Below are 115,343 nucleotides of genomic sequence, written 5' to 3'. Positions count from 1 at the left end.
GCATGGTAATGGAAGCCTACGCAGAAGGGGTCAATGCCTACATAGCGCAACTGGATGAAGGCGACCTGCCGTTGGAGTATAAAATACTTGACTATCAGCCGGAAGTATGGACACCTCTGAAAACAGCTCTGCTGCTTAAGTACATGGCTTTTGATTTGAGTGCCAATGGCAGCAGCGACTACTCGCTCTCCTATGCGCTGGCAACATATGGCAAAGGGGTTATTGATAGTGTGTTCAGTGACCAACCTTATCGTCAAGTGCCGGTCATTCCGGAAGATACGCCTTTGGACTTCAAGCCACTGCCTGTTCCCAAACAACCGGCCGGCTTGGACTCCGTGCTATACACCACTGCCCGGCAATTGGTAGCCGCGGGCAGCTCAAAAGAAGAAACTTACCCTAAGGGCAGCAACAACTGGGCAATAAGTGGCAGTAAGAGTGTTACGGGGCGTCCGCTCTTAGCCAATGACCCTCACTTGCAACTGCGCTTGCCTTCCATATGGTACGAGGTGCAGCTGCATGCGCCCGGCTGTAATGTGTATGGGGTTTCCTTGCCCGGTGCACCCGGCGTAGTCATTGGCTTTAATGAAAAAATAGCCTGGGGGGTTACCAACAGCTATGCCGATGTGTTGGACCTATACCGCATTGAGTTTAAAGATAAGACTTACCGGGAGTACCGTTTCAATGGGCAGTGGCGAAAGGTAGAGATGCGCAAAGAGGTCATTCACTTGCGCAATGGTGAAAGTGTGGTAGAAGAAGTACCCTACACGGTTTGGGGACCGGTGGCAGTCACCAAGCAAGCGCTCCCTAACCTCGGTTTGCAGCTGCCTGCCGAACACGCCATCCGCTGGGTGGCGCATGAGCCTTCCGTCGAGCTGAAAACTTTTTACCTGCTCAACCGGGCTGCCAACTATGATGATTTTGTGAAGGCACTGGAACATTTTGCCTGCCCCTCCCAGAATTTTGTATATGCCGACAACGACAACAACATTGCTTTATGGGTCAACGGACGGCATCCGCTACGCTGGAAAGAGCAAGGCAAGTTTATACTGCCCGGCACAGACAGCGCCTACGCATGGCAAGGTTATTTGCCTCATGCTCATAACCCGCATGTGCTCAACCCTAAGCGAGGTTTTGTAAGCTCTGCCAATCAACACAGCGTTTCCGAAAAGCAGTACCCTTACTATCTGGGCTGGGACTATGTGTCGGCCGATCGGGGCTTACGCATCAACGAAGTACTCTCGGGCTTACGCCGGGCTTCATTCGAAGACATGCGCAGCCTGCAAAACGACAACTTGAACGTACTGGCACGCGAAGTATTGCCCTTCTTGCTGGCACGCATTCGCGGCAGCCAATTAGAAGGTGATTACCAAAAAGCCTTTGAGTTGCTTGAAAACTGGAACTTCGAAAATAATGCGCAATCAATAGCTGCCACCATCTTCGAAGAGTGGTGGAAGAATTTTCATCGTGGCATATGGTATGATGATTTCCCTGCCCCTATGCGTTATCCCGAGCTGGAAACGACACTGCGCATGGCCGTCATAGACACCACCGCCCGTTGGTTCGACGACCGCAAAACCATAGAAGTCGAGGACTACAGGGCCATTGCCATCCGTTCGTTTCAGCAAACTATTGATCAGCTAAAAAAGAAATATGGCAGTATAGGCGAAAACTGGCAATGGTGGAAACATAAAAACACGCATATAGACCACTTGGCCAAAATACCCGGCTTTGGTACAGGCGTCCTTGAAACAGGCGGCGGCAGCCGCATGGTGAATGCTACCGGCAGCACCCATGGTCCTTCGTGGCGTATGGTGGTGCAACTGGGCGAGCCGGTACAAGCATGGGGCGTCTATCCCGGGGGGCAATCGGGGAACCCCGGCAGTCCCTTCTATGACAACATGGTAGAAATATGGCGTGCCGGCAACCTGCCTACCCTGCTGTTTCTCACCCGCCCCGAGGAGATAGCAGAAAACAGGCTACTCTATCAAGTTAAATTATCAAAGTCCCAAGAATAACTTTTTTTCTTACACTATTTTGTTGTCGGTTTCATCGCTTATCCCTCACAAATTATTATATTCATTGTGAGGGATAACTTTATTGAAACGATGAAATATCTGCGCTTATCAACTATTTTGCTCCTTTTGGGCAGTGGCTGCGTGCCCATGTCCAAATACCAAGCCCTGCAACAAGAATTAGAGACCCAACGCTACCTCACACTCGAGGGCAAAGCCTCCGTCTATGCTTATCGCCAACGCTTGGAAATGGCTCAAAATGAGCACCAAGCATTGGTTCAGGAGGTAAAAGTATATGAAACCAAATATAAAAGCAGCCGCAGCAAAGACTGGCAAATACAGCAATTACAAGCCCGCATACAAGAGCTGGAAAGAGAGCTGAAACAATTAAAAGGCAACAAAAAAGCAGTTTACAACAAAGAAGTAGAGAAAAAACAAAAAAGTTCTTACTAAGAAAACCTTTGAATAAGATGCGTCGTTTTGGACTTATTTTTTTATGCTTTTTTAGTGTTGTTTTCTCAATAAGCGCACAGATATACCCGTTTCGCAACTATAGCCTGGTAGAAGGCCTTCCGGAGTCGCATGTGCGTGCCATAGTCGAAGACTACAATGGTTTTTTGTGGTTGGCTACCGAAGGCGGCATCTGCCGCTTCGATGGAGCTACTTTTCAGGAATACACCACAGAGCATGGCTTGCCCAGCAACAATGTCAACCATATCATTCAAGACAGTAAGCTGAACCTGTGGATAGCCACACGTGCCGGCGTCAGCCGCTTCGATGGGCGCACGTTTCAGAGCTTTACCACAAAAAACGGACTCATCAGCGACGACGTTTACTACATCTTTGAAGACAGCAACGGCTTTCTGTGGTTTGCCACCACCGGCGGCGTCAGCCGCTTCGATGGAAAAAAATTCACCAATTATACAGTAGAAAACGGCCTCCCCAGCAACCGTGCCTGGTACATTTACCAAGACAGCGAGCACTATGTTTGGATTGCCACCTCAAACGGCGTAGCCCGTTACGACACGCGCGGTTTCAAGGTATTTACAGAAGAAGACGGGCTCCCCAGCCGTATTGTCAATTGCATCATAGAAGACCATGAGGGCTACTTATGGTTTGGCACCTCTAATGGTTTGGCCAAGATGGATGCCCGGGGAAATATTCACTCCATAGAGCTTGACTTGATAGACAAAAACATATTTGCCACCACGGTTACTCAAGACGGCAAGCTGTGGTTTGGCAGCTTAGGCGGCGCCTTTGCCATTGCTGCCGATACCGTCAGCGAGACACTCACCACACTCAACGGGCTTATCAGCAACGAAATCAATACCATTTATCAAGACCGCAATTTAAACCTTTGGTTTGGCACCGATGCGGGCTTATCGAAGCTGGCCAATCGCCGCTTCAACATATTGGCGCAACCTTTTGTAACCGGGCGTGCCGTAACCTCTATCCTGCAAGATATGCAGGGGTATTTGTGGTTTGGCACTTTGGGCAACGGACTGGTACGATACGACGGCAAACAAAGTTTCAAAGTATTTACCCGTGACGACGGCTTGCCCAATAACTTCATCCGTACGCTCTTTCAGGCTCGCGACAGCTCCCTGTGGATAGGTACTGCCGGCGGGGGTTTTTGCCGTTACCGAAACGGCAGTTTTGAAACCTTCAACAACCCCGACACACGTGCCGACGACTATGTGTACTGTATCACCGAAGACGACTTGGGGCACATATGGGTAGGCACAGACAATGGTCTGCTGCGCTTCGATGGCGAAAGAGTGCTTCATTATACCGAAAAACAGGGCTTACCAAGCAATTATGTTCGTGCGGCCTTGCACGACAGCCGGGGGCGCCTCTGGTTTGGCAGCTACAAAGGATTGAGCCGCTTCGATGGCAAAAAGTTTATCAACTTCACCATCCAAAACGGCTTGGCCAATAACTTGGTGCTTTCTATTTATGAAGACAGCAACGGTACCATATGGGTAGCTACCGAAAATGGTCTGTGTCGTATGCACGACAATGCCAATCCCATGCAAACCAACTGCTTCACTTGCTACGGCAAAAAAGACAAGCTAAGTGCACAGAATGTATGGTCTATCATTGAGGATGACCAAGGCAACTTATGGCTGGGGCATCGCAATGGGGTGGAGAAGTTCGACAAAAAGCAAAATTTCAAATATTACGGCTACATAGACGGCTTCAAGCTCATACAAACCTATCCTAATGCCGTTGCCAAAGACAGAGAAGGGAACCTATGGTTTGGTGCGTTCAATGGTGTTGTAAAATACAACCCGAAAGAAGACCGCCCCAATCCCATGCCCCCCATCACACACATCACTTCCATACGTTTATTTGGCAAAGAGATAGATTGGCGGCAATATGCCGACAGCGTAGATAACTACTTCAACTTGCCGCGCCCAAAAGAAGGGGAAGAGTTTGCCGTGGTGCTTCCTTACAATCAAAACTACCTTACTTTTGAGTTCATAGGCATTCATTTCACCATTCCGGAGCGGGTGCGTTATCAATACTACCTCAAAGGCTTCGACAAAGAATGGAGCGAATGGACCAACCAACGGAAAGCAACTTATACCAACCTGCCACCGGGCGAATATGAGTTTCAAGTAAAAGCAGCCAACAGCGACGGCGTGGAAAATAAAATATACACCACCTTTGCTTTCAAAATTGAGCCGCCTTATTGGGAAAAATGGTGGTTCTATGCGGCAGAAGTTGCCTTTTTCTTGAGCTTATTGATTGCCTCTTTCTACTTTGGCACACGAAAAAGAGGACACAAAGTCAGCATCATTTTGGCTATTACTACCTTGCTGATTGTGTTTGAGTTTGTCAACGAGAACATTATTGAAGGCTACATAGAGCAAAAGGTGGGCAATGTCACCATCTTTAAAGTGATTGCCAACGTAGCACTGGCAGCCGTCGTCAGTCCCATTGAGAAGCTGATTTATCGTATTTTATCTGCCCAAAACCGCCCCAAAGAAGAAGACCCCGTGCAAAAAGCCGACAAAGGTCTGTGGCAGCAAGGCGAGAAGAACCGCATTTAGGCATTGCCTTCTAATAAGCATTTTACATGGGCAATTTCTTCTTGCAGGGGCAATTGAGCAGCGAGCGCCTGCAAGTCTGCAAGCAGGCGCTGCAAACGTTGGCGGTTCTGTGCAGTGTGCGGAAACAAAGGACGGTGTGACAATTGGCGGCTCAACTTTTGCCATTGGGCATACAACACTTGACTCGATTCATCGAGGCAATGCGCGCAAAACAAATCCCATATGTAGTGAATCGCCTGTGGGGAGGGGTGTACCAAATCTTCGGCATAAAACCGGTAATCGCGCAACTCATCTATCATGATTTCATAGGAAGGAAAATAATAAATATTGGCATGCTGTTGTTGCCATTGCTCTACTGCTACCCGCAACAGCGACTTACTGTATTGATTTTCAACCAATCCGTCTTTAATATGCCGCACGGGGCTCACCGTTACAATCCATGCTTGGGCGCCCTGCCATAAGGCATATAATCCATTGAGTGCATCCATGATTTCCGGAAGGCTGAGCGTGCGCTTATGAAAAAGGCTTGCCGGTTGTTTATGGCAGTTGGCAACGATGGTGCGCAGTGTGCGGTGCTCGTACACGATAGAAGTGCCCAAAGTGAGCAATATCACATCGGGTTGCCATGCCCGCAAGGCTGCTGCCGTAGATTCCAAGTTGTTCATCAATGCTTGGGCAGAAGTACCAAAAATTTTTGAATGACAGTCGTAGTGCACATACAGGTCTTCGGCTACTTGCAAGATGCCCGCTTCCCAAGCGCTGCCCTCCGCCTGCATGGCTGTGGAGTAGGTTTTGCGCAGCGAAACAGGATTAAACAAAACACCAAAAGGGTTGTTCATCACCGAAAACTTGGCATCTTTCAGCAAATTGCCCATTTCATCGGCAAAGCAGGAGCCAATGGAAAGGATGCGGTGTGCATAAGACAGCACCGGCAAACGGAGGTGCTCAAAGGAAAGAGGCGTAAACCATTTCATGCATCTGTTGTTTTGTAAAAGGCAATGACCGCTTCACTTGGGTAAAGTTATTAACTTTGTCTTGTTAATGATAAAAGATGTTGTACGCAGTTGTTGACTTGGAGACGACGGGCAGCCGCCCCTTGCTCGATAAAATCATAGATATAGCCATTATTGTCCACGATGGGAAGCGTGAACTGAAACGCTTCAACAGCCTGGTAAACCCCGAAACACACATACCGCCGGCTATCAGCCGCCTCACCGGCATTACCGGTGACATGGTAAGCCAAGCCCCTCGCTTTTTTGAAATAGCCCAAAAGGTTGTAGAGCTCACCGAAGGGTGTGTTTTTGTGGCACACAACGTGCAGTTCGATTATTCTTTTCTAAAAGCAGCATTTCAAGAGTTGGGTTATCGTTACCGCCGCCCTACCCTCTGCACTTTGCGTTTGTCGCGCCTGTTGATGCCCGAGCTACCCAAACACGGGCTGAGTGCGCTCAGCGAGCTGCTGGGCGTTCCCAACCGGGCACGCCACCGCGCTCTCGGTGATGCAGAAGTGACCGCACGTTTACTCGAACAGCTGCTTCAAATCAGCGATGTGCAGGCCAAGCAAGCCATTGTGCAGGAAGAAATTCAGGCTGTCAGCCTGCCGCCCTATATAGACCGCCGGCAAATAGAAAACCTTCCCGAAGATGTTGGGGTATATTTCCTGAAAGGCGAAAATGGCGAAACCCTATATGTGGGGAAAAGCCGGAATATTTACCGGCGGGTGCTGCAGCACTTTCAAGTAAGCGAAAAACAAAGACGCCGGCTGCGTTTGAAGGAAAAAGTACATGCTGTGGAATACCGGCTTACGGGCAGCGAGCTCGTTGCCCTTTTGTTAGAAAACCACCTTATCAAGCAAATCAAACCGCCGTTCAACCGCGCACAAAGACATAAGCATTTTCAAGCCGTGCTGGCTGTGGAAATGGCAGAAGACAGATACCTGCATTTAAGCATACAAAAGACAGAAAAGCTGCGGGGTAATCCTCTGTACTTCTTTCCGAGTATAGCCAAAGGGCGGGAATTTCTTTATCAGCTGGTGAAAAAACATGAACTTTGCATGAAGCTGGCTCATTTGTACGACACCCGCCATGCCTGCTTCGACTATCAAGTGGGTTTATGCAAAGGGGCTTGTGTGGGGGCAGAAGCAGCAGAAAGCTACAATCAGCGTGTGCGACAAGCTTTTAAACACTTGCCCGGCATAGAGCATGGCAACATGCTTATAGTCGAGCGTGGGCGTCATAGTCGCGAGCAGGCTTTCGTTTTGGTCGAAAACAGCCAATACCGGGGGTTTGGCTATGCGCCTGCCGGGCTGCCGGAAGCCGAGCTGCTTGCACAAAGACATGAGTTCCTGCAGAAGTACCCCGACTACAAAGACCATCATCATATCATTAGAAGCTACCTGAAGAAACATCCACATACGCGTATTCTGTATTTTTAAATGCCGCACAGTCTGCCATTCAAACAGCATGAAGAGTAGCTTGTCATCTCGAATGAGCGAAGCACGGCTTGTCATTTCGAACCGAACGCAGTGAGGTGAGCAATCTCAAACTCATCAAGCCGCGTCACAAGAAGCAAAAAGAGATTTCTCGCTTACGCTCGAAATAACAAAGTGGGATGCTCGAAATGACAAAAAGAGGGGGCAAAATGACAAAAGAAAAGCACAAACAGATAAAAAACGTGAGCACAGTGACAAGCATACAAAACACTTCCGGTTAACACCCAAGCAAGCATTTTTTTATTTTTCACTAACTTTCATTGGCATTCACCAAAAAAGACACGCAAAATGGAAACACTTATTCACTCCCTGCTCTTGCTCCGCTTGTTAGGCGCTTTATTTTTTGCCATTCTATTCCTTCAGTCAGGGCTTGACAAAGTCTTTGACTGGAAGGGCAATCTAAGCTGGCTCAAAGGGCACTTTGCCCAAAGCCCGCTCAAAGGCATGGTTCCCCTGCTACTGGGTGTGCTGACACTCATGGAAGTAGCCTCGGGTGTGGTGTCGGCAGTGGGCGCTGCCTTCATTGTATTTGCCGGCAACACCACTGTTGCTTTTTGGGGCGTGCTGCTCTCGGCACTTAGCTTGTTGATGCTTTTCTTTGGTCAACGCATGGCAAAAGATTATGCCGGTGCTGCCTCTTTGGTGCCCTATTTCCTCACTGCACTTTTTGTACTTTTTCTGTTTCTGCATAACTAATTCCCCAAGCGAAGGGAATATGTTGCTTTTTTCCCTTCGCTTGCTTTTTTGAGAAGTCTCAATTTTCAGGGGTGCTCCAAGTATAAGGTGACAGGTTGACCGCGCTTAATGGACCTTCCGGGCTCGATGCTTTGCCGCAATACCTTGCCTTTGCCCTTCACCCAAACGTTCAGCCCTCTGTTTTCCAATATAAAAAGAGCATCGCGCAAGCTCATGCCTCGCACATCGGGCATATTGTCGTCATCGAGCAACAGGGGCTTCCAAACCACCGTGCTATCGGGCGCCGTGGAAGAGAATACCCAACTGTGCTCATCTACCCCCTCCCATTTTTTTTGCGGAATATCCAACTCTTCAAAAATACGTTGTAAGTCAGCAGCTTTCCCTACCTCATTATAAGGTATTTGTTTGGGCGAAACTGCCTTCCGGGTAATGACCTTGTCTTCGTGGATGCTCAAGTCCATGCTATAGATTTCATCGGCGATTTTGCGAAAAACGGGAGCAGCCACTTCGCCACCATATTGCAAATTGCGCCTTGGGTTGTCTATCACTACAATACAGCTGTATTTGGGGTTATCGGCAGGGAAGTAACCCGCAAAAGCAGTATGATACTCTTTGATATATTGCCCATCCTTGAATTTTTGAGAAGTACTGGTTTTGCCGGCTATCTTGTATTGTTTGCTTTTGATGTTCCGGGCTGTGCCACGTTCTACCACACCTTCAAGCAAAAGACGGGCTTTTTGCAAGGTTTGCGGCGAACAGATGCGCTCACGCAAGAGTACCGGCTCATAATCGACCACCACACGCCCCTCTTTGTCTCTTATTTCGTCCACGATGAAAGGCTGCACCATCTTGCCGTTGTTTGCCACTGCATTATAGAAAGTAAGCAATTGCAAAGGCGAAACCACTGTTTCATAACCAATGGCTATCCAAGGCAATGACAGGCGGCTCCAAGTGGGGTCGTTCGTATTTTTGATATACGGCTTTACTTCGCCCACCAACTGAAAATCGAGGGGAGTGCTTAGCCCAAATTGATGCAAATAGTTGATAAAACGCTGTGGATTGGCTTTGAAGTGCTCATACACCATGCGGGCAATGCCAATGCTCGAAGAGTATTCAAAGGCTTGCTGCAAGGTGATGGTGCCGTAACCGTCAGGCTTGGGATCGCGCAGCACCACATCCCAGAAGCGGTATTTGCCATCACCGGTTTCTACCGGCGCGTTTAGCGAAAGCTGTGGGTTGTCTTCAAAAAGCGCCATCACGGAAGCCAGCTTAAATACAGAGCCGGGGTCGGCACTGCCCTTGCTGCCAATGGCATAATTATAATTCTCGGCATAGCGGGCACTATCCACACGCCCCAAGTTCACCATGGCTTTGATAGCGCCCGTTTTCACTTCCATCACCACCACACAACCAAAGTCTGCATCGTTTTCTACCAGTGCTTTTAAAAGCGCATGGTGTGCCACATCTTGTATGTTCACGTCCAGTGTGGTATATACATCCATGCCGTCTTGCGGCTCTATGAAAGAACCATCATGAAAAGGCACCCAACGGTTCCCTACCGAGCGTCTGTAAACTGCCTGCCCGGGCTTGCCTCGAAGGTATTTGTCGAAGCTTAGTTCAATCCCTACTACGCCACGCCCTTCATTATTCACATAACCGATGGTCCGGCGTGCCAAGGTGTGGAATGGGTTGAAGCGGCGTGTTTCCTGCTCGAAAATAATGCCCCCTTTCAAGCGCCCTTTTCGGAAGATGGGCCAGGCAGCAATCTTTTGCATGTCGCTGTGGTCCACCGCTTTCCTTCCCAAGGGCACATAACGACGCCCCTGCCGGCGGGCATTCACGAAGAAATGCTTATACTCTTGTGGGGTGCGATCCCCGAAAAAGTGGGCGGCATACCAAGCCAACGAGTCGATGCCCGCCTTGAAAGTAGCTTCATCCGGCGCCACGGGGTCAAAAGCCACTTTGTAGAAAGGCAAGGAAGTAGCCAGCAGACGCTCGTCATCGGCCAGAATATTGCCCCGCAGGGCAGGAATGGGCTGCAAACGTACATCGCGCCGTTCGGCTTTTTGGCGCCAATAGTCGCCCTCCACGAATTGTATGTACACGATACGTGCCACAATAGCCAAAGCCACTGCCGCTACCAATAAAAAAGAGAGCCGGACACGTAAAAGTATAGACTGCTTGATATTCAAGGCTTTTCCCGTTTACTCTTCCAAACGAATCACATAAGGTGGCTTGTGCCCACTTTCCAAGCCCAGCTTTTGAGCTTTTTTCTTTACTGCCGACTGCCGGGTCAGTCCCATATAGTCAGCCTTACGGGTAGTGTATTCTGTGCGTAAATTGTTCACTTCCTTGCGTAATTGCATTAAACGGTGCTGGCTGCGCTCGGCGTAGTGTCTGTTGGCAATATAAACAATTGCCAACAAGGCTGAAAAAAGCAGATAAGGCACCACATTTTTCCGGTGCTTTTCATCCAATAAGAAGTCGAAATTCAAAACCTTGTCTATCCAATGAAAAACGCCTCCCGGGCGCTTGCGCTCGCCTTGAACAGGTGTTTTTTTATAAGTGTTTTCAGCCATAACCATTGCATTACTGCATTTAAAGATGCACAGAAAGCCCGTAAAAAACAACTTTACACCTAAGCCATCGTCTACCTGATCCGCCCGGCTACACGTAATTTGGCACTACGTGCCCGTGGGTTGCGCGCTATTTCTTCGTCGGTAGGTATTAGGGCTTTGCGTGTAATGGGTTGTAAGGGGGTTAAGACATTGCCGTACAAATCGCGCGGTGGTTCTTCGCCCCGGAAGCTGCCCGTGGCAAAGAAGTTTTTCACCAGGCGGTCTTCCAATGAATGATAAGAGATGACGACCATGCGCCCTCCCGGATTTAAATAGGTGGCCGCCTGTTCAAGCATCTCGCGCAGGGCGCCCATCTCGTCGTTTACTTCTATGCGCAAGGCTTGGTACACTTTCGCAAAGTATTGGTGTGCTTTTTGGCGGGGGGCATGTTTTTCTATGACAGCATTCAGGTCGGCCACTTTCTGCAAAGGGCGCACAGAGCGGGCAGCCACAATGGCCTTGGCAAGTGTGCGGGCATTTTTTACTTCACCATACCACCCCAGCACGCGCTGCAGCTCTTCGGCGCCATAGGTATTCAGTATGTCGGCAGCAGTAAGGGGGGCTTGCCGGTTCATGCGCATATCCAGCGGCTCTTGCGGAAAGCGAAAAGAGAAGCCACGCTCGGGGGTGTCGAACTGATGCGAAGAGACACCCAGGTCTGCCAAAATAAAATCCACGCCTTTTTGGGTTTGTGCTTCAATAAACTGCCCAAAAAAACGAAAGTTGGCCTGGAAGAAATGAAAACGGGGGTCGGTAATTTGCTTGGCTTGGCGGGCAGCGTCGCTGTCTTGGTCAAAGCCCCACAACACAGCTTGCGGCGGCATGTTTTGCAAAATAGCCCGGCTATGCCCTCCACCTCCGAAGGTCAGGTCCAACAACAACAGCGGCTTGTCTGCTTCCTTGGGCACAAAATCCAACACTTCTTTCAACATCACCGGTTCGTGGTAATTGCTCATAATGTCACCTTTTTTCTACAAAGATACAGAAGGTATGGCTACAAAAAGCAAAAGCCCCCGCTTGGGGGGCTTGCAATGATACATATAATACCTTTACGACTACATTGATTCTATTGCAGCAAAGAGTTGAATGACTTCCTCTTCTTTTTTCAGTTTCATCTTATTTTTTGCTACAAAAGCTTCTGCTTCTTTACTATTCAGGGCTTTCAGTATGTCTTTTTTGTTAAGGCGTACTGCATGCATTTTACCATCTTTATAAATATAGTATCGCTTCTTGCGAACAAAAGATGTTTCATTCACGGCCGAGCCGTAGGTAGGCGCATTTTCAAATAACTCTACTTTTGTGCGGTAGAGGAAAGCGCCTTTTTTGCCCTCATAGAGCACCCGGTAAAAAGCAGATGAATTATTGCCATCTACCTCCGGATAGCCATTTTTATAAACATAGGGCTTTGCTTCCATATCCGATGATTCCGGCACATAAATAACAAACCCCTTAATGGTCGTTGGGTTCAGACGAAAGCTCTTGCCTTCTTTCAATAAAATCACCTCATCCGCATATTCATCATAACGCAACTTAACGTTTTTGAGGTGTTGCTCACCTTCTGCCCAGATCTCTCCCTCAAGCCAGGCATCTACCAACCATGGGCTTCCCTTTACATTGGGATACCTGTTTTCCTTGACAGGGGTGCCATCAAAGGCTGTCACGTTTGAAATTTGTGCATAGCTATTAACAGCAGCAAATACAAGTAGGATAGTTGAAATAAATTGAAGTAATCGTAACATAAGAAATTGAGATTTTAACAGTTTAACTTCTTCAATGAAACGGAAAATATTGAAATTTATTGCTTTATAATTCTTTTATGAATCGAGAAATCGTTGCTCTTAATGGTAAGAATATACATACCTGCCGGCAGGTTGGGGGTCAAAGTATCAACAAAAGTAAAGCTTTTCTTACTTTTTTCATATGATTGATACACGCGGCCGGCAAGGTCTGTAACAGAGAGTTCAAATTGTCCTTGCCATGAGTGCATGAGCTTAATATGCAGCTCACCGGTAAACGGATTGGGATATAGCTCCATTCCTTCGGCTACCTCCTCGGCAAGTCCATTCACAAAGAGGGGGGCTGTTTTGTAGGCACAGTTGGTGTTTCCCACCACTGCATAGTACTCGCCTATTCCATACTCACCTACCGGCAATCCATTGCTCGTAAAGTCAGGAATAAGGACGCCATCTTTGAACCAGCGATAGAAACCAACATTACCGTTTACATACAACTTACCACTCACATAAGACAAGTAAGGAGCTGAAGTGTAATTATAATTATTCACCTGAATGGTCTTGCTATTCATGTGGGTATTCGTTCCATCTGAGACAGTCAAAGTTACTACATAACTGCCGGTTGAAGCATAAGTGTGCGTGGGGAAAGGCTCACCGGAAGTATTTCCATCACCAAAGTCCCAAAGATATGTTTGAATGGTACCGGTAGATTGGTTATTGAAGAAAGTGGTTCCATCGGCTACGCAAGAGTATTGTGCCGTAAAATCAGCAAACAACACCTCGTCGCATCCTTGTTCAAGCCATCCGTTGGCATTGGTCAGTGTGCTTTGGGTAGCGGTTGCTACCAGGGGCTCCACTACATCCACATCGCTGACTGTAAGATAAGAAGCACATAGCTTCATGGTACCTATTGAGGTAAGAGTGGCACTGCCCCCCACACCTGCCAGCACCACAGTACCGGAAGCATCACCCGTAATAGCAGAGCCGGTGCCTATAGACAGGGTTTTTCCGGTAGCTATTTGAATAATCGTACCGGGCATGGCTGTCAGCTGATGAATGCCTATATCGTTATTGAGCCCCAAAGTTCCATTATTCAAGGTTAAACGCTTCAAGGTGGCGCCGTCAGTACCATCTACCGACAAAGTAGTGGTGTTGTCCACGGTAATGTCGAAATCATAATTTTCATTGTTCAATGACAAAGACGATGCGGTGCCGGAAAGTGCATTCAAACGTGCCCCATCGGATACAACACTCAAATTGGCATCGTTTAAGTCTATGTTTTGAGCAAAAGTGAGCGTAGCATTTGTTAAAATAAGCTTTTTCTGTAAAGTGCCGCTTGGATAAATATTGTCCACACTGAACTCCTCATCTGACAAGTCCACTTCCCCTTGATAAATAGTTAAAGTACCAATGGATGCCACATTTTGGAAATCGGCTTTGGTGTTGGGGTCCACCATCCAAACAGAAACGACAGCCTTACTCCAGTCTGACTCGTTCAGATTGGCTATTAAGTCCCCTGAGTTGGTCCCCAAATCAATATAGCCGGTACCGCTTATATTCAATTTCCCTTCATTGATCAATACCGAACCTTTTACAGTAAAGCGCTTGCCTTGCAAGTCCAATTGCTGAGTGCCTGAAGCTGCCCAGTAAATTTGAGCTGCGTTTAAGTCTTGTGAAAGAGTCAAGGTGTTTCCATTTCCGGAAAAAGCATTGGCACCAAACACCAAACGTTTGGTAGCATCGGGCATAGCGGAGCCGGTGCCGTCGGGGGCTGTTGCCCAGTTCGCAGGATCTGCCAGGTCACCGCTTCCGCCCTTCCAGTAAAGTACCGAAGCAGGTGCCGAAGCATCGGGCGCCTCCAGTATAATGGAAAAAGCCTGTGGTGCAGCGATAAGCGTACCTTTGTGAGATACGGTCACGGTATAGTTACCCGGTGCGGAAGGGGTAAATTCTATTTTCTCTACGTTGTCCACGTTGTTTACCCCTTTGGTGGCCGGTCCGGTGGGCGTGGCAGGACCAATCCAGGGGAAATATTGGTTATTCGAGGCGTCGGTAATCACCACGTCCAAGTCATTGACCAAAGCGGGCGTGGGGTCATCCAGACCGGTAGAGAGGTTCGTACCCGGCACATCGGTCCAGCAGAGGGTAAGCACCACCGGTGCCGTGGCATCTGTATAAAAAGTAAAGGAATAGGTATCGCCATTGTTAAGTGCTGCCTCTACGATACGAATATTTTGCCCGTTTTCATTCCATATCACCCGGGCGGCATGCTCAATATCAGCCAAGCCCCAACCATACCAATGGTCGGGACCCGGGTTGGGTCCGGCTTCTTTGGCGGTTTGAATCACCAAACCTTTCAGCGTAGCCGCCCGCATATATTGCCCATGCAGCTGATAGTAAAGCTGCTGAAGCAAAATCAAAGAACCTGATAAGTTCGGTGTAGCCATAGAAGTGCCACTCATTGTGCCGTAGGCATCATCGGCACTGCTCACTGTGGAATAAACACTCACGCCTGCCGCTACTATGTCGGGCTTGATGCGCCCGTCATCGGCCGGTCCCCGCGAGCTGAAGCTTGCCAATTTCACACTGGATGGGTCTGTGTAGTTCGTGACCTTTTCCACGGCACCCACTGCCAGTATATTTTTCGCCATACCTTCGGGCCCTATACAATCCCCATTATCAATTGCCCCATCGGGAGGCTGCGGTCCCGGCCCTCCATTTCCATCACCGAAATCATTCCCTGCTGCCCAGCAAATCAGATAATAAGGAGCGTTATAGGCTATATTGTCTATGGCTTTCGACTCTGAGGTATAAGCACCAAAATCGGGGTCTTCATTGCCGGCGCCCCCGGTCCATTCCCAACCGGAGCCATTCCAGTACCATCCTTGTACCGTTCCGTAGGAGTGGTTGGATACCAGCAAGCCGTTGGCTGCTTCCTGCGCCATCTCTGCCAGGTCATTGTTCCAGTAGTAGGTGTGTGCCACTGCCTCCGGCGCCATACCCTTGGCAGAAGGGTTTACACCGGCAGCAATCATAGTGCCTGTCACGTGAGTGGCATGGGCACTAAGGGCGGTACCATCGCCGGCCGCCTGCACACGCCCGCCAAATTCTTGATGCGTGGCACGCACATTGCCACCATCCCATACACCAACCACCATACCTTTTCCGGTCAGGCTCAACCCCAAGCTGCCCCCCGGATGTAACTGGTTGGTGCCAATCGTGGCGGCCGCTCCTATGTTTTTGGTTTCACGGTACACCGGCTGACCGTCAGGTGTTACATCTACTATTTCAATGATTTTTCCGTTGGGCAGTTCCACACGTGTGCCCACCCCCTTGGCTGCTGCATACCGGGCTACTCTTTGGCGCGCTGCTTCATGCAGTTGCGTGTACTGCTGCGCCAACTCCAACAGGCGTTCTTTATTGGTTTGCTGCTGTGCTTGTGTTTGCCCCACAAAAATCGCACAGAGTATCCATAGCCGGTAAATGTTTTTTAAGAACTTCTTCATACCACCTTACGATTTGTTCTATGTTTCAACAGTAATCCATCTTCTCTATAAACACCTATAGGCATCTTTCGATGCCTATAGGTTGATTCACACATATATTAATAGCAGGGTTCTGCTACTGCTTGGTGAAAGTATGTATATTGCTATCAACCGTAGCTCCAGTGTTTTTTCGCTTCACTGTGTAGCTTACCTTAAAGTCACCACTACAAGTGTTTGGAACAGTTCCTTCACTTGTTCCCGTTACAACATAAGTATTCGAACCATAAACAAATTCCTGTTCGGGAATAGTGATGACAACATCAACGATTGAGGTGGGCTCAAATTCATAGTTGATGGCAGCACCTACATCCCAGAAGTTATCATTTTGCGTTGTAGGAGGCTCATTACCCGTTCCATCATAAACTAAACTAAAGTTCACCGGATAAACCGCATATCCGGGCTCATCACAATCGTAGGCACCCACGAATGTATTGATATCAAATGGACAAGCAATGAAATAATCGTACTCCAAGCTGCCGGCATTCTTTGACACTTCATAGTCAGCACCCGGCTGCAGACTCAATGCAATCGTAAACTCCTCACCTCCGCTATATTGATCGTCAATCACTTCGATATCCAGATATCCGATGGTTTCTCCTGCCGGAATGACTACCTCTTTTTTAGGAATGATGAAGTCCACCCCTTCCTGTCCTGTCGTATTAGCTTCATCTATTGTTACCGGAATCACCACATCATTGCCGGGTGCTTTACCTATCCAGTTTACTTGTACCTGTAAAGGATAGTTTTCGCCATCCAATAAAGTTACCGCTCGATCTTTTGGCTTGGTAGAGAAAGTAGCATAGTTAAACTCCACCACCGGTTTTTTGTCAAAAACAATTTCAGTTCCGGGGTCTTCCATACAGGAGCTCAGCAGGGCGGCTCCGGTCAGGAATAAGCCTATTGTGTATAATATCTTTTTCATAGTTGCTAAAATTTAGAATTTTATTCTATATACCCACCTTTCTTGCAAAAGGTAACCGGCAAAATACCGGTTACCCTAAGTGCAAGAATTGATTGATTAATTATAGCCGGGGTTTTGCTCCAATACACCACCGGAAGTAATGATGTCTTGATTAGAAAGGGGTGCCAACACACGGAAATCGTTATAAGGCAAAGCCGGTGCGCCACCATCTTTCAATATATCGCTTGCCCAGAGCGCTTCAGGTCAAAGAAGCGCTGTCCTTCAAAAGCAAACTCTCTTCTGCGTTCGGTAAGAATTGCATCCAGCAAATCATCAGGATCTGAAGGTGCAGGATGTTGCTGCAAAATAACGGGGTATCCTTAAATGTCATTTAAGGCACTGTGTGCGCCGTTGATATGTCACCGGCACGCGCAGCTGCTTCTGCTTTGATAAGCAAGCACTTCCGAATAGCGGATTACTGGTATGTTGCGGCAGTTAGGATCACCGTTGGTCGTTGCATTACCACGCCACTTTCTTACTTCTCCAGCCACCGGTGCCGTACAAATATTGTCTTACGTCACGCCTGGGGATCAGCCTTGCAGAATCCCCCAACAAATCATCAGATATTTTCACGCTAAAGTTGTTTCCACTGATATAATTGTTGGTTAGAGGAGCTTAAGGAGTTGTTCACGCCATCAACGGTGCTCCAATCCTGTCGTACCATCAATATCCAATTCAAAGATAGACTCACGGTGTGGTTTAGGTGCCTGTCCCAGTGCCTCGCCCAACCAGTCGGCTACAACATCCCAGCTCAGAGATGCTATTAAGCGGAGAGGAGAAATACTGCGACAGAAAAGGAGACAGTTCTGCCTCGGTATTGGCCATAGCGGAGTCGGCAAGCGCAAGTGCGTTTGTAAAGTCTCCCTCTGCCGCAGAGCCTCTATACAGATACACACGTGCCAAAAGCGCTTGTGCGGCAGCTTTACCGGCACGATAGAGGCAGCATCAGCCGGATCGTTGCCATCCAGCAAGGTGATGGCACGCTGTCAAGCAAGTCATTGATTCACTAAAATCATAGACCTCGCTATTGGTAGCACGCGCCTTGGGAGCCGCATCATCCAGGGTCCTTTAATACCGGTGCTGTATCCCGAATCACGGCACTCAGGTTAAAGCCACCTCACCTCCAAACCCGGCTCATAGCCGTAGGCACGAGCTAACATCGAAGTGACAGAGTGCACGAAGAAACAGGGCCTGCCCTATAATTTGGTGGCAGCTGGATGCTGCGACATCTCATTGTTACCATCTGCCAACAGCTGTCTCTGCCGCGTCAATAGCCAAGTTGGCATAACCTATGATGGCAGCATAGGCATGTGGACCAAAACCCATAATGTGCATAGATTTGGTTGGCATTTTCTGCCACATAACGCCCGGTGTTGTTGGCTATGTCAGCATTATCTGCCAACACATCACCCATGACCATCATCTCTTGGCCATAGTAGCTGAAAGCATGCAAGGTGCGATAGGCTGTATTTAAATAACCCTCTGGCTGCCCCGGCGTCTAGACTGCTCATCGACCAATTAGGTTGTTCGCATCGGGGTTCGAAAGTCACATGACGGCAGCATAAACACTGTAAAGAGCAGCCGCCATCAATAGAACTATATATTTTTCTCATAGCAATTCTTATTTTGATTTGGTTAGAAACCTAACTGAATACCCGCACTAAACTGCTTGGGGTTCGGATAGTTGATGATGGTAGAAGCCAAAGCACCATTCAAAGCATTGGCGTTTACTACCTCGGGGTCCATCAAGTTGGACTTGGTCCAAGTCCAGAGGTTCAAGCCTTGCACATATACACGCAGGCTTCTGGCACCAATCGACTTCATGATGCTTTGAGGCACATCGTAAGATAAGGTCAACTGCTTCAAACGCACATAAGAAGCGTCTTCCAAATAGAAGCTTGAAGCAAAGAAACCGCCACCATTTGCAGTACACGCCACCTTTCAATAGGCTTAGGCATGCTGGTGACATCGCCCGGCTGCTGCCAGCGATCCAAAATCAACACAGACTGGTTGCTTCCGTCAGGCGCACCATTCAAGATGTTTGCCCAGAAGTCACCATTAAAGGTTTTGTTACCAATCTGATACTGGAAGAAGACTGTCAACGACAGGCCTTTGTAAGAGAACACGTTGTTCCAACCACCGAAGAAGTTGGGGGTGTTAGAACCTAAGAACTTATTGTCCTGCTGAGTAGGTGTATAGGTAATGTTACCATCTTTATCATAATACATAGGAATACCGGTAGCCGGATTCACCCCTGCATACTCAGGTAGCCACCAAACGCCAATGGGCTGTCCTTTATGCAAGGTAATTCCTCCAACATTGACACGAGACTGGTCGTCAGGCAAACGCTCCACCTTGTTTTCCAAGAAAGAGATGTTGAAGCTTGACGCCCACTTAAAGTCTCCCTTATCCAAAGGCACACCACCCAACTCTACGTCAATACCACGGTTACGGATAACGCCGTCGGCATTGTCGGTAATGAAGTTCGGAGAGCCGGCATCATTAACCAGGTCAACCGGGAAAAGTAGGTTTTCGTTTTTCTTGTCCCAGAGATCTACTGAACCATACAGACGGTCGGCAAAGAAGCCAAAATCCAAGCCTACGTTTAATTGATAGGAAGTTTCCCAAGTCAAGTTGGGGTTGCCTCGAATGAGGAAGCCCAAACCAGGATCGCCCAAGTACTGTCCTAAGGCACCATAGCCGGTTCACGTTCAGGAAGTTTCCAATTTCAGCATTACCTACTTTACCATATCCGGCCCGAAGTCTCAAGTTGGACAAGAAAGCAATATTATCCATGAAGCTTTCTTCGGAAAGCGCCCATGCACCGGATACTCCCCAGAAAGTACCATATTGATTATTTTCACCGAAACGAGAAGTGCCATCACGACGAAGGGTTGCATCCAAGTAGTATTTACCGGCATAATTGTACTGCACCTTACCAAAAATACCTTGACGAATATACTCGGAAGTGCTTCCACCTACCGAGCGGGGATCGGTAGTAGAGCTCAATGCAGAGAGAGACTGGCTGGGCATGTTACGCCCTTGTGCACTGGTAAATGTATAGTTCTCGTTTCTCACTTCCCCACCGGCAATAACAGCCACATTATGTACATCAGCAAAGGTGCGCTGGAAGTTCAGCGTTGCGCTTACGTTATAGTCAAATTCACGTCTATAAGTTTCGCTGATTAAACCACGGTTAGAAGCAAAAGCAGGGATTGTCGCCGGACGGAAGTTAAAGTCCTTGTTTACAGAGTAGTCAATACCACCAAAAGCAACCAGTTTCAAACCTTCTATAGATCTGATAATTCAACTGCATGGAGCTGATGGTCTTGAAGATAGAGCCTTCGCGGCGCTCTTCGTTCACCCCTTGTACAATGTTGTAGTTGAAAGCCCACAAACCATCGCTACGCTGGGCATAGGTTCCATCAGGATTATAAGGCGAGGTAGTGGGAGTAGCAACAAACGCACCAAAGAAAGGCGAGTTCAGGTAGTTACCAACAGCACCACTTGATACAATATCATTGGAAATTGACCCAAAGATCTTTTGGTTCGACACATTCAAGGTCATATCCAAGGACAAGCGGTCGGAAAGTTGCTGGGTAGTGTTCAAGCGCAACACATAGCGCTCCCAATAGTTTTTGATAACTTGTCCGTCTTGTCTGTCGTAAGCACCACTCACAAAGAATGAGCCTTTGTCATCACCTTTGCTTGCAGACAATGAGTAAGAGCTCAGGCGTCCGGTTCGGAACAACTCATTCACCCAGTCGAAGTTGGTCAGGTTCGGATCATCAGGATCGCCATATCTCGCTGCTCCGGAAGGATAATAAGAGCCGGGTCCGTTCAGGTTTTCCCAAGCTTCTTTCTTGATTTGAGCAAATTGACGTCCATTCAATACTTTGTACGGATTCAAAGGCTGATTAATACCTTCTTGCACACTCAAAGTAAACTGAGGCTTGCCCTTTCCACGCTTGGTACGGATAATTACCACACCATTGGCTGCTTGTGCACCATAGATAGCTGCGGCCGAAGCATCTTTCAATACCTGAATAGATTCAATGTCATTGGGGTTGATGCCCCCCAATACGTTGTTAGAACCTTGTCCGGACAAAGCCCCGCCTTGTATTTGTACGCCATCTACGATATAGAGCGGTGCATTAGAGGCAGCAGGCAGAGCCGGTACCACGGATACGGAAGGTCAATGCTCCACCGGGAGCACCACTGGTTGCCTGCACCAAAACACCGGAGAGACGGCCTTGCACGGCACGGTCAAAGGTCTGGAGTGGCAGGTTCTCAAAATCTTCACCTTTTACGGCAGCTACTGAACCGCTGATGCTCAGCTTGTCGATAGTACCATAAGAGGTAACCACCACTTCCTCTAAGCCCATGGGCTTCAATGAAACATCCAGAGAGGTCTGGGTGCCCACGGTAATCACTTGCTGTTGATACCCTACAAAGTCAACTACCAAGGTAGCGCCTTCGGGCACGGTCAAGGTGAAGCTACCGTTGGCGTCGGTCACGGTCCCGATAGACGGGTTGTCCTTCACATACACGCTGGCTCCGGGCAGGGGTTGTCCCTGGTCATCTTTGACGGTACCGGAGATTGTTCTGTCTTGCGCAAAAGCCCAGAGGCTTGTCAACAGCGCCAAGACAAAACTCATGAGTACACGATTTCTCATAAGACTTGTTTTTTTGGTTTTTGTTTAGAATAAACTTACAGCCCAAATATATTGATTTTATTTCCAAATTACCAAATTTTTAAACAACATTTAAACACCAAGCACCAATAGAAAAACAATCGAATAAGCCAAAACAAAACATAATTTTGAACCAATGACAACAAAACTAGTTTTTTTAAAATTTTATACCCTAAACCATTACACATGCATAATGAAAGCTACTATTGTTCTTTCCGGTGCCTTACTCTCTTTAAGCAGCTCCTTTTCCCATCATCCTTTTGTTATTGCCCCCTTCTTATCATGTCGAGCATGCCTCTTTGTCATTTCGGGCGCAGCGAGAAATCTATTGCATTTTTTCTGTAGCTTGAATTGACGAGCGCTCTCACTCGCCTCGCTCGTTCGAGATGACAGACAGCTTTCGTATTTCTCTTGTCTCTTGATAAGCATGAATCATGTATATTTGCAGGAAACAAAAACAAGTAAAAGCATGACACAAGAACAACTGAAGGAGTTAAAAGCCGGTGTTGCGGCTTTGGGAGGTTATCTTTGACTACGCCCGGCGAAAAGAAGAAATCAAGCAATTAGAAGAAAAAACTACGCAAGCAGGCTTTTGGGACACCCCCGACGAAGCGCAAAAAACGATGCAGCACATCAAGCGGCTCAAAGGGTGGGTCGTTCCCTACGAAGCGTTGCTGCGTAAAGTAGAGGATCTGGAGGTGCTTTACGAGTTCCTGGAGTTAGGCGAGGGCAACGAAACCGAGGTCGAAAAAGCCTACCAAGAAGCGATGCGCATGCTCGAAGACCTGGAGCTCAAGCGCATGCTCGGGCGCGAAGAAGACGCACTCAGTGCCATCGTGGAAATCAACCCCGGTGCGGGCGGTACCGAAAGCCAGGACTGGGCTTCTATGCTGCTGCGCATGTATATCATGTGGGCAGAGAAGCACGGCTATAAGGTGCATGAGCTCAACTACCAAGCCGGCGAAGTGGCCGGTATCAAGTCTGCTTCCATAGAAGTAGAAGGTGATTTTGCATACGGCTACTTAAAGTCAGAAATAGGTGTACACCGTTTGGTGCGTGTTTCGCCCTTCGATGCCAGTGGGCGCCGGCATACTTCATTTGCCTCTGTCTTTGTGTATCCGGTCGTGGACGACAGCATAGAAATAGAGATCAACCCTGCCGACCTGGAGTGGGACACTTTCCGTTCCGGTGGTAAAGGGGGGCAAAACGTAAACAAAGTGGAAACGGCCGTACGCGTCCGCCATATCCCCTCCGGCATTGTGGTGGAATGCCAGCAGGAGCGCTCGCAGCACCAAAACCGGGAAAAAGCACTGCAGATGTTACGCTCGCGCCTCTATCAACTGGAATTACAAAAGCGTGAAGAAGAGCGTGCCAAGATAGAAAGCACCAAAAAGAAAATTGAATGGGGCTCGCAGATTCGCAATTATGTATTGCACCCCTATAAGTTGGTCAAAGACCTGCGCACAGGCGTAGAGACCAGCGACGTGCAGTCTGTCTTGGATGGCGAGCTGGACGACTTCATCAAGGCTTACCTTCTGCAGGAGAGTGCTACCGACAGCACCTCTTGAAAAAAGCATCGCTTTTTCTTATTGCTGAACCGCCATAGCCTCTATGGCGGTTTCTTTTGTCTTTAGGTTTTTTGTAATATTAAGCCGCCAAAATGCAACATTCCCCTTTTTCTTTATAAAAAAGGTTGAAGCAAGAAACACACACATAACATTAAACAAATCCAATAACAATGAAGCACTTTCAACGAATGAATACCATAGCAGGCTGGCTCATTTTTCTTATAGCCACCACGGTCTATTGGTTGACCCTGGAACCCACTGCCAGCTTCTGGGATTGTGGTGAATTTATTGCCTGCTCTTATAAGCTGGAAGTTCCCCACCCACCTGGTGCCCCTTTCTTTCTGCTTTTCAATCGCCTGTTTTCGTTTCTGGCAGCCGGCGATGTATATAAAGTTGCTTACTTTATCAACCTGAGCTCCGCACTTGCCAGCGGCTTCACCATTCTCTTTCTTTTTTGGAGCATCGGCATGCTGGCGCTTAAACTCTTGCCCGCCGGACGCCAAAAGTCGCCTACTCCGGCCGATACCCTGCTTATCCTGGGGGCGTCAGGCATTGGTGCGCTGGCTTATACCTTTAGTGACTCCTTTTGGTTCTCTGCCGTAGAGGCAGAAGTCTATGCCATGTCTTCCTTCTTCACTGCCTTTGTGATTTGGGCAATGCTCAAATGGGAACAAACCGAAGACCCTCAAAAGGCACAACGCTGGCTATTGCTCATTGCCTATATGGTAGGTCTTTCCATAGGTGTACACATCTTGAACTTGGTGTGCCTGCCGGCGCTCGCACTTATTTACTACTACAAGAAACAGCAAGAAAAACAAGCCCGGCCTACTTTCTGGGGCGCAGTATGGGCAATGGCTATTGGCGGTGCCATTATCTTGGCTATTATCGTTTTCATCATTCCGGGGCTGCCCGAACTTGCCGGAAAATTTGAAATATTCTTTGTAAACTCCTTGAATCTGCCTTTCAACAGCGGTTTAATCTTCTTCGGCCTTCTGTTGTTAGGGGGGCTGCTCTGGGGATTGGTCTTTAGCTTCCGCAAACAAAAACACGCCCTCCACCTGGCACTGCTCATGCTTACGCTCGTCTTGATAGGGTATGGCTCCTACGGTATTGTGCTGATACGGGCGCAATTCAACCCGCCTATCAACGAGAACGACCCCAGCGATGCCATACGCATTGTTTCTTACCTGAAACGCGAGCAATACGGCGATCGCCCCTTGCTCTATGGACCTGTGTTTACAGCCCGCCCTGTTCGCAGTGAGAAGGCAGCGCCCCTTTACCGCAAGGATGAAGCGGAAGGCAAATATGTGATTTACGACTACAAAGAGACCTATACCTATGATAAAAACATGCTTTTTCCGCGCATATACAGCCGTGAGGGCAGCCATGTGCGCATGTACCGCCAGATATTAGGCTTGCGGGAAGGCGAAGAGCCCACTTTTGCCGACAATATTGCTTTCTTGCTGAAGCACCAAATCGGACATATGTATTTCCGCTATTTTATGTGGAATTTTGCAGGCAGGGAGAGCGACATTCAAAATGCCGGCTTCTTGGCGCCTTGGGACAGCGACAAGGGCTTGCCGGAATTGCTGGCAAAAAACAAAGCCCGTAACCAATACTACAGCCTGCCTCTTCTATTAGGCCTCTTGGGCTTGTTCTTTGTATATGCCCGCAACCGCCAAGTGTTTTACTTTACCCTTCTGCTTTTCTTCTTCATGGGCATTGCCTTGGTGCTTTATCTTAATTCCCCACCCATCGAACCCCGCGAACGTGACTATATTTATGTAGGCTCTTTCTACGCTTTTGCCATGTGGATAGGCTTCGGCGTGATGGCCTTAGCCGATTTGATTAATGGTCTTGTAAAAAACAAACAGCTGCAAGCTGCTTTGGCAACTGCTCTGTGCCTGCCTGTGCCGGGCATCATGGCAACCGAAGGCTGGGACGACCACGACCGCTCAGACCGCTACTTCCAAGTGGACATGGCAAAGAACATTCTCAACTCTTGTGCACCCAATGCCATCTTGTTTACAGCGGGCGACAACGACACCTTCCCGCTGTGGTATGTGCAGGAAGTGGAAGGATTCCGCACCGACGTACGTGTGTGCAATCTCAGTCTCTTTGCTACCGACTGGTATATTTCGCAGATGAAACGGCAGGTGTACGAATCTACCCCTCTGCCTATCTCGCTTGAAGAAAAAGACTTTGCTGCCGGCGTCAACGAGCAAGTGGTGGTCATGAAAGCCCCGCAGCTTGGCAGTGCACAAGCCGAAGCGCTATATCAAAAAGGTGTTGACTTAAATACATTCTTTAAGCTATTGCAGGAGAACCATCCGGTGGTGCGTGTGCCCAATCCGGAGTATGGCAACGCCATTGCCATCTTACCTTCTCAAAAGGTGTACTTGAAGTTAAACATAGACCCCGGCAAAGTGCAGTCTTGGCTGCCCAAAGACAAGGCGCAGAACCTTCCCGGCCACATGGAATGGACCTTGCCCATTGAGCAGTTCTTTAAGAACAGCCTGGCTGTACTGAATGTCGTAGCCACGAACAATGCCAACGGATGGGAACGCCCCATCTACTTTGCCCCCACCCTGGGCAGCACCGACTACATGGGCTTGGAGCCCTACCTGCAGGCCGAAGGCTTTGCTTACCGCCTTACCCCCATCAAGCTGGGAGGGGCCGGCGACATATTCGTGAACACCGATATCATGTATGAAAACATGATGAAAAAGATGTTCTGGCGAAACCTTGATCGCCCCGACATACACTACAATGAAGACTATCGTCGCTTTGTGCTCATTGCCCGCAATGCTTTTGCCCGCCTGGCAGAGCAGCTGATTATGGAGGGCAAGAAAGACAAAGCAAAAAAGGCGCTACTCGAAAGCCTGCGCTTGATGCCCGACGCCTCTGTTCCCTACGACGTGTATTCCGTTCAGTATATTCAGCTGCTCTTGCTGGTGGATGAACCCGCTAAAGCCAAAGAAATGGCAGAAGTCATGGCAAGAAGAGCCAAAGAGGAAATAGAGTATGCGCTGCGGCAGCAGGACCTTTACTCACGCAACCTCATGGCAAACTTGTACACACTCAACCATATCGTGCAGGTGTTTGAGCAGTATCAGCTGCCCGAAGCCGCTCAATACAAACAGTGGCTTCAAAAATATGAAGGATTGTTGCAATAGCCATAAATGCAAATGAAACAACAAAAGCGGGGCGTTTGATTGCCCCGCTTTTTATTTTTTGTACCCACAGCTACTCAAGCGCCCCTCAGGTCTCTACTATCTTGGTCTTCAGGCCTGCCCAGAAGTTACCTTCTTTTGCCTTGCCTACGATATAAACATCTTTTTCTACATTGCCCACCACAAACACTTGGGGCTTGCGCACCAGCTTACGCAATTCAAAAATCATTTCTTGAAACTGATCGACCATGTCCAGCTCTTCCTCTGTGTGCCAGTCTTGCGGCACGGCTACCGGATAGAAAAAAGCATCGAACGAACGTTCCTCTATAGGCACTCCGGGGGCAAGCGCCAATATTTCGCGTACCTCTTCTTTGGAAAGCGGTCCTTCACTCTTTTCCACCAACCAATAAAAGCCTTCAAAAGGCTCATCGGTTTCGCTCGGGTATAACAGATTGGCAGAGATGGCATCCAGGCGTAGAGCCACTTCAGCTGCTTTGTCTTCTTCTTGCATCATAGACTCTTCTTTGCTCGTTTTTTAGTGCGCAATATTATAAAACATACGAATATACATACCACTATGTTAGGTATGCAAACATAAGTTACTTTTTAAATTTCACACCACCCGCTTTTAGCAATATAAAAAACTTAAAAGTTGTATAGTACAATTAAAAAATATCACTTTTTTTTAGTATGAATGAATACTTATTTTATATTTGCTTTGTATTTTCAGTAAAAACAAAACGTAATGTATTATGAAAAAATTAGTACTTAGCCTATTGGTCGGAGCCAGCAGCTTTGCGGCTTACGCCGGCGGCTTCCAAGTGGTGCTGCAAGGCGTTCGACAAACCAGCATGGGTAATGTAGCCACTGCGGTGCCCGATGCGGCCAGCATTTTCTTCAACCCCGGTGCTGTGGCTATGCTCGAGGGCAACGTGGTGTCAGCAGGGGTAAGCCCCATCATCTCGCGCATCTCTTACCTTGAAAATGAGCCTTACTATGCCGAAGCCAAAACCGACAACCCGGTATCGCTGCCCTTCTATCTTTATGCAGCTTTCGGCTTCGGTCCTGAAAATGAAAACGGCGTTAAACGCCTGAAAGCAGGTATTGGCGTATTCACGCCTTATGGTTCTACCGTAAAATGGGAAGACGGATGGCCTAAGCAAACCTATCTGCGTGAGCTGTCGCTACGTGCTATCTACATTCAACCTACGGTTTCATTCATGATCAACGATTACATAGGCATTGGCGCCGGCTTGGACGTAGTGCTGGGTAGCATCAACCTTAAGCGTGGCATCGCAGACCCTACCACCGGCAATTTTGCTGAGGTTGATTTCACAGGCACGGCCGAAACAGCCCTTGGCTATAACGTGGGCTTGTTCGTGAAATCGCCCGATGGATTTTCGTTTGGTGTAAACTACCGCTCCAAAGTGATGTCGGAAGTAAAAGAAGGCGACGTAACCTTTGACCTGACAGGTACCAGCCAAACCTTCCAGCAGAATGCACAGCTGCAAAACACCAAGTTCAGCTCTTCGCTGCCTCTGCCGGGCGTGCTTACTGTTGGCTTTGCTTACAGCAACGACAAGCTGACCGTAGCTACCGACCTGCGTTATACTCAATGGAGCGCCTACGAACAGCTGAAGTTTGAATTCCAAGATCCTGTTGGCGGAGCCACTGAATCAGTATCCAAGCGTAAGTACAAAGATGCCATTACAGTAGGCATTGGCGCCGAGTATGGCGTAACCGACGCTTTGAAAGCACGTGTGGGTGCTTACTATGACTTCACCCCTGTGCCGGAAGGTTACATGACCGCCGAAACCCCCGATGCCAATGCATTGGGTTTAACTGCCGGCCTGGGCTACTCACTGGGCAACCTGAATATTAATGCAGGCTTCTTGTTTGTAAACAAAGAAAAACGCAGCCAGTTGGCAGCTACCGATGCCAACACCATCAGTGGCACCTTCAAAACCCAAGCTTATATTCCTTCATTCGGTGTGTCTTACAATTTCTAAGCTGACAGTATCAAGACCTTAGATACAAATCAAAACAAAGAAAACCATGAAAAAGAACATATTATACATAGCCATGGCTGCTGCCCTTGGCTTCACGGCCTGCCAGCCTGAGATAGAGTCGCCTATCAGTAAAGGCAGCGAAATCGACTTGACCAAATACGTAGCCATAGGCAACTCGCTTACTGCCGGTTATATGGACGGCGGCGTGTACAATGAAGGGATTGAAGCCTCTTATCCCAACTTGATTGCCAAGCAATTCAAGCTGGTGGGTGGTGGCGACTTTGTGCAAGCCTACTTCCCCGAAGGACAGGAAAACGGCAGTGGTTACCTCAAGGTAACCGGCTTCAACAACGGCGTGCCAGTCGTAGAAACCGAAACCAACAACCTGGCTGTTACCGGTCAAACTTTACCCGGCGGTGCTGCCCAGTTAACAGCTTACAGCGGTCCCCTGCCTAACAACTTGGGTATTCCGGGCATTGCTGTAGCCAACTTGCAAGATCCACTGTATAGCCAAGGAAACCCTTATTTTGAACGCTTAAAGTCAGGCAATCCCACCAGTTACATAGACATGGTAGGTGAGGCAGCCCCCACTTTCTTCACCTGCTGGATGGGCAACAACGACGTATTGGGCTTTGTTACCAGTGGTGGCACCTCCCCTATTACCAATGCCGCTACCTTCCAAACCAACTATCAAGCTCTTATTGACAAGCTCACCGAAAATGGGGCAAAAGGTGTTATAGCCAACATTCCCAATGTTACTTCCATTCCTTATGTATATGCACCCAATGCTTTGGTTGCCCAACAAGCCGGAGGCAGCTTCCCCGTTATTCCGCTGGACGCAACCACTGCCGCACAGCTTAACGGTGCTTATCAGTTAGCCGGCTATTCTGATCCCGGTTTTCAAGCAGGTAATAACTACCCCGTCATTGTAGTAGATGACCCTGCTACTGCCAGTGTAATTGAAGTGCGTCAGATGGATCCCAGTCAAGATCTGCTGCTGTATCACTTCCTGAACCCTGCCAACCCCACCGGTTATGCAGGACGAAATAGCCACCGGCCGCGGCTGGATGAGCGATACCGATGGCGACGGCACCCCCGACACTCCCACCCCTATTGCTGACCGGGATGTGTTGGACTATGCCGAGCTGGTAGAAGCAATTACCGCCGTAGTTACCTTCAACACCATTATTCAACAAGTGGCTGATGCTGCAGGCATTCCTGTGATTGATACGGATCCTTATTTGTTGCAAGTATTGAGCGGACAAGGCATTGAAGGTGTGCAGGTAGATGGCACGCCTTTCAGTGGTGGTTTCTTCTCTATTGACCAAGTGCACCCCACTCCCAAAGGCTATGCCATCATGGCAAATATTTTCTTGCGTCATATCAACAAGGCATATAATGCCAATATCCCGTTGATTGATATCAACGCCCTGAACCCCAGAGGCGTGAAGTTCCCCTAATCGATGAGGCTTCCTGAAAAAAAAGAAAAACCTGCCACTTTGGGCAGGTTTTTTTGTCATACGTTTCACCAAAAATGTAAACATGGCACAAAATTTGACGTATACATTCGTGTTCAACAAAAAATGTTTTGTCCTATGAAAAAAGTGAGTGTAATCTTACTGAACCTGCTGGTAGCAGCCAGTGTTGTGTTTCTCAGCTCTTGCAAAAAAGATCCGGACGCACCTCTACCAACAATTGACTTCACCAGCACACCTGAGGCAAGCTATGCCTTCAACTCAGGTACCAACTTTAATTTAGGTGTAAAAGTATATGCGCCGGAAAAACTTAAGCAGGTGGATGTTCAGCTCGTCGTGTCGGGGCTTCCCAATCAAAATCTTGAAAACTTTCCTAAAAAAAGTGGCTTTACCGAAAACAATACCACCTTCGAAGCCACATTAAGCATCCCTATCGCCAGCAGCTGGACCAATGGCACTAAGGTGGAAGTGCGCGTAATAGCCAAAGATAAAGGTGCTAACGGTGGGCGTACCATCGAACGCTCTTTCTTCTTTACTGTTGGCGAGGCCGGCAGTGGCCGGGTAGAAGCTGTAGATATTGGTGCCGGTGGCTCTGCTCCAACTCTCAGCGGTATAGTAGAAGTCACCTTGGGCGACCAAGGCGCAACCGAAGGCAGCTATCTGCGTACCGATAACGGAACCGTATATACCACTTCACAAGTGGATGCTCTTGACTCTACCAATGCCGCCAAGATAGACATTACTCTTGGGCAAAGCACCGGTGGCAGCGTAGGCGCCGGCAAGATTGTTTTGATATCTCCCGCCTTGCGTGCCTCTGATAACGACGCCGCCTTGTTCGGCACTAACTTTAACTTCGGTTCTGCCGGTGCCAACAAGTCTTCAAGCACCGACACTTACTTTGCAAGCACTACACTGGACCCTGCCACTGCTACTGCCGAAGAAGTGGATGAGCTCGGCATCAGCAGCAGCCAAGACTATATGGTGATTACTGTGGATGGCAAATATGCCTTTGTCAATGATATGGGCAAGAAAGGCGTAATAAAAGTAAAAAGCATTCAAAATTCAGGCTCAGGTAAGAGCGTAATACTTGAATATGTAGTGCAGAAATAAGCAGTATCTGCATAAGCTTAAAAGAGGGACCTTAAAAAAGTCCCTCTTTTTTTTATACCCCCTGAAAAAGCGCCGATACACCTCCTCCTCCCCTTCTGTCGTTATTTTGAGCGAAACGCAGCTTGACGTTTCGAGTCTCACGCAGTGAGGCAAGAAGCCTCATCCTTCCAAACTACGGGCGGCAAAAGAGATTTCTCGCTTGCGCTCGAAATGACAAAAGGGGAACGCTCGAAAAGACAAAAGGAATACTTGAAATAACAAAGTGAGATGCTCGCTAACAAAGCAAGGAAAGCAATTGTACAAATACAGCTTGTCATTTCGAACGGAGCGCAGCGTAGTGAGAAATCTCTTCAAACCAAGCTACAGGAGGCAAGACATTTCTCGCCTACGCTCGAAATGAAAAGGGACAAGACTCAAAGAAGTCAATACCAAAAGCCGCTGTATCTGCCACCCGGCACCCGGAGCATAAACCAAGCACACGCCTGCAACACTTGCCCTACAGCTTCTCGCCAAAAGCCAAGTCGCCGGCATCACCCAAGCCCGGTACTATGTAAGCTTTTTGATTGAGCGCGGGGTCGATGTCAGCTACCCAACAACGGGCAGAAGGCAGTTGCTGCTGTACATACTCTATACCTTGACGCGCCGCAATTACCGATACAATGTGTAGTGCCTGAGGCTCGCCACCTTTTGCCGCCAACGCCCGGTAGGCTGTTACAATAGACTTTCCGCTTGCCAGCATAGGGTCTATCAGAATGAGTGTGCGCCCCTCGAGGGCAGGCGTAGTAGTATAGAATTGCTCAATCTCAACGCCTTCTGCTCCACCGGCTTCGCTACCTTCTTTCCTGTACTCGCCCACAAAAGCTGTATCGGCTTCGGGAAACATGCGGCGGAATCCTTCATAAAGCGGAATGGCTGCTCTTAAAATAACGCCTAAAACAGGCGCATCAGGCAAGCGGTAATGCTCTTTGGTGCCAAGGGGTGTTTTGACAGTGGCTTGTTCGTAGTTGAGTTGTTTGGATAATTCATAAGCCAGCAAAAAACCTAAGCGTTCCATGCTGTCCCAGAAGAGGCGCCTGTCCTGCTGCCTTTCGACCGAGCGCAGGTCGGTTAAATAATGATGGGCAATGGACGCTTGTTCACTCAATACAAATAGTTTCGACATGCTTAAAACGGTTGTAACGATTCAAGAAGCCTGCAAGACTGTGCAAAGCTACTAAAGCTGCTTGAGCTCTTCAATATTTCTTTCCAAACGATACACTTTTTTCTCAAGTGCTTCCACCTTGCCCTCGAGGTCTATTTCATGATGTTTATCGGCAGACAGGTCCACGCCTATAAAAAAGACATGCTCTATCTCTTGATTGATATTGCGCGCAGCCACGGCTGTTAAGCGCACATACTTATATTGAAAATCTTGGGCAGCCATCAACACATCGCCGGTGACTACTTCGTCCTGTTCCAGGCGGCGGGTGAGGTCTTCGAAGTCGAGGCGTCCCAAAATCAACTCATCAATATGGGCATGTAATGCCTGCTCGCGTTCAATGCCCAGCAAGCGGCAGGTATATTCGTTGATGTCCAAAATATGAAAATGCTTGTCTGTTTCTATGCTGATGCAAGCACGCTCAAAAGCCACTTGCTTGGCGCTCAGCTCCTGTTGCGAGCGCATCATGCGTTGTGTGCTTTGCACCTTACCTGTGATGTCGGTGGCAATACACAATACTTTTTTGAACTCCCCTTTGTCATTATGAATAGGGAAGAGCTGCGCACGCATCCAGAAAGGGCTTCCGTCCTTTTTGGAACGCTTAAGCTCTTTTTCCAGGTAAATGCCACTGCTCAACTGCGACCACAGCAAGTTGAACTCGCCCGGATCGGCATCAGCCGGGGCATACATCATGCGTGATTTGCCCAATATCTCTTCTTTGCTGAAGCCTGTCACTTCACAAAAACGGTCGTTCACATATATAAAATTGCCTGCGCTATCGAACTCCATGACGATGGCTTTTTCCCGTATGGCATCCAGCAAACTGCGGTACTCCTTGCTTTCGTATTTAAGCTTTCTGACTTCGCCTGCCAGGCGGTCAATTTCATTTTGAAGCTCTTCTTCCTGCAGGCGCATTTGTTCAGTCATCAGGCGCGACTCTTCAAGCAAACGGCGTGTCTGCTCCGCACTTTTGAGAGACAGAAGCGTGGACCCAATATCGCCGGCCAGCTCTTCTATAAAACGGCGCTCTTTTTCGCCAAAAGGATGAAAAGAAGCCAGCTCCAATACGCCCAACGTTTGTCCACGTGCTTTCAGGGGAACAATCAAAAGCGAACGCGGCTTTTCGCTGCCCATGCCACCACTAATTTCCACATACTGTTCCGGCACCTTGAGCAAATAAATGGTATTACCTTCCACCCAGCATTGCCCCACCAAACCTTCGCCCTTGCCTACTTCTTTTTTTACCAACCGTTTGCGGTCAAAAGCATAAAAGGCAGTCAGTGCCAAATGTGTTTCTTCTTCGTCTTCTTCTGCTTTCAGCACAAAAAGAGCAGCCTGCTGTGCCCCCACATAGCCGACCAGCTCGCGCATCAGCTCATCATACATTGCTTGCACGTCATCGGTATGGCGCAAAATTTCGGCGAAAAGATTCAGCCCTTCGGTTATCCAGCTCCGGTCGCGCTCTTCTTGTGCCACCTCAATCAATGCCTGACGCATTTTTTTCAAAGAAGAAGCCACCTCACCATCGGGCAAGCCTTCCAGCTCTGCTTCCAAATGTCCTTGTGCCACTTCTTCGGCAAAATGCCGGATGATTTGCATATTTTCCCGTATCTGACCGCCATCCACACATAGCTTTCCCAATTCATCTTGTGAAACAGGCACAGACTCCGGAACATTGGTTTGGGCCAATTCACCAAAGAAATGATGCAGGCGGCGCAAACCGGAAGACAGTCGCATATAAGCCCAACGGCTTCCCAGCAACATCAATACAAAAAGAATGATAAGCACGGCAAAGCCTTCGATGAGCATCAATAGGCGGTTGCGCGCTATCAAATCGCGCGACAGGCGCATTTGTCCGTCAAAGTTCAACAATAAGCGCTCTATTTCTGCCTGCACCTTGTCACTGACAGGTGCCACTTTGCTTTCAAACTCTTGCTGAAGGGGATTGTTGCCGGTAAGGCTGCCCGTCTCTAAGGGGGCATCAAACAAACCGCCTTCGGTCCAATCCGGTGAGACCTCTTCAGGCAGGCTGCCGGTAAGCGTATCTTCCTGCTGCGGCACAGCCGCCGTGAGCGAGTCGGTAGCCAAGGGGGCATCGAACAGGCTGGGCGTGTTTGCTTCCTGCTGTATTTCGCTTATTGCCTGCTCATACATTTCACGCTCACTCTCAAAGGCTTTGTCTATTTTGTGTTTCTTGATAAAAGTCAGCTGTTGGATTTGCAGCTTTTGCAGGCTGATAATCACATCTTGAAGCAAGGTGCGGTCATCTACGCTATGCCAAAGCTGCTCTTTATGACGCAGGCTGTCAATATAGGGCTGCAGCTCGTATTTCCACAGACGGTTGTGCTCCAGCTCGTACTTTTCATCGTCGAACAAGATACGGAACAAAGTGGCTTGGTTGGTGCGTTCGACCAACTGACTCACCGAAAGCAAGTATCGTTGCGAAGGATACAACACCTCTTCTATGTAGGCATGTTCTTCTTCTGTGTCTTGCCACAACAGCCAGGATGACCATACGGCAAACATCACCAAAAGAGTAGCCGCTGCCGTGCTATAGAACATGCGTCTGCGAATGATAGAAGGGAATTGAGTCTGAACCGCCTTGCCTTTCATAAAAATACTTTGAAAAAACTGCACATACTTATTTCAAAAATAATAATTATTTTCAATTTATTGCATTCAAAAAAAGAGTACACATGCACACACGACTTTATAAGGAATCGCTTAGCCTGCATACCGATTTGTATCAAATCACCATGGCATATGGCTATTGGAAAAGCGGTAAGGCAGAACAAGAAGCGATTTTTCATCTCTATTTCCGAAAACACCCCTTTCAAGGCGGCTTTACGGTAGCTTGTGGTTTGGAAGATGTGATCGACTATCTGCAGCATTTTTCTTTCACGGAAGAAGACCTGAGTTATTTGAGCAGCCTTAGCGGCAACGACGGCAAACCGCTGTTCGAAGCAGCTTTTTTGGATTTCTTGCGAAACAGCCGTTTCCGGTGCGACGTGATGGCAGTGCCCGAAGGCAGTGTGGTCTTTCCCAACGAGCCCTTGTTGCGCATACAAGGTCCTTTGTGGCAGTGCCAAATTTTGGAAACGCCCCTGCTCAATATCATGAATTTTCAAACACTTATAGCCACCAAAGCGGCACGCATACGCTTGGCAGCCCAACAGGACCCCGTCCTGGAATTTGGCTTGCGGCGGGCACAAGGCATCGACGGGGGCTTTTCTGCCTCACGCGCTGCTTATATCGGCGGGTGCGACGGCACTTCCAATGTGTTGGCAGGCAAGTTGCTGGGCATTCCGGTCAAGGGAACACACGCCCACAGCTGGGTCATGTCTTTCGACAGCGAAGAAGAAGCATTTGAAGCTTATGCACAAGCCATGCCCAACAACTGTATCCTGCTGGTCGACACCTACAATACCTTGGAAGGAGTAAAAAAAGCCATCCGGGTAGGGCAGCAGTTGCGTGCCCGTGGATACGAACTGGCCGGCATACGGCTTGACTCCGGCGATTTGGCTTACTTGAGCATCGAAGCACGTAAGCTATTGGATGAAGCAGGCTTTCACAATACCAAGATTGTAGCCAGCAATGACTTGGACGAGCATATTGTCGAAAGCCTCAAGCAGCAAGGTGCCCGTATCGACATATGGGGCATAGGCACCAAGCTGGTAACTGCCTTTGACCAACCGGCCCTCGGCGGTGTGTACAAAATAGCCGCTTTGAAAAACCTGCAAAATGGTGAGTGGGAATATAAAATCAAATTATCGGAACAAAGCATCAAGGTATCGGTGCCCGGTAAGCTGCAAGTCAGACGTTTTTATGACAGTTCGCGCGGGCTTTATGTAGGTGATATGATTTACAACGAACTCAATCCGCCGGAAGGCAACAGCTTCACCATCGTGGACCCGCAAGACCCCATTCGCCGCAAACGTCTTTCGGCAGAAGCTTTTGTGCATAAAGAACTGCTGGTGCCGGTTTTCGAGAAGGGACAACTGGTATACCCCTTGCCCGGCTTGGAAGACATTCGCCAACACCGGCAAGAAGAGCTGTCCAAGCTGCACAGCAGCATCAAACGTTTTGTAAACCCGCACCTTTACCCTGCCGGTTTGGAAAAGGGATTGTACCGTTTGCGCGAAGACTTGATAGAGCAAATGCGTCCACAATAGGCAGAACCATCTGCATGCCTGCTTTGTTTAATTTCATTAAGCAAGCTGCTTTCTGTACTTTTGTGGAATTCAAACCGAAGAAATCACAGCTATGAGTGTACAACTTGACATTGCCGATTTGCAAACGTGGCTACCGCACCAAAGCCCACTGGTGATTGCCGGACCGTGTAGCGCCGAAACAGAAGAGCAACTTCTTGAAACCTGCCTGAAACTAAAAGAGACGGGCGTGCATGCCTTGCGGGCAGGTATATGGAAGCCGCGTACCCGTCCGGGCTCTTTTGAAGGGCACGGCGCCAAAGCCTTGCCTTGGGTGCAAGCCGTAAAACAAGCAACCGGTTTGCCTTTTTGTATAGAGGTGGCTTCGCCGCAGCATATAGAACTTGCCCTCAAGCATGAGGTAGATGTTTTGTGGATAGGGGCACGCACCACCGTTAACCCTTTCAATGTGCAGGATATAGCCGACGCCCTGCGTGGCGTCGATGTGCCGGTGATGATAAAAAACCCCGTAAACCCCGATTTAAAACTATGGTTGGGCGCCATCGAGCGCTTGCATCAAGCAGGCATTCGCAAGATGGCCGTCATCCATCGTGGCTTTTCTACTTATGAAGAAAGCAAATACCGGAACCCGCCCATGTGGCAAATCCCCATTGAGCTGAAGCGCCTGCTGCCCAACATGCCGCTCATTTGTGACCCGAGCCACATAGCCGGGCGGCGCGACCTGCTCTTGCGTATTGTGCAAAAGGCTTTGGACCTGAACTATGAGGGCATCATGATTGAGGTGCACCGCAACCCGCAAGAAGCTTGGAGCGATGCAGCCCAGCAAATCACCCCCGAAGCCTTAGGCGAGATGCTGCAGCGGCTTGAGTTGCGCCACCCCAACATAGAAGACCCATTGGATGCCAACATTTTGGATACCTTACGCCAAAAAATCGACAATATAGACCACGAAATTGTGGAGCTGCTTGCCAAACGCATGAATATCGTAGAGCAAATTGGCGAGTACAAAAAAGAGAAAGGCATTACCATTTTCCAGCTTGAGCGCTGGAACCAGGTATTTCGCACCCGCTCGGAATGGGCACAACAACACGCCCTGAATGCCGAGCTGATAGCTGAAATATATAAGTTGATTCATGTGGAGTCTATCCGCATACAGACCGAGGTAATGCAAAATCAGGCGCAGCCCAAAGACCAAACACAAGGATGAACCCGCTGAATTTGCCTCTTGCTTACCCAATTGTTGTGGAGGGCAACATCGCCTACAGCCTGTCGCTTTTTTTAAGCCGGCAGCACTATTCACAGTTATTTGTGCTTTGCGACACGCACACGCAACAACACTGCTACCCCCTTTTGCAGGCAAGTTTACCTACCCACCATTTGATAAGCATTCCGGCGGGCGAAGCACACAAAACGCTCGATACCTGCCGGCAAATATGGGAACAACTGACTGCCCATGCCGCCGATCGCTCTGCCTTACTTATAAACTTGGGCGGCGGCGTTTTGTGTGATATGGGCGGATTTTGTGCTGCTACTTACAAGCGGGGCATTCGTTTTATTCACTGCCCCACTACCCTGTTGTCACAGCTGGATGCCAGCATTGGGGGGAAGTTGGGTGTTGATTTCATGGGCTTGAAAAACCATATTGGAGTATTTCAGGACCCTTTGGCTGTGTTCATAGGCACCGTTTTTTTGCAGACCCTTCCTTCAAGGGAAATCACTGCCGGCTTTGCCGAGCACATCAAACATCTGTTGATTGCCGACGAAGCGGGATGGCAGGAGCTGCTGCAAGCCGATAGCTTACCCATTCACCCGGCTACCATCGCGCGTTCGCTTGGTATCAAGGCCGGCATTGTGGCAGCCGACCCACACGAAAAAGGATTACGCAAAGCACTGAACTTCGGGCATACCATAGGGCATGCACTGGAAAGCTACTTCCTGCAAAGCCGGCAGGCACTGCTGCATGGCGAAGCGGTAGCCTTAGGTATAAAGGCAGAAGCGTATATCAGCCTTCAAAGAGGCTATATTCAGCCCGGCGAGTACCGGCAAATAGCTGCGCTGATTGATGCCCACTACCCCGCTGTTACGCTCAATAAGGAAGATATGAAAGCAATTGCCACTCTTTGTGTGCAAGACAAAAAAAACGAAGGCGGCAAAATCCTTTGCACACTGTTGGGGGGCATAGGAAAGGTGCGTATCAACGAAGCGGTATCGAAAGAAGAGATAGAACAGGCTTTGCTACAAACCAATGTTCCCGTTCAAATACATGGCAACCATGAGTAAAAAAACAACCCTAAAAGCCTCTATCGGGCGCGAACACTACCGGGTAAAGCTGCAAGCGCGTCAGCATTCATTTTTGGCCGATGAGCCTTTGGAAGCCGGCGGTGCCGACAGTGGGCCTGCCCCCGACGAATACATACTTGCCGCTTTAGCCAGCTGCACAGCGGCTACCTTGCGCATGTACGCCGACCGGAAAGGATTCGACTTGGAATCGGTAGAGTTGGAGCTTTCATTGGAAGTAGTGCCCGGAACGCCTCCCATTACGCATATCAAACGCTTGATTCAGCTCCATGGTCATTTGGATGCAGCGCAGCGCCAACGTTTACTGGAAATAGCCAACAAATGCCCGGTGCACCGCATCTTAAGCAATCCTATTGACATTCACACCGAGCTCCTGTAAAAGGAGCGGGCAAGCCTGTAAGCCGGGTTCTGTTCCCTTCCTTTGCGGAAGGGCGCTTACCATTTATCTGGGCTTGGCATTGCTGCCAAGCTCAAACGACCTACCCGCCGGCGTCGGGCGAGCCACCCTTAGCACCGCATATGATATGAAGGTGCTTGCCGGCCTATTTGGTCTTTCGGCGCGTAAGGTTTACCGTGCCTCCGCGTGTCACCACCGGAGCGGTGGGCTCTTACCCCACCTTTTCACCCTTGCCTGTGCGCCGCTAATGCGGACGCCATCGGCGGTTTGTTTTCTGTGGCACTGTCTGTCCCCTGCCCTTTGAGGGGCAGGAGCCTTCCCGTTAGGAAGTACGCTGCTCTATGCCGCCCGGACTTTCCTCTGCTTGTGCCTTGCGCCAAGCAGCGGTAAGCCGGCTTGCCCGGTGTTTGAAACACCTACCGGTAATATGAAAGTTCCCGGGGGTGCACATATCTTCATCATCATTTGAAAGCCATAGCCAAAATAGCTTCCCCTTCTTTGTGTTCCCCCCAAATGTCGATATAGTTCAGTACTACACACAGCGGATAAATCAACAGGTAGTAGAAGGGCAGTAAGAAAGCCGCTTTCTTTGTGCGGTTCAGCCACTGCATGGGGTACTTGACCGACAGGCGCCAGGACCACACTCCCGCTTTGGCATACACATAACGTGCTTTGATGTGCCGGAAGCCGGCCGCTTTCAGTTTAGTGCATAGCTCTTCCTTGCTGTACCCGGCACGCACCTGCTCTTCGCAAAAAGGTTTGTTGCCTTTTCCTTCCCGTAAAGACATCAGCGAAGGCACATATACCAACAACATGCCCTCATGGCGCAAAGAGGTATAAAAGTTTTGCAGCACCAAGGCATCGTTTTCAATGTATTCAAGGATATCGATTGCCAAAATCAGGTCAAAAGCATCGGGTTGCGAGAAAGTAAGCAGGTCTGCAGTTTTAAAATATAGATTGGGGTGCTTCTCGCACTTGAAAAGCCGGTTGTTTTTGCAAATATCGGCTATGTTGATGTCCACTGCCAACACGTTCCACTCTTTGCATCGGCTTGCCAGGTAGTAGGCGTGCTGTCCTAAGCCGGCGCCCGCATCCAAAATATGTTGGGGGGTTCCTTTGCGGTGCTTCGCCCATTGGCGGATGGCACGACGCACATACCACACACGCAGCAGCAGCAAGCGCAACAGCGCAAACAACAGCTTTCGTAAGATGGGGCGGTGTTGAAAGTGGTTGCTAATTTGTTGTTTTACCGGATTGTAGCGCATGACTTACTCCTCCTCGTCCGAACCGTCCAGGTCATCTAACTTTTTATAGGCATCTAAGCCATAGTCTTTGTCTTCCGGGGGAATTTCAATGTCTTTTAAAAGCTTTTCTATTTTTTCGGCCTGCTCCAAGGTGTCGTCCAAAAGGAAGCGCAACTCGGGCATAATGCGTATTTGCTTGCCAATACGCAAAGCCAGCTGGTGGCGTATCCATTTGGCTTGTTCTTGAATATCGGCCAAAACACTTTGCTTGTCCTGAGTAGCGTAAATGCTCAGATAGATTTTGGCAATTGAAAGGTCGGCAGTTACTTCGGCATGTGTAACGGTAATGAGGGCTTTGGGTAAGACGCCTTTGGTGTCGCTTTGGAAGATATTCGCAATTTCCTCTTGAATGAGGTGAGCCACGCGGCGCTGTCTTCTCGTATTCATCTTGTCTAAGTCGTTCTTTTTGAAACAGCTAAGCTATTTTTTTGGCTTTTATGCTGTTGAGTCTTGCAAAGTTAAGACAAATTTTATTTCAATAAAAAAGCTTAATTTTCCGCAACATTTGCATATAAAACAACAACAGCCTTGCTAATCGTTCGGTTACTTAAAAACGACAGTGTTCTGCACTATCTTTTGCTCATCATTTTGTTTGCTGCGCTCCGGTTGTTGCTTTTTCTGCAGCACCCGCAAGCATTAAACGAAGAGATTGCTTTTATAGAAATAGGCAGGAGGCTGCAGGAAGGCGATGTGCTTTACAGAGACCTGTGGGTATCTACGTCGCCCCTGTCGGCCATGTGCTACTGGCTGTTGTCTTTCCTGGGGGATTTTCCTTTGCTGGCTTTTCGTCTTGCTGCTTCTCTCATTGGCCTGTGGGTTGTTTTGCGCTTCAACGCACTGTGTATGCAGCTGCACCTTTACAATCAGCGGCATGTGCTTGTTGGCTTTTTCATGGCGGTATTTTTTAATGCACATCCGGCTTTTTTGGTGCTCAGTCCCGAGCTGCTGGCCATGCCTGCTCTTATGTGGGTGATTTATTACAGCATTCGTCAAATAGACGAGGGCACACAGAAGAGCTACCTGCTTGAAGCCGGCTTTTTCATGAGCATAGTTTTGCTCATACACCTGCCCTATTGGTGGTTATTGGCGGCCTGCATTTTTGCTTACTTCCTGTATTCCAATGCCAATGCTACACAACAACTAAGCTTTGTGTTTACGGCCGGCATGCCCCTGCTGTTGGTCCTTCTTTTTTTCTATTGGACCGGCGACTTTAACAGTGTAGCCACGCATTGGTTGTTGCAAGCGCTTCAGGCTGCACGGAGTGTTTTTTTGGAAGAAAACGTGTTTTTATGGGGCATCCCCCTTCTTGTGCTTTTTGGTATTTTTCTCGTAGGCACCTGGCAAAGTCCGCAGTTCATCAACTATCAGGTGCGCGCCCAAATGACTCTTTTCTGGCTGGGCACGGTAGCCGGCTTGCTCTTCTGGTTCGGTGATTTTAAACAGTGGTACAATTTCTACCTGCCGCTCAGTGTGGTAGCCTTCTATGCCACCCACTACCTGTTGATAATCAAAAAGAAATGGATGCAAGAGCTTTGTGCCTGGCTGCTCATTGGCTGGGGAGGCAGTCTGCTCTTTTTCGGCACCGCCAACAAGCCGGAAAAAACCTTGCCAACGATACCGGCGGCCGGCGCTTCGGCACGTGTGTGGGTCATTGGTTACGATTATGAATGGTACCGGCAATACCGGAGCGCTACACCTTTCTTCGATTATAAGCTCAGCCGGCGCTACCTGGACCAACTGAACCATTATGGGGCTTGTGAATACCTTGCGCAAACCATTTTACAATCGCCCCCTGCCTTTATTATCGACAGCATGCAGCGCTGGGAAGAAATAAGCCGGCAAATTCCTCTGTTAGGAGCGCACTATCGCCCCACACGCTTGCCCCATGTGTACCGGTACACACCCAAAGCAAACGGGGTCCCGCCTTTTCGAACTGCTGACTGAGCTCAGTCAATGCCTTGTTGTTCAATGACACCGATCATTGGGTGAGGCGGACAAATCCCATAGCTTTGAGTATCGTAAATCCTAAAAGCACAACTACCATGAATCAGAAAGCCAAATACCGCCTCTTTGTCAGCTCGCTGGTGCTCATGCTTGTTTTGACTATCTTTTTGGTACTCTTCTTTGTGCTGGGTGCTGACTATGCCGGTGAGCTCACCTTAGGTGCACTGGTGTTTGTGTCCATTTACTTTATTGTACTGGCCGGCGTCTTAGGCGATGAAGATATGCCGCAATCATCCTCATCGCAATCGGCGCAGTAACCAATCGCAGCAACGCCGGTAAAGCAGGTATGCGGGCCGCCAATACCCTAAAGAAAGCAGCTTGCCTATTATCCGGGCAAAGGGAGACAAATGCCTGCGCAAGGCAGGAAAGCGCAAGACTTGTTCGAAGCCTTGCGCTGCTTTTTTGTCGCCTACATACATAGCCAGGCGCCAATGATAAAAGGTGCGCCGTGCCAGTGCCCGGTATTCTTCTTCGGTTTGGCACAAACTCAGCGCTTTGTAAGTCACCTGCAAGGTGCTGCGCAAATGGGCATTGGGCGGTGGTGCATAGAAACCACTGTTGTGCGAAGTGCGTAGTTGCCGCTTCATGACCGTACAAGCATCTACAAACAAAAAAGAGGTACAGGAGGCTGCCCGTACCCAGAAGTCAAAATCTTCATAACTAAGTGTTTCATCATAGCCTTGCAAACGGTGCAGCAAAGCCGAACGCATGACCATGGTAGGCGTGCAAATAAAGGCACTGTGCAAAATGGCTGCTTTGACATTGCCGGAAGGCACCTGCACCTTGGCATGCTCGGCAGCATCTACCGGGTAGTGCGTGCCCAACACTTTGCCTTGCTCGTCTATATACCAAGCATTGGAAAAGCTCACACCGGCTTGGGGGTGCTGCTCCAGCACTCGCACATGCGCTTCTATGTGCGTGTTCAACAACACATCATCTGTAGAAAAATCGATAACATACTTCCCCTTTGCCCATCGCAAAGCATGATTGAATGCCCGGCAGTTGCCTTGTTTTTCCTCAAAAAAGAAAGTTCGAATTGCCCTTGGTTTACTGCCTTGTCTTGCGCACTCATGGTAGTATTCTTCCATCCACTCAATGATGCGCACCTTGGAAACATCGTGGCTGGCGTCATCTACAATCAGTAATTCCACACAGGGGTGAGTCTGCCCCACCACCGACCACAGGGCTTGTTCCAAGTAAGGCGCATGATTATGACACAAAGCAATGACCGAAACTAAGGGCGCTTCCATAAGACATAAGCATAAAGAACCACTGCATATGCCACATGCTCAATAGCATATGCCATGGGCAATGCTGCTACTGCATACAGCTGATACAGCGAAACTAAAGATAACAAGTAAACCACAACCGAAAACAACTGCATCACCAAATAGTCCACCAATGCTTGCCTTGCCAGCAGCAGCAAAGCGCCCCAGCAGCTCAACATGCGGAAAAAGTCACCTGTCAGCTGCCAGTGAGCCCATGCAGCAGCACGCACAAAGGGCTCGTCATACAACAAACCAAGCCACCACGACCGGCTCCACCACAGCAGCACGACCATAGCCAAAAGCACGGGGGCTGCCACCCGCAGCTGGCGCACGGTATAAGCCCACGCGGTCTTTCCATCGGGCATTTCACAGGCCACCGGATAGTAAGCGGCTGCCAAGAATGCCAACAACATACCTATCAACAATTCCGACATGCGCACCAATGCCTGCCAATAGCCCGTATCAAGCATACCGAAGGTATTGACTGCCCACAGGCGCACTTCAAACGAAAGCAGCTTATCGAGCAACATGCCTACCAGCGCCAGCAGTATAAACTGCCAAAAGATGGCATACTCTTCATACAATGCCAACCACCATTTTTTTTGCAAGGGCGGAAAAGCGGGCACAGCCACAAGCAGCACCACCAATAACGGCAACCAGTAACTTACAGCCAGGGCGGTCAGCACAAAAGAAAGCTCGCCGAAGCGGCTTGCCCAATAAACAGCCAGGAAACTACACCCCGATAACAGTGCGTTGGCAATTCCATACCATACGTATGACTTTGCCCACAGGAAGTATTGTAAAAAAAGCTGCAACAGAATGTAGGCCAGTATCGATGCCAAAATGCCGAAGTACTGCTGCGCGTCGAAGTTGAACAAATTGAGAAAATGCTGCAAAAAGAGTGTGGGAATGGCAATCACCACCAGAAAAAGAGCCACATCCCAAAAATGTGCTGCCAACCACAACTCTGTGTTCAGTAGCTCCGGCTTTTTGCCGGCAATACTCAGCCACGCCCGGTGTACCCCTTCAACAGGCAAAAAAGACAAAAGCGCCACGAAGTTCAAGAAATGCATCAATACGGTGATGCCTTCTTCGCCAAAGGTGATGGCTATTTGTTTCGATATCAAAAAATTGAAAATAATTTTTGCCCCCAACGCAAGCAAAATCCAAAAATAGCGGTAGTTTGACGGTACTACTGCCGGTGAACTTTGATTTACTTTCATGCCTTTTGATTAAGCTTTTTTAAGTAGGTTTGTTCAAATATACACAAAGCCGCCAAACACAAAGACTATGGAACAGGGAAACGAAACCCCCACCTCCAAACCATCTTTATGGCAACAAATAAAGCGGGCATTGCTGCAACTCTTGCAACAACGTTTCTCGCTTAGAGAAGACTTCGACATGGAGGGCAGCGCCAAAGCCATCTCCAAAGATATTTACTTCAGCGGTCACCGGGTGTGGATTCTCATTTGCTCTATTTTTATTGCTTCCATCGGGCTGAATACCAACTCTACGGCGGTCATCATCGGTGCCATGTTGATTTCCCCCTTGATGGGACCTATCGTAGGGGCAGGCATGGCCATAGGCACCAATGACTTTGCCATGCTGAAAAAAGCCGTGCGCAACTTCATAGTGATGGTGGGAGTCAGTTTGGTCACCGCCACCCTTTACTTCTTAATCACGCCTATCGACACCGAGCAAACTGAACTGGTTGCCCGCACCCAACCTACCATCTTGGATGTAGGCATTGCTTTCTTTGGTGGGCTGGCGGGCATCATCGGAGCCACACGTACCGAAAAAGGCAATGTGATTCCGGGTGTTGCCATTGCCACTGCCCTGATGCCTCCGCTCTGCACAGCCGGTTATGGGCTGGCCCATATGAAGTGGAACTTCTTCTTTGGCGCTTCTTATCTTTTCGTGTTAAACTGTGTATTCATTGCCCTGGCTACCTACCTGATAGTGCGCTACTTGCGCTTCCCTTATGCAGAAGTGCCCGACGAAGCACAAGCCAAACGCCTGCAACGCTACATGCTGGTAGCCGTGTTGTTGATTGTGTTGCCCAGCGGATGGCTTTTCTGGGGCGTCGTTCAGAAAACCATTTATGAAACCAATGTCAACAAGTTTATAGATGCCTTACAAAAAAACGAAGGCATAGAGGTCATATCCAACAAGATAGAATACGACAAGAAAAACAAACTACACCGCCTGCATGTGTATCTGTTGGGCAAGCAAGTGGACTCTATCAAATATGAAATACTGAAACGTGAGCTGGACGACTATGGACTACAGAACACAGAGCTCGTCTTGCACCAAGAAGGCGGCCTCACCTTCTCGGAGTTATCCCAAATAGAAAGCCGCCTGACGGGCGAAGTAACCAACCAGCTCAAAGAACAGCTGATGCAAGAAATGCTGACCAAAACAGAGGAGGAGCTGCGCCACAAACAGGCCGTTATCGACAGCCTGCAGCGCCTGGCACAAACGCAGCAGCAAAGCAGCCTCGAAAGAGAACGCTTCGCACAAGAAGCCTATGCCCAATATGAAGGATTAAGTGCCCTGAGCATTGCCGAAGTGGTAGAAGTCTTGCCCGAAGGCAAAAAAGACACCCTCCCTACACTTTTCCTTCGCTGGACCAAAAACATACCACGCTCAAAACAAAAAGAACAAGAGCAAAGATTGCTCAAATGGGCAAAAACCCGTTTTCAATTCGATACCGTACGGGTAGTTCATTATTGACAGCCCATACGGTGCATTTGTGTGTTTCAGGCGGCGGCCTTACGGGCAGGCTGCCTTTTTTGTTTGCTCATTGTAGGTTTTTTGTTCATCTTCCATTTACAAGAAAAAAGTGCGGGCGCTCTACTGCTACTGAAAAACGACCACCACACCACGGCATACTCCCTGAGGGAAGACAAGCCTTTCCTTTTATTTTTTCAGGCGAAAACGCCCATGCCACAAATGCAATGGCTTTACACTTTTGTAAGCTGCTCGATTTCGTATCTTTGCATAAAAACCTTTTCTTTCAAATAGCGTAATTAAAAAACTTCTCTCACACCGGCTATGGCACATTCCCCTATGAACTCCAAAAAAGACAAAGAAGCCTACAAAACGATTCAAAAAGAGCGCATACAATCACTGCCGCAAGCTATAGAAGTGGAAGAAGCAGTGCTGGGTGCTCTTTTATTCGAAAAAGATGCCATTGTTGATGTAGCCGACATATTAAGTCCCGACAGCTTTTATCGCCCCCAACACCAAGAGATATACCGTGCCATAGAGCAGCTCTTCAAAGAAGGGCACCCCATTGACATCATAGCTGTAACCGATGCCCTGCGCAAAGCAGGCAAGTTGGAAATGGTGGGCGGGCCCCTCTATTTGGGCGAACTGACCACCAAAGTCAACTCGGCAGCCAACCTCGAGTACCACGCCCGCATACTTAGCGAATATGCCCTGAAACGCGACCTGATTCGCATTTCGGAAGAAATCCAACAAAAGGCTTTGGAAAATAAAACCGACGTATTTGAGCTGCTGGACCACGCCGAACACTCTTTCTTTAAGGTATCTGAGAAAAATATCCGGCGCAATTATCTCGACATACAAAGTGTCATTCAGCAGTCGCTGCGCGAACTTGCCAATAAAAAAGACATGAGCGACGGACTCACCGGGGTGCCTACGGGCTTTACCGAGCTGGACCGCTACACGGCCGGTTGGCAAAAATCCGACTTGATTATTATCGCCGCACGGCCGGGTATGGGTAAAACGGCTTTCATTCTTTCGGCACTGCGCAACGCAGCCGTTGACTTCAACATGCCGGTAGCCGTGTTCTCTTTGGAGATGTCTGCGGTGCAGCTCATCAACCGTTTGATTGCCGCCGAAGCCGAAATCAGCAGCACGCAACTCAAGCAAGGCAAGCTGAGCGAAGCCGAATGGAGCCGCATGCACCAGCGCATTGCCAAGCTGGAACAATCAAAAATATTTATTGACGACACGCCCGCCCTGTCTGTGTTGGAACTGCGTGCCAAAGCGCGCCGCCTGAAAGCCCAGCATGACATACAGCTCATTGCCGTGGACTACCTGCAGTTGATGAGCGGGGGCGAACAAGGCAATAAAGGCAACCGCGAACAAGAGATAGCCTATATTTCCCGCTCTTTGAAAAACATAGCCAAGGAGCTGGATATCCCGGTCATAGCCCTTTCGCAGTTATCGCGTGCCGTAGAGCAACGTGGCGGCGACAAGCGCCCGCAACTCTCCGACCTGCGCGAATCGGGCTCCATCGAACAAGACGCCGACTTGGTGCTGTTCCTTTACCGCCCCGAATACTACGGCCTGACCGAAGACGAAGAAGGCAACCCCACGGCCGGCATTGGCGAAGTAATCATTGCCAAACACCGGAACGGTGCTTTAGGTACCGTGCGTTTGCGTTATATCAACGAATTCACGAAGTTTACCAATCTGGACAACTTCAACATGGGGGCTTTTGACCACGAACCGGCTTTTACCGAGCATGTGCATCCGCTTCCACACCACACGCAGACCATACGCGTACAAAGCCGCCTGAATGAAGATTTGGACAACGAACTACCCCCCGGCAACGGCACCCCGCCGGCAGAAGATCCTTTTGATGACCTGCCACCTTTTTAAACGAGCCTTAGAACCCCTGACCCCCTATGACAATCCTACTGCGCAGAATTTATTCAATATGGTGCTTATTGTGTTTTCTCATTCCCTTTCTATGCTTGTACCCTTTCTTTTGGCTTGCCTACTACCGCCGGGCTTACACCACCATAGGTTATCTGAACAAGATTTGGGCGTGGTGCTTCTTGCGCGGCAGCGGCTTGCCGTTTAAGGTACACTACCATTTTCGCCCCTCGCCCAAAGCGGTATATGTGCTTTGCAGCAACCATAACTCCTACCTCGATATTATTTTAATGGGACTTATAGCCCCGCCACGGCATGCTTTTGTGGGCAAACACAGCCTGACCAAAGTGCCACTTTTCGGGCGCATGTTCGCCAAATTACACATTCCCGTAAAGCGCGAAAGCAAAACAGCTGCCTATAAGGCACTACTGAAAATGCGCGCAGCTGCTCAAGCAGGGCGCAGTATCATTATATTTCCGGAAGGGGGCATACGTGTACATGAACTTGACCGCCTCGCCCCTTTCAAAGATGGTGCCTTCAAGCTGGCTATAGACTTGCAAATACCGGTTATCCCCATAGCCTTCCCTTTCAACTGGAAAGTGCTGCCCGATGACCAGCGTTTTTTGCCCCGCTACCACCGCCTCGAAGCCGTTGTGTTGCCCCCCATTCCAACCAAGGGGTGCACAGAAGAGGACCTCGAGACCATCAAACAACGCACCTATGATGCCATTTATCAAGCCTTGAAAGCTTATTATCCTGATTTAAAATACTGTGCCCCATCGAATGGGGGAAATTCAGTAGTTTTGCGTAAATAACCTTAAAAAACGATTGTCTCTATGAAAGTATCTTTGGACACTTTGCAAAAGATAGCGCACCTTGCCCGCTTGGAGTTCGACGCGTCGGAAGCACAAAGTATGTTGCAAGACCTGAACAAAATCATTGAATGGGTGGACCAACTCGAACAAATAGATACAACCGGGGTAGAACCTCTTATTCATATGTCGGAAGAAAAGAATGTGCTGCGCGAAGACGAACCGGCGCCGGCACTGCCACATGAGCGCGCCCTGCGCAATGCACCCAAAAAAGACAGCAACTACTTCCGCGTGCCCAAGGTAATTGAATAAACAAACATCAAAAAATATTCTATGCAGCGTCCATCCCTATTGACTCTTTTTTTACAACTTATCTTAGCCACCTGCGTCGTTTTTTTACTGCACGGGTGGCTTTCCGGTTTTGAATTGCAACTGCCCTTCACAACAGAAGATCAGCTGGCTTTTCTTAGCCTGCCTTTGGAACAGCTTCAGGAAGGCTTGTTTTTGCTGCCTGTAGAAGCCGATTTCCCGGTTTATGAAAAGCTTTTTAATGCAGGCGAATGGCTGCTATCGCCCCGGCACAGCCGTTGGCTCCTTTGGGGCTGGGCACTGGGCTTGAGTTCTCTACTGGCGCTCTTGGTTTCTATGAAAACCCCGCAGCTGGTTGGCGCCTCTTTGGTGGCGGTGCTTTTCTATGCTTTGGCTTCTTTCCAAGTATTAAAGCTGCAGCTGCCTTTTTCTTCCAATATTCCGGTAGTTGCCTTATGTATTCTCATGCCTGCCCTGCTTTGGTGGATGCACAAACGCCCGGCTGTCTGGAGCTTTCCCAAGCGCTTTGGGCTCTTGTTTGCCCTGCATGCCGGCTTGCTTGCATTCATAGAATGGAAAAGTGCCTACCCCTTTCCGCTTGCCTTCGTTGCTCATTTCGGCTTTTGGGCACCGCTTGCCCTCGCACTGATGTTTGTGTTTTTGCTTTCGGCTCAAATACCTTATGCCCTCTTGGCGCTCACCGGCCGCTCCGACGCCTCTTCTTCACAAAGCAATATCAAGCACTATTCATGGCTTAGCCTGCTGTACCTGCTGAATTTAGGCTTGCTGCTTGCTCAACACATGCATTGGTTTTCTACCGACTTGGTGCTTATCCACACCAACGTGTGGTTGTTGATAGCGCTCGTAGCCGGCTTTTTATTCATCGACAAATCACCGGCCTGGCAAAAAATATGCCCCTCCCCCTCGCTTAGCAAGCCTTTGTACCTGACTTTGGCAATCATCAGTTTTGGTGTGCAGGCTTATGCCTATCAAATAGGCGATGCGGCACTGCAAAATGCCTTTCAGGTAGTCGTTTTGTTGAGTTTTTCGGTCTTTGGGCTTACCACCTGGATGTACGTGGTTATCAATTACCGCGGCAGCCGGCATGCCAAGTTGTTCGAAGTGGTGTATCAAGACGAAAGCAAGCATGCCATCCCCAACTATCTTGCCCGGGGCATTGCCTTTTTCATCATCACCATGTTGGTGTATATGGGCTATCTGACCCCTATCAATCGCATCAAAGCGGCTTATTATGCCTTGGTAGGCGACAGCTATTTGCTCAACCATGAAGCGGACTTTGCCGCTACTTATTACGGTGCGTCGAACCGGTACAACAGCCAAAATCCACATGTGCATTATGCCCTTGCATCCATTGAGTTGATGAAGCAAAATACAGAAGGCTACCTGAGTGCTTTGCTTTACAATATGGAGCACAACCCGCTGGAACAAAGCTTTTTGAAAGTAGCCAACAAATACGCCGAGCGGCAGCTACCCATACAGGTCATCGAAAAAATCAAAGAAGGCATTCAGTTATTTCCCCGCTCGGAGCGTCTTCACAACAACCTGGCATTGGCTTATGCCCACTTTGGTCTGGCCGACTCGGCAATCGTGTCTCTTGAAAAAGCCCGGCAATTGGGCTTAGCCAACGATATGTTTTCAACCAACTTGTTTGCCGTGCTCAGCCGGCACCCGCAGGGCAAAGGCAGCCTTCCGCATGAGCTGCTTGGCAAGACCGAAGACCCCGCTGCTTTAGCCAATGCCTACCTGGCAGCTTTGCGCGTAGGCGACAGCCTTTCTATCCCCTTTCAAAAACAATGGTTCGAAGACAGCACGCTATCGTATCCAGAAGCCATCTATTTGGCAAGCTATACTTTGGCTCATCTCAACAGCCCCAATGAGCCTGCTTCCTTCTCTTATATCGAAAAAAGCTTGCTGCAAAGCGAATGGCGGCAGCAGTTCGGGCATGAGTTACTGCTTGCCAAGGCGCTTTATCTCTACTACGGCGCCAACCGGTGCAGCACAGCTTTTCAGGCATTGCGCGGTGCCACGCAATCCGGCATTACCCATGCTCCCCTACTGGCTGCTTGGTACCTCGAACATGGCAACTACCCCAAAGCGGCCGAAACCGTGGGCTATGCCGCCCGGTTAGGACAAACCAAAGCCCAACTCACCTTGGCTCTGGCACTGAGTGCACAAGGCAAACAGCAAGAAGCGCTCCCCTGGTGGACCCTGCTTGCCAAACAGCAAGCACCGGAGCTGGCGCCTATGCAGACTTTTCTCAATGCCATGCCCCAAGTGCTGCAAGCCACTGCACCGGACACCGGCTGGGAAGAGTGGAAAATATTTGCCTTTTTGTATTACCGGAACGACTTGGCCATTGCACAGCTGCGCCCATACCTCGATTGGCTTAACAGCCCTGAATACAAACTATGGGCACAGTATCACTGGGCAGAGCGCTTGCTCACAGCAGGCAAGCTGCAAGAAGCCGGCAATTTCTTGCCCGAGCCACCCGCCGCCTTGCAAGCCCCTTGGCTTCATAGTCTCTACGCACAGCTTGCCATACGGCAAGCAGCCGAAAGCGGGCAAACAGAGCACCTGGAAGGGCTTATTGAACGCTACCGCAACCAAATGGCGCCCTTCGACCGCCTCTATCTCTTTTATGCCCGGGGCATGTTGGCAGAAGCCCGGCAACAGACCGAAGAAGCCCTGCAATGGTACCGCCGCTCGGTGGAAGCCCTGCCTTTTTATGCACCTGCCTATCTCAGAGCGGTTGACTTGCTCAATGCACAAGGCAAAGAAATGGACGCTTACAACCTGCTTATCAAAGGCTTGCGTCAAAACGAAACATCAGTTGCCCTGTCAAAAGCCTACGCTTTGCAGGCACTGCGTATTGGCGCCTTTTCTTATGCCGAGCAAGAGCTGGAGCACTTGCAAAACATAATGCCGGCAAAAGAATTCGAAGCCTTCCGGGCAATTTATGAAAAACAACAAGCGTTTCTTGAGCAAAGAACAAAATAAGTTATGAGCAACACGCCCACCATCATCGAAATGCAGCACATCCGCAAGGTGTACATCATGGGCACCCAGCAGGTGGAAGCACTCAAAGATATCAACATACAGGTGCAAAAAGGCGAATATGTGGCTTTTATGGGACCGTCCGGCTCGGGCAAGTCCACCCTTATGAACATCATCGGTTGTTTGGATACCCCCACTTCGGGGCGCTATTTCCTGAACCAAAAGGATGTAAGCCAAATGGACGAAAACGAGCTGGCAGAAGTCCGTAATAAAGAAATAGGCTTTGTGTTTCAAACCTTCAACTTGCTGCCACGCATGACTGCCCTCGACAACGTGGCGCTTCCATTGATTTATGCCGGCTATAAAAAATCTGAACGCATTGAGCGGGCAATGCAAGCCCTCGAGAATGTGGGGCTGGCCGACCGCGCCCATCACAAACCCAACGAGCTGTCCGGCGGGCAGCGCCAGCGCGTAGCCATAGCCCGTGCCCTGGTCAATAACCCCAGCATCTTACTTGCCGATGAGCCTACGGGAAACCTGGACTCAAAAACTTCCTACGAAATCATGGAGCTGTTCGACCAGATTCACGCACAGGGCAATACCATCATTATGGTTACCCACGAAGACGATATCGCCGGTTATGCCGGGCGCATCGTGCGCCTGCGCGACGGACTTATCGAAAGTGACTTACCCAACACACAAAAAGTAAAGCTGTCATGATGGTTGTTGACCTGCGCAGCGACACCGTCACGCGCCCTACGGCAGGCATGCGCGAAGCCATGCTCTATGCACCCGTAGGCGACGACGTATATGGTGAAGACCCCACCGTAAATGAGCTGGAAAGCTATGCCGCCCGCTTGTTTGGCGTGGAAGCTGCTCTCTTTTGTACGTCGGGCACCATGAGCAATCAAATAGCTATCCGGGCACAAACCCAACCCAACGACGAAGTGATATGCGATCGCTTGTCTCATATATACCTTTACGAAGGGGGTGGCTTGGCTTCCAACTCGCTGGTGTCGGTGCGCCTGCTCGAAGGCGACCGCGGACGCCTGACCGCCGGACAAATCGCGGCTCATATCAACCCCGATGATGTGCATTTCCCCGTTACCCGCTTGATTTCGCTCGAAAACACGGTCAACAAAGGGGGCGGCGTATATTATGAGCTGGAAGAAATCCGGAAAATAAAAGAAGTATGCGTGGCGCACGGCTTAAAACTGCACCTGGATGGTGCCCGCCTGTTCAATGCAATGGTAGCACAAGGTAGTCAACCGCAGGACTTCGGGCAGCTATTCGACAGCATCTCGGTGTGTTTGTCCAAAGGGCTGGGCTGCCCCGTGGGCTCTTTGTTGCTGGGCAGCAAGGAACTCATACGCAAAGCGCGCCGCATACGCAAAGTAATGGGCGGTGGCTGGCGACAAGCCGGCATGTTGGCAGCCGCCGGGCTCTACGCCTTACAACATCATGTGGAGCGTCTGCAAGAAGACCACCGGCGGGCAAAAATATTGGGCGAACTGCTCCGCGCCCACCCGGATGTGAAGGAAGTGTACCCCGTACAAACCAACATTGTCATTGCCGGACTGCATGCCCCATTGACAGCCCGCATATGGCAGGCAGCCCTGCAAGAGCACGGCATCTTGATTTCGACTTTTGGCGAGCGGGCCATTCGCATGGTGACCCACCTCGACATTCACGATGCTCATATAGAGCGTGTATCGGAAGTGCTTCCTCGTTTCAGTATCCAAAAAGAGCACAAATAAAAACCTAAAAAGTCCAATTTTAATTGGGCTTTTTTTTGTATATTCGCAAGCGTGCACGCCGGCGTGCACGCCTTCTGCTTACCTTAACACACCCAACTCAATGGCGCGTATTTACACCAAAACCGGCGACAAAGGTGAAACTTCCATACTGGGCGGCACAAGGTTGCCCAAGTCTCACCTGCGCATAGAAGCCTATGGCAACGTAGATGAACTGAATGCCTACATAGGGCTATTGCGCGACCTGCCCGAACACCACACCCGCTTCGATATACTTCTTGACATTCAGCATAAGCTGTTTGTCATTGGTTCATTGCTGGCTGCCGACCCCGAGCGAAATAAAATGGAACTGCCGCAGTTAGAAGAAGAAGCCATCACCACACTCGAAAAACTCATCGACGACATCAACGAACGCACGCCCCCGATGCGCTATTTCATCTTACCGGGCGGGCATATCAGCATCTCACATACCCATGTGGCTCGTTGCATTTGCCGGCGTGCCGAACGCGCCGTGGTAGCCTTGCACCAACAACAGGCAGTGGATGAGCGCATCATACGCTTTTTGAATCGCCTGTCAGACTATTTGTTTGCGCTCTGCCGTTTATTGCATGTAGAGCTCAATATAGAAGAAACACCTTGGAAACCTTCAAAACCATAATGCAAAATGAACGAAGTAATGAACATAGAAATACAACCTACTACCCAATCGCGCCTGCCTGAGGTGGACTTCGACAATCTGCGCTTCGGGCATGTTTTCTCCGACCATATGTTGGTAGCCGATTATGCCGACGGCGAATGGAAATCTTGCAAGATAGTTCCTTTTGCCCCCTTGACGTTTAGCCCTGCCATGTCCACCCTGCATTATGCGCAGTCTATATTCGAAGGCTTGAAAGCCTATAAAAACGAGCAGGGCGAAATTCTGGTCTTCCGCCCTTACGACAACTACAAACGCATGCTGCGCTCGGCAGAACGCATGTGCATGCCGCCCATCCCCGAAGAAATATTTATGGATGGACTGCGCGAGCTGCTGAAGTTGGACAAAGATTGGATTCCGCAGCGGGAAGGCTATTCGCTTTACATTCGCCCATTCATGTTTGCTACCGACGAGTTTATAGGTGTGCGCCCGTCCAATACCTATAAATTCATCATTTTCACTTGTCCTGTAAGCAAATACTACAGCGAGCCGGTAAAAGTAAAGATAGAAACCCACTATACCCGAGCAGTTGCCGGCGGCACCGGCTATGCCAAAGCAGCCGGCAACTATGCAGCCTCTTTGTATCCTGCCCGCTTGGCACAACAGGCCGGCTATCATCAGTTAATATGGACCGACGGCAGAACACATGAATACATCGAAGAAGCCGGCACCATGAACATCATGTTCCGCAAGGGCAACCGCATCATCACGGCGCCTTTGAGCGATTCCATCCTGGCGGGCATCACCCGCGACAGCGTGCTTACGCTCGCCCGCGAATGGGGCTATGAGGTAGAAGAACGCCCGGTACCCGTAAAAGAAATTGTGGGCTACCTGGAAGAAGGCTCCTTGGATGCCGCCTTTGGTGTGGGAACAGCCGCTACCATTGCCCATATTGTCACCATTGGCTACGAAGGCAAAGACTATCAATTGCCCCCCATAGAAGGGCGCGTGTTTGCCAACCGTGTATTGCAAACCCTCGACGACATCAAATATGGGCGCATAGAAGATACGCACGGCTGGATTTGGAAACCGGAAGCATAAATTTTTATCGAAAACCGTTGCGTTGTATCCTCCGTTTGTCTATATTTGCATCGCAATTACACGGAGGTTGTAGCTCAGTTGGTTAGAGCGCCAGATTGTGGCTCTGGAGGTCGCGGGTTCGAATCCCGTCTTCCTCCCTCTGCAAAAAAGCTGTGAGAACTCACAGCTTTTTTTATTTTTGTTGCAGTACAAGATTGTTTTACTGCTTCTTATGAAGAAATTTTTTCTTACGCTTTGGGCTGCGTTCACTGCTCCCTTTCGCCAACTCACCTCTCAAGACCTTAAGGTGCTTGCAATATGCATGCTGCTTTCCACTATTTTTTGGTTTTCCATCACCCTGAATAAAACCTACAGCACCTCCTACATGCTCTATTTGCGCCTGCCGGGCCAAGTGTACCCTGTACAGGTAGAAGTAACAGGGAGCGGCTGGGCACTCCTGCACCTCTCTTTGCGTCCTCCACAAGACACCCTCACCTTCACCGTCTCTGCTCAAGAGGAAGTGCTGCCCAAAAACCAACTGCTTCCAAAAATAAAACAGGCATTCCCCGGACAAGTAGATATCAACATCATATCGCCCGATAACATAGTGCTGCGCGAAGCAAGTCGCATAGCCACCAAAAAAATCACCCTCATAGCGCCCTTAGCACAGATTGAAAACCTGCTTTGCGACAGCTGCTATATGGCCACGCCCCCAACCATTGCTCCTCAACAGCTTATTGTAGAAGGCGAAAGCAATAGAATCAAACTGCTGGCAGACACAATTGTACTTCCGGTTTACAATCGTTTCATCCGGGACCATTTCGATATTACTTATCGCAGCGAGCAGCTGATTTCACAAAAAGGCATAAAAGTGAAACCGGCAACGGTGCGCATGCACTTCCGCATCGGATATTTTCAAGAAAACACACTCAATATACCGGTTGAGCTGAAAGACTTTCCGGAAAAAGGGCACTGGCGTGTACAGCCGCCCTATGTAAAAGTTCGGGTACGGGGCAAAGCCGAGACGCTGTCCCTGCTCAAATCCACCCCCGAAAGTATACGGGCATGGGTTTCCTTTGCAGACGCAAGCCCGTCCGATTCCTTACAGGTGCAAGTCGGTACCTCTCTGAAAGACATTGAAATAAAAAAAGTGAGCCCTTCTCACGTAAAGCTGTTACACCCATGAAGCTCCCTTATCAAGTAGGTATTACCGGCGGCATAGGCAGCGGCAAAAGCCTGGTTTGCCGTATCTTACAGCGAGGCTTCGATGCCCCCGTGTACGATGCCGACAGCCGCGCCAAATACCTCATGCAACATAAGCAAGAACTGATAGAGCAAATCATCCGGCATTTTGGAAAAGAAGCCTATCATGCCGATGGCACACTCAACCGTGCCTATTTGGCAGAGCGTGTTTTTCACGATGCCCAAGCAGTCAAACAGCTCAATGCACTGGTGCACCCCCAAGTGGCATTGGATTACCAAGCGTGGCTGCTGGCACACAAGCAATTCCCCTATGTAGTGCGCGAAGCCGCCCTCATGATAGAAAGCGGTGCCCATGCCACCGTGGATTTGTTGGTGCTGGTGGCTGCCCCCGCGGAAGTACGCATCCGGCGTGTGTTGCAGCGCGACCCCCACCGCAACCGGGCACAAGTAGAAGCCATCATCGCCAAACAAATGAGCGAAGAGGAAAAACGGCGCTATGCACACTACGTCATAGAAAACGACGGCACCCGCCCCCTCTTGCCACAAGTCGTGTGCCTTCATGAACTGATAACCAAGGCAATAAGAAAGCAACAAGGGCAATTGTAAACTAAAAAAAGCTTTGTATCTTTGCACCAACTCCCCTTAAGTCTTGTTTTCAAGGGGAATAGAAACCAAAACTCTAAAACTATGGCAAGCTTGGCAAGTGTATTGCTCTTTTTGGGAAGCATCGGAGGTACGGAACTGATTCTGATTCTCTTCATCCTGTTGATTTTCTTCGGTGCAAAGCGCATCCCTGAATTAGCCCGTGGGCTGGGACGTGGCATCCGCGAGTTTAAAGATGCTACCCGTGAGGTAAAAGAAAACATAGAAGAAAGCGTAAAAGACGACAACAGAAAGTAAAACCCAAAAAAACATCGCTTTGAAAAATTACCATTCGCTTGCTGAAATACGCCGCGACATGGAGGAGGGCTTGCTTAATTGCGAAGCCCTTGTCCGGCATTATTTGAAAAACATAGAAGAAAAGAATTCGCAGCTCAACGTATTTGTAAGCGTTTATGCCGACGAAGCGCTGCAAAGAGCCCGTGAAGTAGATGAGAAAATAAAAGCCGGTACTGCCGGCAAGCTGGCGGGCTTGGTGGTGGGCATCAAAGATGTCATTTGTTATCAGGACCACCCCCTGCAAGCTGCCAGTAAAATATTAGACGGCTTCGTATCGCAGTTTTCTGCCACAGTAGTGGAACGCCTGCTTGCAGAAGATGCCATCATTATCGGGCGGCAAAACTGCGATGAATTTGCCATGGGCTCTTCCAATGAAAACTCCGTGTACGGTCCCACACGCAATGCTGCCGACCCGGAACGCGTGCCCGGCGGCTCATCCGGTGCTTCGGCTGTGGCCGTGCAGGCCGACATGTGCCGGCTTTCTATTGGTTCGGATACCGGTGGCTCGGTGCGCCAGCCGGCTGCTTTCTGTGGCGTCATCGGTTTGAAACCCACTTATTCCCGCATTTCCCGCTGGGGACTGATTGCCTATGCTTCTTCCTTCGATTGCATTGGCTTGATAGGCAAAAGCCCCGAAGACATAGCCCTGACCCTCGAAGTAGTGGCCGGTGCCGATGAACACGACAGCACCGTATCTCAACGCCCGGTGCCTGCCTATGCAGCGTATCTGCAGCGCGAAGACGCCCCCAAATACCGTATAGCTTGCTTGCGTGAAGGGATTGAAAACGAAGCTATAGCACCGGCTATACGCCAAACCATGCAGGAAAGCATAGAAAAATTACGTAAGCAAGGGCATGAGGTAGAAATCATCGACTTCCCCATTCTGCAGTATATCCTGCCTACCTACTATATACTCACCACTGCCGAAGCCAGCTCAAACCTTGCCCGCTACGACGGCGTGCGTTATGGCTACCGCAGCCCCCAAGCCGGCGACTTGGAAAGTCTTTACAAAAAAACACGTTCGGAGGGCTTTGGCAGGGAAGTAAAACGACGCATCATTCTGGGCACCTTTGTTCTAAGTGCCGACTATTACGATGCTTACTACACCAAAGCGCAACGGGTGCGTCGCATCATCAAGGAACAAACAGACAAGCTGTTTGAACAATACGACTTCCTGCTTACCCCCACTACACCCGATACAGCTTTCCCCTTAGGTTCTTTTCAAGACGACCCCGTAAAAATGTATCTGGCAGACTTGTTTACTGTGCAGGCAAACGTTGCGGGCGTACCGGCCATTTCCATCCCTGCCGGAAAAGATGAAAAGGGCTTACCTATTGGCATTCAGTTTATTGCAAACAGGTTTGAAGAAGAGAAACTATTAAAAATAAGCCGGTCTTTATTGTAAAAAGCCGGAATTTATTGCATTATAGGGTATTTTAGCGTAACTTATCCATTGCTTTTACGGTAAAATACCCTGTACTTTTTTGGTATCTGCATTTATGAAAAAAATATACCTACTTTACGGTTGCCTGTTTGCGTTCCTACAATGTGCATGGGCACAAAGCCAGGAGCAACGCGCTGCCTACCGGGTCAATATACCGTTGCCCCGGCCGGTTGACTCGGTAGATGCTCAGTTTCGCGACTATGTCCCGCAATTGCATGAGGAGCTTATAAAAGAACGGCTGGCCTGCGCCCAACAAACGATTCCTTTGACCTACCATCCTGTGGTATTGCGATTCATCAAGAAATACCTCATCGATAACCGCCGGCAAACCGTGCGTTTTCTGCAGCGTACCCCACGCTATTTCCCTATCTTTGAAGAGGCACTGCGCCGGCATGGTTTGCCCGAAGAGTTGAAATACTTATCCATTATAGAATCTGCTTTGCTGCCCCGTGCCCGCTCTTGGGCATCGGCTGTCGGACTGTGGCAGTTTATGTCCTTTACCGGACGGGAATATGGCTTGCGCATCGACCGCTACATAGACGAACGCATGGACCCTTACAAATCAACAGAAGCGGCTTGTCTTTTTTTGAAAGACCTTTACCATATGTTCGGGGACTGGCACTTGGCTTTAGCTGCATATAACTGTGGTGCCGGGAACGTCCGCCGTGCCATCCGCCGTTCCGGTGACAAGACTTCTTTTTGGGAGATTTACCCCTACTTACCCCGTGAAACCCGTGCCTATGTTCCTTTTTATATTGCCATGGTGTATGTCATGCGCTACCATGAGGCACACAACATTCCTTACCCACAAGAAGTAGAGCCTTTCTTGGAGAGCGACACCATACATGTACCGCCGAAGGTGAGTCTGCAACAGTTGGCACAAGGCTTAGATATATCGCCGGACACCTTGAAAGCCCTGAATCCACATTTGAAATACTATGCCACGCCCCCTTATGGCACTTCTTTTGCCTTGCGCATCCCCGCGCATAAGAAAGCATGGTATGCACTGCACAAAGAAGAAATTTTGGACCTGCAAGAAGAAGACATTGTGTTGACCGAAACCCCAAGCATCCCGGTGCAAAAAGTAGCCTACACCCCGGGCGGGCATCAGAAAGCGACTTACCACCGGGTGCGCAAAGGCGAAAGCTTGGGCATAATAGCCCAAAAATATGGGGTAAGCGTCAGTGCCCTCAAGCAGTGGAACCACCTGCGTGGCAACACCATTTATCCGAATCAACGGCTGATTATTTGGACCAAACAAAGCATTACCCCCGACAGTGGACCTTATTACACGGTGCGCCCGGGTGATACGCTCTGGTCCATTGCGCAGCGCCACGGCATAAGCATAGACCAACTGCGCGCACTCAATCCCTCTTTGCAAGGTGACAAAATAGTAAAAGGGCAACGCCTGCGTGTGCGTTAAGCCGGTAGCAAAAGCAAGCCGGCAGCTGCTGCCCTTGCCTTTTGCAGGCATGAAAGGCAGGCAAAATGTTTTTTTGGTAAAAGTTTCGTTTCTTTGGGTAAAAGAGCCCAACAAGCAATTGTTATGAACAGAACCAAATACCGCCTTTTACTCGGAAGCATTCTCTTTTTAGTAATACTTGCTGCCGTTTTTATTTTTTGGCAAGGCAAACAACAAAGTTCCCAAGGAAGAGCACAGACCTACCAGCCCGCTGCCAGTGGCACCGTCGGTAAAATACTGGTGAGCATGAACCCCACCGCTTGGAAAGCCGGCATTGGCGAGCAGGTGCGGGAGTGTCTTCAATCACCGGTGCCGGGCTTACCTCAACCCGAGCCCTTCTTTACTTATATGTTCATTGCACCGCCCGATTTCAGTGATTTCAAAATATTTCGCCAGGTGCTTTTTGTGACCAACCTGAGCGACTCTACCTATGCAAACCGTCGTATCCTGCAGCTACTTGCCCCCGAAGAGCTGCAACAGTTTAAAAACGGCACACAGCAAGTTTCTTTGTTTTTGCAGCACGACCGCTATGCCCGCGGACAGATATTGGTTTTTCTCGTAGGTAAAAACACAGAAGCGTTGCAACACTATTTGCAGGACGAAGCCAGCCGGGAACAGTTGCTGTTTGTGTTCGAAGACCATCTGGCTACCTATATGGCGCAAAGCATTCAACAAGCCAAGGTGCATGCCGTCAGCTTGATGAATGCACTGAAGAATAAATTTGGACTCACCTTCGCGCTGCCACCCAATTATAAAGAAGTAGTACGCGACAAAGATTTTATTTGGATAGGTACCGTATCGGATAATGCGTATCAAAACATATGGATAAGCCGCCTGCCTTACCAAGGCAAAGAAATGTATGATACGACTTTTATCATCAAGCATCGCGACCGCATGGGCGAACGTTTTTTGCGCTATAATCCGAAGCGCGAAGGCTCTTTCGTGCAAACGGAAACGCGTGTGCCGCTGCACGTCAGAGATACCCACCTAAACGGTACTCCTGTACGGGAATATGCCGGCTTGTGGGTGCTTGAAAGCCGGCGGCGCGGGGGCGGCTTTGTAGGTTATGCCTTCGAGCACAAGGGCTACTTCTATTACATTGAAGCATACATCTACGCACCGGGACGGGAAAAGCTGCCTGTTCTTCGCCGTTTGAAAGGTATTTTAAACACCATGGAATTATTTGACCGTGTCGATAACACACCCATAGCAGCCCGGTAAACTCATGCCATCGACTTGTCAAAGCCCCTTACAAAAAGGGGCTTTTTTTGTTCCCTTTTCGAAGCCTGCTTATGAAAAAAGGCCTGCCTTTTAAAAAAACTAAACTACAAGTTTATTTTTTTGCAAAAAACTTGAACTAAGAGTTTAGTTTTTGTATTATTGCAGAGGAAGAAAACATTTCTAAAGTCATGAAAACAAGCAAAATAATTATAAGAAAGATAGGCTTTCTAAGCGCCTTCATATTGCCTGCCCTCTTAGTGGCGGGCTACTACCAAGGGGGCATCGGCTACTTTTACCCCCTGATTTTTGCCTTTGTATGCATCCCCCTCATGGACTACTACGTGGGCGAAGATCGCTACAACGTACCTAAAGAACTGGAACGAATATTAAGCACCGAACAATACTACCGCCTGATTACGCACAGTTGGGCGTACCTGCAGGTGATACTGCTGGTATGGGCTTGTTGGGCTGTTGCTCAAGACCCCGGCCGCCCCTGGTATGAATGGCTGGGCTTTACACTCAGCACGGGCGTAGTCACCGGTGGCATAGGCATCACCGTGGCACATGAGCTGGGGCATAAAAACAACCGCTACGACCAATGGATGGCACAGCTCATTTTGATGACCGTTTGTTATATGCACTTCTTCATTGAGCACAACCACGGCCATCATGTGCATGTGGCTACCCCAAAAGACCCGGCCACTGCCCGCCGCGGCGAATCTTTTTATCGCTTTTGGTGGCGCACCGTCACCGGCAGTTTTCGCAGTGCCTGGAACATAGAAAAAGAAAGGTTGACAAAAGCCGGAAAGCCGGCATGGAGCGCACACAACCGCATGCTGTGGTATATGGTTCTTCCTTTGCTCTATTTGGCTTTCCTTTTCGGCACGGTGAGCCTGCTTGTTGACCGCCTCGCCTGGGAAGTTATTCCTTTCTTTTTTGCACAAAGCATAGTGGCTTTCAGTCTTCTGGAGGTTGTCAATTATGTAGAGCACTATGGGCTGCAGCGCCGTCAATTATCCAACGGACGCTATGAGCGCGTGCGCCCCATTCACTCGTGGAATGCCAGCCACATGATAAGCAACTTCTTTCTGTTTCAGTTGCAGCGTCATTCCGACCATCATGCCTACGCGAGTCGCCCTTACCAAATACTACGCCACTTTGACGAAAGCCCCCAACTGCCTGCCGGATACCCTACCATGATTTTGCTGGCACTGGTTCCCCCTTTGTGGTTCCGCGTCATGGATGCCAAAATGGACGAATGGCAACGCTCTTATGGTGCCCCACCCGCAGCTGCTTAGTATTTGCACGATTGCCCGGCAATGGCTACCTTAGAGTAGTTACCGGACGAACAGATAAAAAGAAGCGTGAAATATGCCATGATGCTGTGCTTGGGGTTGCTGTTTGCAGCCCCAAGCAGCCGGGCACAACAAAAACAGTTGTACCGCTTTTGGAGTAGTTTTTATGAAGCGGCACTTGCACAGGACGTAGCCCGCCTGCAACAACTATGCGCAACGGCTCAGGATGCCGATATGCTTATACGTGGCGTGCTGAGTCAAAGATATGAAGGTGCCGGCGCTTATTCGCATCGCGCCCTATGGATACTCATGCAGCACTATCTGTCTGTTTTTCATGAGCCTACGCCTGCCGAGCAAGGGCGCCTCCGGCGCTATTGTGCATCCTGTGCCCGCAAAGACAACAGGCACGAGCACCTTGTGGCCGAATGGCAAAAATGCTTTGTTTTGCTGTCGCGCCATGGCAAACAGTGGACCCTCACCCACTGGGAAAACCTGAACGAATGGCTTTTTTACGACCCCGATGTACTCAAGCAATTACAAATAGAGCTGAACATACAATATTTCGAGGAAGGCACCCGGCTCACCGAAGAGCGCTTTTATTTGCAACAAGACACTCTTTATTACGTAAAAGCCCTTAGTATTCAGCATAAAACCCACACTCAAACGTTCAGCAAGTTATTAAGTGTGCACGACAAAGCCCGGATTTACAAAACACTGTACACACAAAAGGCATTGGAAGATGTAAAGATAAAAGAGCAGCTGACTGCCCGCCGGGCATACACCATAGCCAAAGCGGTGATACACACCCACCGGCAATATACATACGACATACAAAGTGCCCTGCCCCCGGAAAAAATCAAACAAATTCGCATCTTAAAGGATATGCTTTTACAAGCAATGCAGCCATAGTCTGTGCCTCTCTTGAGGAAACTGTCCTAAACATATAGTAAAACTTTTATATTTGCAGCTGTTTTTCAACAAAAAACAATCATGATACCAAAGGAAATTCAGGTGAAGAACAAAGCCGTAGAGAAATTATTCACTACAGGCTACGATGTCAGTCCGAAGATGATTGAGGATTTGCTCCACATGGAAGGCATTGAAGAGGACTTGTTGCGTATTCTGCAAGATGCCGCTGCGCGTCCTCGATTCTATGCCGACCTGCCTTTAGACGGTGGGCGTCTGGCGCCCGTGCATGCTATTTTGCTGTTGCGCCAAATGCATAGCGACCACGCCACCCGCCTGGTGATGGAGCTGCTACAAGGCGATGCCTATACCATGGAGCTGCTCTTTGGCGATACGTTCATGCTCGAGGAGATGTGGCCTTTCATTACTTTCTCTGCCAAAGCTCACTTCCGCACCTATGTGGATATGCTGCACAAAGGCGATATTGACCCCTTCTCCAAGTTGGCCGTAAGCACCGGCTTGGCACAGGCTGTTTTTTATGAGCCCGGCATAGCCCCGAAGGTAGAAACCGCCTTCCGCGAATTGCTTGAGTTATTCATAGAAAAAGCCGATGACTTGCAAAACGACGAAGCTGTATTCGACGGTTCAGATGCCGACAGCGACATTGAATTTATTTCCAACTTTGCCCTGGATGTTTCAGATACCGGCTTCGAGTCTTTGCGCCCCTTGATTGAAGAATTGATTGACCTGCGCATCATCGATACCGACATTGTAGATGAGGTGGATCTTGACTTCAAGGCACGCAAAAAGGAAATACACCCCATATTGAAAGTGTATGAAACATTCCGCCTCGAAAATGAAAGCGAAATAGAAAAAGCAACCGACAGCAATGAGAAGATAAAGAAGACGAAGCAAGCAGACGAAGACTAAACAACACAAGCATAAAAACAAAAGAGGGACGGCGCAATGCCTCCCTCTTTTTTCGTTGCGGCTTGCATTTGCCTGCCGTTATTTCCCTTCGGACTGATGCAATGGCGAATTCGCCAACACACTCACCGGGCGGCGGTCCTTATCGATGGCTACAAAGGTAAAGGTTCCGGAAATGGCTTTTTCTCTTTCTTCGGCATACATGCTTTCCACATAGATATCCACACGTACATCCAAACTGGTGTTGCCTATTTTCACCACCTTTCCCACCAATTCCACAATAGTACCTGCCGGAATGGGTTTTTTAAACTCAATGCGGTCGCTGGCAATGGTTACCACCGGCAAGCGTGTGAAACGCGTAGCCGTAATGAAAGCCACTTCATCCATCATTTGCATGGCGGTGCCCCCGAAGAGTGTGTCGTAGTGGTTGGTCAAATCAGGAAAAACAGCTTTAAAGATGCGCGTTTCCGAGCGTTTTATTTTTTCTTCAATGTAGCTGCTGAACGCATGCTTGGGCTGTGATTGTGGTAATTTTTCCATGTGATGTTTTTTTGAGTGCAAAGATAAGGGAAACAAACTGTATTACTCCTTAGCGGGGCTATATGTTTGCAACTCGGGATACAATTTGCATACGAAGCCATCGTTGCGCATTTCTTTTTTATTGTAAATCAAAGGATTGCCCTGCAGGTCCAACACCACACCGCCGACCTCCTCCACGATGGCCTGCCCGGCGGCAGTATCCCACTCCATGGTAGGTCCCGTGCGCACATAAATATGCGCCTTGCCTTCGGCTACCCGGGCAAACTTCAAAGCACTGCTTAAAGGCACAAAATGCTTGACGGGCAGCCCGCGCAGCAGCTCCTTGTCTTGATTGCCCCGGTGTGACTTGCTGATGAGTGCCGTCAAATAAGGGGGCATGGGCGGGCGCTTGAGCGGCTGTGCTTGCCCGCGCTGTTGCACCCGGAAAGCTCCTTGTCCTTGCACTGCGTAATAGAGGGTATCGTAGGCCGGTGCATACAACAAGCCCATGACGGGCAGCTGCCCCTTAATCAAAGCCACATTGACGGTAAAGGTCTCTTCGCCCCGGATAAAAGACTTGGTGCCATCCAGCGGATCTACCAGCCAGAATTTATGCCAGCGGCAACGCTCTTCGTAGGGCAGCATGGCGTTTTCTTCCGATACCACCGGGTGCCCGCTGTATCGTTCCAGCATATGCGTCAAAATGCTGTTGGCTTCGCGATCGGCTATGGTCAACGGCGACTCGTCCTTTTTTTGCTCTACCTGCAAATGCACCGAACGGAAATAATGCATAATGACGGCGCCCGCTTCATACACCGTTTCTATGATTTGTTGCAACGCTATATCCATAGGCAAAAACTTGGGGGCTCTTCTTTGCGTAAAGATAAAAATACACAAATAGTTCTAAGTATGAAGATTCAACGTTTTTTTGCTACGCTGTTATTGACCGGAATGACCCTTTCGCTCTGTGCACAAAAAAACCAGCCTTTCCCTGCCTTGGAAGGGCGCACAGCCGACGGGCAAACAGTGCGTATTCCGCAAGACACCCGCGGCAAGGTGAGTCTGCTTTGTCTTGCTTATTCGCAAGAGTCAGAAGCCGAGCTGGAAACATGGTTGTTGCCTGCCTACAAGTACTTTATTGAAGAGAATCATGCCGTTTTCGAAGCGCTTTATGAAGAAACCCCGCTCAACCTGTACTTCATCCCCATGGTGCGTGCCATTGTGCCGGATGGCCAATTTGCCAAATTCGAACAGCAGTTTGCAAGCATAGACGAAAGCCTCAAATCGCATGTGTTGCTTTACCATGGCAACATCACCCCTTACAAGCGCTTTTTAAACATGAAAGACAAGTCGAAGCCTTACTTTTTTGTATTGGACAAGAGCGGCAGGATTGTACACATCACCTCCGGGGCATATAGCCAAAGCAAAATGGAAGAGCTCCGCCGCGTGATAGACCAATACGGCAAATAAAAAGGGGCGCCTTCCGCAAAGCCCTCATTGCACGGCAGGCAATCCGGCAACTTGTATAGGGAAGCAGGCTTCAAAGTTGAGCGCGCCCAAGGTGGAATCGCCCCGCTTGAGCCCGCCGGGTTGGTACATCAAACGCAAAAGCAGGGTGTCGGTTGCCGGGCTATAGGTGGCAAAAGCTGCTTCCAGCCCCAAAGGGCGCCCTTGGTTGTCTTCGTCTTCATAGCCGGCAAAACGCAAGCCATTGCCGGGCATTACTTCATAAAATACCTGATAGCTTTCAGCTTCCAGTGCAATGGCGTTGGTCACGTCGTAAGCAGGCGTACGCGACTCGTCGAAAAATGAAAGTAAGCACACATAGCGGCTTTGCGGTTTCAAAGCCACCGGGTCAAAAACAGGGGCTTGCCCGCCCGGGCCGTCGGGGTCATAATAGCGGACCCTGTGCATTTCAGTGGGGTCGCTTTCGTTGATAAAGTCCAGTTGCACGGTAGTAATATGCTCTTTGGGCTGTACTTGGCGGGGGGTACTTTCTTCTTTGCCCCCGCAGGTCCATAAAACCATGGCGCTCAACAAAGCAAACACCCCTTTACTCTTCTTCATGTATTTCATACTCTATGGTTTGCTGTTTTTCGAAGTCATAAAGCGTCAACATACGCAAAACGAAATAGGCGCTCCACAAATTTTGCAAGCTGCTCAAATACTGCCGCTGGGCTTCGTTTTGTTCCCGCTTGGCTGCATTCAGCTCGCTAAGCTGTATATGTCCACGGCGAAAACGATGCCAGGCTATCTCGTAACGCTTGCGGGCTACCTCCCATGCCCGTTGTGCATACTGGATTTGCTCACTGTATATGTTCCAGCGCTGCACCTGCAAAAGCACTTCCTGCTCGAACTCACTTTGCTCTATTTCGGCTTCGGTCTGTGTTAAACGATAATTGGCAAGGGCGGTCTTGATACGGGCACGCCCACGTCCCCAATCCAGAATAGGGATTTCCAAGCTCAAGCGGAAACGCTCCTGGTCTTGCACATCGCTGTAGGTATCCTGCAGAGTAGGTGCGCTTTTCGACAAGCCAAAAGACAGATACAAATCTGCGCGGACCCCCCGCTCGGCGCGTGCTTTGGCCACTTCCTGCTCGGCTTCCAGCAAACGGCGCTGAATGCTCAGTGTCTTGGCTCTGTTTTGGCGTGCCTGTGCCAATGCCTCCGTGGCATCGATGCGCAGCAAAGGCAACCACTCCGGCACTTTTAGCTGCAGGTCTGTGTCTTCACCCAGGCGCAAATAGTTTTTCAGCTGCAGCAGGTGGTAGTTATATTCATACTGTGCCAGGTCGCGCGCATTGCGGTTGTTCAAATAGTACAACTCTATTTCGAGCAGGTCCACCTCCGATATTTTGCCCAGTTCGAAGCGTGCCCGTGCAATGCTGTAAAGCGTATCGGCATTGCTGTAGTTGAAATCAGCAATTTCAAGATTCTTTTGTGCCAAGAGCGCATTAAAGAAAAGCTCGGTTGTCTTAACGGCAATCATTTCCATAGACTCATCGAAGCGGCGGCGGCTTTCTTCATATCGCAGCGGTTCGATGCGCTGCTGCCACAACAAATGATTGTAGCCCCACAGGGGCTGACGGATACCCACCACCACCGGATAAGCAAGATAAGAAGTCGTATTCACAGGCGAGAGCACATCTATACGGCTCAGTTGCGAGCTCACGAAGAAGGTGCCTCCCGTAGGCACAATGGGCTGCTCCAAAGCCATTTCGGCAAAAGAGTTGGCCAAACTACGCGCCCGGAAGGTTTCGGTACCGTCGTTTTGAATCACCGGCACGATGGTGCGGCTCAGGTCGGGCAAGTCGCCACGAAAGACCAAACGGGGGCGCAAACCGGCTTGGTAGGTTTTATACGCCCAATAGTTGTTGATCCATTCATTGCGGTTTTTCTCATAATCGAGCGATTGCGTCTGTGCCCGCTCGATGGCTTCTTGCAAGCCCATCACCAAAGATTGCGCCTGTGCAGCGCTTAGTTGAAGGCACAAAAGAAAAAGAACATGAAGCTGTTTCATAAAACCGGATCAGAATTCCAAGATAGTAAATTCTACCCTTCGATTGAGCGCCCGCCCTTCTTCGGTAGTATTGGGTGCTATGGGGCGCTCCATTCCCCACCCCTTTACTTCCATGCGTTGGGGGGCAACTCCTTTCGATACCAAGTAGTCGCGCACGGTGGCGGCACGCATCAGTGACAAGCGTTGGTTGTATCCGGTGCTGCCCACGTTGTCGGTGTGTCCGCTGATAAGAATACGCATTTGAGGATTTTGGCGCAAGATATCAACCAATAAATCCAGCTCGGCATACGATTCTTTTTTGAGCGTCGCCTTGTTGAAGTCGAAGTAAATATGGCGCAGCACAATGGTTTCCCCCTTTTGCAAAGGCTGCGGCTGCGGCCTTAGTGTGTATTCGGTGCTGTCGGGCACGATGTCTTCAATCACCGGATAATTGCCCGGCGTGTGTATTTCCACGCGGTAGCGCTGTTTGGGCAAATAAAGCGTGGTATCGCCCCTGAAAGTGCCTTTTCGTTCTTCGCCTTGTTCAGGCTTCACGCGCAGCTCTGCTTCCGGCGCCGCCGGCATTTCTATATTCACCACCACTTCGTTGCTGTCGGGCAGCTCTTCCACAAACACATCATCGATGTAGTAGTATGCCGAAGAAGCAACGGCAAAGGGGCGCTCTTTCAATTTCGAGCGCTCTTTGGTGTAGAAGTTCCCAATCAAAAGGTATTCATAATCCCGGTCGGCACGGAACACCCCTTCAAAGAGTGTCCATCCACCGGTGTAGTCCAAGATGTTTTCCATGCGCAAATGCGCTTCCGTGGCCAGTGTGTCGGCATAAGGATTGTTGGTAAAGCGCAAGCCCATATTGTTCGAAGCATAGCCCGAGTAGCTATAGGCCAGCGAAAGCCAATAGCCCGCGCGGTAACGCCTGCCCTTGCGCAATGGGCGCAGCAACTTCACGGCTATCATTTCATTGGGCACGGTAGGATGATAAGACGCCAAGCCGGCATAGTTACCGCCACTATGCGCCACCATGCTTCCGAAATAGTTGCCCGGTGTTTTGATTGCCCGGTTCGAGGTGCAGGCAGCCAAAAAGTCGGGCGTGCCCCGCACACACAACCAAGGCACTGCCCGCGCTATTTCGCCATATTGTGTGGGGCAGCGGTCATATTGCTCGAAGCCGGGATTGGGCACCAAATTCTGCGCCCAAGCCAAAGACAGGTGTAGGCATAGCGATAGGGTAGCAAGAAACACTTTTTTCATAGACAGGCATTAAGGTATTGTTTTTAGGTATTTAACGCAAAAAACGCACAGCCGTTGTAAGCACTGACCAAAGCCCATTCAGCGATGGCACCTTTTTGTTATATTTGCCTTGAATTTAAAGAAGAAGCAGGGAATGTTGTACGTATCCAGAAGAGAACACTTCAACGCAGCGCATAAGCTTTACAATCCGAAGTGGAGCAAAGAAGAGAACGAAGCGATATTTGGTCCGTGCGCCAACGAAAATTGGCATGGGCACAACTTCGAGCTCATCGTGACGGTCAAAGGGCACCCCGATCCCGACACAGGCTTTGTGGTGGACCTCAAGAAACTCAGCCGGTTGATTCGCGAAGAGGTCATTGAAAAGCTGGACCACAAAAACCTGAATCTCGATGTAGATTTTCTGCGCGGCAAGCTGCCCAGCTGCGAAAACATTATCAAAGAAATATGGCACATTTTGGAGCCTAAAATACCCGGCTTGGCACCCAACAACTTTGCCCGTCTGCATGCCTTACGCCTTTATGAAACGCCCAACAACTATGTAGAATATTTTGGCGAAGACTAAATCAAAAAAACAGCCCAACCATGCGCATATTAAAAGAAATACCCCACGAACACTGCAAAATCACTTTGTTTACATGGAACCAAAAGTACATTGTGAAAATAGAGCAAGGACTTTTGGAACAAATCTATAAAGTAAGCGAGGTGGAAGTCATGAGCCCCGAAGAAGTGGAAGCCGCCATCTTGCGCGAAGATTTTATGAAGAAAGTTCTGGATCGCTTCGAAGAGATGCACCAAGACTGGTACCAAGCGTTGGATATATAAAAAGTCACTCAAAAAAACCATACACAGCTATGTCTTCCAAAAAAACCATGAGCAAAAACGAATTTCTTGACCTCTACAAAGCCACTTTTCAACTACCTACCCAATGGGGCGAGCTCGACCTGGGCGGTCATATCAACAACGTGGTGTATATGCGCTATTTTGAATCGGGGCGCGTGGCTTATCTGCAAAAGATAGTGGAAAACAAAACCTTCGATTTCACACCTGTGGGACCTGTGCTGGCAAGCATCGAAGTGCGCTACAAAGTACCTTTGTTTTTCCCCGACACCATCACCGTGGGCACCCGCGTCACGGAAATGGATGAGTACAGCCTCATTATGGAAGCCGCCATCTGGAGCGAGCAGCACGCACGCATCACCACCGAAGCCAAGGCGCGCTTGGTGTTTTACGACTTCCGCACAAAACAAAAAGCCCCCATACCGCAAGAGGTAGTGGCAGGCATTGCCGCCCTCGATGGCATAGAGCAAAAAATACAAAGCTAAACCTTCGGCTTCATTCGCTTGTTTCTCTCATAAAAGGACATGAAAACGATTCAATCAATCCAACAGCTCATAGAAGCACAACAATATGAACAGGCGGTAGAGGCGCTGTCGCAGCTCATAGAACAAAAACCACAGGCAGAACTTTTCTATCTGCGCGCGCAGTGCCATTACCGTCTTGAACACTTCAGCGAAGCCATCACCGACTATGACCGGGCACTTGCTTCCATAGCACATGCCCCTGCCGACTGGTTTTATGCGCGCGGCTTGGCCAAACACATGGCCGGGCAATCGGTTGAAAGCCTCGAAGACTTTGACCGTGCCGTGCAACTCGAGCCCGACTACTCTTTCCGCTATGCCAGTCGTGGTTTTATCAAAGCAACCTTGGGCATGGTAGAAGCCGCCATTGAAGACTACCACAAAGCCATTGAGCTGGACCCCGACGACGCCATCAACCACAATAATTTGGGCTTGCTCTACGAACAAATGGGCATGCAAGAGGCAGCCATCGAACATTTCCGCCAAGCAGACCGCCTGGCCGGTTTGCCCGAAGGCAAATATAACCCACAACCGCGCCCCCGTGCCACCCGGTTTATCAACATACCCGCCGAAGAAAACGGCGATGCCCCCGGCCGGTGGCAAATCATTAAAGAAGTATTCTGCTCTGCCGCGCGCCGGAAAGAGTTTTTTCAGTTTGTGGCACAAAAATTAGGTTTCGGCAAAAAAAAGAAACAGGCATGAAGCTCGCTTCGCAAAAAATATTTATCACGGGCGCTACCGGCTTGCTGGGGCAATATTTTGTGCGCAGTTTGTTACAAGAGGGGGCAGAGGTGTGGGCGTTGCGTCGTCCACAAAGCCGCTTGCCTTTTTCGGAAACCGAGCAAAAGCAGATACGTTGGCTCGAAGGGGACCTTCACGACCCCATCACTTTATATGAACTGCTGCCCGAAGGCGCGGTAGTGATTCATGCGGCGGCCAAGGTGTCGTTCAATCCGAAAGACAAAAAAGAGCTGTACCGCACCAACATTCAAGGCACGGCACAGCTGGTCAATGTTTGTTTGGAAAAAGGTTGTTCTTATTTCTTGCACATCAGCTCGGTGGCTGCTCTGGGGCGCGCCCCCGGACAAGAGCGCATCGACGAAAGCAACCAATGGGAAGAAAACCATTTGACCACCCATTATGCCCGCTCGAAGTTCCACGCCGAAATGGAAGTGTGGCGTGGCTATGCCGAAGGGCTGCCGGTGGGCATCCTCAACCCCTCGCTTATCTTGGGGTGTGGCGACCTGCACCGAAGCAGCACGCAGTTGTTCCGTTACGTGCTCGAAGGGCGCAAGTTCTACCCCTTGGGCAGCCTCAACTATGTGGATGTGCGCGATGTGGTGGAAGCCGGCCTGCTGCTCATCAAGCAGCGCCTTAGCGGCGAGCGCTTCATATTGAATGGCGGCACCATTGCTTACCGCGATTTCTTCGGCATGGTAGCAGAAGCCCTGCACCAAAAGCCCCCTTCCTATGCCGTACGCCCTTGGATGAGTGAGATAGCCTGGCGTTTGTCGGCGCTCTACAGCTTGATAAGCGGGCGCCCGCCGCTCGTTACCCGCGAAACCGCCCGCATTTCACAAGAGCATTTCAGCTACGACGGCAGCAAAATACAGCGTTTCCTGCCTGCCTTCCGCTATACCCCCCTGACCGACACCATACGGTGGGTAGCCGCAAGTTTGCGCCCCCAAGCAGCTGCTCACAGCACCTCGATGGTTTTGAGCAAATGACGCTGATTGATTTTGTATTTCTTCTTCCGGAAAATACGGCACAAAATACCTGCCCCCACTAAGGAAGAAGAGATGGTAACATTTTCGGGCGTAATGCGGTCATTGCCGTTTTCATAATTTCGGGGATTGAGTGTGTCCATCAAGAAATAGCCCACGCCGGCAACAGGAAACACAACCCCCCCCTGATTCAAAAACCACGAGCGTGAAGGGACCACCACGGCTTCTATGTTTTTAATAGCCACTTTGCCCGCCTGCGTTACCACGATGGTGTCTTTCTTGATACCTACGATTTCTTCTTGCCAGCGGTCGCCGTCCATGTAAAAGATGATTTCGTCGCCCACATAGTAGCGCACCCGCTTCACCACGCCGGGCTTGTCGAGTGCCAAAAAGAACTTTTCTTTTTCCAAAGCATCTATGGGCGTTTGGGCGCGCAGGTCCGGCACAAACAGCAGCAAGGCGCAGAGCCCGGGAAGCAAATATCTGTAAAACATGGTTCTTAGCGTTGAATTTTATATAAAATAACAATTTTTTGCTCGGGAACAGTCATCAACTCTATAAATTCACCACTCAAAAGCAATTGGTGCTCTTTAGCCCAGCGCTGCGCCCTCTCGTGCAGTTCATAAGGACGCGGTGCCCAAACAGGATGCGCCTGCACACGCAGCTCTACCCACTCGCCCTTGAGGGTATCCGGGCTGTAACCGGCCGGCAGAACGGCGGGCAGGCTGTCGAGCAGCACCCCCAACCGCAGCTTTATAAGCTCGCCGGCTTGTGGTTCGTGCGGGTAAGCTGCTGCCCATGCCAATATTTTATGGTTTTGCCAGTCGGTTTGCACCTGCCGGCGAAGCGCTTTCAGGCTGTCGGTAGGCACCCTTCCTTCATACAGACGATACAAAAAATAGTGCTTTTGCAACGATAGGCGGCGAATTTCCGGCGGCAGATGCCCGCCCATGCCAAAGTAAGCCGCAGCCACCACCCCCGCCGTAAGCAATACCGCTATCAGTAGTTTTCGTAACATATTCATAAAAAATAAATTGGCTTCAAATATAGCAATATTCAAAATTTGTTTATATTTGCAGTCCGTTAAAAGAAAGAGCAATCATCAATCACCTCAGAACATAATTGAGTCATGGAAGATTTGATAAAATTCGTAGAATCGGAATACGCTCAGCGCCGCGCCGAACTGCCCGATTTCAAAGCCGGTGACACTGTACGCGTACACGTAAAGATCGTGGAAGGGAACAAAGAGCGCATCCAGGTATATGAGGGGGTAGTCATTCAGCGCCGCCACCCCAACACCAACGGCGAAACCTTCACCGTAAGAAAAGTATCAGGGGGCATTGCCGTAGAGCGTATTTTCCCTGTTTTGTCGCCTTCTATCGATAAAATCGAATTGGTGCGCCGTGGTCGTGTGCGTCGTGCACGCATCTACTACATGCGCGGCAGAAAAGGGAAAGCTGCCCGTATCAAGGAATTGCGCGACTAAGCTTGTCGCTTCTTTTACTGCAAGAGGTGCCTTCCTGCCGGAAGACACCTCTTTTTTTTGCTAAAGGTTGTTATCGTGCGCGCCTTTTTCTCGTTCTTTTGTGCACCCGTTTCTGTTATTTCGGGCTTTTCTCTTTTTTGCTATCCACGCTTCCCCTCTTGTCGTTTCGCCCCTTCTCTTTTGCCCTTTCAAGCAATCCTTCCTTTTGTCATTTCAAATATTCCTTTTGTCTTTTCAAGTGCCCCTCCCTTGTCATTTCGAGCGTAAACGAACGCTCTCTCTTGCCGCTTATGGCTTGGTTTGAAGAGATTTCTCACTACGCTTGCGCTCCGTTCGAAATGACAAGCTGTATTTTGTGCAGTTGCTTTCCTTACTTTGTTGTCGAGCCTCTCCCTTTATCATTTCAAGTATTCCTTTTGTCTTTTCGAGTACCCCCTCTCTTGTCATTTCGAGCGTAAGCGAACGCTCTCTCTTGCCGCTTATGGCTTGGTTTGAAGAGATTTCTCACTACGCTTGTGCTCCGTTCGAAATGACAAGCTGTATTTTGTGCAGTTGCTTTCCTTACTTTGTTGTCGAGCCTCTCCCTTTATCATTTCAAGTATTCCTTTTGTCTTTTCAAGCCCCTTTTTGTTTTTTCGAGTACCCCCTCTCTTGTCATTTCGAGCGTAAGCGAGAAATCTCTTTTTACTTCCCGTGCTGTGACGAGACCTCTCACTCGCTTCGCTAGTTCGAGATGACAAGCTGGGCTTAGCCTTCCAAGGATGCATACGCCCAAAACAAAAAAACAAGACATATGCCTTGTTTCCCTCGCAATCCTTCTTTTAATGGTAGATGCGCTGTGTGGTCTTCGTGAGGGGATGGTTGACTACCATAAGTCGCAATCCTTCTTTTAATGGTAGATGCGCTGTGTGGCATGACACAGAGTAACAGTCTGCTAAGCGTCGCAATCCTTCTTTTAATGGTAGATGCGCTGTGTGACTTTGATGACTAATCGTTAAAGCATAGCGTCGCAATCCTTCTTTTAATGGTAGATGCGCTGTGTGGCTGCAATCGATCAAGCGTCTGACCAGAGTCGCAATCCTTCTTTTAATGGTAGATGCGCTGTGTGACTAAATGCTATGACGTCCGTAAGACAGTCGCAATCCTTCTTTTAATGGTAGATGCGCTGTGTGCTGTCCGTGGACGGCGTACAGCGAGTCGATGGGGTCGCAATCCTTCTTTTAATGGTAGATGCGCTGTGTGCGCCGTAGATAGCGTGCACGAGTCGCCCATGGGGTCGCAATCCTTCTTTTAATGGTAGATGCGCTGTGTGAAGAGAGCTGACTTCGACCCGCCTAGGGCGAGGTCGCAATCCTTCTTTTAATGGTAGATGCGCTGTGTGTCTACGGGGGACCTGCGATGAACAGCGTGTGTCGCAATCCTTCTTTTAATGGTAGATGCGCTGTGTGAGACTTGGAGAAGCTCTGCAGGATCATATGGGTCGCAATCCTTCTTTTAATGGTAGATGCGCTGTGTGCAAAGCCAGGGTCTCTAGAGAGACTCTCTAAGTAGCGTCGCAATCCTTCTTTTAATGGTAGATGCGCTGTGTGACCCGCCTAAAGACTTGAGTACAAGACGGAAGCGAAGTCGCAATCCTTCTTTTAATGGTAGATGCGCTGTGTGCACACGGGAGCGTCAGACAGCGCGTAAGGAGTCGCAATCCTTCTTTTAATGGTAGATGCGCTGTGTGGCTATGAAACGACAGGGACGTAAGATACGTCGCAATCCTTCTTTTAATGGTAGATGCGCTGTGTGAGGCCCCCAACAGGTGGCACCCGAGAAGTCGCAATCCTTCTTTTAATGGTAGATGCGCTGTGTGGTGGACGCTCCCAGAAGTGGGGCGCCCGAATGGCGGTCGCAATCCTTCTTTTAATGGTAGATGCGCTGTGTGATCCGAAAAGACGCTCGCAAGTCGATGACGTCGCAATCCTTCTTTTAATGGTAGATGCGCTGTGTGAAGCACGGTACGTGAAGTCGGATAGAGTCGCAATCCTTCTTTTAATGGTAGATGCGCTGTGTGAGGCTGTCGGCAGTCGAAGCGCTCGCAATCAGGCGTCGCAATCCTTCTTTTAATGGTAGATGCGCTGTGTGGAGTGCAGACCTAAGGCACCCGCAGCGTCGCAATCCTTCTTTTGATGGTAGATGCGCTGTGTGACCGTGCTCGCACAGATGCTTGATCGTGTCGCAATCCTTCTTTTGATGGTAGATGCGCTGTGTGACAAACGAGCAAGTGATGACAACTGATCAGTCGCAATCCTTCTTTTAATGGTAGATGCGCTGTGTGAGTCAGAAATGACATATATGAAATTCGAGAATGGTCGCAATCCTTCTTTTAATGGTAGATGCGCTGTGTGAGAAGACTGTCAGACGGATCGCACATGAGTGGTCGCAATCCTTCTTTTAATGGTAGATGCGCTGTGTGAGGTCCCCGCAAGGGACAGGTCTGATCAAGTGTCGCAATCCTTCTTTTAATGGTAGATGCGCTGTGTGGAGAGGTCTCAGTCGAAGAGACCTTGCAGCTGGTCGCAATCCTTCTTTTAATGGTAGATGCGCTGTGTGCGTCAGAAGACTCTTGCGAAGAGCGTTGTCGCAATCCTTCTTTTAATGGTAGATGCGCTGTGTGAAGCAGAAAGTGGCTAACGCTCCGTCAGCAGAGGTCGCAATCCTTCTTTTAATGGTAGATGCGCTGTGTGTGCAAGCCGGCTGTGAGCAAGGCTCAATGAGTCGCAATCCTTCTTTTAATGGTAGATGCGCTGTGTGAAAGATTCATGACGAGCTTGAGGTGCATGAGTCGCAATCCTTCTTTTAATGGTAGATGCGCTGTGTGATACAAAATGCGGAGCCAAAGGTCTATGCAGTCGCAATCCTTCTTTTAATGGTAGATGCGCTGTGTGAGCGCTCTCAAGGGGCGCCCACGGGTCGTCGCAATCCTTCTTTTAATGGTAGATGCGCTGTGTGAGAACTCTCGACTCGAGGACGCCCGTGAGTCGCAATCCTTCTTTTAATGGTAGATGCGCTGTGTGGAGCTGCGCACCAGTCACTGAGTGACCGGCAGTCGCAATCCTTCTTTTAATGGTAGATGCGCTGTGTGAGCACCGAGACGGTGCACCCAGTAGAGGCACGGTCGCAATCCTTCTTTTAATGGTAGATGCGCTGTGTGAGATGGTTATATAAGTCGTTTATTTTCAGTGTTTTATATATTCAAAATTGCGCAAAATGGTATTTTTTCCAATCTGATTGGAATTTTAAACAGAATTTTCTTAAAGAAATTCAAGAATTCACCAAACAATATGTCAAAGATCGTGCTTTGCCGGGCTTCCGTTCGTCGGGCGGGTCGAAAAATGCGCAGGCGTTCATCGTGTAAAAACAGCCGTTCGTCCAAAATGTCAGCGCACGGCTGTCATGTTTCTTTGGCTGCCGCCCATGCGGAAAGCCGCTTTCAAAGTGAAGGCATTTTAACAAAAAAAATTATTCCACACAAGTATTGGCAGGTGTTTTTTTTCATTAAAAATGAAAAAAGCGACACCCATGGTGAGTGTCGCTTGGGGTGTGGGTTCTGCAGGATTCGAACCTGCGACCCCCTGCTTGTAAGGCAGGTGCTCTGAACCAACTGAGCTAAGAACCCTTTTGCTCAAATGCTGATGCAAAGGTAGCAGATGCTTTCATATCGTGCAAATTATTTTTGATTTTTTTCTTCGCAAAAAACACAACCGGCTCAAAAGCAAAGTTTTGAGCCGGCGTCTATACATAAGCAAACAAGTGTTTATTGCAACTGCGCCAAGATGGAACGGAACGATACCGCCTCGCCTATGATGCGGGGTAGCTCGGCAATAGGCACACGTTCCTGCGCGGTCGTGTCGCGATGGCGCAAGGTAACGGTGTTGTCTTCCATGGTTTGGTAGTCCACGGTAATGCAGAAGGGCGTGCCTATCATGTCTTGGCGGGTATAGTTTTTGCCTATGGCGCCACGCTCTTCATAAATGGTGTTGAAGTCGTAGCGCAACAGATTGAACACTTCGCGTGCTTTTTCGGGCAGTCCGTCTTTGCGCACCAAGGGGAAGACGGCCGCTTTCACCGGTGCTATGGCCGGGTGGAATTTTAAATACACGCGTTTCTTTTCATTGCCTTTGGCATCCACGCCTATGTCTTCGGTATAGGCATTCGACAAAACAGCCAAGAAAAGACGATCGGCACCAATCGAAGTCTCAATCACATAGGGAATGTAGCTTTGTTTGATTTCGTCATCGAAATAGCGCAGTTTTTTCTTTGAGTACTGCTCGTGGTTGCGCAGGTCGAAATCGGTGCGCGAATGGATGCCTTCCAATTCTTTAAAGCCAAAGGGGAATTCATATTCTATATCGAGGGCGGCATTGGCATAGTGTGCCAGCTTTTCGTGCTCATGAAAACGCAACTTGTTTTCGGGCAAGCCTATGGCACGCAAAAAGTCATAGCGTTTTTGTTTCCAGTATTCGTACCACTGCATCTCTTCGCCGGGGCGCACGAAGAACTGCATTTCCATCTGCTCGAACTCGCGCATGCGGAAAATAAACTGCCGTGCCACAATTTCGTTGCGGAAGGCTTTGCCTATTTGTGCAATACCAAAAGGTATTTTCATGCTGGTGCCGCGCCCTGTTTTTTGCACATTCAAGAAATTGACAAAAATACCTTGTGCCGTTTCGGGGCGTAAGTAAATGGTCATGCTGTCTTCGGCTACGGCTCCTGCCTTGGTCGCAAACATCAGGTTGAACTGGCGCACTTCGGTCCAGTTGGCAGTGCCCGACACCGGGCAAACAATATTTTCTTCGATGATCAGATTGCGCAGCCCTTCGAAATCTTCCCGGTTGAGCAGCTCGTTCATCTTGTCGAGCAGGGCTTGCGCCTTGGCTTCCTCGCCGGCTTGGCGGTATTCTTCGGCTTTGCCCTCGATGAGGTGGTCCACGCGGTAGCGCTTTTTAGAGTCTTTGTTGTCGATAAGCGGATCGTTGAAGCTGTCCACGTGTCCGGAAGCTTTCCATGTGGTAGGGTGCATGAAAATGGCAGCGTCCAGCCCCACGACGTTTTCATGCAGTTGGGTCATGGCTTTCCACCACAGTTGCTTGAGGTTGTTTTTCAACTCCACGCCATTCTGCCCATAGTCATAAACAGCCTGCAGCCCGTCGTAAATTTCACTGGAAGGGAAGACAAAACCGTATTCTTTGGCATGCGATACGATTTTTTGCAAGTTGGCTTCCTCCAAGGTCAGTGCTTGTTGCTTCTTCGACATATCGATTGTGTTTTTGTGTTCCTTCGTATTTTGCTAAGAAACAAAAATAAGCAAGTTTTAAGAAAGGCACGCCGGCCGTGCGTAAAAAGAAAACATCCGTACCGCTTTTTGACGTATTACATTTTACCGGCTGACCGAATGTAAACACAGCAACACACATTTACACATGAAACCACACGCTCTTTTTTTTCACATGCGGCGTTTTGCTTCCTTGCTGGGTGCATGGACGCTCCTGCTATGCAATGGCGGACAGACTCAAGCCCAAAGCCCTTGTTTTTATGCGCAGGGCTACCCGGCAAGTGCCACGCGCATACGGGCTTGTGTGCCTTTTACCATTGAACTGGTCGATTGCACCGGGGGTGGGCAAAATATTGCCTATCGCTTTCAGGAAGGGGGCGAGCGCACCGCTTCCAATACTTTTACTTATACTTCGCCGGGCTTGTACAGCGTGACACAGTACGGCAATTTTCCGGACGGCAACGGGGGCTTTACCGGTGACAGCCTGACCAAAAGTGCCTATGTGGAAGTGTTGGCTACGCCCACGCCCCAAGTACGGATGGAACGCTGCAACGGCAGGCGCCTGCGGATTACCGCCCCTGCCGCCCCTTATGAGCAATATGTAGTGAACTGGGGCGACGGCAGCCCCCCGCAAATACTGACGCCCGGCAACACGCTGAATCATGTCTATGCCACAGCAGGCAGCTACACGCCTGTTGTGCGCGGCGAGTACCTGCTCAACCGCATCGACGGGCAAAATTGCGGCAAAGACACCACCATTACTTTGGCTATTTACGAAGATATAAACACTTCGAACTTCAACTTTCAAATGGAAGTGCAAAGCCCTTTGTCTGTTTGCGAAGGGCGTGTGCTGCTTGCTTGGGAAAACCTGCGTGCCGACTGGCAATATAGCTTGGAAGTATCGCGCAACAACGGCGCCTATGAGCCCGTCTTGCAGCTCGAAGACAGCACCGCCTCTTCGGTAGAATATGTTTGGCAGGGCAATACGCTCACGCAAAGCCTGCGCTTCCGGTTGAATGTGCGCAATGCATGCGGCGAGTCGGTGTCTTTTGTGTCGGCTACCTACACGCCCCCCCTCTCGCAACTGCCCGTAAAAGTGCGGGACTTGCAGCTGTCATTTACAAATGATAACCGCCTACAGGCAAGCTGGAACGACAGCGAGAAGGCTTATCCCGAACTGCAAGAGCTGGAGTTATGGCAAAACGGGCAATCGATAAAAGTGCTTCCCAACAGCGGTAATTTCACCGGTGAAGAGCCACAGGACATGCCCGCATGTTGGCAACTGAAAAAAGAAGGCAGCTGTGGACCTATAGCCCACAGCGATGTGGTGTGCCCCTTGTGGTTGACCATAGAGCAACAGGGGCGCAACCAATACAATCTGTCGTGGCAGCCTTACCGCCGCAACGACACGATCATCAGCAGTACCTACGAAATTGTGCTTAGCGATGAAGGGGGGGCTGAAATTGAACGTATTGCCGCAGGCAATAACCTGCAAAGCAGCCTCGCGCCCACCGACACACTGCGGCAGTTGCTGTTTGTGCATATAGAAAGCGTTTTGCCGGGCGGCTTTGTGAGCCGCTCGAACCGCCGGCGTCTCGAACGCCCCCTGCAGCTGCATTTCCCTACGGCCTTCACGCCCAATGGCGATGGTTTGAACGACATTTTTCGCCCCAAAGGGACCTTTGTGCGCAGTTACCGCCTGCAAATCTACGACAGCAAAGGCAGTCTGCTTTTTGAAAGCAGCAATATGGAAGAAGGTTGGGACGGTGCCCAAGCGCCGCCGGGCAGCTACCTGTATCGCGCCGTAGCCGAGGATTACCTGGGCAGGCAATACAGCTTCGAAGGGGTGGTAACACTCATACGGTAAATGCTTTTTAAAGGCACATGCCGCTCAATCAGGCACGGCTTATCTGCTCACAGAACTCATCATTTCGAACGGAGCACAGCCTGTCATTTCGAACCGAACGCAGTGAGGTGAGAAATCTCAAAGCCCAACAAGCAAAAAGAAGTAAAAGAGATTTCCCGCTTGCGCTCGAAATGACAAAGAACAAACGCCCTAAGAATAGCAACAGGCGCTTTTTGTGCAGAAAGCGCCTGTTGAAGGGTTCACAAAGAAACAAAGCAAGTGTTTAGCAGGCTGTTTCAGGGCTTCGCCGGCACGTCGTCTTCATAGCGGCGCAACTTCACTCCGAAGCTCAGCACCTCGGGCAAGGGGTCTTCGCGCATATATTGCTGTATGAGGTAGATATACTTGCCCGGCGCCGGAAAGTCGTATGCCGGCAAGGCAATGAGCTCATGCTCGAAGATGTCGCCCAGATTGGTACCGTAAGGCTCGCCCGTCTTGGGGTCCATCAGCTCTATGTGCTGCAGATGCTTGGCAAGCACCTTGCCGGTGCTGTCAATCAATGTGTATTGCACATACATGTTGTAATAAGGGTAGTCGAGCGTGTTGCGTATGTGATAATACACATCGTATTTGCCGGCTTGAGCAATGGGCAGTTCAAAGCGCAAGACGGAGTCGGCATACCACTTGCCGCCCGGCAGCGAGTAAATTTTTTCATATACCAAACGGTCATCGCTGCAAGCCGTCAGCAGTAGTAGCCCCAAAAAGAAAGCAACAAGGGTTTTGTAGCTGTTCATGGTGAATTGTGTCTTATGATTTGTTGTTGCGGCGGTTCCGGCTACGCCGTTTTTTATTTGAAGACGAAGTATTTTCGCCTTCCCCGCTCTTCGACTTATGGGCAGCACCCGGCTGCTCTTTGTCACTTCTGCTTTTGTTTTTCTTGCGGCGTTTCTTTTTGCGCTTGGCATTTTCACGCCCCTTGATGCGCTCTTCTATACGTTCCAGGTCTATACTGATGTCGTTTTCTATGGCTTCGTCATCATCGAGCAAGGTAGTCTCTTGCAAAGCCTCGGGCATTTGCCCCGCTTCGTTCATTTCCATGATTTCGCGCACACGCTCCACACTAAGCGGATACCAGGTGCTCTCGTTCTCATAGGCAAACCACAATATCTTTTTGAAGATATCGGTTTTGCGCAGGTAAGCATTGCCTTTGGCTGTTTTGAGCACCTCCACCTCGGGGATGTCTTTGAGGGCTTCCACGTAGGTATCCAGCTCGTAGTTCAGGCAGCACTTCAGGCGCCCGCATTGCCCGGACAACTTCGCCGGGTTGAGCGACAAATTTTGGTAACGCGCTGCCGACGTGGCTACGCTCTTAAAGTCGGAAAGCCAGGTAGAGCAGCAGAGCTCGCGCCCGCAGACGCCAATGCCGCCCAGGCGTGCCGCCTCTTGGCGCAGGCTTATTTGCCGCATCTCGACACGTATTTTGAACTCCGACGCCAGAATCTTGATAAGCTCGCGGAAGTCCACACGCCCGTCGGCCGTATAGTAAAAAGTAGCTTTGGTTTGGTCTGCCTGATACTCTACGTCGTTGAGTTTCATTTGCATGCCCAATTCGCGTATAATCTCGCGTGTGCGAAACAGCGTGGGCATCTCCCTGTTTTTGGCTTCTTGGAATTTCTGCATGTCTGCTTCGGTAGGCAGACGCAAGATGCAGGGCAGCTCGGCATCTTCTGCCAGTTGTTTTTTGCGCATCTGCAGGCGCACCAGCTCGCCCCGCAACGACACATGCCCAATATGATAACCGGTGGGCATTTCTACCACCACGGGGTCGCCGGTTTCCAACGCAAAGCCTTCGGTATTGCGGAAGAAGTCCTTGCGTCCGTTTTTGAAACGCACTTCTACGACGTCAAACTGTTCGTCGGGTGGTATATCCAGATGGCTCAGCCAATCAAATACATTCATTTTATTGCATCCGCCGGTGGCGCAGCTGCCGTTGCTCCGGCAGCCTGCGGGCTTGGCGGTCCCACAATTCGTACAAGCCATAGTGATTCTACGGTTTAAATGAAAAAGGTGAAGTACTTACCTCAACAAGGCAAATACGGTTTTAGTTTTGCTTTGAAGCCTCTGCTTCTTGCTGCCAGCGCAACAGGTCCAAGCCTATGTCGCGGCGATAATACTTGTTGTCGAAATGGATGCTCCCGGCCGCTTTCATAGCCAATTGACGGGCTTCGGGCAGGCTTTCAGCCAAAGCAGTAACAGCCAACACACGCCCGCCATGGGTCAGTATTTCGCCTTGGCTGCCTTGACGGGTGCCCGCATGGAATACAATGGCTTCTTCTACTTCATCGATGCCGGTAATCACCTTGCCTTTTTCATAAGCCTCGGGATAACCTTGCGATGCAAGCACTACGGTAACGGCCGTGTAAGGGCTAATCTGCAGGCTTTGCTGCCCCAAGGTGCCTGCTGCCGTGGCTTCGAGCAACACCAGCAGGTCTGATTCGATACGCGCAAAAACGGCTTGTGTTTCAGGGTCGCCCATGCGCACGTTATACTCAATCACATAGGGGTCGCCTCCCACATTCATCAAGCCCAAGAAGATAAAACCAGAGTAAGGGGCTTGCTCTTGCTGCAGCCCTTGCAAAGTGGGGCGAATGATGCGCTCTTCCACCTTGCGAATAAAATCCTTGTTCACGAAAGGCACCGGCGACACTGCCCCCATGCCGCCCGTGTTCAAGCCCGTATCGCCCTCACCTATGCGTTTATAGTCTTTGGCTTCGGGCAATACCATATAATCTTTGCCGTCGGTAAGCACAAATACCGACACCTCAATGCCTTGTAAAAACTCTTCGACCACCACTTTACGGCTTGCTTCGCCAAATTTGCCGGAAAGCATGGCTTTCATTTCTTCCATTGCCTGCTCGCGCTGCTCGCAAATCAACACGCCCTTGCCGGCAGCCAAGCCGTCGGCTTTCAAGACCACGGGCAACGGATGCTGCTGCAGATACTCGAGCGCTTCGTCCAGCTGTCCTGCTTCAAAGGTGCGATAACGGGCAGTAGGAATACCATAGCGCTGCATGAACTGCTTGGCGTAGTCTTTACTGCCTTCCAAGCGTGCCCCTGCTTTCGAAGGACCTACTACCTTCAGCCCTTTCAATGCAGGGCGTGCACTCAGCGCATCGCGGATGCCGGCCACCAAGGGGGCTTCGGGACCTACCACAAGCAAGTCGATGGATTGCGCTTCGCAAAAGGCGGCCACCGCTTCAAAATCCATGGGGTCCAAAGCCACATTTTGGGCGTGGCGGGCAGTGCCTGCGTTGCCCGGTGCAATGAACAAAGCCTCGCAAAGGGGGCTTTGTGCGATTTTATATACGAAGGCGTGCTCTCTGCCGCCGCTGCCTAAAACAAGAACTCGTGCCATAACAACAATCGATTGGTAAAAGTTATTTTATTGAGATTCGGATTCACCGGAATGACCGGAAGCTTGTCCTTTTTTCAGGACGCCTTCGGTCGAAAGACTTTCTTCGAGCAGCATAAAGAAAGTATTCATGATGCGCTCGCGCTCAATGTTCAAGTACTTCTGCAGCAAGGAACTTTTGTGATAAACCAGCTGCATGATGCCGTTTGCCATTGCCCACAAGCACTTCGATACCACCTGCGGCTCCACGCCTTTTTTAATGCTGCCATCTTGTATGCCCCACTCGATGCACTCAGCCAGTATGTCGTCCATGTGCAACATTTCGCGCTCCAGGTCTTCGTCCAATTCGAAGTTATCGCCTGAAGTAAAATAAGCAATCACCTTGTAATAATCGGGGTAGCGGGTGGCGAAATCGAAGTAGGCATATCCGATGGCACGCACCTTGTCTACTCCTTTCTCATGCCCTTCGATGGCTTCGCGCAAATGCTTCTGCAATATTTCATTGCCCTTTTGGGCGATGGTAAAGAAGAGCTCGTCTTTGGTTTTGAAATAGCTGTAAAGGGTGGCTTTGCTCAAGCGTGCCCGCTTGGCCACGTCGTCCATGGTGGCTTGCCGGAAGCCTTTGGTAAAGAAAACCAATTCTGCCGCCTTCAGAATCGCTTCACGGCGATTCTGCTTTGCCTGTTCACGTCTCGATAGATTCTTTGACATTTTCTTTAACTTTGAAGGACAAATCTACAAAATTTATAAAGGAAGGGCACGGCCTTGTGCCTGTCCATTCAATCAAGCAAGTGTAAATCTGCATCAAAATACCGGTCATTATGCAACAGTGGGCAAAGTTATTGAGCGAAAAAAAGTTAAGCACGGAAGAGTTGAAACAGTTGTGGGATTTCCTGAGTCACTACATTACCCCACGCCGCAAAGCACTGTTTGAAGAAAAGATAGCCCACAGAACTTATCACATCACCGTAGCCGTAGAAGACATTTACCAAGAGCGCAATGCCAGCGCGGTGGTGCGCTCCGCCGAATGTTTTGGTGTGCAGTCGGTGCATATTATCGAAAATCATAACGAGTACAAGATAGCCAAAGGCATAGCCAAAGGGGCTGACAAGTGGGTGGACTTGCACCTCTACGACCGCAAGGGGCAAAACAATACCGAAGCATGCCTGCAAGCGCTCAAAGCCCGGGGCTACCGCCTGGTAGCTACCACGCCCCACCAAGACGACTGCTATATAGACGAACTGGACCTCAGCCAACCGACGGCTTTTATCATGGGGGGTGAAAAAGACGGCCTCACACCCACCGCCATGTCCATGGCAGATGCTTTCGTGAAAATTCCTATCTACGGCTTTACCGAGAGTTTCAACATATCGGTGGCCACGGCTATTATCTTGTATGAAAGCACACGCCGCCTGCATCAGAGCACAGACATTGCCTGGCAGCTCGATGAAAGCACACGCCTGCAAAAGCTGGTCGAGTGGGCACTCAAAAGCGTGTCGGATGGCAGCCGCTTACTGATGCGCTTTTTTGAAGAACAGACAAACGGCATAGGCTAAAGCATGGATATATCGAAAAAAAAGCCGGCTTATCCCATTCAGGGCTTTTTGCGCAAATATTTGTGGCATTACGACCGGATTAGCCGTTTGCCACTGCACTACGACGACCTCTTGCGTTATAGCGAAAGCTTTCCGGTCATCGACCAGTTTGGCAATGACACACTCTGGGAAAGTGTCATTTACCCTTCGTATATGTACGAAGAGCTCAACCATAAATTGACCACCATCTATGCCATTTTGCGCACCGACGGCGACATGGCTTTCAGCGAGCACCTGTCTGTAGACCGTATCGACTACTGCACTTTTGGCAATTCCAATCCCTTCCGCATTCGTATCATCAACCGCTACAATGACAACTACGATTATTTTTATGTAAAACGTGCCGACGCCTCGCGCATTTACGGCTTGGAACTGGAGCACTTGCTCTCGCCCAACCGTATCAACTTTTTGGTATTTCGCGATACGCTCATCGAAGAGCATATTGCCGGCATTCCGGGCGATGTGTTCATCAAGCGCTATTTGGAACGCCCCGAAACCAACCTGGTTCGGGTTGCCAAAGAGTTTGTGAAGTTCAACGAGCGTTGTTTTGTGCGGCTACTGGGCGACATGCGCGCCTACAATTATGTGGTGGACATCACGCCCGACTTCGACAACGAGCAGTACCGTATCCGTGCCATCGACTTCGACCAACAGTCTTACGAAGGGCGCTACCGCCTGTATCTGCCGCAGTTCTTCAAAGAAAACAACCGCTTGGTGCAGCTCAGCCTGCAGCTGCTCAACGAACGCACCATCAAACAATATCAGCAAGAAGAGCGCACTTTGATTGTGCGGCGCCTTAAAGCAGCCCGCTACCGCCTCAAAGACCTTATCGACTGCATGCGTGCCGATACGCTGGCGCCCCCCGAAAAGGTAGAGCAGCTCAAGCAAGAGCTGGCTGCCTACCACCATGACCGCCGTTTTTTGGCATGCCGTAATATGGGCGACATCGTGCGCCAACAATTGCGCAATGCGCTTACACGCCTGCATTAGGCAAACCTTATTTCCGGCAATGGGCTTTTCCACTTGACTGCCCGGCCCGAAGGGAACAAAAAAACCGCCTCGAAAGCCTGCCCAATTTGAGCTTTGCTTTGCAAGGCGGTAGTGTGCGAATGCGTGCACAAAACCAATTACTTCTTATCCTTGGGCTTGATAGGAATGCCCACGCTCAACACATAACGCCATCCCCGCTGGCGAGCATTCAGCTCATAGTAGTGTGTCCTGCCTTCTTCGTTGGTGTACTCAAAGCCATCCACTATGCGGTTGAAACCATGTTCATACTCCCATTGAATGCTTACGTAGCGGGTTCGCAGGGCAATTCCGGCAATCGCACCCACATAATGCCCTTTGACACCTTGCAAAAAATCTTCTTGCAAACGCACATTGCGGTCACTTCTAGAAAAGAAGTTATTATCGAGGCTGAGCGCATACCCCCCGGCGGTTCCCCATGCCAACCTGTTCACAAAGCCCCCCGCATAGGCTTGCAGGCGCAAATAGCGTTTTTTATGTGGCCATAAAAGCACGTTGTACTTTGCCAGCAAGTCTATACCCAAGCGCTCGGTATGCACACTTATTTCATACGCCGGACGGTAACTCAATAACTGAGGCACCATCTCTGCCGACCTCAAGTCGGCCATTTGGTAGCTATAGTAAAACCGCCCTTGGAAACTCCATGGATATTTCCAGTTATATTCACACCATACTCCACCCATGGCATAGTTGACAGGCATTTTTTGAACGAAATAAGGGTCGTCCGTTTTGTCGATGTAAATATTGATATCGCCTGTCTTTATAGAAAACAGACCATCTCCCGGATCTATCAGCTGTATGGCGCCCCATGCCCCTGCTTCCCACTTTACGGGAAATTCCTTCCGGACTTGTGCCGAAGCACAAAAGCTCATCAGCAACAGAAAAAACACATAACTCTTTTTCATAGCCTTTGTGTTTTAATTTTAACATAGTACCAATCCCCCTTTAAGTCCTGTGCCATAAGCAGCGAACCTGAAGGGGGAAAGGTCTACTTCTATTTTATTGTTTTATGTAAAAGTTGAACGTTCCGGTAGAATACAAAAAGCCTTCACCCAGAACATTGTCGCAATACCATACCTCAGCAGATTCCATAGTGTCATCTCCATTCGTATATTGAATTGTTTTGGTATATGGACCTAACTTAAATGTATGGGTTGTTGTAGCAGCTTCGCTATCGTTGTCCATTTCGCTCCATTCTATACAGATTCTATCGCCCCAATGTTGCGGGTCCCATCTTTCCAATCTCAAATTGAGGTTATACCAAACGGTGTAGCAATCTGTAAACAAAAGTTTACATTCAGTAAAATAACGCTGCGGCACCCTGATACTTTTGGAAGCAGCTTCTAATACGTCCCCTATTTGATAATCCGCATAGTAAATTCTTGTACGAAGCTCCAGCTTACCATCATACCACTCTCTAACTCTTCTCAATTGTGTCATATTGGTAAACTTTGTATTTCCGACAAAGTCGTATACACCCACTCTTCCTTCACGCGGGCAAGAAGGGTTGCTCACAGGAGGTTGATTAGGAGGCGTGCTTCCCCCACCGGAGGGAGGAACTCCACCGCCACCACATGCTATCACCGCCTCTTCATATTTGTCACGAAAAACATATACATAATGCTCATCCTCGTATGCCGACGCCCGTAATATCTCAGGGCAACGAGCTGCTTCATCGTTTTTGGATAGCGCCAGCGTCCACTCGTTCTCTGAGATAACAATCACAGGCTGTTTGGGCTCTTCCTTTGCACTAAGCTCATAATAGTTGCCTTCAAAATCATAAGCTGGAATAATGTCACCTTCTTTCTTTGATGGGATATAAGCAACTAAAGGAACCAACGATTTGGCATCCCATCTATTTGCATCAGCTGTTTCAAGCTCCGGCATGGCTACTTGTAACAGTGGCATTTTTTGCAAAATTTCCTCTATGTCATCAATAGAATATTCATTGGTTCTGCGCAGCCGGTTGGCATACTTTCCGGCTAAGATATCTTTAACAGAAACCTTGCCTGCCATCACTCTTGAGCCGGCTAACGTTATGTTGTCATTGGCATGCATACTCAATAAAACCTCATAATCGCCGCCAAATTGCTTTAATAATTCTTTTTTAAGATACTCGCGAACCTCCGGCTCACGCAACGACAGCGCCAAGTTCAGCGCTATTTGCCTCTTTACAGCATCTGCCTCCTCTGCCGTCATGTCTTTAATTACTCCTCCTTGCTCTTGGGCAGCCTCCGGCAATACGGCTTCCTCTGTTACCGGTGTCTTACAGCCATTAATAAAGAGAAGAGAAGAGAAGAGAAGAGAAGAGAAACGGATCTCAAATAAAACTTTTTCATGCTTCTATCAATTTTAGTGTTCAACATGCAATTTGTTCGAATTAAGGACCGGTCCATTAATTCGTGCAATTATACAAAAGGTTAATAAAATTACAAAGCAATAAATTTACTTTATTTGCAATAAAACAAAAACAACAAAACAAATAAGTTTTTTAAACACATTCTTAACATGTTAAAAACAAAGATACAACAAGCCAACAAGGAAGTAGATTATATTTAAAACAGGCATTACACTCCGGCTTTACGCTTGCAAGAAAACAAGCGCACATTAAGATTTTTAAAAACAAAAACACATTGCTTCAAGTCCACTAAGGCAGCAAGCCGGGGTGTCTTTGCTCTTGTTGATGTGGAAGTGGCTTTTCGTTTTCCTGACGGGTGGTATAAATAAGCAGGAAAGGCAAGACAAAAAACAGCAGCAACACCGCTACAAACCCCAGCATACGATGCTGCACATGCAGACGTCCCAAACGGCTTACCATACGCACAATGCCTTCGCGTATGGGTTTCCATGGTGCCAGCAAGCACATGCCGCAAAGATTAAACAGCACATGCGTAAGGGCAATGGTAAGGGCTGCTTCGCCATGCCCCAATGATGCCAGCAAGGCGGTGAGCGTGGTGCCTATGTTGGCGCCCACAATAAGCCAAAAAGCGCGCCCCAGCGGGATGCGGTTCGAAGCCACAGCCGTTACTATCAGCGAGGTGGTTAATGAACTCGACTGCACCAAGATGGTCAAAAACAAACCGGAAAGCAATGCACGCCAGGATGTGCCGGTCAGCAGGTGTCCTACACGGTAAATCACCTGACGCTCCAAAAAACCTTTGAACATCAAAGAAAGCAGGCGGATAAAAGCAATCATCAACAAGAAAGCCAAGCCCAGCGCCACAAGCAAGGAGCCGCCAACCCACTGCATCAACTGTTCGGCCAGGGGATGCACCACCCAGTGGTTCAGCCCTTGAAAAGCCCAACTACCGGTGATGCCCGCCATTTGTTGTGCCAGCCAATGTGCAGCCCCCGACAACACATGCCCGAAAAACTCCAAGGGAAACAACACAAGGGCAGTCAAGATATTGAAAAGCATATGCAAGGCGCTACCACTCACTGCCCTGCGGAATTCTTTTTTCCGCATCACGTGCCCCAGCGTAACCAAAAAGCAGGTGAGCGTGGTGCCTATGTTGGCGCCTATGATGACGGGCACCGCCTGTGCATAAGTGAGTGCGCCGGCTGCAGTCAGCGCCACCGTAATAGAGGTAATCGTAGAGCTGCTTTGCACCACTGCAGTGGCTAAAATACCCACAAACAGAGCTACAAAGGGGTTGTTTATCATTTGAAAAATGGCATGCACCGAAGCCTCGCCTTTTTGCTGCACCGCCACCACCATCAGTTCTATACCCACCAAAAACAAACAAACTACAGCTGCAAAGGCGAGCGTGCGCCCTATAAGCTTTAGCCAAGGCCAATCTTTCATCGTAATTATCTATCGCATTCTAAGAGGGCAAAATTAGCTAATTCATTGACAACAAAGGCTGTATGTCCGAAATTTAATATACAGCTAATATTCCCTTAACATACAGGACCGGTATCAAAGCATGGCCGACAATTCCTTCACCATCGCCACAAAGTAGCGCACACGCGCCGGGTCAGTATCCGGATACAAACCATGCCCCAAATTGGCAATATAACGCTGCTTGCCGGCAGCACTCAACATCTGTTCCACATATTGCTTGATGGCTGCTTCCGGAGCATACAAAGCGCAGGGGTCTAAGTTGCCCTGCAGTGTTTTTTGCTGCCCCACTTGTGCACGCACTTGTGCCAGGTCCATGGTCCAATCCAAGCCTATCACTTGGCAATCGGTCTGCAGCAAGTCGGGCACTATATAGTGTGCCCCTTTGGCAAAAACGGTCACGGGCACTTCTTGTATAGCCTCACAAATGCGGCGGATATAAGGCAGTGCAAAGGCTCTGTATTGCTGCGGCGACAAAATGCCTGCCCACGAGTCGAAAAGTTGCACCAAGTCTGCACCTGCTTTTATTTGTGCTTTCAGGTAAGCCGTCGTTACACGTGTGATGGCATCCAGCAAGCGGTGGGCAAGCCCGGGCGCTTCGTAAAGCATGCGCTTGGCTACGGCGAAAGTCTTCGAACCTTGCCCTTCCACCATGTAGCAGAAGATAGTAAAGGGCGCACCGGCAAAGCCTATCAAGGGCACCCGCCCATTCAACTCTTTTTTGGTCAGGCGTATGGCCTCGAGCACGTAGCTTAGGGCGTCCTCTACTTCGGGCTCCTGCAAGCGCTCCAAGTCAGCCTCCGAGCGTATGGTGTTGGGAAAGAAAGGACCACGCTTTTCTACCATCTCATAAGGGCAACCCATTGCCTCGGGCACTACCAATATATCGGAAAAGATAATGGCAGCATCTACCCCCAGCAAATCCACCGGCTGAATGGTTACTTCGGCAGCCAGCTCGGGCGTCTTTACCAACTCAATGAAGCCACTCAGGCGCTCACGCACCGCCCGGTATTCGGGCAGTACCCGCCCCGCCTGACGCATCAGCCACACAGGCACACGCTCCACCGCCTCGCCACGAGCGGCTCGCAACAACAAATCGTTCTTTAAAGCCATAGACAATCCATCGGTTTTGGACACAATTTTACACAATCTTTCTCTATATTTGCAGCCGACCTGTGTTTTTTACAAAACCTGCCATTTTGACACAATTTGACAGTTCGGCAAAAAAGTTGCAGTCTTAGGCAAAAGAAAATCACCCGCTTCCTTGACCAAGGGATAGCCGGACTACCAAAAAAACAACACAAAAAGGAGGAATCCAACTATGGCAAAAAATAAAAAGAACACCAATCATCCAAACGAAGAACCCATCAAACAATCATCGCAACAGCAACCCGAGCAACAAACACACGATGAAGTAGTGGAAATACGAGAGGTGGAGGAAAAAGTGCCTTCACCCGAAGAAGTGGTGCAGGAAGCCGAAGCACACGCACAGGCACAAGCCGACAAAATAGCAGCTTTGGAAGCCGAAGTGGCAGAGTTGAAGGATAAGTATGTGCGCTTGTATGCCGACTTCGACAACTTCCGCAAGCGCACCAACAAAGAAAAGAGCGAGTTTCTACAGCAAGCCAATGCCCAGCTGCTCAAAGATCTGCTGCCCATAGTCGATGACTTCGAGCGGGCACTGCAGGTCATGCAGCAAACCGAAAGCAACGACAAAACCAAAGAAGGTATCGAACTGATTTACAAAAAGCTGATGCGCACACTTGAAAAATATGGTGTAAAGCCATTGGAAACACCGGCCGGCACCGACTTCAATGCCGACCTGCACGAAGCCATTACGCAAGCCCCGGCCCCCAACGAAGAGCTGAAGGGCAAAATCATTGACACCATAGAAAAAGGATACTATCTGCACGATAAAGTATTGCGTTTTGCAAAAGTGGTTGTAGGTAGCTAAACTCCGGGCGAAAAGTAAACAAAACCATGGCGAAAAGAGATTATTACGAGGTGTTGGGGGTGAGCCGGACGGCCACGCAGGAAGAAATCAAAAAGGCTTATCGCAAGCTGGCCATCAAGTACCACCCGGACAAAAATCCGGGCAACCCCGAAGCAGAAGAGAAATTCAAAGAGGCAGCCGAAGCCTATGAAGTGCTGGGCAACCCCGAAAAGCGTCGCCGCTACGACCAATTTGGTCATGCGGGTGTCAATGGCGGTGCCGGCGGCTTCAGCAGTATGGAAGATATCTTTGAACGCTTCAGCAGCATCTTCAACGAAGGCGGCAGCCCCTTCGAAGCCTTCTTTGGCGGAGGTGGCGGACATGGGCGCCGCCGGAAAGGAAGCAACCTGCGGGTGCGGCTGAAGCTGACCTTGCAAGAAATAGCCAAAGGGGTTGAAAAGAAAATAAAAATCAGACGGGAAGTCAGCTGCGATGCCTGCCATGGCACCGGCGCCAAAGGGGGCACTGCTTTGCGCAGCTGCTCTACCTGTGGGGGCACCGGCCAAGTGCAGCGCGTCACCAATACCATCTTGGGGCAAATGATTACTTCATCTACCTGCCCTACCTGCCAAGGTGCCGGCAAAATTGTAGATGAGCGTTGCGAGGTATGCCATGGACAAGGCGTTACTCAAAAAGAAGAAACCATCAGCGTACGCATTCCGGCAGGGGCTGTGGGCGGCATGCAGCTGTCGATGCGCGGCAAAGGCAACTACCCACCGGGCGGGGGCACACCCGGCGACCTCATCATCCTCATTGACGAGGTGGAAGATGATGTGCTCAAGCGCGATGGCAACAATGTAGTGTATGACCTTTATATTAGCTTCATAGATGCCGCCTTGGGCACCACCGTAGAAGTGCCTACCATCGACGGCGCCGTGAAAATCAAAATAGAGCCGGGCACACAAAGTGGTAAAATCCTGCGCCTGCGGGGCAAAGGTATTCGCGACATCGACGGCTACCAGGGCGACCAGCTCATCCACGTGAATGTGTGGGTGCCCAGGCAACTGAGCGACGAAGAACGCAAGCTACTCGAAAAACTGCGCCATTCGCCCAACTTTCAACCCAAACCGGATAAGCGTGAGAAAGGATTCTTCGACAAGATTCGCGAGTTTTTTAAGTAATTGAAATGTAAATAACGAGACAAAGGCGCCTCAATATCTCAAAGGCGCCTTTTTTATTTTGTGTTTCAATACCGTGAAGCCGGCTTTCATGGAGGCATCCGTACGGTGCTACTTGTTCTGCCCGTCAATGCGGTACACCGTGAAACGGCTGCGATTTTGCATCTCATCTTCTTCGGTACCATACTCCTGCACCAACAGACGCTTGCTGTCGAGTAAACAAACAGGAGTACCCAACTCTTTGCCTACTTTCAAAGCAGCAAGCACACCCCTTTCCGGATGAATAAACGCTACCCAATAATCGAGCCTTACATCAGGGGCATTGACAGGGTACTCCGGATACTTATTGTGAAAGTCTTTTAACATTTGCTCATCTGCCGCTACTTTGTATATGCAAGCCAGTGTGTCGTTTCCAAGGTACTGCAAATACTTTACCCTTGCGCTCAAATATTGATCTAAGGCAGGCGACACAACGCTTTCTTTTTGATTTATGGGATAAGCATATACTTTAAAATCAGGTAATTCGAGCCGCAGCGCACGCACCTTCTTTTTTTGCTTCAAGTCATAAACAAACAACAAAGGTTCATTGAAAGGTTGCGCATAAGCATGACGGCAGCTTTCATCGACTGTCATGCACAAATGAGTGGCATAATAAGAAGTCTCTTTTCCGGAAGAAAAGCGGCTTTCCGCTTCGGGATTTTTACCCAAAAACTCAAAAGCTGCCTTAGCGCTTTGCAAGCTGTCAAGGATGATGATTGCCGGGCGTGGGTTTAAATATGCTTCGGCAGTTGTTTCTTCTACGGTCAAATGCAAGCCTATCAACTTATCCTCACAGAAATGAGATTCCCGTATAGGGAGAGTCATCGAAGCGGCTCTTTTAGGCAGGGCTACATAACGCAAAAACTTACCGTCCAAATTGTAATATACAAGGCTGTTAAAGGTACTTACCACAAGGGTGGTGTCGTTATACACGGCTATGTTGCGCCATATGTTGTAATACTCGTCGAAATTGCTGCCCCGCTTCTGAAAACTATGCGTGGTCTTTTGGTTTAAATCGTAAGTTACCACGTCGAACACAAGCATATTACTCAATAGCAACTTGCCTTTTTGGAAACCCTGAAATGTCAGGTTGCTTCCTTTCACCTCAAAACTGTCTGTTTTCACAAGACGCAGCTCAACCTGCTGTTCGCTTGCCTGCTTGGCTTCCTGCTCCCGGCAAGACCAAAAAGAAACAAGGGGCAGCAAGCAAAAAATAAATCGTAGCAATTTTTTCATGTTTTTTTAGCGTTTAAACTTTTTCAATACAACATACCAAAGATAAAAAGACAGCAGGAAAGTACACATACCCTTTCCTGCTGCCTCACCCGGATACGTGCAATTAAGGATTCGCTATTACCACCGGCGGTGTGCTGCCCCCTCCATCATCGCAAGGGCAAGGAAAGTAGCAGTCAATGCTTCCTTTACCAGGACAAATAATTACATTTTCAGTGAATTGTGCTTTTCCTACACACCAGTCACCTCTTGACTGCAGAGGCTTGTCAGAGGGAATGAGCGAAAAAAATGCCGCTGACAGCAAAAAGATTCCCGGAATCCAAATTTTTCTTTTCATAGTTCCTTGTTTATTTAGTGAAACATATATCTCAACGGCACAAATCAAAAAAAAAAAAAAAAAAAAAAAGAAAACTCAAAATTTCATACATATTTTTTTAGACGCAAGACCAGTAGCACAACCAAAAGGGAAAACTTCTTGACTGCATGGATATACAAGCAACTAAACAAAGAAGATTTTCTTATTTTGCATTCATTCAAGTACCTGGAAGTCCTTGACCATAAACAGCCGGAAGAAGGAGTCTCACCGTTCTCAAACGCTTTGTGCATTATGAAACCTGCCCCGCAGAAAGGCAGCCGGCTTTCCCATTGGAAGCGGTAGCCGGAAATATCTTCGTTTTTGAGCCTGCCAAAGTGGAAATAGAGTTTACAGATGCCGGGAAAAAGCTTATCTTACGTCAAAACGGGGCTGAATACATATTTTTGAAAGAATAAAAAAAACCGGACCGCCCCGGTATGCAAACATTCTTTTAGGTTTCCGGTTTAAAAACGAAGTCAAACCAACAGTTCATGAGCACACAACCCAAAGCCATCGTCATTGGTGCCGGTTTTGCGGGCTTGGCTGCCGCCACCTGCTTGGCACAGCACGGATGGAAAGTCACTATCTTGGAAAAAAACGGACAAGCCGGCGGCAGGGCACGACGCCTCTCACGGCAAGGCTTTCATTTCGATATGGGACCCAGCTGGTATTGGATGCCCGACGTCTTCGAGCGCTATTTCCGACGCTTTGGCAAGCGTGTCGAAGATTATTATACCTTGCAACGCCTCGACCCTTCCTACCGGGTGGTATTTGGCAAAGAAGAGCAGGTGGATATACCCGCCCGCATGGAAGACTTCAAAGCTTTGTGCGAGTCCTACGAACCGGGCAGCAGCCGCCGCCTTGAGCAGTTTCTGCAAGAAGCTGCTTACAAATACGAAGTGGGCGTGGGCAAGCTCGTCTATAAGCCTTCGCTTTCGATACGGGAATTCATAGATCCCAAGCTGCTTGTGGACATGCTGCGCATGCAGGCTTTGCAGTCCTTTCACAAACACGTGCGCAAGTTTTTCAAGCACCCCAAGCTCATCGAGTTGATGGAGTTTCCCATTTTGTTTTTGGGGGCTACTCCTAAAAACACCCCTGCTCTTTACAGCCTCATGAACTACGCCGACGTGGCGCTGGGCACTTGGTACCCCATGGGCGGCATGTACAGTGTGGTGGAAGGCATGCTGCGCCTGGCACAAGAGCAGGGCGTAGAAGTGGTATATGGTGCCGAAGTGGAAAAAATAGACGTGCAGGCAGGCAAAGCACACAGTGTGCACACGGCTGCTCAAAGCTATGCCGCCGACGTGGTGATAGCCGGCGCCGACTACCACCATGTAGAAGCTGCCTTGTTGGAGCCCGCCTACCGCCAATACAGCGAAGCCTATTGGCAGAAGCGTACCATGGCGCCCTCTGCTTTGTTGTACTATTTGGGGGTAAGCAAGAAAATCAAAAATCTGCGCCACCATGTCCTGTTTTTTGATGAAGACTTTGAGCAGCATGCCCATGACATTTACACACAGCCGCAATGGCCACGGGAGCCGCTGTTTTACCTCTCGGCTTCCTCTATTACCGACCCACAGGCTGCCCCTGCCGGCAAGGAAAACCTGGTGTTGTTGATTCCCATTGCTGCGGGGCTGAATGACACACCGGCCATACGTGCCCGCTATTTCGAGCAAATCATGAAGCGGCTGGAGTACTACACCGGTGAAAGCATTCGCCCGTTCATAGAAGTGCATGAGTCTTATGCCGGCAGCGACTTTATACGCGACTACCACGCTTTCAAAGGCAATGCCTATGGGCTGGCCAATACTTTAAAACAAACAGCCATCTTCCGCCCAAGAATTAAAAGCAAGAAAGTCAGCAACTTATACTTTACGGGGCAGCTGACCGTGCCCGGACCGGGTGTGCCGCCCGCACTCATTTCCGGTCAAGTGGTGGCAGATTACATTCGGGCGCAGTTCGAAAAAAATTGATTTTACACATTACACCACCGCCTTGCCGGAAGAAAAAATATTTATCCCGTTTCACAAAAGGAATGCAGTCTGTAAAGGCTGTTTCCTTTTGTTTTATATTTTTGATATTTGCTAAAAGACAGCACTACGCCTTTTTTATATACATACAACAAGAAAAAACTTACACCCGTAAAAAAACAGACATATCTCTCCTTTTTGATTTTCCCTTTTTTCTTTTTAATCTTTGTATCCCTTTTACGCATTCAAAATACAGTACAAATACTTAAAAAACAGTACTTTAAACAAAAAATCAAGATTAACAAACTATTACACGCTAAAGGCCGTTTAATAAGGCGAAGAGTCAATTTTATCATGTATAACCTAAAAAATTACATATCAAAGTGTTAGTTACGAAAAGAGACGGGCGCCTCGAATCGGTGAAGTTCGACAAAATCACGGCGCGTATAGAAAAGCTATGTTACGGACTCGATACCAACTATATCGAGCCGGTAGAGATTGCCAAACGGGTGATTGCCGGTATTTATGACCGCATCCCTACTACAGAACTGGACGAGCTGGCTGCCAAAACGGCTGCTTCCATGGCAACCATCCATCCGGACTATGCCATCCTTGCCGCACGCATAGCTATTTCCAACCTGCATAAGGTCACGAGCCAGTCGTTTTCCAACACCATGAAGCGGCTTTATGAGTATGTGGACCCCAAAACGGGGCAAAATGCGTCACTCATTGCCAAAGATGTGTATGAAGTGGTGCGCAAGCATGCAGCCCGCCTCGATGCCGCCATCAACTACGAACGGGATTACTATTTCGACTACTTCGGTTACAAAACTCTTGAGCGCTCCTATTTGCTCAAACTCAATGGCAAGATAGTAGAGCGCCCGCAACATATGTTTATGCGGGTAGCTGTGGGCATTCACAAAGACGACATCGACGCAGCCATAGAAACCTACAACCTGATGTCGGAAAAATGGTTCATTCATGCCACACCTACCCTGTTCAATGCCGGTACGCCCAAGCCGCAATTGTCTTCTTGCTTCTTGGTGCAAATGAAAGAAGACAGCATCGAAGGCATTTACGAAACCCTCAAGCAATGCGCTTTGATTTCGCAATCGGCCGGTGGCATAGGGCTCGCTATTCATAAAGTGCGGGCAACCGGTTCTTATATACGGGGCACCAATGGCACCTCCAATGGCATTGTGCCCATGTTGCGCGTATTCAACGACACCGCCCGTTATGTGGACCAAGGGGGTGGCAAACGCAAGGGGGCTTTTGCCATTTATTTGGAACCTTGGCATGCCGACATCTTCGAGTTCCTGCAGCTGAAGAAGAACCACGGTAAGGAAGAGATGCGGGCACGCGACCTGTTCTATGCCTTGTGGATCCCCGACCTCTTCATGAAACGCGTAAAAGAAGACGGTGAATGGTCGTTGTTCTGCCCCAATGAAGCGCCGGGCTTGCATGAAACCTATGGGGAAGAGTTTGAGCGCCTGTATGAAAAATACGAACGTGAAGGGCGCGCGCGTAAAGTAGTGCGTGCACAAGACTTGTGGTTCGAAATATTGGAATCGCAAGTGGAAACCGGCACGCCCTATATGCTTTATAAAGACCATGCCAACCGCAAATCCAATCAAAAAAACTTGGGCACCATCCAGTCGAGCAACCTGTGTACCGAAATCATTGAGTACACAGCCCCCGACGAAATCGCCGTCTGCAACCTCGCTTCCATCTCTTTGCCCCGCTTTGTAAAAGACGGTAAGTTCGACCATCAGAAGCTTTACGAAATCACCAAAGTAGTCACCCGCAACCTGAACAAAATTATCGACATCAACTACTACCCTGTGCCGGAAGCACGCAAGTCGAACCTGCGCCACCGCCCCATCGGCATTGGTGTGCAGGGCTTGGCCGACACCTTCGTGATGCTGCGCATGCCCTATGACTCGGAAGAAGCACGCGGTTTGAACAAAGACATCTTCGAGACCATCTATTATGCCGCTCTGGAAGCCTCTATGGAGTTGGCACAAAAAGACGGACCTTATGAAACCTATGAAGGTTCGCCCATTTCACAAGGCATATTCCAGTTCGACATGTGGGGAGTAAAACCCACCTCGGGACGCTGGGATTGGGAAGCCCTTCGCCAAAAGATTTTGAAATACGGCGTGCGCAATTCGCTGCTGCTGGCGCCCATGCCTACGGCTTCCACCTCGCAGATATTAGGCAACAACGAGTGCTTCGAGCCCTTCACTTCCAATATGTATGTGCGCCGGGTGCTTTCGGGCGAGTTCATTGTGGTGAACAAACACCTGCTACGCGACCTCATCAAACTGGGCTTGTGGGATGAAACCATGCGCAACAAGCTGATGGCTGCCAACGGCTCGGTGCAAAATATCAAAGAGATACCGCAACACATCAAAGATTTGTATAAAACGGCTTGGGAAATCAAGCAAAAAGCCATCATCGACATGGCTGCCGACCGTGGGGCATTCATTTGTCAGAGCCAGAGCTTGAATGTGTTCATGGCCGAGCCCAATTTCGGTAAACTCACCTCCATGCACTTCTATGCATGGGAAAAAGGGCTCAAGACCGGCATGTATTATCTGCGTACACAACCGGCAGCCCAAGCCATCAAGTTTACCGTGGACCAAAAGATACAACAAGAGTTGAGCCGTGAACAGCAACAAAATGCCATCAGCTGCTCGCTCGACGACCCCGACGGATGCGAAGCATGTAGCGCATAAACAAAGCCATACACACAAAAAATAGCAGCACCTGCCCGGCGGGTGCTGTTTTTTTATCTATGAAATGGCTATCTTTCAGTATCTTTGCACAAAGCAACCGGGTCTCATGCAACACGCTTATTTACAATACTTTATCATTCTACTACTTGCTGTGTGTGTAACAGCCTGCGATACTACCTCGCAAGAGGAAACGCAACCTCCCAAAGAAGACAGCTTGCGGGCAGAAACACACCCAACACAGGACGATACTTTACACTCCACCCAAGCGTGGATAGAGGCTGTAAAAGAAAATATCCACCGGGAACACCTCCCCGCTTTGGAAAAGCAAGCCCCCGAAGTGCAGTTGGTCATAGGCAGCGATTCCGGGGTGGTGCGCGGGATTTACCTGGGCGACAGCATTCAGAAGGTCATGCAGCAGGAAGAAGCATGGTTGATAGAAGACAGCAGCAGTTTCAAGACCTTCAGCATAGACCTTAGCCGCCGCCGTGCCGAAATGATTGACATCCAGTATTTTACTGACAGCAGCACCCACCAAGTGGTTGAGTCTATTATTGTTGATATCTATCAGGCTGACGCCGATATGTGGTACTCCAAAATGTATGATTACTACACAGCCCGCTATGGCACACCTGTTGAGGAAGAGAAAAACAAGCGGGCTGTTTGGCAGAGCCCCGCTGCCTACCGTGTTGTTTTGGAAAAGAAAACCATCAAACAAGCACCGGGCATACGCATTCGTTATGTGCCCGTTGCCCCTAACCTTTAAAAATTTTTGTACACTATGATGCGCATTGATATCATTACAGTTCTTCCGGAGCTGATAGAAGGCTTTTTATCTCACTCTATTCCCAAACGCGCCCAAGACAAAGGCTTGGTGGAAGTGCATCTGCACAACCTGCGCGATTATGCCAAAGGCAAGTACCGCCAAGTAGATGACTACCCCTTTGGCGGTGGTGCCGGCATGGTATTGATGATAGAGCCTATTGCCCGCTGTATTGAAAAACTACAAGCCGAACGCACCTACGATGAAATCATTTATTTGACCCCTGACGGCAAGCCGTTCAAGCAACAAGATGCCAACGAATTATCGGGCAAGCAAAATATAATACTGCTTTGCGGGCACTATAAAGGTATTGATGAACGCGTGCGGGAGCACTTTGTTACGCGGGAAATCAGCATAGGCGATTACGTGCTCTCGGGCGGCGAGCTGGCCGCCGCAGTGGTAGCCGATGCCATCATACGCTTGATTCCGGGCGTGCTTTCCGATGAAACCTCTGCCTTGACCGACTCTTTTCAAGACAACCTGTTGGCACCGCCCGTCTATACACGCCCTGCCGACTTCCGTGGATGGAAGGTCCCGGAAATACTGCTTTCGGGCAATCACAAAGCCATCGATGAGTGGCGCTATGAGATGGCACTCAAACGCACCCGGGAAAGACGCCCCGACCTGCTCAATTCACGACAAAAAGAACAATAAAACGTTGTTTTGCATACTGCCACCTTGCCTTTCAATAACGCAGCTTTTATCATGAAAAAAACACTGCTTTTGTGGATAGCCCTGCTGCTTGCCGGTTTGGCAACGCACCCCACAAGTCAAGCGCAACCAACCCCGTCGCCCCACTACACGCTTAGCGGCTATGTAAAAGATACCGAAACAGGCGAAGACCTCATAGGTGTCACGGTGTCGGTGCCTGCTTTAAAAACAGGTGCCGTCACCAACGAATATGGTTTTTATTCTTTGAGCCTTCCGGCCGGCGACACCCTCTTGGTGGAGTTTTATTTCATAGGCTACGAAAAAGTAGTGCAAAAAGTATATATGAGCGGCAACCAGCGTTTGGACGTACGGCTGCGCCCGGAAGTGCTTTCCATCGAACAGGTAGTCATCACCACCGACTCTTACCAAGACCAACTCGATGCCCCGCAAATGAGCGTGGAACGCCTTAGCATGGAAGAAGTAAAAAGCATTCCCCTCATTTTTGGCGAAGCCGACTTGGTAAAGGTGCTGCAATTGAAACCGGGCGTGCAGTCGGGCAGCGAAGGCAGCAGCGGGCTGTATGTGCGTGGTGGCGGTGCCGACCAAAACCTGATTCTTTTAGATGAAGCCCTGGTGTATAACCCTGCCCACCTTTTCGGCTTTTTCAGCATTTTCAATCCCGATGCAGTCAAAGATGTTACTTTGTATAAAGGCGACTTCCCTGCCAAATTCGGCGGCCGCTTGTCCTCTGTCTTGGATGTGCGTCTGAAAGAAGGCAACAAGCAAAAATTCAGCGGTGAAGGAGGCGTGGGGCTCATTTCTTCGCGCCTTACTCTGGAAGCCCCGCTTGCCAAAGACAAGGCTTCGTTTATTGTATCGGGGCGCCGCACTTATTTCGACCTCATCACAAGGCAAATCAACAAAGCCAACCGGGACAACCCCGACTATAACCCCATTCCGGATTATTACTTCTACGACCTGAACACCAAGGTAAATATAGAGCTGGATGAGAAGAACCGTTTGTTTTTAAGCGGCTACTTCGGCAGGGATGTTTTTCAGTTCAGCAACGACAACTTCAATTTCAATTTTGATTGGGGCAATGCCACTACCACGCTGCGTTGGAACCATATCGTTACGCCCCGCCTGTTTATGAATGCTTCTTTCATCTTTTCCGATTACAAATATCAAATACAGAACCAGTTTAATGCATTCAATTTCAACATTGGCTCAGGCATACGTGACTATAACGGCAAGCTGGATTTTGAGTATAGCCCCAACAGCAAACATTTCATACAGTTCGGTTATCAACACACCTACCACCAGTTCGAAGTAAGCCGTCTGCGCTTTGAAAGCGAAGACGGACGTGTGGACTTTGAGTCGGGACAAAATTTCGAAGGGCATGAAATGGGCGCTTATATACAAGACGACATCGACTGGAACGACCGGTGGCGCAGTGAAGTAGGGCTTCGCCTCTCGGCATTTACCAACCAAAGCAAATGGTATTACGGCATAGAACCCCGGGCTTCCGTGCGCTGGCGTGCCTCCGATAAAACCTCTCTTAAAGCCGGCTATGCCCTCATGAATCAGTATGTACATTTGGTGTCGAACTCGGGCACCAGCCTGCCTACCGACATCTGGTATCCTTCGAACCGTGTGGTAGCCCCGCAGCAGTCGCAGCAAATAGCCCTGGGACTAAGCCGGACGCTTGCCAAAGGGCAGTATTTCTTCAACACAGAAGTTTACTACAAATGGATGTCCAATCAAATCGATTACAAAGACGGGGCACAGCTCTTCTTCAATGACAATTTGGATGGCGAATTTGTATTTGGCAAGGGCTGGGGCTACGGCTGGGAAGTGTATCTCGAAAAAAAGAAAGGGCGCACCACCGGCTGGATAGGCTATACGCTTTCGTGGACTTTCCGTCAGTTTGCCGACAGCACCAACGGCAATGCCCCCATCAACAACGGCAAGCCTTTCTTTCCTCGCTATGACCGCCGCCACGATATTTCTCTGGTGCTGATGCACCGCTTTACCGAACGCTGGTCTGCCGGTTTTAATTTCGTCTTTGGCACCGGCAATGCTTTCTCTTTGCCCACCGGCCGCTTCATTTATCAAGATTTGCCCGGAAAAGACCCGGTGGTGGTTCCCGTGTACCCGGAGCGTAACAACTACCGCCTGCCCGACTACCACCGTGCCGACCTCAGCATTACCTACAAACTGCGGCCACGCTGGGGCGAAGGCAGCCTCATATTCAGCGTGTACAATGTCTATAACCGGCGCAATGCTTTCTTCGTTTATTTCGAAGAGGTCAAAGACCCCGAAACGGAACAAACGCTTTATTTCCAAGCCAAGCAAGTAACCCTTTTCCCCATCATTCCTACTTTTAGTTTAGACTTTAAATTTTAAAGCCATGCGCTACCTGCTTTTGTGGATGTTTGCAGCTATTATATGCTTACCGGCTTGTAACCTTGAAAAAGTCATTGAAGTGGATTTGCCTGCGCATGACTCACAGCTGGTTGTAGAGTGTTACCTGGAGCACGGCAAACCCTACCGCTTACTGCTTACCGAGAGTGTCAATTATTTCAGCAGCCCCACCTTGCCCGATATCGATGATGCCACGGTTGTCATCACACATCAAGGGCAAAGCGTGGTACTTGAATACAAACCACAGTTGGACACCCTCACCGGCAAAATATACAATTATGCCTCCGATGCGTTGGTGGATTCTACGGGTGGTGGCACCTACCGGCTCGAAATCAGCGACACACGCGGACGGCGTATCACCGCCGAAACGGCTTTTTTGCCCAAAGTGCCTATCACAGAAATTACGTGGGAGTTTGAAGACAAAGACAAAGAAGAAAAAGACAGTACAGCCAAAGCCCTGTTGCTCATACGCCACCCCGAAGACCCGGAGCAAGAGAATTATTACCGCATGCGCATTTTAAGGGACAGTGCACAAAAGCTTATCAACGAATTGGATTTTGTGTATCGTGGTCTCTTTGCCACCAACGGAGAGCTTACTTTGGGCACTGCCTACCGCTTCGAAGACAAAGACACACTTCACATACTGCTTTATCATATCGACCGGCACTTTTATGACTACTTCCGCACAATAGACGATGCCGTCGATGCCAACGGGAACCCCTTTGCCCCGCCTGCCAATATTATCTCCGGCGTGGAAGGCGGCTGGGGTGTATTTGCAGCGCTAAGCTACGACCAAAAGACGGTAGTTATTCGAAAAGACAGTATTACTCAACGACAACACCTACAACCGTTACATCGTCGTTAAGCCGGTCGCTACCTCTCCATGCCCGGATTGCATCTATCAGAAGTTGTTTTTGCTGCTCCGGTGTCTTATCTTTTATGGACTCAATCAAATGAAAAAGACGGCGGCTTCCATAACGCCTCGGGCGCTTTCCTTGTCTATGGCATAACTGATCTTTATAGCCATCTGTAAACAAATAAAAGCGATCACCGGCTTCAAGAAAAAATTCCACCTGATCACCGGGAGCATCATCGGCCGGCACTAACAAACGGTTGGCAAGTAAACCGGCACGTGAAGTACACAGCTCATATAAAACTGCCTGTCGTGTCAATAAAAGTGGGATGCCTCTACCCGCAAAAGAAGCCTCTCCGGAAGGCGCTATTTTGAGTATACCTATATCGGCTCCGGTTTTCAGATAGAGCGCTTCATGATGTAAATAAAAATCCATTCTCTCCTCATAAAGCTCGAACAGCTGCACCGGTGACAACCTTTTGTGCCGCTGCAACAAGTCTTGCAATGCCAAAACCGACGCACAGCTGAGCAAAGCGCCCGGTAGCCCATGCCCCGTGCAATCACCTATGCACACCCAATCATATCCATGGGCATGCATGCATAAGAAAAAGTCACCACTAACCCCATCTGCTCCTTGAAAAAGTAAGAACGACGAGGGAAAACGCTTTTTCAGATAGTTTTCGTAAGGCAGCAACAAGGACCGTTGTACCTGCCGGGCGCTTTCTAAAGCCTGCTTTAAGTCTTCCTGTTGTTGCTGTAACAGCTTTTTTTGTAACTCTACCAAGCGCTTTCCCTTTTCTTTTTCTTCTATGAAGCGATGTAAGCGCTCATTTTGCTTTTGCAGCACTTCTACTGCTCTTTGCAGTTTATCCTTCCGAAGTGCCACTTCATTTAAAACTTTGCTCAAAAGCTTGCGTTCTACATAGCGATTCTTGAAGTAAAAGTAACGCAGGGCACTGATAGAGTGACTTGCTACAATGCTAATAACCAGCCAACTGATTATGGGGGCATATTCTACAAGTGATAACTTGTAGTAGAAAACATGCATTCCCAAATGCACCAATAAGGCATATGCACCTTTTAAAACTATATATTTAGGGCGTAGCACCGGAATCACAGACCCCAAAAAAACATAATACTGAGAGACAAAGCATATTGAGTAATATTTAGCGCATTCACACGGTAAGCCCGGGACGTGTAAAGCAGAAAACTGACACCCAATAACAAGCATTCATGGGAAATTCGCTTCATTTTATACGCCACTACCAAGCAAGCCGTGAGCAAAACGGGCACTAAACGGGCGCAAAACCATAAAAGCTCGTTGTCTTTAGGCTCTGCGCCTTCTCTGAGAAAGACCAAAGGAGAAAAGAACACTGCCAGCAGTGCCCCCCAGTAGTTGTAAATACTACCTATACGATTATATTCTTCTTGCCAATTGCTATTTAAGTAAGTCTGTGCCATTGCCGGCGTTAACGCTTCCTTTTACCATATTCGTGCGGAAATACATATTCTTCAAACAGTTGCGTAATGGCTTGGCGGTGTTTGCGCCTTTTGATGCCTTTGAGCATGGGCAAATAATCAGATTTGATATCTAAGCAGTAGGGCGGGTTGGTCACTTCGTTCGCTTCGGGTACCCACACACTATGGATAGTGAAACCGAAGAGCAGCTCGGGATGCCCCAAGCGGGCAATTGGTCCCTGTGCCAGCTTGGCTGCATCGAAAATCCAAGTTTCAGAGGTGTAGCGTCCTTCCCGGTAAGGCAAGACCGTACAAAGAATATATCCATCTTGTTGGGGATGAAGGCCGGGTGTCGGCTCACGACGTGGCACAAATTGCAAGGACCACATATAAGTGCCCTCATCGAAACAGTAGGCATCGACGGCTTTCATTTGTCCGGTATCTACGCAGAAAAGGACAAAGGGCGCCCCCTGCTTGGTTTTTTCCAGGATATCTTCCACGGGAAGCAGGCGTTGTCTCTCCGGCGAGTCATAAAGTTTATAAATAAAAGAGGTCAGACGCTCCTGCGACAAGCCGTAACTTTGCCAGTACACATACCGAATATCCTCCACATTTTTCTCCGGCGAAAGCATATCCCGGTAAGTGTAAAGCCCTACCGCCCAAGTGTGTGCCCCGGTAGGGTCTTCTTCTATATGTAGAAAGCGGCTTTCTTCTTCCAAGAAGACACCTTTTTCTGCATCAATCACACACTTTCCAATCTTGCCTATATCCATTTGCCCCACGGCAATCAAACCATACAGCTCTTCTTTCACGGGCTTACCGGATATCTTTTCCGTATCATAAGGACGCAGCCATTCCGCCGGGCATGCCGAGCAGTTATGTGCCGTATGAATAGTCACTTTACCCTCCGGATTGTCGTAGTTCACCGAAAAGTGTACCGTTTCGGAAGGAATACGCACCCGCTTGGCTTTTACCTTCTTTGCGCCGGGCTTGAGTGTACGCCTGTCGATAAGATATACCGTGGAGTAGTCTGCCATCACCCCGCTCAACAATTTTCTAAAGAAGGCATCTATCTTGGGGTTATGGGGGAAAGGATTGTTGAGCATGATGTCGAAAGAAAACTTGAAGTTCGTATCTCCCAGTACCAAATAATCCTTTGAGAAACCCAGCTGATGCATATTGTGCCGTATTTCAATGCTTCGGCCCTGTTGGTCGGTTACCTCCCAAGCTTCCGGGCGTTTTTGTCCGGTCCAGCGGACTAAGTACACCTTGTTCCGGCTGGAATACAAGTGCCCCACAAACCTATACCACCAGTTTTGTAATTTATGTAGCCAACGACTCACCACAGGGCGTTTCTCTATTGCTTTACGTATTTTATGCAGTGCTTCTTCTACCTCTTCTACCAAGTCAATTTCTATATCCCGATTAAGCCAGCCTTCCACTTTGCGCTCCAGCTCTTCTTCCAACTCATCGAGTGTTTCGAGGTTCCAGGCAAAGATGGTGGTTGCCTGCATGAGCGCCTTGGTCGTCTTGGTAAAATTCACGGAAAACACCTCGCGCGTTTCAGGGTCATACACGGGATGGGCGGTAGTAAGTACCATTTCAAAGGGTTGGCGCATGAAGGGCGGCAACCCGGAGTGCCAGAAGGTATTTTCTCCAATAGGCGTGATGCATTCCAAAGTAGCCGGGTCTATTTCGAAAGGGCGCCCGGCATCGAAGGTAGCCAGCATACGCCATTCATTGTCTTGCAGGCGAAATGGCAAAAAAGCAGTATTCAACTGATTGCGGGTACCTAAAAGTGGCGATATACGTGCTAATCCAAAGCTGCGAAAGGCATAGCGCCAAAAGCGGTTGTCGGCAGGGTTGCACAGCGGGCTGGTCGCCACATCCGCATGATAGCAAGGCGGGCACAGCAAGGACGTATTCACCACCACCTGCCCTCCGTGGTTAAAGTCGAAGCGAATCACATAGCCATCACCATTAATAAGCGGCGAGGCATACTCTTGATTCGCTTGCCCATTGGGCAGCGTTCGCTTGTAAGGCAAGCCATCTGAATTGACGGTTCCGGCAGCCGTATTTAAAAAAACATAACCGTACCAGTCATCGGGCACGGCTCCCTCAAGTACATGCAATGCTACGTTACGAAGCTCTTTGCGGGAAGCAATAAAAGGGAAAGGGCGGTCAGGTATCATTTTTATGTGATGTTAAAGTAAGTAATAAGCCTCTGCCATAGACAATGGCAATTAAGCCTTCTTGCGAAAAGACTTAATAATTTATGAAAAACCGGCACCCCATCACAAGCAAATCCCCGCTTTTATGTTTAAAATTTTGTTAAGAACACTTATACCACCTTAAACCCTACCACCGTTATGTCATCTGTAAATGCCTTGCCTGCCCGCCACAGCTGAATTTCCTCTTCAAAAAGCCGGTGCTGACGCGCCATGGGCACACCATGTGCTTTTTCTAAAAGCCGGAAAAGACGTCTGCGGCCATAACGCTGCGGGCGCTTGCTCTCTTTTAGCTGGTCTTTAAAGCCATCGGTCAACAGGTACACGATATCACCCCTTTCCAAAAACACATCTACCTTTTTGTCTTGTTCCGGTTCCGGGGCTGCCAACAGGCGGTTGGCCAATACGCCTGCCCGGGATGTACTCAACTCGTACACATTGCCTTGACGTATCAGTATCAGGGGGATTCCCCGCCCGGCATAAGAAGCCGCACCGGATGGAGAAATCTTCAATATGCCAACATCAGCACCGGTTTTTAGATTGACTGCTTCTTTGTGCAGATAAAAATCCAGGCGCTCTTCGTACAGTTCAAGCAGCCGCTCCGGCGTCAGTTCCTTGTGCCGGTGCACCAAGTCGGCAAGTGCCATGACCGAAGCGCAGCTGAGCAGCACCCCCGAAACCCCGTGGCCGGTGCAGTCGCCTACACACAGCCAATCTGCCCCGAAAGAACGTGTACACAAATAAAAATCGCCACTAATGCCCGAAGTTCCCTTGAAAAACACAAAGGACTCCGGAAACAGGCGCATTAAATGCTCCCTCGACATCCCCAACAGCCCTTCTTGCACCTGTGTGGCTTTCTGCAACATTACTTTCAACGTCTCCTGTTGCTCAAGAAGTGCTTGCTTCTGCCGTTCTAATGCCACGGTGCCTTCTTTCACCCGGATAATAGATTGCTTAAGCTTTTCGTTTTGCTTTTGCAATACCGCAGACGCCCGCTCAAGCTGGTCCTGCTTATGTAAAAGCTCACGCAACAGCTCGTTAAGCAGGCGGCGCTGAATGTACTGATGTTTGAAATAATAATAACGGGCAATACCTATTCCATGACTTACCACTATACCGGTCAACACCCACCCGGCTATCAGAGCGTGTTCCGCAACAGATTGTTTATAATAAAAGACATGCATGCCCAAATGAACCAACAGAGCAAACACCGCATTAAAGGCATAGCGGGCGGGACGCAAGACAGGAATCACCGCACTGGTGAAAAACATAATGCTTGCAGAGATGGTATATTGTGTTAAGTCTTGCGCATGCACCCGGTAAGCCCGTGAAGTAAAGAGCAGCAGCCCTGTAAGTTGCACAAGTAACTCGTGTGAAAGCCGTTTTCTTTTATAGAGCACAATCAGTAAGGCAATAAGCACGACCGGTACCAAGCGCGAAAGCAACCACCATGTCTCATTGTCTTTTGGGCGGGCACTTTCGGTAAGAAACGCTAAAGGCGAAAACAACACTGCCAGCAGCGCCCCCCAGTAGTTGTAGATACCACCAATACGCTCATATTCTTGCTCCCAACTGTCTTGTAAGTACTTCATTGACTGTCATATTCACCCTGTCCTTCTCTTCCATAAAGTCAAGTTGTAATAAGTGGGCATTCCGCCCTGCAAGCATTATAGACGTACGCCTACAAGAGAAATATCGTCCAATTGCTTTTGTTGACCTTCTTCCATCCAGTTTTCCAACTGTTGTTCCAGTATTTTGCCTTGTTCAGGCATAGGCAAATGGCTAACAGACTGCAACAGCTCACGTAACCGGCGGGAACCAAACTTTCGTCTTCCCTTGGGCCCGCCAAACTGATCCTGATAGCCATCTGACAACAAATACAGACAATCGCCCGCCCGGTAATGAATCACTTCTTCCTTAAAGCCCTCATCTATAGACCGGAAGTTGCTTCCTCCCACATTGCGCCGGCTACCCTCTATTTTGTGTAATTCGCCATTCTTTACATACAAAATGGGACTATTGGCAGCTGCTACCTTCAAGACATTTTGACGCCTGTCGATACAGACAATGCCCACATCCATTCCATCGCCGGATTGGCTTCCTGCTTGACGTAACAAATAAGGAATTTCTTCACTCATATGCTCAAGCACCGCTGCCGGACCGGTAACAGGATGGCGCAACACGAAGTTGTTCAACGAAGCATAGCCTAGCATGCTCATGAGGGCGCCGGGCACCCCATGCCCCGTGCAGTCCACCACTGCAAGCCAAAGCAGGTCGTCTTCTGTTTCCAAGAGCCAGTAGAAGTCACCGCTTACAATATCGCGTGGTTTATACAACACAAAATATTCCTTCAAAGCCTCATCAAGCTCTTCGCGCTTAGGCAGAATAGCCTCTTGAATGCGCTTGGCATAGTGAATACTATCGAGAATATGTTGGTTTTGCTCCTCAATAAGGCGCTTTTGCTCTTCTATCTCATCACGCTGTGCCATGATTTCTTCATTCTGTTGGCGCAGCTCTTCGTTTTTCTCTCTCAGCTCCGCTTGAAAGGCTTCCAGCTGACGGTTCTTTTCTTCCAAAGAAAGCAGTGCTTTCTGAAGCACCAGCTTATGCCTGAAAGCATTTTTAAAATAATAATAGCGGGCAATGCCCATGGTATAGCTCACAATAGCGCCCACCAAAAAGAGCGCAGCGATGCGCTGTGTCCAGAACTCTACAAAACTTTTTTCATTGAATACGATAAAAAAAGTGATGTTGATGACTATGGTATAAACGAAGTTCAGTACAAAATAGGCAGGGCGCATAATCGGTACCAGGGGGATAGTCAAAAATAAAGTGGCATTAAAAATTAAATAGCCCAGCCACTCGTCAGGATTTACCCAGTAGGCACCCGAAGTAAACAAAAGCATCCCGGTCAGCTGCATCATACGGTCGTGCCGCATATAACCCAGGCGGTAAAGTACAAGCAAAAGACCAATAAGCAGAGAAGGGGCCAAACGGAACAAATACCACCAGTCCGCATCTGCTTTGGGCAGGCGCATTTCAACCAAAAGGGCAAGTGGCAAAAAAAGAGCTGCCAAAATAGCGCCCCAAAAGTTATACAAAGCCCCTAAGCGTTCATATTCTTTTTCCCACTCTTTGTCTAAGTCAATCTTTAAAAACTGATCGATGGATGTCATAAAGTTTGTTTGGTATTAGGCAAGCCGAATAAATACACCCCACAATTTATAGAAAATGGCGATTTGAAATAAAACACGCACCCTATGAAACATGTAATATTTCAGAAAACAAAACACATAAACAAACTTTCACTTGCCTTAATAAAACGCCTGCACATTATTTAATTTTCCTTATATTCATAAGGAAGAAAAACAGTAGCTCATTTTTAAATTTTGCCTATCAAGATGGAAGATGTAATACTATTTTTTGAAAAGATCCCAAGCAGCTGGCGTGCCGCTTTTCTTATTGGCGGTCTGGCGCTATTCTGGAGCCTGGAAAGCATTGTCCCGCTCATGAAATTTTCTTACCATAAATGGAAACATGCAGGCATTAATATTTTCCTTACCCTTACGACCGTACTTATCAATTTGGCTTTTGCCGGCCTATTGTATTTATCAAGCCGCTGGGCAGTGGCACACTCCTTTGGTGTGATACAGTGGCTCCAACTGCCCCTTTGGGCAGAGATGCTTATTGGCTTGCTCTTGCTCGACCTGATAGGCGCCTACCTTATCCATTACTTAGAGCACCGCGTGCGCTGGATGTGGCGTTTTCATATCATCCACCACAGCGACCCCCACGTAGATGCCACCACTGCCAACCGGCACCACCCTGTCGAGAGCGTATTCCGGGCTGTGTTCCGCACCCGGATGGATAAATTGAATGATTCTTGGCATATTATTATTTTATTAAAGGTAATGCTGTATTTGTTGGGTTAGAATGTCGGGGCAAGACCGCTGCACATACAGATTCCAAGCCACCACTTTGCGACCCAAAAATGTAGATTCGTATATTGTAAGATTCCTTTTACTCCCGCTCTTAGTTAAGTATTCAAAGTTTTTTTCTTGAATGTTTTCTGGTGTTATTTTGCATAATTCACGGAATACATCAAATGTAGTTTTTCCATTAATAAATAAGTATCTTATATTACTTAATTCAATGACTTTCTTTATGATGGGAGAGTCCGATGAATCTATAATGCTTTCTCTCTGATCTTTGCTCAACTTGTTCCATTTATCTGATGTAGCCCACGGCGAGATGTCTAAATGAACTATTTTGTCGTTGTAGTACTCATACCCTTTATTTTGAAATAATTTATTCAGATGATTGAACCAACCTTTATATGGATTTTTCTTGAAATAACATAAAAGAGATTGATATACCATTTCTGCTTGTTGAGAGTTCAACTTTTCATTATCCTTTACTCCCAATACTTCCCTATCTACCAAACGCTTGATACCCTTTTTTACAAATTCTTTATTGCTGGGATTCAAACTTAAAGTAGCAATCTCTGCTTTTTCAATGTTTCCAAAAAAAACTATGGGAACAGATTTTTCTACAATTCTCACGACTGACGGCAAGGGTTGAGAAATTTTGCACAACAAGAAACTCTTCAGTTCACTTAGTTCTTGATTGGCTTTCATTTTGATGATGTTATGAGAATATAGGGTTAAGAAAGTTCTTTTTCAGGATTTTTTTCTGAATCATTTAAAGTTGCAAGTATAATTCAAAATACAATTTGCGACTTATTCTATTTTGAACCTAACAAAGTATAATAAAGATTGAATCATTAGATGTCAAGTTTCACCAGGTTGTTGATGGGGGATACCTCAATTAAGAGATAGTTCTCCTGCACAAGAGAAAATATAATTAACTCTATACAGGAGAACTAATCCCCCATAACTTGCTTATATTTGCATTTTGATGAAACATAAAATTCATACAAATATGAAGCAAGTATATCATACTAATGCGACCACAAATATACGCATTCGTTCTCAAATACACCAAAGCCATCAGACAAACAGAGAACTGGCAGACATTTACAACATTTCAACAACAACAGTGAGTAAATGGCGTCATCGTACTTGTTTTCAAGACAAAAGTTCAAGACCCCATACCATTCATTATCGCTCTTACTTCTTTGGAGCAAACGCTGATTA

The 115,343-nt window shown here is 49.1% G+C and carries 99 protein-coding genes, 2 tRNA genes, 1 other RNA gene and 1 CRISPR repeat array (1 of these 103 only partly in view); of the genes, 57 read left to right on the top strand and 45 right to left on the bottom strand.

Going from position 1 to position 115,343, the window contains the following annotated elements; all coding sequences use genetic code 11:
• From QVE43_RS10665 to QVE43_RS10655, 3 genes are all read left to right on the top strand, one after another.
• Positions 1-2,015 carry the 3' portion of a penicillin acylase family protein gene (locus tag QVE43_RS10665; RefSeq protein WP_288007021.1) on the top strand. 493 nt of this gene lie to the left of the window's left edge, so only the last 2,015 of its 2,508 coding nucleotides appear in the window; its start codon lies beyond the left edge, outside the window; it ends in the stop codon at positions 2,013-2,015.
• A 90-nt stretch (positions 2,016-2,105) separates the two neighbouring features.
• Entirely contained in the window at positions 2,106-2,465 is a 360-nt protein-coding gene (locus QVE43_RS10660; protein ID WP_038030149.1) for a hypothetical protein, read from the top strand.
• Between the two features lie 17 nt (positions 2,466-2,482).
• Positions 2,483-5,068: a two-component regulator propeller domain-containing protein gene (locus QVE43_RS10655; RefSeq protein WP_288007018.1), complete on the top strand. Its 2,586-nt coding sequence runs from the start codon at positions 2,483-2,485 to the stop codon at positions 5,066-5,068.
• Here the strand turns inward: QVE43_RS10655 and QVE43_RS10650 are convergent.
• Entirely contained in the window at positions 5,065-6,042 is a 978-nt protein-coding gene (locus QVE43_RS10650; RefSeq protein ID WP_288007016.1) for a GSCFA domain-containing protein, read from the bottom strand. The two genes, QVE43_RS10655 and QVE43_RS10650, sit on opposite strands and share 4 nt — an antisense overlap.
• A 77-nt stretch (positions 6,043-6,119) precedes the next feature.
• Here QVE43_RS10650 and QVE43_RS10645 point away from each other — a divergent pair, with 77 nt between their 5' ends.
• Both QVE43_RS10645 and QVE43_RS10640 read left to right on the top strand, forming a co-directional pair.
• Entirely contained in the window at positions 6,120-7,502 is a 1,383-nt protein-coding gene (locus QVE43_RS10645) for an exonuclease domain-containing protein (RefSeq protein ID WP_288007014.1), read from the top strand.
• Positions 7,503-7,847: 345 nt separating this feature from the next.
• On the top strand, positions 7,848-8,255 hold the full coding sequence (locus QVE43_RS10640; protein ID WP_288007012.1) for a DoxX family protein: 408 nt from the start codon (positions 7,848-7,850) through the stop codon (positions 8,253-8,255).
• 65 nt (positions 8,256-8,320) lie between these two features.
• Here QVE43_RS10640 and QVE43_RS10635 read toward each other — a convergent pair whose 3' ends face one another.
• The 12 genes from QVE43_RS10635 to QVE43_RS10575 all read right to left on the bottom strand — a co-directional run bounded on the left by QVE43_RS10635 (position 8,321) and on the right by QVE43_RS10575 (position 21,788).
• On the bottom strand, positions 8,321-10,447 hold the full coding sequence (locus tag QVE43_RS10635) for a penicillin-binding protein (RefSeq protein ID WP_288007010.1): 2,127 nt from the start codon (positions 10,445-10,447) through the stop codon (positions 8,321-8,323).
• A 12-nt stretch (positions 10,448-10,459) separates the two neighbouring features.
• Positions 10,460-10,834 carry an FtsL-like putative cell division protein gene (locus QVE43_RS10630; protein ID WP_288007008.1) on the bottom strand — a complete coding sequence of 125 codons (375 nt, stop codon included), beginning with the start codon at positions 10,832-10,834 and terminating at the stop codon, positions 10,460-10,462.
• A gap of 71 nt (positions 10,835-10,905) precedes the next feature.
• Complete coding sequence (rsmH, locus tag QVE43_RS10625; RefSeq protein WP_288007006.1) at positions 10,906-11,829, bottom strand: 16S rRNA (cytosine(1402)-N(4))-methyltransferase RsmH; 924 nt, start codon at positions 11,827-11,829, stop codon at positions 10,906-10,908.
• Between the two features lie 99 nt (positions 11,830-11,928).
• Entirely contained in the window at positions 11,929-12,612 is a 684-nt protein-coding gene (locus QVE43_RS10620) for a hypothetical protein (protein WP_288007004.1), read from the bottom strand.
• 56 nt (positions 12,613-12,668) lie between these two features.
• Complete coding sequence (locus tag QVE43_RS10615; protein ID WP_288007002.1) at positions 12,669-16,112, bottom strand: S8 family serine peptidase; 3,444 nt, start codon at positions 16,110-16,112, stop codon at positions 12,669-12,671.
• 115 nt (positions 16,113-16,227) lie between these two features.
• Entirely contained in the window at positions 16,228-17,073 is an 846-nt protein-coding gene (locus tag QVE43_RS10610; protein ID WP_288007001.1) for a hypothetical protein, read from the bottom strand.
• A gap of 212 nt (positions 17,074-17,285) precedes the next feature.
• Positions 17,286-17,381 carry a RagB/SusD family nutrient uptake outer membrane protein gene (locus QVE43_RS10605; protein WP_374758352.1) on the bottom strand — a complete coding sequence of 32 codons (96 nt, stop codon included), beginning with the start codon at positions 17,379-17,381 and terminating at the stop codon, positions 17,286-17,288.
• A 967-nt stretch (positions 17,382-18,348) separates the two neighbouring features.
• A complete protein-coding gene (locus QVE43_RS10600; protein ID WP_288006996.1) occupies positions 18,349-18,474 on the bottom strand; it encodes a hypothetical protein in 126 nt (41 codons plus the stop codon).
• A 273-nt stretch (positions 18,475-18,747) separates the two neighbouring features.
• Positions 18,748-18,978 carry a hypothetical protein gene (locus tag QVE43_RS10595; RefSeq protein ID WP_288006995.1) on the bottom strand — a complete coding sequence of 77 codons (231 nt, stop codon included), beginning with the start codon at positions 18,976-18,978 and terminating at the stop codon, positions 18,748-18,750.
• On the bottom strand, positions 18,975-19,790 hold the full coding sequence (locus QVE43_RS10590) for a TonB-dependent receptor domain-containing protein (RefSeq protein WP_288006993.1): 816 nt from the start codon (positions 19,788-19,790) through the stop codon (positions 18,975-18,977). The genes QVE43_RS10595 and QVE43_RS10590 overlap by 4 nt, the downstream gene beginning before the upstream one ends.
• Positions 19,791-20,368: 578 nt before the next feature.
• On the bottom strand, positions 20,369-21,295 hold the full coding sequence (locus tag QVE43_RS10580; protein WP_288006991.1) for a TonB-dependent receptor plug domain-containing protein: 927 nt from the start codon (positions 21,293-21,295) through the stop codon (positions 20,369-20,371).
• Positions 21,267-21,788, bottom strand: coding sequence for a carboxypeptidase-like regulatory domain-containing protein (locus tag QVE43_RS10575; protein ID WP_288006988.1), 522 nt, complete (start codon positions 21,786-21,788; stop codon positions 21,267-21,269). The genes QVE43_RS10580 and QVE43_RS10575 overlap by 29 nt, the downstream gene beginning before the upstream one ends.
• Positions 21,789-22,275: 487 nt before the next feature.
• Here QVE43_RS10575 and prfB point away from each other — a divergent pair.
• Both prfB and QVE43_RS10565 read left to right on the top strand, forming a co-directional pair.
• A protein-coding gene (prfB, locus tag QVE43_RS10570) for a peptide chain release factor 2 (protein WP_288006986.1) occupies positions 22,276-23,374 on the top strand; the annotation gives its coding sequence in 2 pieces (ribosomal slippage) (positions 22,276-22,335 and positions 22,337-23,374; 1,098 coding nt in all).
• Between the two features lie 188 nt (positions 23,375-23,562).
• The gene (locus tag QVE43_RS10565) at positions 23,563-26,550 is read left to right on the top strand and encodes a DUF2723 domain-containing protein (protein ID WP_288006984.1); all 2,988 of its coding nucleotides are present in this window, start codon (positions 23,563-23,565) and stop codon (positions 26,548-26,550) included.
• An 85-nt stretch (positions 26,551-26,635) separates the two neighbouring features.
• On the opposite strand, the gene QVE43_RS10560 is transcribed toward QVE43_RS10565, so the two are convergent.
• Positions 26,636-27,061: a nuclease A inhibitor family protein gene (locus QVE43_RS10560; protein WP_051633142.1), complete on the bottom strand. Its 426-nt coding sequence runs from the start codon at positions 27,059-27,061 to the stop codon at positions 26,636-26,638.
• 238 nt (positions 27,062-27,299) lie between these two features.
• Between QVE43_RS10560 and QVE43_RS10555 the strand changes: the two genes are divergently transcribed.
• The 4 genes from QVE43_RS10555 (at position 27,300) to QVE43_RS10540 (ending at position 31,141) form a co-directional block, all read left to right on the top strand.
• Positions 27,300-28,556, top strand: a complete 1,257-nt coding sequence (locus tag QVE43_RS10555) for an OmpP1/FadL family transporter (RefSeq protein WP_288006981.1) — start codon at positions 27,300-27,302, stop codon at positions 28,554-28,556.
• 46 nt (positions 28,557-28,602) lie between these two features.
• The gene (locus QVE43_RS10550; protein WP_288006979.1) at positions 28,603-29,676 is read left to right on the top strand and encodes an SGNH/GDSL hydrolase family protein; all 1,074 of its coding nucleotides are present in this window, start codon (positions 28,603-28,605) and stop codon (positions 29,674-29,676) included.
• Entirely contained in the window at positions 29,591-30,016 is a 426-nt protein-coding gene (locus QVE43_RS10545) for an SGNH/GDSL hydrolase family protein (RefSeq protein ID WP_288006977.1), read from the top strand. The genes QVE43_RS10550 and QVE43_RS10545 overlap by 86 nt, the downstream gene beginning before the upstream one ends.
• Positions 30,017-30,151: 135 nt before the next feature.
• Positions 30,152-31,141, top strand: a complete 990-nt coding sequence (locus QVE43_RS10540) for a hypothetical protein (protein WP_288006975.1) — start codon at positions 30,152-30,154, stop codon at positions 31,139-31,141.
• 496 nt (positions 31,142-31,637) lie between these two features.
• Here QVE43_RS10540 and upp read toward each other — a convergent pair whose 3' ends face one another.
• Together upp and QVE43_RS10530 are read right to left on the bottom strand one after the other, a co-directional pair.
• On the bottom strand, positions 31,638-32,303 hold the full coding sequence (gene upp, locus QVE43_RS10535) for a uracil phosphoribosyltransferase (RefSeq protein WP_288006973.1): 666 nt from the start codon (positions 32,301-32,303) through the stop codon (positions 31,638-31,640).
• A gap of 51 nt (positions 32,304-32,354) precedes the next feature.
• Complete coding sequence (locus QVE43_RS10530) at positions 32,355-34,952, bottom strand: PAS domain S-box protein (protein ID WP_288006971.1); 2,598 nt, start codon at positions 34,950-34,952, stop codon at positions 32,355-32,357.
• A gap of 83 nt (positions 34,953-35,035) precedes the next feature.
• Between QVE43_RS10530 and QVE43_RS10525 the strand changes: the two genes are divergently transcribed.
• From QVE43_RS10525 to QVE43_RS10510, 4 genes are all read left to right on the top strand, one after another.
• Positions 35,036-36,511 carry a nicotinate phosphoribosyltransferase gene (locus QVE43_RS10525; RefSeq protein ID WP_288006969.1) on the top strand — a complete coding sequence of 492 codons (1,476 nt, stop codon included), beginning with the start codon at positions 35,036-35,038 and terminating at the stop codon, positions 36,509-36,511.
• 91 nt (positions 36,512-36,602) lie between these two features.
• Positions 36,603-37,715 carry a bifunctional 3-deoxy-7-phosphoheptulonate synthase/chorismate mutase type II gene (locus QVE43_RS10520; RefSeq protein ID WP_288006968.1) on the top strand — a complete coding sequence of 371 codons (1,113 nt, stop codon included), beginning with the start codon at positions 36,603-36,605 and terminating at the stop codon, positions 37,713-37,715.
• A complete protein-coding gene (gene aroB, locus QVE43_RS10515) occupies positions 37,712-38,788 on the top strand; it encodes a 3-dehydroquinate synthase (RefSeq protein ID WP_288006966.1) in 1,077 nt (358 codons plus the stop codon). Before QVE43_RS10520 ends, aroB begins: the two co-directional genes overlap by 4 nt.
• On the top strand, positions 38,781-39,185 hold the full coding sequence (locus QVE43_RS10510) for an OsmC family protein (RefSeq protein ID WP_051633144.1): 405 nt from the start codon (positions 38,781-38,783) through the stop codon (positions 39,183-39,185). The genes aroB and QVE43_RS10510 overlap by 8 nt, the downstream gene beginning before the upstream one ends.
• A 2-nt stretch (positions 39,186-39,187) precedes the next feature.
• Here the strand turns inward: QVE43_RS10510 and rnpB are convergent.
• The 3 genes from rnpB to rbfA all read right to left on the bottom strand — a co-directional run bounded on the left by rnpB (position 39,188) and on the right by rbfA (position 40,894).
• Positions 39,188-39,606: RNase P RNA component class A (rnpB, locus tag QVE43_RS10505), an RNA gene on the bottom strand.
• 58 nt (positions 39,607-39,664) lie between these two features.
• Positions 39,665-40,468, bottom strand: a complete 804-nt coding sequence (locus tag QVE43_RS10500) for a bifunctional 2-polyprenyl-6-hydroxyphenol methylase/3-demethylubiquinol 3-O-methyltransferase UbiG (RefSeq protein ID WP_038030177.1) — start codon at positions 40,466-40,468, stop codon at positions 39,665-39,667.
• 3 nt (positions 40,469-40,471) lie between these two features.
• Positions 40,472-40,894, bottom strand: a complete 423-nt coding sequence (rbfA, locus tag QVE43_RS10495) for a 30S ribosome-binding factor RbfA (RefSeq protein WP_288006963.1) — start codon at positions 40,892-40,894, stop codon at positions 40,472-40,474.
• Between the two features lie 141 nt (positions 40,895-41,035).
• Between rbfA and QVE43_RS10490 the strand changes: the two genes are divergently transcribed.
• A complete protein-coding gene (locus QVE43_RS10490) occupies positions 41,036-42,451 on the top strand; it encodes a hypothetical protein (protein WP_288006962.1) in 1,416 nt (471 codons plus the stop codon).
• A gap of 98 nt (positions 42,452-42,549) precedes the next feature.
• A complete protein-coding gene (locus tag QVE43_RS10485) occupies positions 42,550-42,768 on the top strand; it encodes a hypothetical protein (RefSeq protein WP_038030180.1) in 219 nt (72 codons plus the stop codon).
• Here QVE43_RS10485 and QVE43_RS10480 read toward each other — a convergent pair.
• Positions 42,748-43,761: a glycosyltransferase family A protein gene (locus QVE43_RS10480; RefSeq protein WP_288006960.1), complete on the bottom strand. Its 1,014-nt coding sequence runs from the start codon at positions 43,759-43,761 to the stop codon at positions 42,748-42,750. The genes QVE43_RS10485 and QVE43_RS10480 overlap by 21 nt on opposite strands.
• A complete protein-coding gene (locus QVE43_RS10475) occupies positions 43,746-45,002 on the bottom strand; it encodes a hypothetical protein (protein WP_288006958.1) in 1,257 nt (418 codons plus the stop codon). Before QVE43_RS10475 ends, QVE43_RS10480 begins: the two co-directional genes overlap by 16 nt.
• A gap of 67 nt (positions 45,003-45,069) precedes the next feature.
• On the opposite strand from QVE43_RS10475, the gene QVE43_RS10470 reads away from it, so the two are divergent.
• From QVE43_RS10470 to QVE43_RS10380, 19 genes are all read left to right on the top strand, one after another.
• Complete coding sequence (locus QVE43_RS10470) at positions 45,070-46,512, top strand: DUF389 domain-containing protein (protein WP_288006956.1); 1,443 nt, start codon at positions 45,070-45,072, stop codon at positions 46,510-46,512.
• 321 nt (positions 46,513-46,833) lie between these two features.
• Positions 46,834-48,411, top strand: coding sequence for a replicative DNA helicase (dnaB, locus tag QVE43_RS10465; RefSeq protein ID WP_157630068.1), 1,578 nt, complete (start codon positions 46,834-46,836; stop codon positions 48,409-48,411).
• 26 nt (positions 48,412-48,437) lie between these two features.
• A complete protein-coding gene (locus tag QVE43_RS10460) occupies positions 48,438-49,223 on the top strand; it encodes a 1-acyl-sn-glycerol-3-phosphate acyltransferase (RefSeq protein WP_288006954.1) in 786 nt (261 codons plus the stop codon).
• Between the two features lie 21 nt (positions 49,224-49,244).
• On the top strand, positions 49,245-49,532 hold the full coding sequence (gatC, locus tag QVE43_RS10455; protein ID WP_288006952.1) for an Asp-tRNA(Asn)/Glu-tRNA(Gln) amidotransferase subunit GatC: 288 nt from the start codon (positions 49,245-49,247) through the stop codon (positions 49,530-49,532).
• A 21-nt stretch (positions 49,533-49,553) separates the two neighbouring features.
• Positions 49,554-52,547 (top strand): lipopolysaccharide assembly protein LapB, encoded by a 2,994-nt coding sequence (locus tag QVE43_RS10450; RefSeq protein ID WP_288006949.1) that lies wholly within the window; start codon positions 49,554-49,556, stop codon positions 52,545-52,547.
• Positions 52,548-52,550: 3 nt separating this feature from the next.
• Positions 52,551-53,264: an ABC transporter ATP-binding protein gene (locus tag QVE43_RS10445; RefSeq protein ID WP_038030190.1), complete on the top strand. Its 714-nt coding sequence runs from the start codon at positions 52,551-52,553 to the stop codon at positions 53,262-53,264.
• Positions 53,264-54,301: a low-specificity L-threonine aldolase gene (gene ltaE, locus QVE43_RS10440; protein WP_288007656.1), complete on the top strand. Its 1,038-nt coding sequence runs from the start codon at positions 53,264-53,266 to the stop codon at positions 54,299-54,301. The genes QVE43_RS10445 and ltaE overlap by 1 nt, the downstream gene beginning before the upstream one ends.
• A gap of 100 nt (positions 54,302-54,401) precedes the next feature.
• Positions 54,402-54,956 (top strand): cob(I)yrinic acid a,c-diamide adenosyltransferase, encoded by a 555-nt coding sequence (locus QVE43_RS10435; protein ID WP_038030287.1) that lies wholly within the window; start codon positions 54,402-54,404, stop codon positions 54,954-54,956.
• A gap of 6 nt (positions 54,957-54,962) precedes the next feature.
• Positions 54,963-56,033, top strand: a complete 1,071-nt coding sequence (locus QVE43_RS10430; RefSeq protein ID WP_288006946.1) for a branched-chain amino acid aminotransferase — start codon at positions 54,963-54,965, stop codon at positions 56,031-56,033.
• Positions 56,034-56,095: 62 nt separating this feature from the next.
• Positions 56,096-56,171, top strand: a tRNA-His gene (locus tag QVE43_RS10425).
• A 163-nt stretch (positions 56,172-56,334) separates the two neighbouring features.
• A complete protein-coding gene (locus QVE43_RS10420) occupies positions 56,335-57,198 on the top strand; it encodes a hypothetical protein (protein WP_288006943.1) in 864 nt (287 codons plus the stop codon).
• Positions 57,195-57,821 (top strand): dephospho-CoA kinase, encoded by a 627-nt coding sequence (gene coaE, locus QVE43_RS10415; RefSeq protein WP_288006940.1) that lies wholly within the window; start codon positions 57,195-57,197, stop codon positions 57,819-57,821. The genes QVE43_RS10420 and coaE overlap by 4 nt, the downstream gene beginning before the upstream one ends.
• 81 nt (positions 57,822-57,902) lie before the next feature.
• Positions 57,903-58,115 carry a twin-arginine translocase TatA/TatE family subunit gene (locus tag QVE43_RS10410; RefSeq protein WP_038030198.1) on the top strand — a complete coding sequence of 71 codons (213 nt, stop codon included), beginning with the start codon at positions 57,903-57,905 and terminating at the stop codon, positions 58,113-58,115.
• Positions 58,116-58,134: 19 nt separating this feature from the next.
• Positions 58,135-59,559 (top strand): Asp-tRNA(Asn)/Glu-tRNA(Gln) amidotransferase subunit GatA, encoded by a 1,425-nt coding sequence (gatA, locus tag QVE43_RS10405; protein WP_288006936.1) that lies wholly within the window; start codon positions 58,135-58,137, stop codon positions 59,557-59,559.
• Between the two features lie 94 nt (positions 59,560-59,653).
• Positions 59,654-61,021: a lytic transglycosylase domain-containing protein gene (locus tag QVE43_RS10400; RefSeq protein ID WP_288006933.1), complete on the top strand. Its 1,368-nt coding sequence runs from the start codon at positions 59,654-59,656 to the stop codon at positions 61,019-61,021.
• A 123-nt stretch (positions 61,022-61,144) separates the two neighbouring features.
• A complete protein-coding gene (locus QVE43_RS10395; RefSeq protein WP_288006930.1) occupies positions 61,145-62,281 on the top strand; it encodes a DUF4837 family protein in 1,137 nt (378 codons plus the stop codon).
• A 188-nt stretch (positions 62,282-62,469) separates the two neighbouring features.
• Positions 62,470-63,579 carry an alkane 1-monooxygenase gene (locus QVE43_RS10390; RefSeq protein ID WP_288006927.1) on the top strand — a complete coding sequence of 370 codons (1,110 nt, stop codon included), beginning with the start codon at positions 62,470-62,472 and terminating at the stop codon, positions 63,577-63,579.
• A gap of 66 nt (positions 63,580-63,645) precedes the next feature.
• Entirely contained in the window at positions 63,646-64,485 is an 840-nt protein-coding gene (locus tag QVE43_RS10385; protein ID WP_288006924.1) for a hypothetical protein, read from the top strand.
• An 81-nt stretch (positions 64,486-64,566) separates the two neighbouring features.
• Entirely contained in the window at positions 64,567-65,412 is an 846-nt protein-coding gene (locus tag QVE43_RS10380; protein WP_288006921.1) for a hypothetical protein, read from the top strand.
• A 78-nt stretch (positions 65,413-65,490) separates the two neighbouring features.
• Here QVE43_RS10380 and QVE43_RS10375 read toward each other — a convergent pair whose 3' ends face one another.
• Complete coding sequence (locus QVE43_RS10375) at positions 65,491-65,949, bottom strand: acyl-CoA thioesterase (protein ID WP_051633152.1); 459 nt, start codon at positions 65,947-65,949, stop codon at positions 65,491-65,493.
• Between the two features lie 42 nt (positions 65,950-65,991).
• Complete coding sequence (cysQ, locus tag QVE43_RS10370) at positions 65,992-66,777, bottom strand: 3'(2'),5'-bisphosphate nucleotidase CysQ (protein WP_288006917.1); 786 nt, start codon at positions 66,775-66,777, stop codon at positions 65,992-65,994.
• A gap of 60 nt (positions 66,778-66,837) precedes the next feature.
• Between cysQ and QVE43_RS10365 the strand changes: the two genes are divergently transcribed.
• On the top strand, positions 66,838-67,398 hold the full coding sequence (locus tag QVE43_RS10365) for a hypothetical protein (protein WP_038030212.1): 561 nt from the start codon (positions 66,838-66,840) through the stop codon (positions 67,396-67,398).
• Between the two features lie 24 nt (positions 67,399-67,422).
• Here QVE43_RS10365 and QVE43_RS10360 read toward each other — a convergent pair whose 3' ends face one another.
• From QVE43_RS10360 to QVE43_RS10350, 3 genes are read right to left on the bottom strand one after another with little or no spacing between them, the layout of a single operon-like run.
• Complete coding sequence (locus tag QVE43_RS10360; RefSeq protein ID WP_288006915.1) at positions 67,423-68,004, bottom strand: hypothetical protein; 582 nt, start codon at positions 68,002-68,004, stop codon at positions 67,423-67,425.
• On the bottom strand, positions 67,982-69,448 hold the full coding sequence (locus QVE43_RS10355) for a TolC family protein (protein WP_288006912.1): 1,467 nt from the start codon (positions 69,446-69,448) through the stop codon (positions 67,982-67,984). The genes QVE43_RS10360 and QVE43_RS10355 overlap by 23 nt, the downstream gene beginning before the upstream one ends.
• 9 nt (positions 69,449-69,457) lie before the next feature.
• Positions 69,458-70,696, bottom strand: a complete 1,239-nt coding sequence (locus QVE43_RS10350) for an OmpA family protein (protein WP_288006910.1) — start codon at positions 70,694-70,696, stop codon at positions 69,458-69,460.
• 133 nt (positions 70,697-70,829) lie between these two features.
• Between QVE43_RS10350 and QVE43_RS10345 the strand changes: the two genes are divergently transcribed.
• From QVE43_RS10345 to QVE43_RS10325, 5 genes are read left to right on the top strand one after another with little or no spacing between them, the layout of a single operon-like run.
• On the top strand, positions 70,830-71,258 hold the full coding sequence (locus QVE43_RS10345) for a 6-carboxytetrahydropterin synthase (protein WP_038030218.1): 429 nt from the start codon (positions 70,830-70,832) through the stop codon (positions 71,256-71,258).
• A 20-nt stretch (positions 71,259-71,278) separates the two neighbouring features.
• Positions 71,279-71,518, top strand: coding sequence for a hypothetical protein (locus tag QVE43_RS10340; RefSeq protein ID WP_038030219.1), 240 nt, complete (start codon positions 71,279-71,281; stop codon positions 71,516-71,518).
• A 29-nt stretch (positions 71,519-71,547) separates the two neighbouring features.
• Positions 71,548-72,018: a thioesterase family protein gene (locus QVE43_RS10335; protein ID WP_288006904.1), complete on the top strand. Its 471-nt coding sequence runs from the start codon at positions 71,548-71,550 to the stop codon at positions 72,016-72,018.
• Positions 72,019-72,057: 39 nt separating this feature from the next.
• Positions 72,058-72,756 (top strand): tetratricopeptide repeat protein, encoded by a 699-nt coding sequence (locus tag QVE43_RS10330; RefSeq protein ID WP_288006902.1) that lies wholly within the window; start codon positions 72,058-72,060, stop codon positions 72,754-72,756.
• On the top strand, positions 72,753-73,781 hold the full coding sequence (locus tag QVE43_RS10325) for an NAD-dependent epimerase/dehydratase family protein (RefSeq protein WP_288006900.1): 1,029 nt from the start codon (positions 72,753-72,755) through the stop codon (positions 73,779-73,781). Before QVE43_RS10330 ends, QVE43_RS10325 begins: the two co-directional genes overlap by 4 nt.
• Here QVE43_RS10325 and QVE43_RS10320 read toward each other — a convergent pair.
• Both QVE43_RS10320 and QVE43_RS10315 read right to left on the bottom strand, forming a co-directional pair.
• Positions 73,751-74,272 carry a hypothetical protein gene (locus QVE43_RS10320; protein ID WP_288006897.1) on the bottom strand — a complete coding sequence of 174 codons (522 nt, stop codon included), beginning with the start codon at positions 74,270-74,272 and terminating at the stop codon, positions 73,751-73,753. The genes QVE43_RS10325 and QVE43_RS10320 overlap by 31 nt on opposite strands.
• 5 nt (positions 74,273-74,277) lie before the next feature.
• Positions 74,278-74,802, bottom strand: coding sequence for a hypothetical protein (locus QVE43_RS10315; protein WP_288006895.1), 525 nt, complete (start codon positions 74,800-74,802; stop codon positions 74,278-74,280).
• A gap of 105 nt (positions 74,803-74,907) precedes the next feature.
• Between QVE43_RS10315 and rplS the strand changes: the two genes are divergently transcribed.
• Positions 74,908-75,264 (top strand): 50S ribosomal protein L19, encoded by a 357-nt coding sequence (gene rplS / locus QVE43_RS10310; protein ID WP_038030225.1) that lies wholly within the window; start codon positions 74,908-74,910, stop codon positions 75,262-75,264.
• Between the two features lie 806 nt (positions 75,265-76,070).
• A CRISPR array of direct repeats spans positions 76,071-78,463; the repeat unit is 37 nt; unit sequence GTCGCAATCCTTCTTTTAATGGTAGATGCGCTGTGTG.
• 390 nt (positions 78,464-78,853) lie between these two features.
• Here rplS and QVE43_RS10305 read toward each other — a convergent pair.
• Positions 78,854-78,928: transfer RNA gene (locus QVE43_RS10305), tRNA-Val, on the bottom strand.
• 138 nt (positions 78,929-79,066) lie between these two features.
• Complete coding sequence (locus QVE43_RS10300) at positions 79,067-80,566, bottom strand: glycine--tRNA ligase (RefSeq protein WP_288006892.1); 1,500 nt, start codon at positions 80,564-80,566, stop codon at positions 79,067-79,069.
• Positions 80,567-80,732: 166 nt separating this feature from the next.
• Between QVE43_RS10300 and QVE43_RS10295 the strand changes: the two genes are divergently transcribed.
• Positions 80,733-82,451: a gliding motility-associated C-terminal domain-containing protein gene (locus QVE43_RS10295; protein WP_288006890.1), complete on the top strand. Its 1,719-nt coding sequence runs from the start codon at positions 80,733-80,735 to the stop codon at positions 82,449-82,451.
• A gap of 275 nt (positions 82,452-82,726) precedes the next feature.
• On the opposite strand, the gene QVE43_RS10290 is transcribed toward QVE43_RS10295, so the two are convergent.
• The 4 genes from QVE43_RS10290 to QVE43_RS10275 all read right to left on the bottom strand — a co-directional run bounded on the left by QVE43_RS10290 (position 82,727) and on the right by QVE43_RS10275 (position 86,553).
• Complete coding sequence (locus QVE43_RS10290; RefSeq protein ID WP_288006888.1) at positions 82,727-83,224, bottom strand: gliding motility lipoprotein GldH; 498 nt, start codon at positions 83,222-83,224, stop codon at positions 82,727-82,729.
• Positions 83,225-83,237: 13 nt separating this feature from the next.
• Complete coding sequence (locus tag QVE43_RS10285) at positions 83,238-84,470, bottom strand: regulatory iron-sulfur-containing complex subunit RicT (protein WP_288006885.1); 1,233 nt, start codon at positions 84,468-84,470, stop codon at positions 83,238-83,240.
• A gap of 61 nt (positions 84,471-84,531) precedes the next feature.
• Entirely contained in the window at positions 84,532-85,845 is a 1,314-nt protein-coding gene (gene purD / locus QVE43_RS10280) for a phosphoribosylamine--glycine ligase (protein WP_288006883.1), read from the bottom strand.
• A gap of 27 nt (positions 85,846-85,872) precedes the next feature.
• On the bottom strand, positions 85,873-86,553 hold the full coding sequence (locus QVE43_RS10275) for a TetR/AcrR family transcriptional regulator (RefSeq protein WP_288006880.1): 681 nt from the start codon (positions 86,551-86,553) through the stop codon (positions 85,873-85,875).
• Positions 86,554-86,663: 110 nt separating this feature from the next.
• Here QVE43_RS10275 and QVE43_RS10270 point away from each other — a divergent pair, with 110 nt between their 5' ends.
• Positions 86,664-87,398, top strand: a complete 735-nt coding sequence (locus tag QVE43_RS10270) for an RNA methyltransferase (RefSeq protein WP_288006878.1) — start codon at positions 86,664-86,666, stop codon at positions 87,396-87,398.
• 3 nt (positions 87,399-87,401) lie between these two features.
• Complete coding sequence (locus QVE43_RS10265) at positions 87,402-88,427, top strand: hypothetical protein (RefSeq protein ID WP_288006876.1); 1,026 nt, start codon at positions 87,402-87,404, stop codon at positions 88,425-88,427.
• A 137-nt stretch (positions 88,428-88,564) separates the two neighbouring features.
• On the opposite strand, the gene QVE43_RS10260 is transcribed toward QVE43_RS10265, so the two are convergent.
• The 4 genes from QVE43_RS10260 to hemE all read right to left on the bottom strand — a co-directional run bounded on the left by QVE43_RS10260 (position 88,565) and on the right by hemE (position 93,417).
• Positions 88,565-89,368 (bottom strand): hypothetical protein, encoded by an 804-nt coding sequence (locus QVE43_RS10260; protein WP_288006873.1) that lies wholly within the window; start codon positions 89,366-89,368, stop codon positions 88,565-88,567.
• A 94-nt stretch (positions 89,369-89,462) separates the two neighbouring features.
• Positions 89,463-90,662, bottom strand: coding sequence for a hypothetical protein (locus tag QVE43_RS10255; RefSeq protein ID WP_288006870.1), 1,200 nt, complete (start codon positions 90,660-90,662; stop codon positions 89,463-89,465).
• A 448-nt stretch (positions 90,663-91,110) separates the two neighbouring features.
• Positions 91,111-92,268, bottom strand: coding sequence for a Na/Pi symporter (locus QVE43_RS10250; RefSeq protein WP_288006867.1), 1,158 nt, complete (start codon positions 92,266-92,268; stop codon positions 91,111-91,113).
• 114 nt (positions 92,269-92,382) lie between these two features.
• A complete protein-coding gene (gene hemE / locus QVE43_RS10245; protein WP_288006864.1) occupies positions 92,383-93,417 on the bottom strand; it encodes a uroporphyrinogen decarboxylase in 1,035 nt (344 codons plus the stop codon).
• A gap of 208 nt (positions 93,418-93,625) precedes the next feature.
• Here hemE and QVE43_RS10240 point away from each other — a divergent pair, with 208 nt between their 5' ends.
• Both QVE43_RS10240 and dnaJ read left to right on the top strand, forming a co-directional pair.
• A complete protein-coding gene (locus QVE43_RS10240) occupies positions 93,626-94,258 on the top strand; it encodes a nucleotide exchange factor GrpE (RefSeq protein WP_288006861.1) in 633 nt (210 codons plus the stop codon).
• A gap of 26 nt (positions 94,259-94,284) precedes the next feature.
• The gene (gene dnaJ, locus QVE43_RS10235; RefSeq protein ID WP_288006858.1) at positions 94,285-95,418 is read left to right on the top strand and encodes a molecular chaperone DnaJ; all 1,134 of its coding nucleotides are present in this window, start codon (positions 94,285-94,287) and stop codon (positions 95,416-95,418) included.
• Between the two features lie 108 nt (positions 95,419-95,526).
• Here dnaJ and QVE43_RS10230 read toward each other — a convergent pair whose 3' ends face one another.
• Positions 95,527-96,690 carry a hypothetical protein gene (locus QVE43_RS10230; protein ID WP_288006855.1) on the bottom strand — a complete coding sequence of 388 codons (1,164 nt, stop codon included), beginning with the start codon at positions 96,688-96,690 and terminating at the stop codon, positions 95,527-95,529.
• A gap of 176 nt (positions 96,691-96,866) precedes the next feature.
• Here QVE43_RS10230 and QVE43_RS10225 point away from each other — a divergent pair, with 176 nt between their 5' ends.
• The 8 genes from QVE43_RS10225 (at position 96,867) to QVE43_RS10190 (ending at position 106,513) form a co-directional block, all read left to right on the top strand.
• Positions 96,867-97,166 (top strand): hypothetical protein, encoded by a 300-nt coding sequence (locus QVE43_RS10225; protein ID WP_288006852.1) that lies wholly within the window; start codon positions 96,867-96,869, stop codon positions 97,164-97,166.
• A 121-nt stretch (positions 97,167-97,287) separates the two neighbouring features.
• Complete coding sequence (locus tag QVE43_RS10220) at positions 97,288-97,458, top strand: hypothetical protein (protein ID WP_288006849.1); 171 nt, start codon at positions 97,288-97,290, stop codon at positions 97,456-97,458.
• 75 nt (positions 97,459-97,533) lie between these two features.
• Positions 97,534-99,018, top strand: coding sequence for an NAD(P)/FAD-dependent oxidoreductase (locus tag QVE43_RS10215; RefSeq protein WP_288006846.1), 1,485 nt, complete (start codon positions 97,534-97,536; stop codon positions 99,016-99,018).
• A gap of 380 nt (positions 99,019-99,398) precedes the next feature.
• Positions 99,399-101,753: a ribonucleoside-diphosphate reductase subunit alpha gene (locus QVE43_RS10210; protein ID WP_038030936.1), complete on the top strand. Its 2,355-nt coding sequence runs from the start codon at positions 99,399-99,401 to the stop codon at positions 101,751-101,753.
• 106 nt (positions 101,754-101,859) lie between these two features.
• The gene (locus QVE43_RS10205; protein WP_288006842.1) at positions 101,860-102,516 is read left to right on the top strand and encodes a hypothetical protein; all 657 of its coding nucleotides are present in this window, start codon (positions 101,860-101,862) and stop codon (positions 102,514-102,516) included.
• Positions 102,517-102,534: 18 nt separating this feature from the next.
• Complete coding sequence (gene trmD / locus QVE43_RS10200) at positions 102,535-103,227, top strand: tRNA (guanosine(37)-N1)-methyltransferase TrmD (RefSeq protein ID WP_288007654.1); 693 nt, start codon at positions 102,535-102,537, stop codon at positions 103,225-103,227.
• Between the two features lie 51 nt (positions 103,228-103,278).
• Positions 103,279-105,630, top strand: coding sequence for a TonB-dependent receptor (locus QVE43_RS10195; protein ID WP_288006839.1), 2,352 nt, complete (start codon positions 103,279-103,281; stop codon positions 105,628-105,630).
• A gap of 4 nt (positions 105,631-105,634) precedes the next feature.
• A complete protein-coding gene (locus QVE43_RS10190; protein ID WP_288006836.1) occupies positions 105,635-106,513 on the top strand; it encodes a DUF4249 domain-containing protein in 879 nt (292 codons plus the stop codon).
• On the opposite strand, the gene QVE43_RS10185 is transcribed toward QVE43_RS10190, so the two are convergent.
• From QVE43_RS10185 to QVE43_RS10165, 5 genes are all read right to left on the bottom strand, one after another.
• Positions 106,473-107,549, bottom strand: a complete 1,077-nt coding sequence (locus QVE43_RS10185) for a PP2C family protein-serine/threonine phosphatase (RefSeq protein WP_288007652.1) — start codon at positions 107,547-107,549, stop codon at positions 106,473-106,475. The genes QVE43_RS10190 and QVE43_RS10185 overlap by 41 nt on opposite strands.
• A gap of 65 nt (positions 107,550-107,614) precedes the next feature.
• On the bottom strand, positions 107,615-107,962 hold the full coding sequence (locus QVE43_RS10180) for a hypothetical protein (protein ID WP_288006833.1): 348 nt from the start codon (positions 107,960-107,962) through the stop codon (positions 107,615-107,617).
• Positions 107,963-107,970: 8 nt separating this feature from the next.
• Positions 107,971-110,151 carry a carotenoid oxygenase family protein gene (locus QVE43_RS10175; protein WP_288006830.1) on the bottom strand — a complete coding sequence of 727 codons (2,181 nt, stop codon included), beginning with the start codon at positions 110,149-110,151 and terminating at the stop codon, positions 107,971-107,973.
• A 149-nt stretch (positions 110,152-110,300) separates the two neighbouring features.
• Positions 110,301-111,779, bottom strand: coding sequence for a PP2C family protein-serine/threonine phosphatase (locus tag QVE43_RS10170; RefSeq protein WP_288006827.1), 1,479 nt, complete (start codon positions 111,777-111,779; stop codon positions 110,301-110,303).
• A gap of 75 nt (positions 111,780-111,854) precedes the next feature.
• A complete protein-coding gene (locus QVE43_RS10165; protein ID WP_288006824.1) occupies positions 111,855-113,363 on the bottom strand; it encodes a PP2C family protein-serine/threonine phosphatase in 1,509 nt (502 codons plus the stop codon).
• A gap of 333 nt (positions 113,364-113,696) precedes the next feature.
• Here QVE43_RS10165 and QVE43_RS10160 point away from each other — a divergent pair, with 333 nt between their 5' ends.
• A complete protein-coding gene (locus QVE43_RS10160) occupies positions 113,697-114,119 on the top strand; it encodes a sterol desaturase family protein (protein ID WP_288006822.1) in 423 nt (140 codons plus the stop codon).
• Here QVE43_RS10160 and QVE43_RS10155 read toward each other — a convergent pair.
• A complete protein-coding gene (locus QVE43_RS10155; protein ID WP_288006819.1) occupies positions 114,090-114,824 on the bottom strand; it encodes a hypothetical protein in 735 nt (244 codons plus the stop codon). The genes QVE43_RS10160 and QVE43_RS10155 overlap by 30 nt on opposite strands.
• Between the last annotated feature and the right edge of the window lie 519 nt (positions 114,825-115,343).

Origin of the sequence: Thermonema sp. (assembly GCF_026003375.1) — a bacterium.
Taxonomy (GTDB): domain Bacteria; phylum Bacteroidota; class Bacteroidia; order Cytophagales; family Thermonemataceae; genus Thermonema; species Thermonema rossianum.
The sequence above is the reverse complement of the archived record's forward strand: the minus strand, read 5'-3'. Positions and strand labels throughout refer to the sequence as shown.

Bases quoted from the DNA above. Each gene is read 5' to 3' on its own strand.
- QVE43_RS10160 (WP_288006822.1), top strand. From the start codon at position 113,697: ATGAAATTTTCTTACCATAAATGGAAACATGCAGGCATTAATATTTTC.
- QVE43_RS10265 (WP_288006876.1), top strand. From the start codon at position 87,402: ATGGATATATCGAAAAAAAAGCCGGCTTATCCCATTCAGGGCTTTTTG.
- QVE43_RS10530 (WP_288006971.1), bottom strand. From the start codon at position 34,952: ATGAAAGGCAAGGCGGTTCAGACTCAATTCCCTTCTATCATTCGCAGA.
- QVE43_RS10170 (WP_288006827.1), bottom strand. From the start codon at position 111,779: ATGAAGTACTTACAAGACAGTTGGGAGCAAGAATATGAGCGTATTGGT.
- QVE43_RS10445 (WP_038030190.1), top strand. From the start codon at position 52,551: ATGAGCAACACGCCCACCATCATCGAAATGCAGCACATCCGCAAGGTG.
- QVE43_RS10335 (WP_288006904.1), top strand. From the start codon at position 71,548: ATGTCTTCCAAAAAAACCATGAGCAAAAACGAATTTCTTGACCTCTAC.
- QVE43_RS10340 (WP_038030219.1), top strand. From the start codon at position 71,279: ATGCGCATATTAAAAGAAATACCCCACGAACACTGCAAAATCACTTTG.
- QVE43_RS10260 (WP_288006873.1), bottom strand. From the start codon at position 89,368: ATGAAAAAGAGTTATGTGTTTTTTCTGTTGCTGATGAGCTTTTGTGCT.
- QVE43_RS10345 (WP_038030218.1), top strand. From the start codon at position 70,830: ATGTTGTACGTATCCAGAAGAGAACACTTCAACGCAGCGCATAAGCTT.
- QVE43_RS10300 (WP_288006892.1), bottom strand. From the start codon at position 80,566: ATGTCGAAGAAGCAACAAGCACTGACCTTGGAGGAAGCCAACTTGCAA.
- QVE43_RS10185 (WP_288007652.1), bottom strand. From the start codon at position 107,549: ATGCATGTTTTCTACTACAAGTTATCACTTGTAGAATATGCCCCCATA.
- QVE43_RS10435 (WP_038030287.1), top strand. From the start codon at position 54,402: ATGGCGCGTATTTACACCAAAACCGGCGACAAAGGTGAAACTTCCATA.
- QVE43_RS10460 (WP_288006954.1), top strand. From the start codon at position 48,438: ATGACAATCCTACTGCGCAGAATTTATTCAATATGGTGCTTATTGTGT.
- QVE43_RS10560 (WP_051633142.1), bottom strand. From the start codon at position 27,061: ATGATGCAAGAAGAAGACAAAGCAGCTGAAGTGGCTCTACGCCTGGAT.
- QVE43_RS10640 (WP_288007012.1), top strand. From the start codon at position 7,848: ATGGAAACACTTATTCACTCCCTGCTCTTGCTCCGCTTGTTAGGCGCT.
- QVE43_RS10215 (WP_288006846.1), top strand. From the start codon at position 97,534: ATGAGCACACAACCCAAAGCCATCGTCATTGGTGCCGGTTTTGCGGGC.
- QVE43_RS10330 (WP_288006902.1), top strand. From the start codon at position 72,058: ATGAAAACGATTCAATCAATCCAACAGCTCATAGAAGCACAACAATAT.
- QVE43_RS10510 (WP_051633144.1), top strand. From the start codon at position 38,781: ATGAGTAAAAAAACAACCCTAAAAGCCTCTATCGGGCGCGAACACTAC.
- QVE43_RS10165 (WP_288006824.1), bottom strand. From the start codon at position 113,363: ATGACATCCATCGATCAGTTTTTAAAGATTGACTTAGACAAAGAGTGG.
- QVE43_RS10430 (WP_288006946.1), top strand. From the start codon at position 54,963: ATGAACGAAGTAATGAACATAGAAATACAACCTACTACCCAATCGCGC.
- QVE43_RS10485 (WP_038030180.1), top strand. From the start codon at position 42,550: ATGAATCAGAAAGCCAAATACCGCCTCTTTGTCAGCTCGCTGGTGCTC.
- QVE43_RS10645 (WP_288007014.1), top strand. From the start codon at position 6,120: ATGTTGTACGCAGTTGTTGACTTGGAGACGACGGGCAGCCGCCCCTTG.
- QVE43_RS10555 (WP_288006981.1), top strand. From the start codon at position 27,300: ATGAAAAAATTAGTACTTAGCCTATTGGTCGGAGCCAGCAGCTTTGCG.
- QVE43_RS10630 (WP_288007008.1), bottom strand. From the start codon at position 10,834: ATGGCTGAAAACACTTATAAAAAAACACCTGTTCAAGGCGAGCGCAAG.
- coaE (WP_288006940.1), top strand. From the start codon at position 57,195: ATGAAGCTCCCTTATCAAGTAGGTATTACCGGCGGCATAGGCAGCGGC.
- gatC (WP_288006952.1), top strand. From the start codon at position 49,245: ATGAAAGTATCTTTGGACACTTTGCAAAAGATAGCGCACCTTGCCCGC.
- rbfA (WP_288006963.1), bottom strand. From the start codon at position 40,894: ATGAATACGAGAAGACAGCGCCGCGTGGCTCACCTCATTCAAGAGGAA.
- QVE43_RS10450 (WP_288006949.1), top strand. From the start codon at position 49,554: ATGCAGCGTCCATCCCTATTGACTCTTTTTTTACAACTTATCTTAGCC.
- QVE43_RS10275 (WP_288006880.1), bottom strand. From the start codon at position 86,553: ATGTCAAAGAATCTATCGAGACGTGAACAGGCAAAGCAGAATCGCCGT.
- QVE43_RS10400 (WP_288006933.1), top strand. From the start codon at position 59,654: ATGAAAAAAATATACCTACTTTACGGTTGCCTGTTTGCGTTCCTACAA.
- QVE43_RS10545 (WP_288006977.1), top strand. From the start codon at position 29,591: ATGCAGGACGAAATAGCCACCGGCCGCGGCTGGATGAGCGATACCGAT.
- rsmH (WP_288007006.1), bottom strand. From the start codon at position 11,829: ATGAGCAATTACCACGAACCGGTGATGTTGAAAGAAGTGTTGGATTTT.
- QVE43_RS10240 (WP_288006861.1), top strand. From the start codon at position 93,626: ATGGCAAAAAATAAAAAGAACACCAATCATCCAAACGAAGAACCCATC.
- rplS (WP_038030225.1), top strand. From the start codon at position 74,908: ATGGAAGATTTGATAAAATTCGTAGAATCGGAATACGCTCAGCGCCGC.
- aroB (WP_288006966.1), top strand. From the start codon at position 37,712: ATGAACCCGCTGAATTTGCCTCTTGCTTACCCAATTGTTGTGGAGGGC.
- trmD (WP_288007654.1), top strand. From the start codon at position 102,535: ATGCGCATTGATATCATTACAGTTCTTCCGGAGCTGATAGAAGGCTTT.
- QVE43_RS10575 (WP_288006988.1), bottom strand. From the start codon at position 21,788: ATGAGAAATCGTGTACTCATGAGTTTTGTCTTGGCGCTGTTGACAAGC.
- QVE43_RS10500 (WP_038030177.1), bottom strand. From the start codon at position 40,468: ATGCGCTACAATCCGGTAAAACAACAAATTAGCAACCACTTTCAACAC.
- QVE43_RS10520 (WP_288006968.1), top strand. From the start codon at position 36,603: ATGAGTGTACAACTTGACATTGCCGATTTGCAAACGTGGCTACCGCAC.
- QVE43_RS10290 (WP_288006888.1), bottom strand. From the start codon at position 83,224: ATGAACAGCTACAAAACCCTTGTTGCTTTCTTTTTGGGGCTACTACTG.
- QVE43_RS10320 (WP_288006897.1), bottom strand. From the start codon at position 74,272: ATGTTTTACAGATATTTGCTTCCCGGGCTCTGCGCCTTGCTGCTGTTT.
- QVE43_RS10655 (WP_288007018.1), top strand. From the start codon at position 2,483: ATGCGTCGTTTTGGACTTATTTTTTTATGCTTTTTTAGTGTTGTTTTC.
- QVE43_RS10390 (WP_288006927.1), top strand. From the start codon at position 62,470: ATGAAAACAAGCAAAATAATTATAAGAAAGATAGGCTTTCTAAGCGCC.
- dnaB (WP_157630068.1), top strand. From the start codon at position 46,834: ATGGCACATTCCCCTATGAACTCCAAAAAAGACAAAGAAGCCTACAAA.
- QVE43_RS10525 (WP_288006969.1), top strand. From the start codon at position 35,036: ATGCACACACGACTTTATAAGGAATCGCTTAGCCTGCATACCGATTTG.
- QVE43_RS10250 (WP_288006867.1), bottom strand. From the start codon at position 92,268: ATGAAAGATTGGCCTTGGCTAAAGCTTATAGGGCGCACGCTCGCCTTT.
- QVE43_RS10420 (WP_288006943.1), top strand. From the start codon at position 56,335: ATGCTGCTTTCCACTATTTTTTGGTTTTCCATCACCCTGAATAAAACC.
- QVE43_RS10295 (WP_288006890.1), top strand. From the start codon at position 80,733: ATGAAACCACACGCTCTTTTTTTTCACATGCGGCGTTTTGCTTCCTTG.
- QVE43_RS10380 (WP_288006921.1), top strand. From the start codon at position 64,567: ATGATACCAAAGGAAATTCAGGTGAAGAACAAAGCCGTAGAGAAATTA.
- QVE43_RS10180 (WP_288006833.1), bottom strand. From the start codon at position 107,962: ATGGCACAGACTTACTTAAATAGCAATTGGCAAGAAGAATATAATCGT.
- QVE43_RS10350 (WP_288006910.1), bottom strand. From the start codon at position 70,696: ATGAAAAAAGTGTTTCTTGCTACCCTATCGCTATGCCTACACCTGTCT.
- QVE43_RS10365 (WP_038030212.1), top strand. From the start codon at position 66,838: ATGAAGATTCAACGTTTTTTTGCTACGCTGTTATTGACCGGAATGACC.
- QVE43_RS10195 (WP_288006839.1), top strand. From the start codon at position 103,279: ATGAAAAAAACACTGCTTTTGTGGATAGCCCTGCTGCTTGCCGGTTTG.
- QVE43_RS10355 (WP_288006912.1), bottom strand. From the start codon at position 69,448: ATGAAACAGCTTCATGTTCTTTTTCTTTTGTGCCTTCAACTAAGCGCT.
- QVE43_RS10205 (WP_288006842.1), top strand. From the start codon at position 101,860: ATGCAACACGCTTATTTACAATACTTTATCATTCTACTACTTGCTGTG.
- upp (WP_288006973.1), bottom strand. From the start codon at position 32,303: ATGTCGAAACTATTTGTATTGAGTGAACAAGCGTCCATTGCCCATCAT.
- QVE43_RS10540 (WP_288006975.1), top strand. From the start codon at position 30,152: ATGAAAAAAGTGAGTGTAATCTTACTGAACCTGCTGGTAGCAGCCAGT.
- QVE43_RS10360 (WP_288006915.1), bottom strand. From the start codon at position 68,004: ATGAAATACATGAAGAAGAGTAAAGGGGTGTTTGCTTTGTTGAGCGCC.
- ltaE (WP_288007656.1), top strand. From the start codon at position 53,264: ATGGTTGTTGACCTGCGCAGCGACACCGTCACGCGCCCTACGGCAGGC.
- QVE43_RS10550 (WP_288006979.1), top strand. From the start codon at position 28,603: ATGAAAAAGAACATATTATACATAGCCATGGCTGCTGCCCTTGGCTTC.
- purD (WP_288006883.1), bottom strand. From the start codon at position 85,845: ATGGCACGAGTTCTTGTTTTAGGCAGCGGCGGCAGAGAGCACGCCTTC.
- QVE43_RS10660 (WP_038030149.1), top strand. From the start codon at position 2,106: ATGAAATATCTGCGCTTATCAACTATTTTGCTCCTTTTGGGCAGTGGC.
- QVE43_RS10190 (WP_288006836.1), top strand. From the start codon at position 105,635: ATGCGCTACCTGCTTTTGTGGATGTTTGCAGCTATTATATGCTTACCG.
- QVE43_RS10480 (WP_288006960.1), bottom strand. From the start codon at position 43,761: ATGGAAGCGCCCTTAGTTTCGGTCATTGCTTTGTGTCATAATCATGCG.
- QVE43_RS10470 (WP_288006956.1), top strand. From the start codon at position 45,070: ATGGAACAGGGAAACGAAACCCCCACCTCCAAACCATCTTTATGGCAA.
- cysQ (WP_288006917.1), bottom strand. From the start codon at position 66,777: ATGGATATAGCGTTGCAACAAATCATAGAAACGGTGTATGAAGCGGGC.
- QVE43_RS10650 (WP_288007016.1), bottom strand. From the start codon at position 6,042: ATGAAATGGTTTACGCCTCTTTCCTTTGAGCACCTCCGTTTGCCGGTG.
- QVE43_RS10255 (WP_288006870.1), bottom strand. From the start codon at position 90,662: ATGACGGCAGAGGAGGCAGATGCTGTAAAGAGGCAAATAGCGCTGAAC.
- QVE43_RS10225 (WP_288006852.1), top strand. From the start codon at position 96,867: ATGCTTCCTTTACCAGGACAAATAATTACATTTTCAGTGAATTGTGCT.
- QVE43_RS10395 (WP_288006930.1), top strand. From the start codon at position 61,145: ATGAACAGAACCAAATACCGCCTTTTACTCGGAAGCATTCTCTTTTTA.
- QVE43_RS10410 (WP_038030198.1), top strand. From the start codon at position 57,903: ATGGCAAGCTTGGCAAGTGTATTGCTCTTTTTGGGAAGCATCGGAGGT.
- QVE43_RS10155 (WP_288006819.1), bottom strand. From the start codon at position 114,824: ATGAAAGCCAATCAAGAACTAAGTGAACTGAAGAGTTTCTTGTTGTGC.
- QVE43_RS10610 (WP_288007001.1), bottom strand. From the start codon at position 17,073: ATGAAAAAGATATTATACACAATAGGCTTATTCCTGACCGGAGCCGCC.
- dnaJ (WP_288006858.1), top strand. From the start codon at position 94,285: ATGGCGAAAAGAGATTATTACGAGGTGTTGGGGGTGAGCCGGACGGCC.
- QVE43_RS10615 (WP_288007002.1), bottom strand. From the start codon at position 16,112: ATGAAGAAGTTCTTAAAAAACATTTACCGGCTATGGATACTCTGTGCG.
- QVE43_RS10375 (WP_051633152.1), bottom strand. From the start codon at position 65,949: ATGGAAAAATTACCACAATCACAGCCCAAGCATGCGTTCAGCAGCTAC.
- QVE43_RS10565 (WP_288006984.1), top strand. From the start codon at position 23,563: ATGAATACCATAGCAGGCTGGCTCATTTTTCTTATAGCCACCACGGTC.
- QVE43_RS10230 (WP_288006855.1), bottom strand. From the start codon at position 96,690: ATGAAAAAATTGCTACGATTTATTTTTTGCTTGCTGCCCCTTGTTTCT.
- QVE43_RS10175 (WP_288006830.1), bottom strand. From the start codon at position 110,151: ATGATACCTGACCGCCCTTTCCCTTTTATTGCTTCCCGCAAAGAGCTT.
- QVE43_RS10270 (WP_288006878.1), top strand. From the start codon at position 86,664: ATGCAACAGTGGGCAAAGTTATTGAGCGAAAAAAAGTTAAGCACGGAA.
- QVE43_RS10600 (WP_288006996.1), bottom strand. From the start codon at position 18,474: ATGTGGCAGAAAATGCCAACCAAATCTATGCACATTATGGGTTTTGGT.
- QVE43_RS10315 (WP_288006895.1), bottom strand. From the start codon at position 74,802: ATGAATATGTTACGAAAACTACTGATAGCGGTATTGCTTACGGCGGGG.
- QVE43_RS10325 (WP_288006900.1), top strand. From the start codon at position 72,753: ATGAAGCTCGCTTCGCAAAAAATATTTATCACGGGCGCTACCGGCTTG.
- hemE (WP_288006864.1), bottom strand. From the start codon at position 93,417: ATGGCTTTAAAGAACGATTTGTTGTTGCGAGCCGCTCGTGGCGAGGCG.
- QVE43_RS10285 (WP_288006885.1), bottom strand. From the start codon at position 84,470: ATGGCTTGTACGAATTGTGGGACCGCCAAGCCCGCAGGCTGCCGGAGC.
- QVE43_RS10620 (WP_288007004.1), bottom strand. From the start codon at position 12,612: ATGTTACGATTACTTCAATTTATTTCAACTATCCTACTTGTATTTGCT.
- QVE43_RS10475 (WP_288006958.1), bottom strand. From the start codon at position 45,002: ATGAAAGTAAATCAAAGTTCACCGGCAGTAGTACCGTCAAACTACCGC.